Consider the following 112,474-nt stretch of genomic DNA (forward strand, 5'->3'; position numbering starts at 1 on the left):
CGCATCTCACCGCACGTTCGTGACGATCGCGAGCCGCCCCTCCATCGGGTGAGACAGCGGAGTTATGCGACTGATTTGCCCCTCGCGTTAAGCGAAATATTTTTGTTTCCGGGCCTTGACGTCATTTCTGAAAATCAGAAGTGATTTGCCCCGCGGCGGATTGCACTGGAGGTCCGGCTCGTCCAGTCACCGGCTCAGCACTCAGCGCGTTTCCTCTTCCGCGTTCTTCGATGCGGATTTTGGCTGCGGCGCCTTTGAACCCATTTCCTGACAGGGCAGTTGCGTCCATGAGCCGTCGGCCGCCTGCTGATAGGCATGGCAGGAGGCGGAAGCGGGTGCTTCGTTCGTCCTTGCCGGTTGGGAATTCGTGTTGGAGTTCGTGTTAGAGTTCCTGGCGAGCGTCGGCGCTGCCAAAGTGAGGAGGGCGGCCGCCGAACCGAAGAAGATCGCTTGCCCTAACCGCATGGGAAATTCTCCTGTGTCGAAAACGATGTGTTCTTCCTAAAAAGGATTGTGGAATTTTTTGGGAATGCTGATGGACGTACCGGCACTTGCTTAACGTTTTGCAAACGAAGGCCGCCGACGCGCTGCAGCGCAAGGCGAATTCTGTTCTCGCGGTGTGGAACCAGCTTCTTCAGCCGTGCGTTGGCTTGGCATCATGCCGAGAGGCACGACCTCCATGCGTCGGGAAAAATCACTCTTCAATGCGCTGCTCACCCATTTTCTGATGGGCGTGGCGCTTGGACTAACGCTGGTTCTGTTGCTCGGCCTCATCGATGCCTTCCATGTCAGAGACCACGTCGCCAAGAGCGGCGCACCTGTTCAGACCACGGTGATGCTGGTGACAACCTACGGGCTAATGTTCGGCATCGGCGCAGCGCTGACCGGTTTGGTGTTGACGCTGGAAGACGAGGGCTGAGGTCGGACGGACCGCCCGATCAGCGGCGCAGGCGGGCGATCGTGCCGGCGGTGATCTGCATGGCGACGCCGACCACCCATCCGGCCATGATCATCCAGATCCATGCCAAATGCGGATCGTGGCGCAGCACGATTAGGCCGACGCAGGCGAACGCCGAGAACGCCGCGAGGAAGGTCCCGATCGAGCTTAGCAGGTCCGGCGTGTCCACTCTGTCGACCCAGGCGTCATCGGGAGGCCGGTCGTTCGATGCGGTGGAGCGCAGCGGCGTATCGATTCCGAGGTAAAAGCCGATAGCGCCGCCGACCATCATCAGCAGCAGGAACGCCTGATTGGTGAGTGCAGCGTGGCTCGTCCCAACCAGTGCGGCCACAAACAGCCCGCTCGCGGCGCCGGCCATGGCAAGCCCGAGGCGTTCCAGGACGTGGGCGACTTTTCGAACGCCGGTTTGCATGACGGTGAGCCCGCCGGTTAGGGAAGGAAGCTTAGGACGGTTTCCGATAAGGTGGAAGCAACTTAGCGGTGCAGGTAGTGCGCCGAATTGATACGGCGCAAGAAGTGTCGGCCTGTAGAATTGGCTGTGACAGTTTCGATGGGAGACGCGAACATGAGCCTGTTGGGTACGCCATTCGACCCCGCGCGCGAGGCAGCGCTCGTCACCGGCGCGGGCAACGGGATCGGCCGCGCAATTGCGCAGGCGCTGGTGGGCGAGGGCGTCCGCACGGTGTTTGCCGATGTAAATCGGGACACGGTCACGGCGGCAGCGAAAGCGTCGCCGCGGCCGGAACTGGCGCTGCCCTGGGTTGGGGATCTCGCCGATCCCGCGGCGCGCGAGGCGCTGCTGGCTGAAGCCGCGTCTGCCGTCGGCCGCGTGACGCATTTCGTGCACAGCGCCTCGCCGCCGCGGCGCGAAGCCGATCATGCGCTCGGCGTCACCACAGAGATTTGGGCGCAGATGCATGCGGTGAATCTCGACGCCGGATTCCACCTCTGCCGCGAACTGGCGCGCAAGCTGATCGCCGACAAAACGCCCGGCTCGTTCCTGCTGCTGACCTCACTGCATGCCGGCACGCCGCGCAACCTGCCGCATTACTCGACGGCGAAGGCGGGGCTTTCGATGCTGGTGAAGGAATTGGCCAAGACGTTCGGCCGCTTCAACATTCGCGTTAACGCTTTGGTGCCGGGCGCGATTGCAGCCGGCGGCTTCGTCGCCGATCCGGCGCTCGCAAGACACATTCCGCTCGGCCGGCTCGGCGAGGCCGAAGACCTTGCGCCGCTGGCGCTGGCGGTGCTGTCGAACCGGATATCGGCCTATGTCACGGGCGCGGCAATCGCGATCGACGGCGGGCTGTCGCTGACGAACTGGTTCGAGCCGCCGGAGCTGGGGGATTTGTAGGCGCTTGTAGGATGGGTGGAGCGAAGCGATACCCATCACCTTTGCGGCCCGAATGATGGGTTTCGCTTTCGCTCAACCCACCCTACGAGACTATCAGATAGCGCCGCCTTGATGCTTCTCGTACCATTTCGGGCCGGGGCCGCGCATGTAGTGCAGCTCGGGGCGATAGCGATTGCGGGCAGGGTCGAGCAGAACCAGCAATCGCGCGGCGACCTGGTTCAGGTATCGAAGAAGCGCTTGCATGGCCAGCATGGCGACCTCTCAATGCGGCTCGCCGAGCACGGACGAAAACGGCAGGGCGAAGATTTCGACGTCGAGATCGTCGCTCGCATGCAGCGTCCAGTCGCGCCAGTCTTCCGGGCACTGCGCCGTAATCAGCGACTGCACGACGCGGGCGGCGTGGTCACGCGCTTCGGCCAGATTCCCGACGGCAAGGCCACGCTGATCGATACGTACGCCGTCGGAATTAGAGCAGTGGAAATAGACTAGTGCCATGTCCGACTCCCGCGATTGCGATTCACGCTGAAGAAAATATCAGGCGGAAGACCGGCTTGATATTCGGGGAGATTGCGGGGCGGGATATTACGGGGACGAGCGGCCTCGAGTGGAACCGCGCGATCCCTAGACTTGTCCTAAAATTATCTACTGCGGCAAGAGGAACGAGATTTTCGCTTCGGCCGTTTTGACGAGGACGCCGCGACATTCGAATCGCTGCGGCGAGGACGGATGCAACCCCGGGAGAGCAACATGATGTCGGAAATGCAGATCCACACGATTGCACGTCAGATGATGGAGAAGCACGGCCTCACCGCGATCGCACAAGCCGCACACAACGCACAGGCTTGCGAGAGCAGCGGCGACATTGAGGAAGCCAAGGAATGGCGTCATATCGAAGACGCCATGAAGCTGATGCGAGGCCCGCATCAGAGCTAACGGATTTGTCTCGGATGCGGCGCGGCACAGCGCGCAGCATCCGGAACACGCAGTTACTTACCGCAGCGGCATCGGCGGGCGGACCACCGGCTCGCCGTCATCAGCCATCGATTGCTGCGGCGGTGCCGGCGGCAGCGGCGCGGGGGCGGCGGCTGCCGGCGGAGGGGGGACATAGGCGGCTTGGGCCGGTGGGTAGTAAGCCGGCTTCGGCTTCCGGACAGGCGCGACAGGCGCATTCGCGGATCGGGGTGGCGGCGGCGCGGCTGTTACCCTCGGGCGAAAATTCTGTTCGGGCCGGACCTCAGCAGCCCTCGCTTCCGAAGCTTTCATTTCGGCAGCCTTGGCCAATTCCCGCGCCATTTGCGCTTGGCCTGCCTTGAGCTGCGCGATGGTGGCTTTGAGTTCTTCAACCTGCTGGCCCATCGCGGCGAGATCTTGTGCCATCGACTGCAACTGAGCCGATTCCGCGGAGGGAGCTGCCGCGGCCGTAGCTGTGGGTTCGGGCTGAGTCGGTGCTGCCGTTGCCGCCGGCTCCGCTGCGGCCTGATCGGTTGCGGCGGCGGGAGCGGCCGGCGCGCTCGGTTCCTCGGCCACGGCGGGCTTGGCCGCCGAAGGCAAGGCTGCCAGCACGAAGGGTGGCGCCCATTCGGCAGCCATCGCCTTGGCCTGATCGCCATAATGCTGCCAGGCGGCGGCAGCAATGGCGCCGACCAAGGCCAACAGCGCCATCACCACGCGCTTCGTCCATTTGGCTATTGGCTGCTCGCCGGCGGGCTTCAGGCCATCCAGCTTGATCTCCTCGCCCGGTCTGATGTTGTTGACCTGGACATCACGCATCTGGACATCCCGCATGTCGGTGGTGCGAAACGTCGGTTCGACCTGCGGGGTTGGCGCACTGATCGAAATCGCGGGCGCGACGTGAACCTGCGGCTTGGCCGCGGCTTGCACTTGCGGCTTGGCCGCGACTTCAGCTTGCGGCGTGACATGAACCTGTGGCGCTACCGGTTGGACTTGCGGCGCTATGGGAGGGGCGGCCGGATCGTGGGCCAGCGGCGGCGCCTTGTGGGCGTGTGCGGCCAGCACCGATTCGATCGCAAAAACGTCGTGCGGATCAGCCTCTTTCAAAGTTGGCGTGGATTGCATTGGCGGTCCCTTGCTCAGTCCAATGTTACCCGGATCGGGGCGGCAAGCATGCTCTGCTGCGTGGAAAACCTCTGCCCTGGCCACCACACGGCCAGCGAGGTTTGACCAAAGCAAGGCGAGAGCGTGGAGAGGTTAGGGCCGCGGCTCCCGCCGCCGCGCTGGAACCCGGGCGCAGCGATTACACCTGCAGGCGGCCGGGCACGGGCGCGGAGCCTGTCATCACTACGCGAGCGCTACTGCGCTCGTCGCGGGCCGCCGCGCTACGCGCAGACCCGTTGGCGCTCCCCATTATGCGGGGCTCATGACGCAGTGAGGCTAGAGGACGGCGCCGGTAGCGCGAGGCGGATGCCGGGCGTGCCACTTTGGGCCGGGGCCGCGCATGTAATGCCGCTCGGGACGATAGGGGTCGCAGGCGCGCTCGATCAGGTGGTGCCACCGTGCCATGATCGCGTCCAGGCGGCGGAGCAACATGGCAACCTCTCAGTGCGGCTTGCCGAGGACGAAGGCGAAGGGCAGAACGAATATCTCTTCGTCGAAATCGTCGCTGACATGCACGACCCAGTCGCGCCAGTCTTCCGCGTCCCGCCCCATGATGAGCGATCGAACGATGCAGGCGGCGCGGTCGCGCGCCTCGGCGAGGTCGCTCACCGCTTCGCCGGATCGATCGAGCCGGACTTCCCGGGAGTTTGAGCAGTGGAAATAGACCTGGGTCATGTCGGGCCTCCTGTTGCAGGCGATCTGTACTGTTGGTCGCAGGCTAGCCGGACAAGGTTCTGGTACTCTGTGATGCGCCTCACAGTCGTCGCTTAAGATTTTATTAAGACTGTAGTGGTCAAACTTTAGGCATGGAATCGCAGCGGAACCGGACCTCCCGAGCCGGCAGTTGCAAGAGAGGGCCGGCGGCGTAACGCCCGTCGGCCTTTTCTCTTTGCGACCCGCAGCAAATCGTCACTGATATTCACGGCGCTGTGAATTCGCCGCCGGAACCAGCATCTTATCCTGCTCGTTCGCTCTTCATGTTCACATGGAGAATGAGCGATGACAAAACTCACACTGCTCGGCGCGGCCGCCATCCTTGCGATGGGGCTCGCGACGCCTGCGCTCTCGCAGGAAGCCACCCAGGAGCCCGGCATGGTCGGGTTCTCCCACCCGAACTCCGACTACTTGCTCGGCGGATACGGCGTGCGAACGCCGAGCCGCTATGACTATAGCTACTACTACGGGCCTCGCGCCTATTACGGCCCGCGCGTGTATCATCGCCCGGCCTATATCGGCGGACCGGTTGGCTTGGCTGCCGGCGTAGCGGTCGGAACGGCGGCCGCGATCGCGGGTGCACCGTACGTTGATTCATATGCCTATTATGGTGGGCCCGGCTATTGGTAGAGCCGGACTAGCAACTGCAAAGAAGCGGCCGCAAGGCCGCTTTTTGTTGGCTGCTTGAACCTTCAGCGGGTGGCTGCGGCATAGGACGACAGTAGCGCAAGGAAGATGATCGTGCTCAGCACGGTTCGCGCTGAGGACGAGCTCGATCGCCTTGCCAAAGCCATCGAGGCGGCTCAGGCCTTGCATGAGAGTGGCGCGCATGGTTCCAGTGTCATCATCCAATGTCCTGAGGGTTGAGGTCTCATGAGCAACCGTATTCTCGTCCTTTACGGCTCCTACCGTTCCGACCGCATGGGCATTCGTCTCGCGCAGTTCGTTGTCGAGGGGTTTCGCGCGCGCGGCGATGATGTCGAGTTGATTGACGCCAAGGCGATCGGCCTGCCGATGCTGGACCGGATGTACAAGGAATATCCGAAAGGCGGTGCGCCCGCGGCGCTCGAAGAACTTGCGGGAAAGATCCGCAGCGCCGACGGCTTTGTGTTGGTGACCGGCGAATATAATTGGGGCATGCAGCCGGGGCTGAAAAATCTCACCGACCATTTTCTGGAAGAATGGTTCTGGCGGCCGGCGGCGATTGCGAGCTATTCGGCCGGCCGCTTCTCCGGCGCACGCGCCGCGCTCGCTTGGCACGGCACGCTTTCGGAAATGGGCATGGTGGTGATTTCGAGTTCGGTCGCGGTCGGGCCGATCGGGCAGACACTGAGTGAAGACGGCAAGCCGATCGGAGAGGGCGGCAAGGCGCTGGCTCACGCGTTTCCGCGCTTCGCCGATGATCTCGTATGGTGGATGGAGGCGGCACGGGCGCAGCGGGAGCGCAAGAAGCCGCCATATTGAGGGGCATATCTCCCATGCCCCGAACGGAGCGCAATGTTGGCGAAAACGCACCCACTTTTCGCCACGGCTGGACAGCAGATTGCGAATTGCCTGCCATCTTCCGCCTCTCTTGAGCTGCCGCAGGCAGCTCGTCCATTTGCTTCATGCACGGGTAGAATTGATGTCGCCAACGAAAGCGCGCTGCGGCCTGCTTGTTCTTGTGTTGATGGCCGCGCTCTCCGGCCCGGCTGTCGCGCAGAATCTCGATCAGGGCAAACCGGCGTCAAAGCTGTTTGCCGAAGGTTGCGCGTCCTGCCATCGCAGCCCGCGTGGGCTCGCCAAGGGCCGCTTTCACCTCACGCTTTATTTGTTTTTGCAGAAGCACTATTCCACCGGCGCGAGCTCGGCCTGGGCGCTGACGTCCTATCTGGAATCCATCGATAGCGAAAAGCGCGCCGCGGCGAAGCCGCAGGCAGCGTCAGCCAAGTCGCGATCATCGATGCGTCCGCCGGCGCCGGTGCCGACGCGATAGGCCGCGTCGCCATCGCTTGCTCACGGCAACGCTGCGAAATCTCCCCGACGCGGCCATCTTTTCGACTTTTGCCGGCATAGCATCATGAGCATGTGTGGTGGCGGGGAGTAATGACGATGGTAGTGGCTGAACTTCAGACCAAGGTGGAGAAGTACGAGAGCCGGGCCGGCAAGTGCGAAGCAAAGGCCAAGGAGGCCACGGACAAGGCGCAGCAGGCCTTCTACGAAGGGCTGGCCGGCTACTACGCGAGCCTGGCCACCGATTTTCGCAAGATTCTCGAGAAGCGAACCGCGTAGGCGTCACCATCGGCGGATTACGCCTTCGGCCAATCCGCCGATCTACGCTCTACGAAATGGCATACGCGTATTCACGCGCCGCCGATGGCGCGGGTGATCGTTCCACCGCCGCCGCAATTGAGGCAGGGAGAGCCGTTGATGCGGCCCTTGCCATGACATTCGGGGCAGATGTCGTCGCCGGTGCCGGGCGTTCCACGGGGTGCTTCATCGCCGGGATTGAGCATTGAATTTGCCGCCTGCATCTGGGCGTTCGAGCGCGATTTTGTGCTTTTCGAATTTGGCGCCTTGTTCCGCATGGTGCGTGCCTCCTTGAGAGCTTTGCGACAACGCCGTTGCGGGGAGGAGGTTGCGAAGGATGCGCAACCTTCGCCGCTGCAAAAACGTTGCAACGACATGACGGAACACCCGACGATGCACCCCATGACGAGCTTCAACCCATCGGAGCCCGCCGTCCTGCACGACCTCGCAAGCGATCAGATCATCACCTGGATCGGCGACGAGGCCGACGACTTCCGCCGCTTCAGCCGCACGCGCGACGACGGCACGGTGGCGTGGCGGGAATATGTGTTCGACGGCTGGGGGAATGTGATGGGTGGGTGAGAGCGCGCTCGCTACTTGCTACGGCCGCTGCGATATCTCCTTGCCGCGTTCGGCGAGCTTCACCATCACCTGCAGCGCCTGATTGGTCGGCGTCGCGATGCCGAGTTCGGCGCCCTTGCGCACCACATGGCCGTTGAGGAAGTCGATCTCGCTGGGCTTGCCGCGGGCAAGATCCTGCGCGGTGGACGACATCTGGTTCGGCATCATGTTGGGGATGTTCAGGATATGCTCCATGAGGTCGTCTGATATCGAGACGCCGCAGGCGCGGGCGACGGATATCGCTTCCTGCACCGCGCTTCTGACGACATCCCGGGTGCCTGCGACGTCCAGCATCGGCCCGTAGGAAATGCTCGCCACCGCAGACAGCGCGTTGAAGGCGCAGTTGATGATCAGCTTGCTCCACAGCGTCCGGTCGATGTCGTCGGCGATCGTGATGCCGATGCCGGCGGCCTGAAGCATCTCGGCCAGCGCAGCGCTCGCGGCCGAGGGGCCGATGGCGAGATCGCCGCCGCCGTGATGCCTGACGTGGCCGGGGCCGGCCATCTCGCTGCCGACATAGACGACGACGGGAATGACGGCATGGCCGGTGACGGCAGAAAGACGCGGTGCGTTGTCGACGCCGTTCTGCAGGCTGAGCACGGATGTTTCCGGCCGCAGGTGTCCGGCGAGCGACCGGCCGGCCTGTTCGGTATCGGCCGACTTCACGCAGACCAGCACCAGATCGGGCGCGGCGAGGGTAGTCGTGTCGGTCGCGGCGCGGGCGGGCAGGTACTCCCTGAAACTCGTGGTGTCCAGCAGCAGGCCATGGGCATTGATGGCGTCGACGTGCGGCTGCCGGCCGATGAAGGTCACGTCATGCCCAGCTTTGAGTAGCAGTCCGCCATAGTAGCATCCGACTGCACCAGCACCGACGACTGCGACTTGCATGTTTCTCTCCACTCGGCTGAGTGGGATCGGGTAGCTGATCTGAGCCGATGCCGCAATTCTGGGGCTGACCTCTAATTCCTGTGACCCAATCACCACACTCGAACCGAATTGCGTCGAGGAGGCCGTGCCTGATCGCGTTCGGCCACGCTTCCGCCCGGATTCAGGCCCGCCATTGCCCCGTGTTGGTTTTCGGCTTGGGCTGGGGCGCGAGCGGGGGATTGCAACATGTCTTGCATTGGCTGCACCAGTACTTCGTGCGTCGACGTCAGAGCAGGCCGTACCCGATTTGAAGCGCCATCAATCACGGCCGCACGCGCAAGCAAATTCATACGGCTGCTTGCTGTCGCGTTGGGAACGGCATCGCTCGCGGCCTGCGCGCAGTCCTCGGTCGTTACCCAAAAATCCGAACTTCGCGCCAGCCGGCAGGCGTCGCTCGATCAGGATCGAACGACATCGTCCATGATGAAGCGGCGCGTGGCCGCCGTGAGAAAGCACACCCGGTCTGCGTCGCGCAGGGACGCAGGCGGCACCAAGACTGCCTCGCATGGGGTTGCCAGCTTCTACACCGAGGGAACGAAGACCGCGAGCGGCGAAAAGTTCAACACGATGGAAATGACCGCCGCCCATCCGACATTGCCGTTCGGCACCAAGTTGCGCGTGACAAACGTCGCGAGCGGCCAGTCGGTGACGGTGCGGGTCAATGACCGCGGTCCCTATGTTCGGGGGCGCATTGTCGACGTCTCCTATTCCGCAGCCGACGCGCTGGGAATGGTGGGGAAGGGCGTTGCCAAGGTCAAACTCGACGTCGTGCAGTAGCGGCTACCGGATAATCGCAATACACTCGAATTTGCGCCGCGGACGCGTCAGCAGTTCGGCGCTCTCGACGATGCGCATTTCCTCCATGCCGCTGGCCGCGGTGCGTTCCAGCACGGCGAAGATGGCGGAGGCGGCGTGGCTGAGCGCTTCCGGCGTGCCTGCGCCGCCGAGGCGGGCGGATACCAACAGCGCGGCAAAGAGATCGCCGGTGCCGTTCGGGCTGATGGCAAGTTTCGGCGTGCGCACGCGCCACGCCTTGGCGCGCTCGACAGCCAGCGTCTCGATCTCGCCTTCGGGTGTATCGGCCAGCTCGGCGCTGGTGACGACGATTGTCCCGCGCGCCATGAACGCGCGCGCTGCCTTTACCACCTGATCGGTCGTCGCGGCTTTCGTTCCGCACAGATATTCGAATTCGAAATGATTGGGCGTGATGAGATCGGCGAGCGCGCAGAGACGATCGCGCACCAGCGGCGGGATGTCGGCGTGGACGAACAGGCCGCGGTCGCGATCCCCGAGCACGGGATCGCAGCAATAGCGCAGCGCCGGATTCTTCGCCTTGGCGCGCGCGACAAACTCCGCGACCACCTTGGCGTTCTCGGCCGAGCCGAGATAGCCCGACAGAATCATCTGCGCGGCGTCGAGCGCACCGCGCTCCTCGATACCGCGCAGGAGATCGGCAACGAGATCTGCATCGAGCACGCGGCCGCGGATGGTCGGATAGCCCGGCCGGTTGGAAAGCAGCGTGGTCGGCACCGCCACGACGTCGATGCCATGCATCTGCATCGAAAACACCGCGGCGCTGTTGCCGACATGGCCGAAGGCGACCTGCGACTGAATCGAAATCACGTTCATGCGGATAAGTTCTGGGAAATGCCGAATTGCCGGGCGGGGAACCTGCCGAGGTTAACACATTGGTCATTTGTTTGCGGGCATTTTCACGATCCTATTCAACAAAGAGGCACCATGTCTGACATCACCATTCCCGGCGGGCGGATTCGTTCTTTCGTTGAGCGGATCGAGAACATCGACAGCGAATTGCAGGAGCTGAACGAGCAGAAGAAGGAAGTGCTTTCGGAGGCCAAGGGCGAAGGGTTTGACGTAAAGATCCTCAAAGAGATCATCAAGCTGCGCAAGCAGGACCAGGACGAGCGCGACGAGCGCGAAAGCCTGCTCGATCTCTACATGCGCGCCATGGAAACCGCGCCGCCGCAGAAGGAAGCGAAGGCGGCGTGATGCTGCCGGCACGTTTCTAAATACGCTCACTTTTTGTGTCATGGCCGGGCATAGCCGTCCAAAGGACGGCGTCGCTTGCGCTCGCCTATGGCCGGCTATGCACGTCTTTCTGCGTCATCGCGCAATAGCGTAGATGGCGGCCCCGCCAATTCATCGCGAGAGCGGCGGATTTTCCGGCTGCAACGCGGAAAATTCCAGCGAACCTTTGCGGCTGGTCGTGCGACCAACGGCCGGTTCCGCATTCTGTCCTGCATGTGTGCATTGCAACAATAGACTATTGCAGCGCAGCAAAATGACTATTAGGTCCGTATTTCAAGCTACCTATGGAGAATTGAAGTGAACAAGATTTCCCTGTCCATCGCTGCCGCTGCTCTGCTCGCGATCCCGGCTGCAACTGGCGCTGTCGCAGCCGAGTTGCCGGCCTATCAAAAGGCGGGCTTTCCGGTTTCGGCCGTGCAGGTTCAGGTGCTGGGCGCTGAAAGCGTCCAGGAAGCATCGCCGGACGCCACGTCGGCCACTCCGTTTCAGCTCAGCGTGCTGACGCCGCGGGGCAAGATCACGACCGCACAAGGCCGGACCGACACCACCGGTCGCGCTATTCGCTGAGCGCAGCCGTTTGATCGGCGCTTGAGCTGGGCCGAGTGAGCGCCTTGCCGAAGTTTCAAAAGCCCGCGATATCCTCGCGGGCTTTTTTTCGTGATGAGCGCGCTCTCCGCAGCGGGCAAACAGGAAGCAAACGTGTTGTTAAGAATTCGCCCGCGCTGATTTGTACGATTCCGATTCGTTCTTTGCGAACAAAATGGAGTCGGATGGAGAACAAGACTGTGGTGCTGCTTCTTTCTCTGCTGACGCTGACACTATCTCATCCGATTCTATTTCATCGGTAAGTGCCCGCGTAACCCGCGGCATCAAAAGATCGGCTCGCCGATCGCAACCTCACTGCGCGGCCCAGCACGATCACATTGCCGTCCGCATCCTTCGCGCCGAGGATCAGGAGTTCGGACGTAAAACCCGCGATGTTCTTCGCACCGAGATTGCAGACGCATACGACCAGCGAGCCGAGCAGGGCAGCCGGCTCATAGTTCGTGATTTGCGCGCTCGACCACATGATCCGCTCAGCGCCGACATCGACGCCGACCTTGTAAGACGGATTGCGCGCGCGGGGAAACGGTTGCACGTCCACGACCTTGCCGATCCGGATATCGAGGCGGGCGAAGTCGTCGTAGGTGGCTTGGGGTTTTAGCGGGGACATGGCGTCGGTCTCGGTTGGTAGGTTGGATTTCAGAGAATAGCGAGTAGGACGGGTTAGCCAACGGATCGAGCACGGCATCGGTGCCACGCAAGCACGAAGCAAACGCGTTGTTAAGAATTGGCCCGCGCTGATTTGCACGATTCCGATTCGTTCCTTGCGAACAAAATAGAGTCGGACGGAGAACAAAGATGTGGTGCTGCTTGTCTCTCTGCTTCAGGTGAGCATCGGCTGGCGTTATGATCGTCCGACAGCGCAGGGCGCGAAATTCATGGCGAAGAAAACGGGCAAGCGGGCGTCGCGACATACGGTCCTCGTGATCGATATCGGTGGTTCGCGCGTGAAGGTCATGACCAGCACGGAGCGAATCAGGCGCGCGTTTGCGTCCGGTCCTGATCTTTCCGCGAAAGTAATGGTGAGGAAGGTCAAGGCGCTGACAAAGGACTGGTCCTATGACGTCATCGCGCTCGGATATCCGGGACCTGTGGTCAACAACCGGCCCTTGTCGGAGCCTCACAATCTCGGTCTCGGGTGGGCCGGTTTCAATTTCGAAAAGGCCTTCGGCCGCCCGACTAAGGTCGTCAACGATGCGCTGATGCAGGCGATCGGCAGCTACCAGGGCGGCCGGATGCTGTTCTTAGGGCTCGGAACGGGTCTCGGCTCCGCGATGATAGTAGATGGCATTCTGGAACCGATGGAGCTCGCTCACCTGCCTTACCGCAATGGCAAGACGTTCGAGCAATGCGTCGGCGCCGCAGCCCTTAAGCGCATTGGCAGGAAGAAATGGCAACGCGCGGTCGATGACGTCCTGAAGCGTCTGCTCGCGGCACTGGAGCCGGATTACGTCATACTGGGCGGCGGAAACGCCGACAAGATGGACAAGCTGCCGCGCAAGGTCCGGCTCGGCGCCAACACCAACGCGTTCGAGGGCGGATTTCGGCTGTGGAAGAAGGGGGTGGTCAAACCGCGCGGCGCTCGCCGATAGAGGATGCCGTCCTGACGGCGCCAGTGAGTAGGGGCGGGCTATTGACGATCAGGGTCCGGTCGTTCGGTCGATTGCTCGACCTCTTGCTCCCAAGCGCCCTCAAACGGCCGGGACACTGCCGCCGCCTGGTTGCCTCGAATATCGGATGGCCGCGTGATCCTGCGCTCGTAGTGGGAGGCCAGTTGCAGCAGCCGCCGCTTGACCAACGGGTCAGCTTGCTCGGCGAGGGCCCTGACTGTCCTTGCCCTTTCCCTGCAAAACTCGTCGTCCATATCCGTCCCCGGAACTCGAGCACCATGGGAGAAACTGTAGGGTAGGTGGTTTGAACCGCGTATGGGCCAGATCACAGATCCGTATCGAATGCCCCGGGTGAGTGGGCTGCGCCATCTTCGGGGGCCCTTTTGTTGCAGTGAGCGGGTTCCCAGCATCGCGGACAGCACGTAAGCTGTGTCAGCCGAACGCGCCCCACCGCTCGTCAGAGATCATCGCGGAACGCCGATCGAAGACGGAGCGAAGGAGAAGAGGACAGCGAAAAGCTGCGAAGCGGCGCACAGTCTTGGAGGGGAGGCCACCGATGCTGCCATCCGTGAACCGCCGTCGCGCGCTCGCGCTCGTTAGCTCTTTCGTTGCCGCGCCGTGGCTTATGCCGCGTATGGGCCGCGCCGCAGAGGCCTGGCCGATCCGGCCCGTAAAATATGTAAACGGCTTTCCGGCGGGCGGCGCCACCGACACGCTCTCGCGCCTGCTCTGCCAGAAGATGAGCGATCTGTCCGGCCAGTCCTTCGTGGTCGAGAACAAGGCCGGCGCCGGCGGCGTGCTGGGCGCGGACGCGATCGCAAAGGCGCCGGCGGACGGCTACACGGTCGGGCTTGGCGGTATCGCCTCCAACGTGCTCGCGATCGGCAGCTACGCAAAACTCCCATATCGCCCGCGCGAGGATTTCACCTTCATCTCCGGCATGTGGCAATTGCCGAACATCCTGAGCGCGAAGAAGGACCTGTTCTCGGCGGACCTGAAGGAATTGCTCGCGGCGTTCAAGAAGGAGCCGGGCAAATACACCTACGCCTCCGCGGGCTTCGGCACCACGCTGCATCTCTCCGGTGAGATGTTGAACAGTATGGCCGGTGTCCAGCTCCGCCACGTGCCCTATCGCGGCGCAGCTCCAGCGCTGAACGACCTGCTCGGCGGCAATGTCGATCTGTTGTTCGACAACCTGCCGGGCTCGCTCCCGAGCGTGCGCTCCGGCGCGATCCGCCCCGTGGCGGTCACCGCGAAGAAGCGGATCGCGGAGCTTCCCGACGTGCCCGCGTTCGCCGAATTGTTGCCCGGCTACGAGATGACTTCATGGACCGCCTTGATCGGTCCCGCCAACATGCCGCCCGATCTCGTCGCGCAGATCAACGCGCTCACCGCAAAGGCCCTGAACGATCCCTGGCTCAAACAGCGCTACGCGGACTTAGGGGCCACTACGTGGCCGACCACGCCGCAGGAAATCACGGCTTATCGTGATAGCGAGGAAGCGCGACTGTTGCCGATCATGAAGGCGGCGGGAATTAAGCCGGAAGGTGGGTAAGGAGATGCTCGTGGTCTCCGAGGCTCGCCTGCCGAGATCACCCCGAGAGTTTGCGCAGAGCCCATAACGAACGAGCGATGGGCGAGAGCGCCGCGTCTCGCGCTTGCGAGATACCTGCATCCTTCGGCTAACGCGACCCTGCTCAGGGAACACCTGTTTCGCCGCGGCGTTCCTGCTCGTGAGGAGGAATTCGCCATGAAGTTTAGAGCATTGTTCATTGCAGCAGCCGTGCTGCTGATGCCGACCGCCGCATTGGCGGCGCCGGGCATCGTTACCACCACGGTCAGCCTGAAGGCCGGGCCCGGTGAAGGTTTTCCGACTGTTGACCGCATTCCCGGCGGCACCCGGGTCAACATCCACGGATGCTTCAGAGGCAAGGCCTGGTGCGATGTGAGCTGGTCGGATGATCGTGGCTGGGTGTCGTCGCGGTATCTGCAATATCTCTACCGCAACCGCTACGTCTATCTGCCCGACTATGTCGACGAGATCGACGTTCCTATCGTGCCGTTCGTGCTGACCACGTACTGGTCGAGCCACTATGCGGGACGTCCCTGGTATCACCGCCGCGCCCACTGGAGCGGCTACTGGCGATCGCATGAGGGTGTCGCGACGCGGTTGACGATCGACCGCTCGGCGGCCCGGATCGGCCGCGCGGCGGTCGCGCGCGATGCTGCGCTCCCCGAGGCAAGGACGCGTGCAAATGCGCCTATCGGTGTCGAGGAGAGGTCGCGCGCCCGTGTCGAGGAACGGACGCGCGCCGGTGTGACGGAGCGGAGCCGCGCCGGCGTGACGGAGCGCGTGACGCGGGAGAGGGACATCACGACGCGTGGCGCACGCGAAGAGCGCGAACGCGCGGTGGTGCAGGACCGCATGACGCGCGAAAACGCGCGGACGGCGCGAGAGAGCGCGCGGATGACGCGTGAGAACGCAAGAGCGACGGTGCGCGAGCAGCCGACTACTCGCACCCGCCCGCAGGCGCCGCCGATCATGGCGCGCGGCCATGACGAACCGCGTGCGGCTGCGCCGCGGATGGAGCGTGCCACGCCCCGCATGACGCAGCCCGATGCGGCGCGACGTGGTGGAGGCCCGCCGAACGTACGCGCGCAGCAGACGCCGTCCCCGGCTGCCCCGCGTGCAGCAGCGCCCGCAACGCCGCAGGGCGGCGGCGCGCAGATCGCACCGCGCGGTGGCGGTGGCGGTGGCGGTGGACCGGGCGGTGGCGGAGGCCCCGGCCAGGACAGGCGCTAATGAACGAAAAGCCCGGCCTTGAGCCGGGCTTTTCTTTTGTTCGACGATCGGCCGGACAACGCTTGGGTACCACGCTGCTCATGCGTGTATGGCGAGTTAGTTAGCGAGCGGGAACCGCCGCGAAATCGCCTCAACTGCCGAAATTTCATGCTGTTCCGCGATCTCTGGTGTCGGAACACAGTACCTTGCCGCTCGTTCTAACTGGCGTAACAGCTCAACGCGCTCGACAGGAGTGTCCATGCGAAATGTCATTCTTCCAATTGTCACTGCCCTAGCGCTTGGTGCAGCGACACCTGCCGTCGCCTTCGATTCCGGTGACCAGATTTCGATGGAGACCGCGCTCGACGTCGCGACCGGTCTCGGCGTCATGACGGTGTCCTATACCCAGTTCCAAGGCGATCAGTGGGAGATCAAAGGCCGCGACCGCGCGGGCCGCTGGATGGAAGTCTATGTCGACTCGCGAACCGGTGAGGTGCGCCATCTCAATCGCGGATGGTAGTTGCGTTCTCACCGGCGAGTAACAAGCAGCCTGCATGAGCCAACCGGGTTGCTCGTCCGGCTCCGCTGCTAACGCCACATGCCGCGCATGCGCTCGCGAATATCCATCTGCACGCTTTGACCTGGCATCGGCGTGCTGCCGTTGCCGCCGCCGGCCAGGTCTGCCGATCGAACAGTTTTACCAGGTGCTCCGGGATGAAGCGCGTCCGCGACGCATTAGACATGGCGGTCGCCACGGGCCTGCTAGCCGTGCACGAAGAAGCGCTGCGGCACGATCAGATGCAGATCGTCCTTGGCGCGCGTCATCGCGACGTAGAGAAGGCGGCGCTCTTCTTCGAGTTCAGCCGTCGTGCCGGCACCGAGATCAGACGGCATGCAGCCGTCGACCACGTTCAAGGCGTAGACCGACTTCCATTCCTGCCCCTTGGCAGAGTGGATCGTGGACAGGATCAGATAGTCTTCGTCGCGCAAGGGCGGGCCGGAGTGATCGCTGGTCGCATCAGGCGGATCGAGCGTGAGCTCGGTCAGAAAGCGCTCGCGGGAAGGATAACCCGAGGCGATCTGCTCGAGCTGCAGCAGGTCGGCCAGCCGCACCTCGGCATCCTCGTGGATTCGCTCCAGATGCGGGGTGTACCAGAGCCTGATACGTTCGATGTCAACAGGCCATTCCGAATAGCGGAGGTTGGTAAGCGTTTCGACAAAGGCGCTCCAGTCCTGGCCGGCGCGGGGAGGCGTCGGAAGGGCAGCGAGCGCGGAGATCGGATCGGCCATTACGGTGGTTTGATCGAGAATGCGCTGGGCCGACGCCGGGCCGATGCCGGGCAGCAAATGAAGCACGCGGAATCCGGCGACGCGGTCGCGCGGGTTCTCGACGAATTTGAGCAGCGCCAGCACGTCCTTGACGTGGGCGGCATCCAGAAACTTCAGGCCGCCGAACTTGACGAAGGGAATATTGCGCCGCGTCAGCTCGACCTCCAGCGGGCCGCTGTGCGAGGAGGTCCGGAACAGGACGGCCTGCTCCTTGAGCCGCGATCCCTATTCGCGGTTCGCCAGCACTTGCTCGACGATGTAGCGCGCCTGGTCGGCCTCGTCGCGAACCGTGACCAGACGCGGCAATTGCGCCGAATGGCGCTCGGTCCAGAGGTTCTTGGTGAAGCGTTCCCTGGCAAGCCCGATCACGCCATTGGCGGCGGCGAGTACCGGCTGGGTGGAGCGATAGTTGCGGTCGAGCGTGACGATCTCGGCTCGAGGGCTGAAATGATCGGGAAAATCCAGAATATTCCGAACGGTGGCCGCGCGAAACGAATAGATCGATTGGGCGTCGTCCCCAACCACGGTAAGGCCGCGTCCATCCGGCTTGAGCGCCAGGAGTATCGTCGCCTGAAGCCGATTGGTGTCCTGATACTCGTCGACCATGACATGATCGAACCGCCCGCCGATCTCCTGCGCGATTCCCGGCTCCGATACCATCTGCGCCCACCACAGCAACAGATCGTCATAGTCGAGCACGTTCTGCTTCTGCTTGGCCTCGACGTAGCCGGCGAACAATTGCTTGAGTGCATCCGCCCATCCCGAACACCAAGGATAATGCTGTCCGAGCACCGTCTCCATCGGCATCTGCGCATTCACGCAGCGGGAATAGATCGCAAGGCAGGTGCCCTTGGTCGGAAAGCGGCTCTCGGTCTTTGAAAATCCGAGCTCGTGGCGCACCAGATTGAGCAGATCAGCCGAATCCTCGCGGTCATGGATAGTGAAGGCCGGATCGAAGCCGATGCTTTCAGCGTATTCGCGCAGCAGTCGCGCCCCGATGCCGTGAAAGGTCCCGGCCCAGGTCAGCGCTTCCGTCATGATGCCGGCCTTGTCGCCGAGCACGCGGCGCGCGATGCGCTCGACCCGCTGCGTCATCTCGGCGGCGGCACGGCGCGAAAACGTCATCAGCAGCATGCGGCGCGGGTCGGCGCCCTTGATGATGAGGTGGGCAACCCGGTGCGCGAGCGTGTTGGTCTTTCCGGATCCTGCGCCGGCAATGACAAGGAGCGGCGAGCCTATGGTTCCATCCGGGCCGATGCCGTGCTCGACGGCCCTGCGCTGCTCGGGATTGAGGCTTTCCAGATATTGATCGGTAGTTTCAGCGAGCACGAATCACCCCATGTCGATCGGAGGATCGGCGGATTCGCTGAAGGTCGCAATGACGGATGTCCGCGGCTCGCCTTCGGCTAACTAAGCCGCCCTACGCTTGCTTCTCCTTGACATGTGAGCGCTCCGCCGCCCGAATGCGAACAGCGCATAAGCGCCCGTCGCGGTGTCTCACCCGGCGCATAAAAAACAAAGCGGGAGGGTTTGCGAATGTTTCGCCAGGTGAGAAATCACGTCAGAAATCTCGCGCTTGCGGCGCTTGCGGCCGCAAGCCTGCTCGGCGCCGGAAACGCGCAAGCGGCCTTCCCGGAGCGGCCGATCACGCTGATCGTGCCGTGGGCCGCCGGCGGCGGCACCGACGCGGTCGCGCGCCAGATCGCGAGCATGCTGGAACGCGATCTCAAGCAGCCGGTGAACGTCGTGAACCGCACGGGCGGGTCGGGCGTGGTCGGCCACCAGGCGATCGCCACCGCCGCGCCGGACGGATACACGTTCGGTCTCATCACGCTCGAGATCAACCTGATGCACTGGGTGGGGCTCACCGATCTCACGTGGGAGAAGTACACGCCGATCGCGCTGGTCAACCAGGACCCCGCCGCGATCCACGTGAAGGCGGACTCGCCCTACAAAAGCGTCAAGGAGCTGTTCGCGTATATCAAGGCGAACCCGAACAAGCTGGTGGCCTCGGGTACGGGGCAGGGCGGAAGCTGGCATGTCGCGCTCGCCGGCCTGATGCAGGCCGACGGCGTTTCGCCCGGCTCGATCCGTTGGGTGCCGTCCACCGGCGCCTCGACCGCGCTGACCGATCTCGCGGCTGGCGGCGTCGATTTCGTCGCGTGCTCGATGCCGGAAGCCGAGGCGCTGCTCAAGGCGGGGCGTATCCGCAGCCTCGTGTTCTTCTCGCCCAAGCGCGCGCCGAACTTCCCTGATGTGCCGACCACCGAGGAGGCGACGGGTCACAAGTGGCACAAGGGTGTGTGGCGCGGCTTTGCGGCGCCCAAGGGCCTGCCGAAGGAGATCGCCACGCAGTACGAGACCGCGATCAAGAAGGTCTGGGACAGCGCGGAGTTCAAGGAGTTCATGAACAGGCGCGGCTTCGACATGATCTATCTGGATTCGGCTGGCTTCGGGGAGTTCATGAAGGCGGACAACGAGGACAACGGCAAGGCGCTGAAGTCGCTGGGGCTGGCAAAGTAAGTGAATGAAGTGAGTGGCGCCGTAGCCCGGATGAGCGAAGCGATATCCGGGGCGGTGCTAGAGTTGTCCCGGATGTCGCTTCGCTCATCCGGGCTACTTACTGCTTGCTGACCGTATCGCCTCCCGGACCCAGTGCAGATACTCTTCCGCAGTACATCGCAGGGCCCGGACACAAAATCGCGAAAACAACCCCATGCAAAGTAGCGAGCGTAGGGCGGATGAGCGCCCGTCAGCCCTGCATGGGCGTGGGTTGAACAGGGGTGCAGGGTGACGTAAGCGTCCGCCATGAACCAGCCGACCAGCGGCGGCGATGCTCCAGCCCAAAAGCCTGACGCGAAGCCGGCTCTGCTTGGGGTCGCGTGCGGCGTGGGTGCGGCGCTGTTCTGGGCGCTCGGCTTTGTCGCGACCCGGCACGGGCTGAAGGTCGGCTTCACGCCGCCGGACCTGCTGATGCACCGCTTCGTGTGGTCCGGGCTGGTGTTCCTGCCGCTCGTGCTTCGCGCCGGCATCGGCAATCTCAGCGGCATCGGATGGGGCCGCGGACTGGTGCTGATGGTGCTGGGCGGGCCTGTGATGTCGCTCATCAGCTATACCGGCTTCCTGTTCGTGCCGCTCGGCCATGGCAGCGTCATCCAGCCTTCCAGCGCGACGCTCGGCGGCCTGCTGCTGGCCGCGGTGTTCTTGCGCGAGCGGGTTCCGCCCTCGCGCGTGCTGGGGGCGCTCGTCATCATCGGCGGGCTTGCGGTGATCGGCGCCGAGTCGATCGGGCATATCGGCGCCGATGGCGTGCTGGGCGATCTGCTGTTCGTGATGACCGGATTGATGTTCGCCGTGTTCGGCACGCTGCTGCGCCATTGGCGCGTCTCGGCGTTCTCGGCCGCCACCGTCATCAGCGTGGTGTCGCTGGCGCTGCTGCCGCTCTATGCGGCCTTTGGCGGGTTCGCGCGCGTGGCGGCGCTGGGCCTTGGCGAAAACGCGCTGCAGGCGCTGGCACAAGGCATCCTGGCCGGCCCCGCCGCGCTGTATCTGTTCGCATTCTCGGTCCAGACCATCGGCGTCGCCCGCGCCGCGGTGTTTCCCGCGACTGTGCCGGCGCTGACGATCCTCGCCGGCTGGCTCCTGCTCGGCGAGCCCCCGACCGCGCTGCAGGCGGCGGGACTGGTCACGGTGCTGTTTGGATTCTATCTGGCGCAGAGGCAGCGGTGAGGTGTGTCATCGGCCGTGCCGTCATCAATTACGGTGACAGTGCACTAAACAGCACTTCGCCGTCGGCAGATTAAGTGCACTGTCACCGTAATTGTGTCACCCGTAATTCCAGCCCGCGCGCCTCGTCAGCGATTGAGTGACAGGGTCGGCGCAATGGTTGCGGAGTCGTCGTTTTGCAGATCACTGACCAGCACATAACCGCCAAACAGGATGACGGCCAGCAAGCCATAGACAAGATAGGAACGCCGTCCGGATCTCTGACCGCTCATTTCGCTGCAATCCGTGTCTTGGCGAACCGGCCGCTCAGCTCTTTGTGGCCGTCTTGGAGAGCTCGGTTTCCACGCCGGCTGCGCAGGCCCTGGCGAATGAATAGTCCATGCTCGTGGAGGCAACGGTCTTGACGTATTCGCTGATGACGTTCTCCTTTGAATAGGGGCCCGCCGCCTTGAACTTGGCGACGGCGCCGTCGGCCGCCGTGAACTGCGCGACGCAGATCGGGACCAGGACAGACATCCGGCCGTTGCTCTCTGCCATGGCGCTCATGGTCTTGGCAGTGCCGCCGGTGACCCAGCCGCCCCACATGAATCCGATCGCCATCGCCGCAACAGCGCCGAACGCGATACCTTGGAGAAAACGGGTTCGCGCCTCACCTTGCAAAATGTCGGGCATTCTCATGATGGTCTCCCTTGTTGTTGTTTGCGCGCACGAGCGCGTTCGCAGCCGCAGGACGCCGCGTCCGCGCTTGGCAAAAACATTCAGCCTATTGAGATTGCGCCTTCCGATGGCACGCAAGCTGCCGCTACGAGGACGAGCAGCGACTTCGGACGTCACCGCTTCATGGACAGCTTCAAGGCGAACAACTGTACCTTGTCGTTCAACGGTAGACCCTTGGCGTGATGCTGTACAGCACGTTCTTGGTCTCTAGTCAGAAGGTCGTAAGTGTTTCGTTTCAGAAATTTGCGGCGACCAGATCGTAAGAGCCGCGGCTGCCACGGACGTAAACCTTCGCAGCCGCCGCACATATCACATCACGGTTGCAATCGAACGCGTCCAGTAAGCCGGACTCGTCGGGGCGGGCATCTGGTTGAATTCGCCTCAATGCGCCTTCGTCGATGAAGAATGACGCTTCCAGCGCGCTGTCGTGTCCCCAAAACCGCACGGCTCGCCGGGTTTGGTCATATGAACGGCTATGATTTGGAAATTCGATCATGGGTTGCCACCGATCAGATTATCAGCCGCCGCGTCTCACCAGCTTTCTCACGACCTCTGTCGAGGCCTGATTCAATGGCCTCGAGACCCCGCCCATCGAAGCGACGTGCGTTTGGTCAATGTCGTTGACGAGATTTGGCGTGGGCTAAGCTTCGGAATTGAGTGCACTGTCACCGTAATTCGCGAGCTTCCGACCGCGTTGCAGGCAGCGGGACTGGTCACGGTGCTGTTCGGATTCTATCTGGCGCAAAGGCAGCGGTGATGATTAGGTGACAGTGCACTAAACTGCACTTCGCCAATTTAAGTGCACTGTCACCGTAATCCCAGTAGCTGGAAGCGACCAATGAAAGACGTTGGCAGCTGGCGCTGCCAAAAATTGCTTTGCGGCCTTGACGATCGGCCGGCTAATGGGTGTCACCGCAATCTCTAGATTGGTCTCGGGAATTCATCGCGAGAACTCGTGAGTGACGGAAAGATAGGGGCCGAATAGCTCGTCGATACGCTTGTAGAAATTTTCAAGCTGATTGAAATGCTCTCGTCGCCTTGCCAAAATTGCGGCGCGATCGGATGGGATCAAGTGCGGTTCCTTCAGTTCCTTGTTACAAACGTCCAAATCCAGTGCGTGATTATACAGGCTGTCCAAGTATTTTCTAATGTTAGGCCCAAATAACCAGCGGGCAGCATCTATCCCTTCCAATAAGTCTGCTTCGATCGCCGGGTCCGACGCCCCGTGAGAGATGATTTTTGCAATCGCCCGACGAACCGTCGAGAATGTCTCCAAGCGACGCTGAAACAAATCGAGTGCCAATTTGTCTTGGGCGATGTCAGCTTGCCGCTTTGACATCTTCGCCTGGTACAAACCGAACGCAATCGCAACACCGGCAGCCGTCAGAGCTGCCAAAACAGTTGCCGCTGGTCCGGCGAGTTTAGCTATCAAATCGACAGTACTGGCAGCCATCGGGTAGTCTCGTCGGTGAGATCAGGTTGCGGTGATCAGCGCGAGGGCTTTCTGTGTAGTGAATTCGATATACATCAGGCAGCGAATAGGCGGCTTGAACCGAGGTGGCGGACTTGGCTGCGTTAATCCGCCGTCCGAGCTAAGCCTTGGCTTCTTTTATCCAATAATCGTATTGAGCTTTGGACTGCGTCGGCACGCTGGCTGCTGAAATGAGCGTCACCAGCTGCGCGAACCGCTTTCTACAACTTGTTTGGTTCTTTATTCGGTTTCCGACGACTGTGCTGGGCAACGATCCAAAGTTGAGCAGTATTCCAACTTCGCTGGGCGAGAACGATTTTATCATTTTTTCGTACGACGGCATTGCCGCGTTTGAAACACCCCAAGGGTTCCCCACCGCACACGTCGTGACAGCTTCCACTACCGAATATTGTGCGCTCGCTGGAATTTGATTCTGTTCAGAAATTTGCCGTAAGCGTTGTGCAAACGGCGGTTCGTTGTAGAAGTTGTTCATCGCGTTGTGCACAGCGAGTAGATTTGCGCTGGCCGTTGTGAAAATCAAATGAAGTTCCGAATCGCCGAGCAGCGACAACAGGCCTAGTTTTTCGAAGAACTGTGATGACGCTTTGCTGCGCTTCTCGTCGCCTCTCGCCTTGTATTCTTGATGCCGATCAATCAGTTCGGATTTGGAGTTAGGTGAAAGAGCGCCTTTGAACGGTTCGCAAATCGCCAACGAATTCACACGAGCCTGTTCGCCAGACGTAGGATCGCAATAGATGCCATGCAACATTTTGAACAACGCCTCGCGCTGCGCATCGAAGGTATCCGACAGGCGAGTGACCCAAAGTGTTATCTGCTCCTGAGAAAAGCTAGACGCCTTGATCGCCGTGATGAAGCCTTGAATGTCTACACCGCGAGGATTTTTCTCGTTCGTGAGAGCATGATTTCCGCATCGGCTGAGAAAATTGAGGAATTCGTATTCGTCAAGTGCGCCCTTGGTAGGATGTGCAGCAGAAAAATTATTCCTGATGTCTCGGTTTTGATCGAGCAGAAAGAATCCATCTTCGGTAATGAGATTCAATTTCAAACATAAACTGAGAAGCTCTGCGTCTTTCAGATCAACGAGCGCGGCTTCGTCGAAGTCTTTGTCGATTACCTGAGGAACGACCGCCAAACCAAAGCTTCGTACTTTGTTCCTGAGTTCTATGACGGCCGCGTTCCAGGCGTAGTTGATGGCACCATCGAAAAGTCCGGCTGCCACAGCAACGCACATTCGGACAATTGTTTCACTGCGATGTTCTGGTGGTATCTTCTCGATCAAGCGCGGTAGATTGCTCCAAACGTGGGCGATCTGATCGTCGGCTGGCAGTATCCCTCTCTCCACGCCCAACGCCTTCGTAACCGCTTCCAGCATCGGAACTGAGTTCGGCGCAATATCCGGCAGCGCAATTGCTGTCTTCATGCCCTTCATAGGAAGTGCCATTCCCTTTATAGGAAGTGCCATTGTGTAACCTCGATCGCAAGTTTGGACGGGCGCAGCCTGAGCAGAACACCGACATTGCGATGTTCGCCCTGCTTGGTGACGTTCACATTTATAAGATTAGTAGTCGCGCAATTGCAACTTTTGCAAGTGCTTTGATGATTGTTATTTGGGCTGATGGCCCGTGAGGGCGAAGAGCCGTTCTATAAATTGCCTGACTTCGTTCCGGATATCCTCGTCCAAAAGGGACAGCGTGGCGAGTACTCCGCCCCAGCTCTTCGCTCGTAGATACTTGTTTTGAACAAAAGCTGACTGGATTCCGATAATCCGCAATGGGGTTTCTGCGGAGCGTAGAAAAGGCCGCTATTTAAAGCGGCCTTCCCGTTCCGTCGATCTGTCAATAGCTCACGAACACCCCGTCGTGGACCCACACGTATCGCACTTCATGCACGTGCCATTCCGCACCAGCGTGAAGTTGCCGCACTCCGAGCACATCTCGCCTTCGTAGCCTTTGGCTTTCGCCTCAGCCCGGCGTTCGGCCTTGGACGGGGCGACGGCGACTGCGGCGCTGCCGGACTTGCTCCATTGCAGGGCTCCCAGCTTTTCTGTCGGCGACAGGTCGTGCTGGGATTCTTGCCTTAAGGCGACGGCGCCTTCGTGCGCGTCGGAGCTGCGGGCGCTGGGTCCGTGGCCGCCGATCGCGGTGACGTTGTGGGAGCCGCGGGCATCCACGTCGCCGCCGCGCATCACGACCAGATTGTCCGTGCGCGAGCGGGTCAGGCCCTTGGACAGATATTTGGTGGCCTGCTGGCCCTGGTCGGACGGCTCCTTGCCTTCCTCGACGCCCTTGCCGAGCGCGTCGAAATTCGACTCGGTCGGATCGACATGGGCGAGATCGAAGCGCGACATGTAGCTGACCGCGAGCTCGCGGAACACATAGTCGAGGATCGAGGTCGCATACTTGATGGAGTCGTTGCCCTGCACGGGGCCCGCCGGCTCGAAGCGGGTGAAGGTGAAGGCGTCGACATATTCCTCCAGCGGCACGCCGTATTGCAGGCCGAGCGAGACGGCGATGGCAAAGTTGTTGATGAAGGAGCGGAGCGCCGCGCCTTCCTTGTGCATGTCGATGAAGATCTCGCCGAGACGGCCGTCGTCATATTCGCCGGTGCGCAAGTACACCTTGTGGCCGCCGACCACCGCCTTCTGGGTGTAACCCTTGCGGCGATCCGGCATCTTCTCGCGCTCGCGCATCACGACGATGCGCTCGACCAGTTTTTCGACGATCTTTTCCGAGACCTGCGCAGTGCGCGCAGCCATCGGCTTCTCGTAGAGCGCCTCCACCGCATCGTCCTCGTCGTCATCGTCGGCGATGAGCTGCGAGTTCAAGGGCTGGGAGAGTTTTGAGCCGTCGCGGTAGAGCGCGTTGGCCTTCAGCGCGAGCTTCCAGGACAAGAGATATGCCGCCTTGCAGTCCTCCACCGTGGCGTCGTTCGGCATGTTGATGGTCTTCGAAATCGCGCCCGAGATGAACGGCTGCGAGGCCGCCATCATGCGGATGTGGCTCTCGACCGATAGATAACGCTTGCCGATCTTGCCGCAGGGGTTGGCGCAGTCGAACACCGGATAGTGTTCGGCCTTCAGATGCGGGGCACCTTCGACCGTCATCGCGCCGCAGATGTGGACGTTGGCAGCCTCGATCTCGCGCTTGGTGAAGCCGAGCGCGGCGAGCAGGTCGAAGCCGGGGGCGGCGATCGCTTCCGGCGCGAGGCCGAGCCTGTCACGCAAAAAGTCCTCGCCAAAGGTCCACTTGTTGAAGGCGAACTTGATGTCGAAGGCGGTCGGCAATGCAGCTTCCACTTTGGCCAGCGCTTCGTCGGTGAAGCCTTTGGCCTTCAGTGTCGAGACGTTGATGCCGGGGGCATTGGAGAGCGAGCCGTGGCCGACGGCGTAAGCCTCGATCTCCGCAATATGCGCTTCGCTGTAGCCGAGCGCGCGCAGCGCCGCGGGGACGGCCTGGTTGATGATCTTCCAGTAGCCGCCACCGGCAAGCTTCTTGAACTTCACCAGCGCGAAGTCAGGCTCGATGCCGGTGGTGTCGCAATCCATCACGAGGCCGATGGTGCCGGTCGGCGCCACGACAGTCGTCTGCGCGTTGCGGAAACCGTTGGCTTCGCCGAGCGCCAGCGCGTCGTCCCACGCTTTCGTCGCATGCGCGATGACGTCTCCTTGCGGGCAGGAGGCGTGGTCGAGCGGCACCGGGTTGACCGACAGCGCCTCATAGCCGGAGGCGTCGCCGTGAGCGGCGCGGCGGTGGTTGCGGATCACGCGCAGCATGTGCTGGGCGTTCTTCTTGTAGCCGGGGAAGGTGCCGAGCTCAGCCGCCATCTCGGCCGAGGTCTTGTAGGCGATGCCGGTCATCACGGCGGTCAGCGCGCCGCACAGCGAACGGCCTTCCTTGGAGTCATAGGGCAGGCCCATGGTCATCAGAAGGCCGCCGATGTTGGCAAAGCCCAGGCCCAGCGTGCGGAACTCGTAGGAGAGTTCGGCGATCGCCTTCGACGGGAATTGCGCCATCATCACGGAGATTTCGAGCACGATGGTCCAGAGCCGGCACAGGTGCTCGTACGCCTCGACGTCGAAGCGCTTGGTCGTGGTCGAATAGAACGTCAGCAGATTGGCCGAGGCGAGGTTGCACGCCGTGTCGTCCAGGAACATGTATTCTGAGCACGGGTTCGATGCGCGGATGTCGCCGGACGCCTTGCAGGTGTGCCAGTCGTTCATGGTGGTGTTGAAGTGCAGGCCCGGATCGGCCGAGGCCCAGGCGGCGTGGCCGATCTTTTCCCAGAGCTCGCGCGCCTTGAGAGTCTTGGTAATCTTCTTGTTGGTGCGGCCGATCAGATTCCACTCGCCATCGGTTTCGACCGCGCGGAGGAAATCGTCCTTCAGCGAGACCGAGTTGTTGGAGTTCTGGCCGGAGACGGTCAGGTAGGCTTCCGAATCCCAGTCGGTGTCGTAGATCGGGAAATCGATGTCCTTGTAGCCTTGCTTCGCGAACTGGATCACCCGCTTGATGTAGTTGTCGGGCACCAGCGCGCGGCGTGCGAGCTTGATTTCGCGACGGAGCGCCGGGTTCTTCTCGGGATCGAAGCAGTCATCGCCCGAACCCTCACAGTTCACGCAGGCCTTCAGCACGGCCTTGAGGTGCTTCTGGTTGATCTTGGAGCCGGTGACCAGCGCCGCCACCTTCTGCTCCTCCTTCACCTTCCAGTCGATATAGGTCTCGATGTCGGGGTGATCGACGTCGACCACGACCATCTTGGCCGCGCGGCGCGTGGTGCCGCCGCTCTTGATGGCTCCCGCCGCGCGGTCGCCGATCTTCAGGAAGGACATCAAGCCGGACGAGCGGCCGCCGCCGGAGAGGCGCTCGCCTTCGCCGCGCAGGCGCGAGAAGTTCGAGCCGGTGCCGGAGCCGTATTTGAACAGGCGCGCCTCACGCACCCAGAGGTCCATGATGCCGCCCTCGTTGACGAGGTCGTCCTCGATGCCCTGGATGAAGCAGGCGTGCGGCTGCGGGTGCTCGTAGGCCGATTTCGACTTGGTCAGCTTGCCGGTCTTCCAGTCGACGTAATAGTGGCCCTGGCCGGGACCATCGATGCCATAGGCCCAGTGCAGCCCGGTGTTGAACCATTGCGGCGAGTTCGGCGCGACCATCTGTTTTGCGAGCTGGTAGCGCAGCTCGTCGCAGAACGCCTGCGCGTCTTCATCTGACGAGAAATAGCCGCCCTTCCAGCCCCAATAGGTCCAGCAGCCGGCGAGGCGATCGAACACCTGTTTTGCGCTGGTCTCGCCGACATAGCGCTCGCTTTCAGGGAGCAGGGCGAGGGCCTCGGTGTCCGGCACCGAGCGCCACAGCCACGACGGGACGGTCTCTTCCTCGACCTTCTTCAGGCGCGCGGCAACGCCGGCCTTGCGAAAGTACTTCTGCGCCAGGACGTCGGAGGCAACCTGCGACCAGAACTGGGGCACTTCGACATTCTCAAGCCGAAACACGACCGAACCGTCGGGGTTGCGGATCTCCGATGTCGTCAGCCTGAAATCAATCCCTGCATAGGGTGACTGGCCGGAAGTGGTGTTGCGCCGTTCGATTCGCATAGTTGTCGTGCCCCGTCTTCTTGCCCGGTCCGCATTTCCTGCGGTTGCCGGATGTTTCAGTGAGCGAACTTTCGGCACCAAGGTTGAAGACAACCTTGGTCCCTGAGATCCGCAAGCTCTACCGGTGGACCCGGCCCTGTTTCTGTCTTCGCCACCCCAAGGGCTCGTCCCGCCTTTTCGGCAAGGCAGCCCCTTCCTTCGTTTGAGCATGGTCTGTTCGGAAAACCGGTACCCACTTTTCCGGACCATGCTCCCAACTCAACGCCGCGACTCGTCGCCTTGAGCCATTCGGCTCGTTTTTAAGGCCCGGATCGCCCCCGAATTTTGGGCAGACAAGCCCTCGATCCGTGCCTCAACCGGCTGACGGAGTGTTCGTTCGGAACCCATTTGGGAGCGATCGGCGGGACCCAGAACTTAACTCGCGCCGTCCAGCAATAAGGCTAGGCCAAACCCGTTGCGCCCGTCAAGGAGTAGTACGAGTTCCTGAATCAAATACTAAATATGGTGGAAAGTGAGGGATAACAGGGGGTGTTCCCGCGCCTGTGATGGTGCCAAGTATCGGTGAGTCCTCAGGGATTCCCAACCCAAAAATTTGTTTCCTCGCGTGTGGAAACAGGCTTCGTCCCGCTGTTCACAGGGCAGGTATTTTTTCTCCCTTCGGGATTGCGTTCGAAAGACTCACGTAACGCTACGGAACGGGGAGGGCTGGCATGCCCGCGAGCCCGTGGTCGCGCCCGCCGATAAGCGGCAAGGTGAGGCCGATTCCACCGTTTTTCCGTCCCTGCCGGGCTCCATGACAGAATCAAAACCGACCAGCGCGCCGATGCGGATCGCGCCCGCAGGCCTGATGTTCCTCGCCATCACCTCGGTGGGCTGGGGGTTTAACTGGCCCGTCACGAAGTACCTGTTGAGCGAGCTGCCGCCGCTGACGCTGCGGGGCTCGACCGGCGTGGTCGGCGCGGCGCTCTTGGCCGTGCTGGCGCTGGCGCGCTCGCAAAGCCTCAAGGTCGAGCGGCATTTGTGGCCGCGGCTGATGCTCTCGGCCCTGCTCAACGTCACGGGATGGATGGTGCTGATGGGGCTGGCGTTGTTGTGGCTGCCGGCCAGCGAAGCGGCGCTGATCGCCTACACCATGCCGGTCTGGGCCTCGCTCTTGGCCTGGCCAGTGCTCGGCGAGCGGCCGACTATTCTGCGCACAGTGGCGCTGGTGATGGCGTTCGCCGGCCTCGCCGCCATCATGGGCGGCAACGGCTTTAGCGCGACCGCTGCAAAGCTGCCGGGCATGGTGATGGCGCTTGGCGGCGCGTTCGGCTTTGCGCTCGGCACGGTGCTGGCGAAGAAGTTGCCGGTGCCGCTGCCGCCGATCCCGGCCGCGGCCTGGCAGATCGGGCTGGGATGTTTCCCGATCGTCATCATCGGTCTCGCCGTCGAGACCACGCAGATGGAGAAGGTGACACAGCTCGGCTGGTGGCTGCTGATCTATTCCACCGTGATCCAGTTCTGCATCGCCTATGTGAGCTGGTTCGCCGCGCTCGCCCGCCTGCCGGCATCAGTCGCCGCGATCGGCACCATGGCGGTGCCGGTGATCGGCGTCGTCGCCTCGGCCATCGCGCTCGGTGAGCCGCTCGGGCTGATCCAGATCGCAGCCCTGGTGTTCACGCTGGCGGGCGTGGTGCTGGCGACAAGGTCCTAGCTTGCCAAGTTGCAGTTTTGTGCAAATATGCAACCCTTCGGCGAAGCTGAGTATCTGTTTTTCTTCGGTACGATAGTTTGCATTTTGGAATGGAGTATGCCGTGAGCGAGTTGCTTCATCCAATCGCTCCGCATCACCTGCCGGGCTTCATCACCGCTCCTGATAGCACCGATATCCTCATGGTGGTGGTCGGCATCGTTCTGCTCGGTGCCGTTCTGTTGGTCGGTAATCTTTATCTGCGTTTGCACTCTTTGCCGGAGCGGATGGCGCACAAATCGCAGAAGCTGCAATTCGAGATCGTGGCTGTGTTGGGTTTGTTGGCGCTCTTTACCCACATTCACCTGTTTTGGGTAATCGGGCTGTTGCTTGCCATGATCGATTTGCCCGATTTCAGCACGCCGCTGCGCAGCATCGCGGGATCCGTCGAGAAGATGGCCGGCGTTCCGCCAGGAAGCGAAGCGGCCGAAATAGCCGATGAAGGCCCGGCCCACGCCGCTCGCCCCGAGGGAGCGGATGCGACAAAAGCCGGCGTTAGGGGAGTGCGCAGCCATGCTTGAATTGCTGCTCTGCTCCCTGGTCACGATCTTTCCGGATTACCTTTATCGCCGCTACTGGCAAGGGAAGCGTCTCGGGCGGGAGATCACCTTCTATTCAGTATGGTTTGAGCTAAGGTGGGGCATCGTCACCTGCCTCATGCTGACGGTCGGCCTGATTACGGTCATCTTCTATTTTCATCCGTCGACCAACACGGCGACGCTGTTCTACAGGACCATTCCGATCGTTCCTGAGAGAATTGGCCGGGTCGCAGAAGTTCGCGCTGATTTCAGCGCTCCTGTCCAGCAGGGTGATGTGATCTTCAAGCTGGACACTTCAAAGCAGGAAGCCGCAATGGAAGCGGCCCGGCGCAAGATCGCCGAAGTCGAGGCCGCTTTGCTGGTGGCGCAGGCCGACATCCTCAAGGCCGAAGGACAGATTCAGGAGGCCAAAGGCGCCTATCAGCAAGCTTCGGATGAGCTGGACACCAAACGCGAACTTCAAAGGCGCAATCCCGGCATAGTCCCGCAGCGTGACATCGAAAAGCTCGAGGTGCTGCTTGCGGGTCGGCAAGGGAGCCTTGATTCCGCGACAGCTTCGAAACAATCAGCAATGACTCGCGTGAGCGCGCTTCTGCCCGCGGAGAAGGCAAGCGCGGAGGCGGCGTTGGCCGATGCGCAGGTCGATCTGGACAAATCCTATATTCGGGCTGGCGTCGCAGGCCGGGTAGAGCAGTTCACGCTGCGCGTGGGAGATGTCGTCAATCCTATGATGCGCTCGGCTGGCGTTCTCATTCCGGAGGGGGCAGGACAACGCGCGCTTTTCGCGGGCTTTGGACAGATCGAGGCGCAGGTCATGAAGGTTGGAATGGTCGCTGAGGCCACATGCATCTCGAAGCCCTGGACTATCATTCCGATGGTGGTGACCGGTGTGCAAGATTACATCGCCGCAGGCCAGGTCCGCGCTGGCGAGCAGTTGCTCGACGCGCAGCAGGTGATGCGTCCAGGCACCATTCTCACCTATCTGGAGCCGATCTATAAAGGCGGCCTTAGCGGCGTGACACCGGGAAGCAGTTGCATCGTCAACGCCTATACCAGTAACCACGAGCGGATTGCCTCGAACGAGACTGGCTTTTTCAAGCGGCTTGCGTTGCATGCCGTTGACACCGTCGGCATCGTGCACGCGATGCTGTTGCGCATCCAGGCCCTGCTGCTTCCGATCAAGACACTTGTGTTGAGCGGACACTGAGTTGCTCGTTTGAAACGCTTTTTTGTGATCCCGCTGGCCTGCCGCGGCCAAGCTTGGTGATTGTGGCCGCGTTGGAGATCCAGATGTAGGAAAGGAGATCGCACGTGCGCCAGACGCTTGGACATCCTCTTGGCTGCGATTGCCTGGGTCGCCGTGGTTTTCTCAAACTGGCTGCCGGAGCTACTGTAGTCGGCATTGGCGGTGGCAGCGTCTTCCGTGCAGATCGCCCGGCGGCCGTCTTGCTGACGTGCATAGATTCGCGTGCGCCTGCCGAGGTGATCATGGATCTTGGACTTGGCGACATTTTCAATTGCCGGGTCGCGGGTAACGTTAGAAACGCGGACATCCTGGGCAGCATGGAATTCGCCTGCAAATTGGCGGGCGCAAAGGTCGTACTCGTAATGGGCCACACGGCATGCGGCGCCATCAAGGGCGCCATTGATAATGCCGAATTGGGAAATTTGACGGGCTTGCTGACCAAGATCAAACCGGCAGTGGAGGAGACGACCTATACCGGCGAGCGCCTGGCAAAGAACTACGCCTTCGTCGATGCCGTCGCTAGAAAGAACGTAGAAATGACCGTTGCGGGCATCCGGAAGGACAGTCCCGTGCTTGCCGAGCTGGACGCGAAGGGTGAAATCAAGATCGCCGGTGCAATGTACAGTCTCGAAACAGGTGCGGTGGAGTTCTTTGACTGAAGCGCGTGAGCCAAGAATTCCGGAAATTTATGCCTGACCTGGCTAATTCTTCATACAAGTCACGCTGTACCAAGTGTATCCGCACCGTTTGCCGGCTTTCGTGCCATCCTTCCGGAGCTGATGCGGGAGCACTTTTGTCTGGCCGCCTCCCAGCCGAACCGTGCAGAGCTCCTCAGCAATAGTGTCGGCATCCGACCCACATGGGTACAGCGTGTGGCTGCCTGTCGGACAACGTCGTTCTCCGATACAGAACCGATTTAATTGCTGCGCAAGAGACATTTCACAGGAAATCGCGAGACACAAAAGAACAAGGATGGTCGTTCTCATTGCGCGCTCCATTTTTCACGAAGTCGATTCTTCTTTCGGCGTTCCAATCTAACCTACAACATCGTCGGCAAACCGACGGCGTAGCCGGACGGTAAAATTGAAAGCCGCTATCTGATTGTAATATCTCCCAGTTTGCAGTACGCCTCCTGCTGAGTTAGTTCTGGCATAATGGGTGCCAGACTTATAGGGGCTGGTTTTATCTGTGAAAGAGAGAGTATGGCGCGCAACATTCTGATCCTGGGGGCCTCGTATGGCTCCTTGCTGGCGACGAAGCTTTTGATGGCCGGTCACAACGTAACCCTGGTATGCCGGAAGAAGACGGCCGAGCTCATCAACCGCGACGGCACCGAAGTACGCATCAAGCTGCGCGACGAAGCTGTGCACCGCGGGATCTTTTCGCGCAACCTGCCGGGCAAGCTGGATGCGACGACGCCCGCCGAGGTCGACCTCTCCCGCTATGACTTGGTCGGTCTCGCGATGCAGGAGCCGCAATACACCAATCACACGATCCGCGTTCTGATGATCAAGATCGCCGAGGCGAAACTGCCTTGTCTGTCGATCATGAACATGCCGCCGTTACCCTATCTCAAGCGGATCCCGGCGCTGGCGGACATGGACTTGGAAGAGGCCTATACCAACGCGCAGGTGTGGGAACGCTTCCAGCCCGGGCTGGTGACGCTATGCTCGCCCGATCCGCAGGCCTTCCGGCCGCCGGAAGAGGCGGCAAACGTCCTGCATGTCGGCCTGCCGACCAACTTCAAGGCCGCGGCATTCGCGGATGAGCAGCACAACAAGCTGCTCCGCGAGCTGGAAGCTGATATCGATGCGGTGACGCTGGATGGCCACGACGTCCCGGTGAAGCTGAAAGTGTTCGACTCGCTGTTCGTGCCGCTCGCCAAATGGTCGATGCTGCTGACCGGCAATTACCGCTGCATCACGCCGAACGATCCGCAGTCGATCCGCGACGCCGTGCACGGCGACCTGAAACTGTCGCAGTCGATCTACGACCACGTTGACGGCATCGCCCGGCGCCTCGGCGCCGATCCGCAGGATCAGGTGCCGTTCGGGAAATATGCCAAGGCGGCCGAAAGCCTGCTCAAGCCGTCATCGGCGGCCCGTGCGGTCGCCGCCGGCGCGCCGTTCATCGAGCGCGTCGACCTGCTCGTGAAGCTGATCTCGCACCAGCTCGGCGCGCCCAGCGCCGAGATCGACCGCACGGTCGAGATCGTGGACCAGAAGCTGAACGAGAAGATCGTGGCGGGGGGATCGGGCGCGCAGTAGGGGGCGCGTAAGCGAGGGTTCGCTTCTGCAGCGAAGAAGCGCGCCCCGCTCGATGACCGAGACTGCATGTCCAATGCCGCTATGATGCCCCCTTCATGCGGGGCATCAATCGTGAGAGATCAGCCTGGCGCACGTTCCACCGCGTGCCGCAACCACACCACGCCGCCTTCAAGCGTTTCGCAGTGCGCGAGGCGCAGCGATTGCCCGGATCCGGGGCGGTCTCCCTCGGGCCCGTGATAATCCACGATGCTCTGCGCTCCGGCCACGCCATCGACGGCCGGATGGATCAAGGTGCTGAACTCATCGATGAGCTTGTGCTTCAGAAAGGCGCCGTTGATCTTGCCGCCGCCTTCGAGAAGAAGCGTTTTGACGCCAAGCAGCGAAGCGATCTCTTCCATCGCGCGGGGCAGATCATCGCCATTGGGGCCGGCGAAGACATAAGACACGCCATCCTCACGCAGTTCCGCGAGGTACGCATCGGACACTTTGCCCAGAACGGCGACGACGTGGTCGCCGCCAATATTTGCCGTAATGAACGCGGCCCGATGGATCGATGCCGATCGCAAGCGTCCGTCCGCCCCTCTCGGCAATATGGGCATCACGCGCGAATATGGGGGTCTTTGATTGGCCGTTCCGCTCCCTTCGCCATCTCGCTCATGGTCCTGCGGCCGACGATCCATCCATCAGCGCCGAACTGGTCATGGACGCGTTCATAATGCCTACGCAGGATATCTCGGGAGATGCCCTTCGCAGGCGAAGTGAACCGGCTCGGATGCAGGCGACCGTCGATCGACGTGCCCATATGGCAGATGATGTAGGGTCGCATGGGGTCTTTTCCTGCCTACTGCCGGTCTCTCAATGCCTCGACCAGCGCGATGAATGCTGGCGACGACTGACGGCGGCTCGGGTAGTAGAGATGATAGCCGTCCCAGTACGGCGAAAAGTTCTGCAGGACGCGCACCAGTCGTCCCTTCGAAACGTGGGGTATGATGATTTCTTCCGGGATGTAAGCAAGCCCGAACCCCTCCAGCGATGCATCGAGCGCATTGAAGATGTTGTTGAAAGCCAACTGCCCGTCCACACGGACCTTCAGCTCCCGGCCGTTCTCCTCGAATTCCCATGCATACATGCGGTCCGATGTCGGCAGCCGGAAATTGATGCATGTGTGCTGGACCAAGTCCTTGGGATGTTTCGGCCTGGGATGTTCTTTGAAGTATTCCGGGGAGCCTACGACGGCGAGACAAAAGTCCGGCCCGATCCGTGCCGAGATCATGTCCTTCGCAAGATGCTCGCCCATGCGCACACCAGCGTCAAACCGTTCTGTCACAATGTCTGTCAACCCATTATCGAGTACGAGCTCAACCTTGATGTCGGGAAAACGGATGAGGAACTTTTTCAGCTTTGGCCACAGCACATAGCTGATTGCATAGTCGGCGGCCGCAATGCGGATCGTGCCTGCGGGCTTGTCACGCAATTCCCCCAGCGCCTCGACCTGCGCTTCGATTTCGTCGAGATGTGTGCTGATGCCGTTGAGCAATCTTTCGCCGGCTTCGGTAGGGGCTACCGCGCGCGTCGTACGAGTGAGGAGACGCACGCCAAGTCGCGCCTCCAGCTCGCGGATCGTATGACTGAGCGCAGATTGCGAGACGCCGAGTGTGGCAGCAGCTTTGGTGAAGCTGCGTTCGCGGGCCACCGCCCGGAAGGCCAGAAGGTCATTGATATTCTCGCGCAGCACTCATGAGTCCTTCTCATAATTACTGCCTGATTATAGGACCCAGGTGGCGGTCAGTCGATGGTGTCGGATTCAGCGCGCGCGTTCGATCGTAACGGCAACCGAACCGGGTCGGTCGAAAATCGAAACGTCATCGCTCACCTGTCCAAGGACGATGATCCCCGGCTGCAGGACCTGACCGTCGCGGTAGTAGATGACGAAGTGATCCGAAGTCCAAAGCCCGAGTGTGCCCTTCGAAAAACCGGTCTGCCTCGAGGTTTCCGCAAGCGGTGCGGGCAGATTTCCAGTCTTTTCCTGACGCAGGTGATCGCGCATCTCCATCGTGACCGGCAGCATCCGCAGAAGCGATCGGGCTGTCTCGTTGTCTGCCAGTTCAGCTCTCATCTCTCCCCATGCCGAAGAAATTACGATACGTTCCTGCGCCATGAGCAGTCCTCCTGGCCCAAAGAAAAATGCGAGCGCTAAAGCTGTCCTCGTGAACATGACCGTCCTGCTAGCCATCACGCCTTTTGCTACACGGGCGCGGCATCCTGGTGGCCAGGGTATGACGCGCCAAGCACAACAATAAGCCGGGAAAATCCGGATGTGGTTATGAGCTGTATTCATGAATTCCGGACTGCATTCTGCCGCGACGTTTGGAGCGAGCGCACTGCTGCTGGTTGGTGCCACGGGCAAGCCCACTAGGTCTTAAAGGACCATTGAGGCTTCGCCGGTCCTTAGTATGAATGATAAGCTGGGGCTCACTGTCATTCCCGCCGGCCATGATGACGTCGGTGGACAACAGCTCGATCGACTTGCCGTCCTCGATCAACGCCAACGCGGCACCTTCCGGTGCGGATCATGCCTAGACGGCAAGTTGCTTCACTAATTCGGGAATAAGCAGTTTGAGCTTCCCGTGACTGATGAGCGGCGAAGCGGCGATCTCGGCGAGGCGCTGTTCGATGTGGCGCCACTGATTCGTCTCGCGCGGGTCGGTGTCGCCCTTGGCGAGATTGCAGGGGTAGCAGGACAGGACGCGGTTGCTCCTGCCATTCTGACCGCCCTTGGAGAGCGGGATAAAATGGTCGATGCTGGCCTTGACCTTGCCCCCAGTCTTTATCCGGGGCAGTCCAACATCGCAGTAGGCGCAGCGTCCGCCCCAATCGAAATAGCAGCGCTTGTAGATCACGTCGGCCATTAGCCTTGGCTCTTCCCGAATCTCTTCGTCCAAGTCACCCGTTCATACATCAAGTTGGCATCGAAAACGACGCCGCAGGAGGGGGGCTTGCGCCTTGTTTATCCCGACAGCGCGCGGCGCACCATGTTCGCCAACTGCGACTGCCGGTACGGCTTGGTCAGCAGCAGCACGCCGGGATCGAGACGGCCCTGGTGCACGATCGCGTTGTCGGTATAGCCGGACGTGTACAGGACTTTGACGCCGGGCCGGAGCTTCAACACCTTGTCCGCCAGTTCGCGGCCGGTCATGCCGCCGGGCATGATGACATCGGTGAACAGCAAATCGAACGCCTGACCGCTTTCGATCAGGTTCATCGCCGCCGGTCCGTTGGCAGCGGCCACCGTGCGATAGCCGAGGCTCTGCAATTGCGTGGTGACGAAGTTGCGCACCAGCGCGTCGTCTTCCACCACCATGATGGTCTCGTTACCATGCGGCAGCGCCGCTGCCGCCGGCGGCGCGGCCTCGACCTGGCCGCGGGCAGGGGGCAGATAGAGCTTGATCGTGGTGCCGTGGTCGACCTCGCTGTAGATCCGGATATGCCCGCCGGACTGCTTGACGAAGCCGTAGACCATGCTCAAGCCGAGGCCTGAGCCCTTGCCGACCTGCTTGGTGGTGAAGAACGGCTCGAACACCTTGTCCAGCACGTGCTGCGGCATGCCGGCGCCGGTGTCGCTGACCGCGAGCATTACATAGGGACCTGGCTTTGCGTCCGGGTTGGCCTGCGCATAGGCCTCGTCGAGCACGACGTTGCGCGTCTCCAAAAGCAGCTTGCCGCCGTTCGGCATCGCATCGCGCGCGTTGATCGCCATGTTGAGCAGGGAGTTGGCGAGCTGCGATGCGTCGATATGGGCAATCGCCACTTCCTGCTCGAGAATGGAGTTGACCTCGATCTGCTCGCCGAGCGTCGGGCGAAGCAGTTTTGCGATATCGAGCACGGTCGCGTTGATGTCGACATTGCGCGGCTGCAGCGGCTGGCGGCGGGCGAAGGCGAGCAGATGCTGGATCAGCTCGCTGCAGCGCTCCGCCGCCTGGTCAATCAGTTCGGCGGTCTTCTGCAACGCCGGCTCGTGCGCAAGGTTGGCTACCAGCGTTTCGGTGGTGCCGGTGATCACGGTCAGCATGTTGTTGAAGTCGTGCGCGACGCCGCCGGTGAGCTTGCCGATGGCGTCGAGCTTTTGGGCTTGCTGCAGCTTGTGCTCGGTTTCGCGCGACCCCGTGATGTCGTGGTAGACCAGCGCTGCGCCGCTGATGGCACCCGAGGCATCGCGCAGCGGCCGGCCGCTGATCACGAGGTGAACCGGCGGATCGCCGCTAACCGGGCGCAACACGATCTCGCTGGCGTCGAACGCTTCGCCGCGCAGCGCGCGCGAGGCGGGCATGTCATGGACAGGTAGCAGCGTGACGCCGTCGGCATGGAAAACCGCGCTGAGCGACCGTAAGTGCTCGACCGTCATGCCCGGCCGGTAGCGCAGCATCTTCTCGGCGGCCGGGTTCGAGAGCAAAACCTCGCCCCTGGTGTCGATGACAAGCACCGCCTCCGCCATGCTGTGAAAGGTGCTGCGCAAGACCGCGGCCGAAAGCCTGAGTTCTTCATGCGCGGCGACCAGATGTTCGGTGCGCTCGGCGACCGCGGCCTCCAGCGCCTCGTTGGTGGCCTTGGTGGCGCTCAGCGAATCCTGCAGTTCCCGGCGCGAGCGGCGGGTTGAGACCGTCAGAAGAGTGGCGAGGAACAGAATCAGCAGGACGCCGGCGAGATCGATCGCCAGCAGGAGCGTCCCGTTGGTTTCGGATTCGGCGCGTCTGGCAAAAAGCAGCCTGCGCTCTTCTGCGACCGCTTTCTCGAGGTTTTCGGTGATTGCGGCCGTCGCCGCACGGTCCTCCTGGTTAACGAGCGCCGCGACAGCGGCGCCATCTCCCGCGGTGCGCAGCCTGATCAACTCGCCATTGAAGGCAATCTGCCGCTCGACCAGCGCCTTGGTTTCCTCGATCAGCCGCCTTTCGGTGGGATTATCCTTGACCGCCTCGACCAGTGCCGCCAGCGCCGGCAGGGTGGCGTCGCTGGCCTCGCGGTATTCCCTGGCGAATTCCTGATCGCCCGATAGCGCAAAGGCGCGCGCCGCGCTTTCCGTCCGGCGCAGCAGCGGGCGCATATCCGAGATTTTGCTGAGAATTCCAAGCGCACGGTCGACCGAGGCTGCATCGGACCGCGACTTGAGGTCAAGACCGATCGAGGCAGCGCCGATAATGAGGAGGATCGCGAGGCCAATTCCAAGAATGATACGCTGCGAGGGCATTGCCAGTTGTTTACTTCACGATTTTGACTGCTGCGCGGAAGCTTTCGGGTTGGTGATGCATTGGTTGACCGAGGTCAACAATGCGTCCGGCGTGAACGGCTTGCGCAGACAGCATGCTGCGCCGAGCTCGATGGTCATCCGCAGGAACTCCGGTGCGCGTTCGGTGTTGGCGAAGGCGTAGCCCGACATCGCGATAACAGGTACATCCGGCTTGCGCTCGTGGAACATCCGGATCGATTCGAAGCCGCGCATATGCGGCATGAGCACATCGATCAGCATGACGTCGAAATCGGAAGTTTCGAGCGCGCGCATTCCCGCTTCACCACCGTCGGCAACGGTGACCTCGAAACCCTTGCGCGTCAGACAAACCTCGATGGCAACGCATACCATCGGGTCGTCATCGACCACGAGAACGCGCGGCACGATGATTCCTTCTTCCTCAGGGCGGCGGCAAGTCGCACGTCCCATGTGACGATTAAGTCGAAACATCGACAGGTCGTCTGCATGGTAGAGTGCCCATAAAAGCTGCCGAGGGCAATTCCGTTTCGCTGTATCAGAACGATAACAAATTCAACCGCCGGTTCCGGACCCAATCCTTTCATGTCGCCAATCAACCATGCGAGGCGCGTCGCTGCCGCCCGGCTGTCGCCACTCGGGCTCATCCTGCTCGCCGTTACGTCAGTGGGGTGGGGCCTCAACTTTCCGATCATGAAACATTTACTGACCGAATGGCCGCCATTGTCCTCGCGCGGCCTGTGCGGCATCGTCGGCGCCGCGGCATTGGCGCTGTTTGCGGTCGCGCGGCGGCAGAAATTGAGCGTGCCGCGTCTCATGTGGCTGCGGTTGCTCCTGGTCTCGATGCTCACGATCGGCGGCTGGGTCGCGTTCATGGGGCTGGCGCTATTGTGGCTCACCGCCAGCGAGGCCGCAGTGCTCGGGATATCGATCCCGGTCTGGGTGGCGTTTCTGGCACGGCCGATCCTCGGCGAGCGGCTGTCGCCGCTCCGCGCCGTCGCGCTGATGGTCGCGCTTGCCGGCATCGCCGTGCTGATTGGCGGCAACGGCATCGAGGCTAGCGTCGAGAAATTGCCGGGCATCGCCTGCGCGCTGGCAGGCGCTGTGTGCGTTGGGCTTGGCACCGTATTGACCAAGCATTTTCCGCTGGCGATGCCGCCGCTGTCGCTGGCCGCCTGGCAGATCGGGCTGGGCTGCCTGCCGATCGCGATCGTGGGCCTTGTGGTCGAGCAGCCGCAACTGGCGGATCTATCATCCATCGGCTGGGCGTCGCTGCTCTACATGACGCTGATCCAGTTCTGCCTGTGCTACGTGTGCTGGTTTGCCGCGCTGGAGCGGCTGCCGGCGGCGACGGCCTCGATCGGAACCTTGCTGGTTCCTGTCATCGGGGTGCTTGCAGCGGCAGCGATGCTGGGCGAGCCGCTCGGCCTGCGCGAGATCGCTGCACTGGTGTTTACGCTCGGCGGCGTCGCGGTGGCGTTGCGCTCGTAAGTAATTTCAAACAAAGAAGGCGGCGCACCGGAATGCGCCGCCCTTCGAACTCACGATGTCTTGCTATTGCGCCGGGCAGGGATGACGTTGCCCGTCATAACCGAGATACGTTCCTGACGCCGGGTCGTAGGACTTGTATCTCCGCATGCAATACGCGACGGCATCATCACCGACCACGGGCGCTGCGGCGACTATGGTGTCGTCGTAATAGTAGGGGTCATCGTAATAGGTGCTACCGTAATAGCCATAGGCCGACCCGATACCGGCACCGATCGCGAAGCCCGGCCAGAAGCCGCCGTGACGGTGGTGATGATGGCGATGATGGAAGTGACGGCCGCCGCCGTGCCAGCCGCCACCTGCGACGGTACCTCCACCGACGACTGGCGCGGGCCGGACAAAGCCGGTTCCGCGGCCTTCCGTGCTGGCAACGGCGCCGGCCCTAAAGCCGGGACCGCCGGGTGCAACGGCCACGCCGCCACCTCTACCGCCGGGTGCAACGGCCATGCCGCCGCCTCTAAAGCCGCCGCCTCCACCGATAGCTGCGCCGCCGCCACCGGCCGCCATGCCACCGCCGCCACCTCTCATGCCGCCACCGCCACCGATAGCTGCACCGCCGCCACCGACAGCCGCACCGCCACCGCCGCCGACAGCCGCACCGCCACCGCCCCTGGCGCCACCGATAGACTGCGCCTGAACGGCGCTGAGGCTTGGCGCGACCACCGGCAACACAAGCGCCATCGCTGCCGCGGTACTCAAAACCTTTAGACTGATCATTTTAGGCTCCATTTGCGGGATATAGGCCCTAACCCGCTCAAGGGGCGGACGTTCCAGAGCCCGCGCGTTGATTGCACGCGAATACAGCCTGTCGGATCGCGGAACTGTGTCGGGATGAACGGATTGCGCCGATTCCGCGACTGTGGACGGGCAGCAAGCCGCCGTCCGGCACGGCCGGAATGTCAGCCTCTGTCTGGACAATCCGTCCGGCCGGTGGCATCAGAGCGGCACGATATCTCGAACCGGCCGAGCCCTCATGAAGCTGTTTCTGCTGAAATTTTTCACTTGGTGGAACGGCCAAACATTCGGCACGCAATTGTGGACGTGGCGGTTCGGCGAATTGGTCGGACAGGACGAGCAGGGCAACCGCTACTACCGCACCAAGGGCGGCAAGATCGATCCGACGCTGGGTTTCGAGCGGCGCTGGGTGATCTACAACGGGCTTGCCGAGGCGAGCCGGGTGCCGCCGTCATGGCATGGCTGGCTGCATCACGTTGTCGATACCGCGCCGACTGAAGAGACCTACACGCCGCGGGAGTGGGAGAAGCCACACGTTCCGAACCTGACCGGCACGCCCGCGGCCTACCGCCCCTCCGGCTCGACGCTGGCGAGCGGCCGCCGCCCCAAGGCGACCGGCGACTATCAGCCCTGGACGCCGGGAAGCTGAGACGATCGTCATTCACGCGCGTCGCGGTCATACCGCGTTGCATGCGCCTTAGACCACAATCATCGACCCTGTGAATAACGGGATCAGCGGGGACATCCGCCGCAGCCGCCTTGCGCCATCCGCGTTATCGCGGCTCAATGTAGCCATCTTACGGAGATGGGAAACCATCGCGTCGGTGCCGGGCTCCAGTTCGCGACTGCCCCGGCGAGCAGCGGCCACCGAGTAGGACACGGCCGGGAGATAGGCCCCCGGTGCAGAAGTTCTGAAATCGCCCGCCAATGTGTGGCTGCCGTAGGACAGGAAAGGCCGTCTGGGAAACCAGGCGGCCTTTTTCTTTTGCGCCAAACGCCAGAGGTGCCTGCACCGGTTCGTGTCCCGGACGCGGTGCAGCGTTCTCCCGGCGATGCGAAGCATCGCGGCGCCGCAGAGCCGGGACCTATTCAGATGGGTCCCGCCTCTGCGTCGCGTCACTTCGTGCCGCGCCGTGTCCGGGACACGATTGCAGAGGCACAGCGCTACCCCAGCCGTGCGGCGGCGCGGTTGATCATCTCGCCGCGTCGGATTTGCGCTGGCGCGATCCTATCCTTCATGAAGGCAAGCACTTCCGGCGGCGCGGTGTCGGGTGAGCCGGAATTGAACGGCGGCGCCGGGTTGTATTCGAGCCGGAGCTGGATCGCCTCTGCGGTCTTCTGATCGTGCAGTAGCGCGACCAGCGTCAGCGCGAAGTCGATCCCCGCGGTTACTCCGCCGCCGGTGACGCGGTTGCCGTCGACGCAGACGCGCGTCTTGGTCGGGATCGCGCCGAACGCGCTCAGAAAATCCATCGCCGTCCAGTGCGTCGCTGCGCGAAAACCCTTGAGCAGGCCGGCGGCGCCGAGCACCAGCGATCCCGTACAGACGGAAGTGATATACTTCGCGCCGGGCGCCTGCTTGCGCAGGAAGGCCAGCATCTCCTCGTCGGTGATCATGTCGTCGGTGCCGAACCCGCCGGGCACGCAGATCACGTCGAGTTGCGGACAGTCGGCAAAGGTCGTGGTCGGCGTCAGCACCAGCACGGAATCACTCGTCACCGGCTCAATCCGTTTCCAGATCAAATGCACGTTGGCGCCGGGCAGGCTGGAGAACACCTGCAAGGGACCGGTGAAGTCGAGCTGGGTGACGCGCGGGAACAGCACGAGGCCGATCTGAAGCGGCGTGGACGATTGAGATGGCGCGGACATCGTGACCTCCGGAAAATTTGGCTTGACGAAGTGCATCGTGCCATGGTCGCTTCTTGTCCGAAATGGCATATTTCCCTCATTTCAGGACATCGGCCAAAAGCGGGCAAATCTCATGATCGGCGTTCTCGTGTTTCCGGATTTCCAGTTGCTCGATGCGGCCGGGCCGATATCGGCGTTCGAGATCGCGGCGCGCTATGCCGAGGGGGCGCCCGCGATCCGCGTTCTGGCGGTGACGCCGGGGCCGGTGCGCTCGTCGTCGGGCGTCGAGATCGTTGCGCGAGGATTAAAGTCGGCATCTGCGATCACGACGCTGATCGTTGCCGGCGGCGAGGGCGTGCGGCAGGCCGCCACCTGCGAGAAGACGATCGGCTTCGTGCGCATGATTGCCAAACGCGGCATCCGCATCGCCAGCGTCTGCTCCGGCGCTTATGTCCTCGCAGAAGCCGGCCTGCTCGACGGCCGCCGCGCCACCACGCATTGGCAGCGCACGCGGCATTTTCTGAAAACCTATCCGCAGGTGAAGCTGGAGCCCGATCGCATCTTCGTGCGCGACGGCGACGTCTGGACCTCGGCGGGGATATCGGCCGGCATCGATCTGTCGCTGGCAATGATCGCGGAGGACTATGGCGACGAGATCGCGCAGAAGACCGCGAAGCAGCTCGTGCTCTATCACCGCCGCAGCGGCGGCCAGTCGCAGTTCTCTTCGCTTCTGGAATTGAAGACGCCGAACGGCCGCTTCGGGCCGCTGCTGGCCTGGGCGCGCGAAAACCTCGATGCGCCGCTCACCGTCGAGGATCTCGCCGAGCAGGCCGGCATGAGCTCGCGGCATTTCACCCGCGCCTTCATGGCCGAGACCGGCACCACGCCGTCAAAAGCGGTGGAGCGGCTACGGATCGAGGTGGCACGGCAACGCGTGCAGTCCTCGAGCGAGGCGATCGAGCGCGTCGCGCAGACCACCGGCTTCCGCGACCCGGAGCGGATGCGCCGCGCCTTCATCCGCGCCTTCGGCCAGCCTCCGCAATCGCTGCGCCGCGCGGCGCGGGCAGGGTAGGTGAACGGAAGCTGCTACCTTCGGAAATCCACCCGGCCTTGCGCAAAGTAGCCGTCTATTCGCTGATCGCTCACCACCAGGCCGACCCAGGGCACCGTGATCTCCGGATTGTTCAGGTTGATATACTTGCCCACCAGCCGCCGCGGACCTTCGCGCCGTGCCTCGATCAGTCCCCGGCGCGCGCCGGCATTCCAGTCGAACAACAGGTACACGCGGTCCCCCACGGTTCTCGCTTCGCCCCGGCCCTGTTTCCATTTGTCGGGGGCATCGCCCGGTATGGTTGGGTCCGCGGCACCCTTCCAGCGGCTCGACCACTCACCATCGATCCTGCCGCGCTGGTAGCTCGCATCTCCGGGGCTCCAGGGCCTTGCATTCTCGTCGGTGGCGGATTCTTCCGGCATCGTGATGCGGGCGAACTGCATCACGTCGTCATCACCGGGATTTGGAACGTCCATGACGCCGAACGGATTTCGGGTCGTGAGATCGCTTTCGGATTTCATTGGCCTTCTCCAACTGCAATCGCCCTGCCTTGGCTCAACGGCACGGCTTGGTTCGTGAGCTTGGGGATCGCAGGATCAAGCCGTCGCCGCCACCCGATTCCCGAAGGAACCGTGGTGGTGATGTAGCTGGAGTCGATTTCGAACCCGGCTGCAAGGGCCGGGGTAACCTCCTCACGCGGAGGGAGCGGCGCTGATTTCCAGATCGGCCACGACGCCAAAATGGTCGCTGGGCCAGATGCCGTCGACCGCTAGGTCGAATGCGAGCGAGGCGGCCTGAACCTCGCAGCTCGCCTCCGGGTGGGCGTCCCAGGAGCCCACGAAGACGTAATCGACCCTGCGCCGATGACGCGGCTGACGGACGATCCTGCCGATCTCCGACTGTGCATTTGGATTGTCGACGCTCCAGGTATACCCCTGACCTTCGCCTGCGACTTCCCAGGCGTCGTGATACCTGACGCTTCGTCCGCCGAGCGACTGCAGTCCGGTGAGGTAGCGAATGCTGGCCGCGTCAGGCGTTGCGTTGAAGTCGCCGGCAATGATGGTGGGAAGCGGCTGCCGGTGACGCGCGTCGAGGTCCGTCAGCGCAACGACCTGCCGTTCCCGGGCCGATTCCGCGGCGAGCCGCCAGGAGGTCGTAGCGGCGATGAACAAAAGATCGCCTTCGCCGGGTAACGGCACCGTTACTGCCAGCGAACACCAGGGGACATCGTTCGCATCCGACATGCGCAGATCGAGGACTTCCTCGACGCGATGCGGCCATCGCGTCGCGACGGCGCTTCCGCCAAAACGATCGGCATGGGGCGGGACGGTGCGCAGCACGTCAGCCTGATGCGTTCCATGCAGACCGGTGTCGTGGATCAACTCGTCGAGTTGCGAATGATCCGGCGATTTGACCACTTCCTGGAATGACACGAGATCGGGAGCCAGCCGGCGCAGTTCCAGATTGATCAGACCGGTTCGTTTCGGGTCGCCTTGCCGATTCCAGACGTTGAGCGTGACGACGCGTAGCCGCATCCTCGTAAGCCGGCTTCATGGACCAACCCGACAACGTCCGCTGGAGCAGTTGGTTCAGCGCCGCTTGCCGGTGCCTGCCTGCGCTGGCTCAAGCAACGTCGGCTTGCGCGCTCTGCGTTTCCTCGGTGAGCAGGGCGTCCAGATCGACAAGCTGCGGATCGTCGTCCTGCGGTTCGCCGTTTCCTGCGCTGCCGTGAAGATGCATCAACGTCTGCACGCGGCGGGCATTGAGATGGTCTACATGCTGATGCTGCAGCGCTACCGGCAGCAGCGCCTTGGGGAGCCCGACCAACGCAAAGGCGGAAACTTTGCGCACCTTGCCGTCCTCGCGCCAACGCAGGGGATGGAGGGTGTACATCAATTGCCGTTCGGTCTCTGCCGATCGCGGCTCGTCCGACAGGGATGGCGCGGGGTTGGCGAGGTTGGCGTTGCCCGCGCGCGTGCGTACCGCGGCGGAACGCAGCTCCCAGCAGATCAAGTCCGCCGCCGCGCGGACTTCGCTACGCACCGCATCCACGCTGGCCGAGAACCGGGTGGCTTCAGGTATCGACAGCGAGCTCTTCGTAACGGCCTCGACGAGCGCGGTTGTGCCGGCTTCGAATCCGGGCGCAGCGCGTTCGATCGCCGTAGCCATCGCCTCGATCTCGTCAGCCATCGCGTCGCGGTCGCGCTGGGCCTTGGCATCAGCGAGGGCGCGCTCGGCCGAGGCCACCTGATCGTCAAATTCCACCAATTCGGCGCGCAACGTCTTGGCGCGGTCTTCGACGGCGCGCATGCTGGCTTCGGCTCGATCGAGCCGGGAATTGTCGGCACCGGCTACCGCCAGCCGTTCGGCAGCGGCTCGCTTTTCTGCGAGTTCCGATTCGGCCACGCTCAACCGCTCGGCCAACTTCTGCCGCGCCGTCAGCTTGTCCTTCAGCGCAACCTCGAAGCGCTCGATCGGGCCGAGCTCGCGCCTGAAAAATGCCATTGCAATCACCTCGCGGATTGCTGCCGAATCACCGGCAGAGTTGTTGCGTGCGACAGCTAGTATGAAACTTGGATAACATTGCGGCCTGAGTCGGTACAGCCCAGCCGGCCAATGAATGATGGCCGGTGCGAGGCCGGCCACCACCTTTCCCGCCGCCTATAGCCGCGCCTTCGCGCAGCAAGTGAACGACTCAGCCGCGGAAAAAAACCAACGTGACCAAGGCGAACACTGGCAGCAATACGCACCCGGACCAGAGCATGTAACCGAAGAAGCTGGGCATCTTTACGCCCTGCTGGCGGGCAATGGCATAGACCATAAAGTTCGGCGCGTTTCCGATGTAAGTGTTCGCTCCCATGAACACCGCGCCGGCCGAGATTGCCGCGAGCGTCAATGCGCCCTCCCGCATCAGCCACTCGGCTCGCCCTCCTGCCAACTCGAAGAAAACGAGATACGTCGGCGCGTTGTCAAGGAAAGAAGAGAGGGCGCCAGTCAGCCAAAAATAGGCAGCGATGTTGGCGCTTCCGTCCGCATTCGTCACCATGGCAACTAAGGGAGCAAAGGCACCTGCACTCCCGGCGCGCAGCATCGCCAACACGGGAATAATCGTGACAAAGATGCCAGCGAACAGGGCTGCGACCTCCGCAATAGGAACCCACGAGAACCCGTTCGCCACATGGCTCTGCTTCGGCGTGACCAAAAGGGACAGAAGAGTCACCACGATCATGGCGGCATCCCGCAAGAGGTTCTGGATTGCAACCTCGATTCCCAAAATCCGAACCGTGCCGAGCTGCAGTTTGGCGCTGAGTAGGATAGCGGCGATGATGACGCCCCCTAGCAGCAAGTTGATTCCGCCGTTCACGCGAATTGGTTGATCCGGCGTGGGGTCGACCGGCACGTGTCCTTCGCGCTTGTAGATGATGGTGTCCAGGGCGAAGAACACCGCCAGAACGATTCCTGCCGCGAACAGCGTTTCAGGAAACAAGTGCTGTGTCGTCCAAAAAAAATCCACACCTCGGAGAAAGCCGAGAAACAAGGGCGGATCACCGAGCGGCGTGAGAGAGCCGCCGATGTTCGAGACCAGAAAGATGAAGAACACCACGACATGCACGTTGTGCTTTCGATCGTCGTTGGCCCTAAGGACCGGGCGTATCATCACCATCGACGCGCCGGTGGTACCGATCAGGCTGGCGAGAATGGTTCCGATGCCGAGCAGCACCGTATTTGTCATTGGGGCGCCGTGAAGGTTGCCTGAAACCACGATTCCACTTGCGACCGTGAACAATGCCAGCAGAAGGAGGATGAAAGGGATGTATTCCAGCAGCGCGGTATGAGCCAGCGCATGCACGGTGTCAGTTAGCCCGACAAACAGCGCCATCGGAATTCCGACGAGCGCTGGCCAGAACAACGCAATCTTGCCGTGGTGGTGTTCCCAAAAATGCGGCGCAAGGAGGGGGAAGAGCGCAATTGAAAGCAGGATGCCGACGAACGGCAAGCCCCATGCAAGACCCAGTTTGGCTCCGTCCAGCTCAGCCGCCATTGCTTCGGACGGGAGCGCCACCGCGAGCGCGATTCCGGCCAGGATGCCAAGGGGGCTAAGCCCATCCATCCTGGAATGGCGTCCCGAGGCGAGGAACATGCGAGGTAAGGTTTCGATCAAGGTGTCCTCAACGCGCGAATGAGTTGGAAGAAGATAACAATGCGCTTCCTCTTAATGCAGTGCTTTCAGCCAGACTGCAATTTCGCTGACGGCGACGTTGGCCTGCTGCAGCAGCTTGCCCATGGTGAAGAAGCCGTGGAACTGGCCCGGGAAATGTCGGTAGGTCATGGGCACGCCGGCTTCCTTGAGCCGCGCGGCATATTCGGCGCCCTCGTCGCGCAGCGGATCGGCGCCAGCGGTTAGCACATAGGCCGGCGGCAACCCTGCCAGCGTTTTCGCGCGCGCGGGCGAAGCCTTCCAATGCTCGATGTCGGCCGCGCCGTTGAGATAATGGTTGCAGAACCATTTGATTACGGAATGCGTCAGCAGGATGCTGGTCTCGGGCTCGCTGTGCGAGGGATGAGTCATCGCAAAGTCGGTGGCGGGATAGATCAGCACCTGGCCGGCGAGTTTCGGGCCGTCGCCGTCGCGTGCGGCGAGCGCCACGACAGCGGCGAGATTGCCGCCGGCGCTGTCGCCGCCGACCAGCAAGTGGCCGGAGTCGATGCCGAGCTGGCTGGCATTGGCAGCAACCCATTTCGTCGCCGTGATGGCATCGTCGGCGGCGGCGGGAAATTTGTGCTCCGGCGCCAGCCGGTAGCCGACCGAGATCACGATCAGTTCGCCCTCGTGGGCAAGCTTCTGGCAGACCACTTCATGGGTGTCGAGATCGCCGATCACCCAGCCGCCGCCGTGAAAGAATACCAGGCACGGCGCAAGGCCGTTGCTCTTGCGCAGCGTTCTCGGCGTGTAGATGCGCGCCGGAATCGTGCCGTGCGGCGCGGGGATCGCGAGCGGCTTGGTCGATTCGAGCGCGGGCGGTTCGGGATTACTGACGACGCGGGCGCTTCGATAATATTCGCGCGCTTCCGGCGCGGTCAGCGTCTCATAGGCGGGACGGCCCGCCTCCTGGAAAGCCTTGTAGACGGCGGCGGCATCGGGATCGAGCGTGACGGGCATGGGACCTCTCGTTTTGAGTTGTCATCCGGGGCGCGCAGCGAACCCGGGATCTCGAGATTCTCAGGTGCGCAATTGCGCACCGTAGGTCGGTCCTTCCGGACCGCCCCGGAATGACGGTGCTAAGCCGCGGTGCGGCCGCCATCGACGGCATAGGCGGAGCCGGAGACGTAGCTCGCCTCATCCGAAGCCAGGAACGCCACGATGGAGGCGACTTCGGTAGCCTGACCGAGCCGCCGCGCCGGAATCCGGTCGACGATCTTTTCGGTCGGCGGCGGCTCATTGCCGGAATTGCGGCCCTGCAGGATCGTGCTCAGCATCCGGCTGTCGATCAGGCCGGGACAGACGCAGTTCACCCGCACGCCGGTGCCGGTGCATTCCCAGGCGGCGCTCTTGGTGAGACCGATCACCGCGTGCTTGCTGGCGCTGTAGGCGGCGATCATCGGCGAGCCGACCAGGCCGGCGATGGAGGCGGTGTTGATGATGCTGCCCTTGTTCTGCTTCAGCATCACCGGCAGCACGTGCTTCATGCCGAGAAAGACGCCGACCACGTTGACGTCGAGCACGCGCCGAAAACTCTCCAGCGAATATTCCGGGATCGGCTTGATATCGCCCTCGACGCCGGCGTTGTTGTAGAAGACATCGATCGTGCCGAACCGGTCGACGCTGGCGCGGACGTATTCCGCGACTTCTTCCTCCCGGGTGACGTCCGCCGCGACCGCGAGCGCTTCGGCCGAGGCCGGCAGGTCCTTGATGGCGGCCGCAAGATCCTGCTCCTTGCGGTCGATGGCGACGATGCGGGCGCCACGCTCGGCCAACAGGCGGATGGTCGCGGTTCCAATGATACCGGCCGCGCCGGTCACGACGGCCACCCGGCCATCGAGGCGAATTCGATCGGGCATAGCTTGAGGTTTCCTCTGGCTCGTCCGGTTATCCCGGATTTTGATGGTTTTCGCACGTGGCCGCGCGACGGAGCGACTATTTCATCTGAAACCGGGCGTGGCTAGATATAGGGGACGAGCACTGAGGACGATTTCCGCCTTTCCAGGCCATGATTCACTGCGGCAGGATGGGGACAAACCGCCCTTTCCCCGCCGTATTCACCGTGTTAACCGGGAGGGACGCGAGCGGCGGACAAGTCTGTACTATGTCACGAGCCCGATTCGCCTGTTAAAGCCGCGCGAGATGCTTCGAACCATTGCCCTGACCGGTCTTGCGGCCCTGATCGCCGCCACCATGACCTCGCTTGCGCCGCCCGCGCAGGCGCAGATCGGCAATATCTTTTCCGATCCTCCGCTGCGGCCGCCGGGGGCCATTCCCCGCGGCAATCAACAGCAGCAACAATTCCCCGACGACGACGAGGAAGTGCCGGAACTGCCACGCGGCCGGCTGCTGCCGACCCCGAACCGTCCGCCGCCGGGGCAGGGCGCTCCACCGCCGGGAAGCTTCCAGTCGCAGCCGCTGGCGCCGCCGCCCGGCACCACCGCTCCTCCGCAGGGGACGCAGCCCGGCGTCGCGGTTCAGCCGCCGCAGCCCGGAGGTCCAGGCGTCGCCAACGCGCCGCCGGGTCAACGCCAGCCCCCTGCCAAGGGCGTGCCCAATTCGCCGGCGACCCTGCAGCCGGGCGACGAGGTCGTGTCCGAACCGCCGGCCACCAAGATCACCAACAAGAAGGCGAGCTTCTCCGGTCTCGACAAGATCACCGGCCGCATCATCAATTTCGACGAGGACATTGGCGAGACCGTGCAGTTCGGCGCACTGCGCGTGAAGACCAGCGCCTGCTACACGCGCCCATCGACGGAAGCTGCCAACACCGATGCGTTTGTCGAGGTCGACGAGATCACGCTGCAAGGTGAGGTGAAGCGGATATTCTCGGGCTGGATGTTCGCTGCCAGTCCCGGCCTGCACGGCGTCGAGCACCCGGTCTACGATATCTGGCTCACCGACTGCAAAGTCCCTGACCAGACCATCGTCAGCGCGCAGCCCGATCCGGCCAAGTCGGCCGCGCCGCCGCAGGCTGCGAAGCGTCCGCCGCCGCCGAAGCAGGCGGCGCCGCGCCCGCCAGGACCGCCGCCGCAGCCGCAATTCCAGCAGCAGCCGCAGCAGGCCCCACCGCCTCCGCCGCAACAGCGGCCCGGTGGCTTGTTTGGTGGGTTGTTCGGGAACTAGCACGATACACGGCGCATCCGTGTCCCGGCTCAGCGTTGCACGCTGCACCGCGTCCGGGACACGCGCGTCACATGCCCTTCGCGATGATCGCGAGTGCATCGGCACCGCTGACGCTGGGCGGCAATCGCTTAAAATCCGCAGGCTCTCCCGCGATCGCCTTGTCGAGCAAGGCGCGATAGCGGCGTCTCGGAATTTCGACCGCGCCGAAGCTGCGCAGATGTTCGGTGACATATTGCGTGTCGAGCAGCTCGAACCCGCCTGCGATCATCCGCGCCACCAGATGCACCAGCGCCACCTTGGAAGCGTCGCGGGCGCGGTGAAACATGCTTTCGCCGAAGAAGGCACGCCCCAGGCTGACGCCATAGAGGCCGCCGACGAGATCGCCGTCTTGCCAGACCTCGACGCTGTGGCAGTGTCCGAGTTCGTGGAGCCCGAGATAGAGATCGCGGATGCGCTTGTTGATCCAGGTGTCGTCGCGGCCTGGCTGCGGAGCCGCGCAGCCCGCGATAACCGCCTTGAAGGCGGTATCGACGGTCACGCGGAAATTGTCCGAACGCACGGTGCGGGCAAGCCGCGAGGCGATGCGGAAGCCGTCGAGCGGAATGACGCCGCGCATTTCCGGCTCGACCCAGAACAGCGTCGGATCGCCGGCACTCTCGGCCATCGGGAAGATGCCGCAGGCATAGGCCCGCAGCAGCACTTCGGGCGTGATTTCGGAAGCAGCAGACTCGCGCGAGGTCATGGGGCGGGAGAATAGCAGGACACGCGGGGGCTATGCTACGATTCAGACAAAAACAGCGCCTTCGGAATCGCGGTGAATGCTGGTAAATAGAGTTTGATTGATGTCGCCTCAATCGATCTTCTCCCGCCCTTCCAACGATCCGACTGACGTTGTACGCTGAATGGACGGACATCAAACTGCTCCGCGAGCTGCCATTGGGGCGCGCCGACGCCACCGTTTGTATTGGCAGCGTCGATGCCGTCGGCAGGCGTCGTACTTCAAATAGACCGACAGTCTTTCTTAGCCGGTGCGTCTTGGCATTCGCAATGCACGGCCGTGCGAGCCTGCACGACCGAATATTTCCGTCGTGACCAGGGAGAAACGTCATGAAGACTCACTATTCAGTGACATTGGCGATGCTGGCGGGCTTAGGACTCGGTGCAGTCGCGGTTGAGAGACTTCACGCTCAGGCCACACCGCCAGTATACCAAGTCGTTGAAATCGAACCCTCCAACACGGCGGCCTACTTGAAGGACTATGCGCCGAAGGCTCAGGCCGCCATCAAAGCGGCTGGCGGCAAGTTCCTTGCCGCCGGAGGCAAAACCACGACAATCGAAGGAGAGCCGCCGAAGCCGCGCGTGGTTATCATCCAGTGGGATACCGTTGATAAGATCCAAGCGTATCGCGATTCAGCGGCCTTCAAAGACCTCGTGCCGCTCCGCGACAGTCTGGCGAAGTTCCGCTCCTTCTCCGTCGAGGCGGTACCTCAATAATTGTTCACGACGGGCCTGCCGAATTGAAGCCGAACAGTTTTGCCGGATTGGTCACAAGGATGTTCTGCAGCTCGGCTTCATCGGCGACATAACGATAAAGCAGCTCGAGCAGGTCGGCGTCGTTGGGCGGCTGCACCACCGAAACTGGATGCGGCCAGTCGCTGGCCCAGACGCAACGGTCGGGCGCCGCCTCGATATAGGCGCGCGCGATCGGAATTACGTCGTCCCAGGGCGGGCCCTTCTTCGAGGTCTTTTCGCCGAGCGACAGCATCACCCAGAAATTGCCCTTGGACAGAAGCTCCAGCATCTTCTGCAGGTTCGGGTCGTCCTTGCCGCGCGTCGGGTCCGGGCGCGCCATGTGATCGATCAGCACGGGGACGTCGAGATTTTCGTACTTCGCGACGCTGGAGACGATGCCGTCCTTCTCCGGCTGGATTTTTGCATACCAGCCGAGTTCGCGAATCTTCGCGATGGCGCGGGCAAAATCCTTGTCCGAGAGCACCGCGCCGAGTTCCTGCCGGAAGCTGAAACGGGCGCCGCGGACACCGGCATCGTGCAGCTTGGCGAGATAGGCGTCACCGGCTTCGGCAAACACCAGCGCGTTGGCACAGCCGCGATAGTTCGGTCCCATCGCGGCGAGGCCATCGAGCACTACCGAATGATCGGCGCCATAGGTCGTGGTCTGCACGATGATGCCGCGCTCGATGCCGAGCGCCTTGTGGACGCGAAGCGCGGCCTCCCAGGTCGCAGTCGGCATCTGGTAGGCGGCACTCGGCCGCACCGGATATTTTTCCAGCGGCCCTAGCACGTGAAACTGGCTGTCGACGCTCTTCGGCGGCGGCAGTTTCGAGGGGCGGCGCGGGTTCGGATCGAACGGAAGATAGGTCGGCATCTCGGGTTCCTTCTGATCGGGGTCAGTCGATCACGGCGGTGAAATCGCATTGCACGAGCGCGCCATTCTCCATGTCCATCTGCAGCGCATGGCGGGCAGGGCGAGAGTGTTCGTCGGGAAACATCTTCAGCCATTCGGTATTCACCGGCGCGCGCTGCTTTCGATCCTGCAGCCACACCGTCATCTTGATGATGTCATCGGTCGTGCCGCCGCCGGCTTCGACGATTGTCTTCATATGCGCGAACATATTGGCGCACTGGTCCTCGATGCGCTCAGGCATTGCGCCGGTCGCGGGATCGCGGCCGAGAATGACGCCGGACATCAGGAGATTGCCGATGCGGCAGGCATTCGGAATCGGATTGGCGTGCTTGAATTCGCCGATGTGAATGCTCTTGCGCCTTGTCATCGCTGCTCTCCCTCCAGGATGCTTCTTGTTCAGACGAACTGGCAGGACACCGATCCGAACCGGCCGTAATCGGCATGAAACGTGTCGCCCTTGATGATGTCGACCGGGCGCGTAAACGATCCCGCCAGCACCACTTCACCGGCTTCGAGATATTCGCCTTGGGCAGCCAGCCGATCGGCAAGCCAAGCCACGCCGTTGGCGGGGTGGTTGAGCACGCCGGCGGCGATACCAGTCTCCTCGATCTGGCCGTTGCGAAACAACAGCGCGCCGATCCAGCGCAGGTCGGCGTCTAGCGGACGAATGGGCCGGCCGCCGACGACCAGCGCCGCATTCGCGGCATTGTCGGAGATCGTATCCATCACCTTGCGCGGCGCCTTCGTCTCGGGATCGACGCGATGCATCCGGGTTTCCAGGATTTCGAGCGCCGGCGTCACGTAATCGGTGGCGTTGAGCACGTCGAACAGCGTGCAATCCGGGCCCTTCAACGGCGTTTTCAGCACGAAGGCCAGTTCGACCTCGATGCGGGGAGCACGGAAACGGTCGAACGGGATCGGCGATGCATCGGGGTAGAACATGTCCGCAAACAGCACGCCGTAATCCGGCTCGGAAATGCCGACGGCGTTCTGCATCGCTTTCGATGTCAGGCCGATCTTGTGGCCCCTGACAATGCGGCCGCGGGAGAGCTGCAACCTGGTCCAGGCGCGCTGAATGGCGTAGGCGTCCTCGATCGTGAGATCAGGATATTCGCGCGTGAACGCCGGGATCAGCGTCTTGCTGCGTTCGGCGTCGTCGAGGCGCTGCGCCAGCCGTTCGATAGTTTGTTGATCGAGCATCTTCTATTGCTCCGCCGCCACGGTGTTGCGAAGCATGCCGATCTTTCCGGACTCCACCTCGACGACGTCGCCGACCTTGAGCCAGCGCGGCGGCGTGAAGCGGGCGCCGGCCCCGGTCGGGGTACCGGTCGCGATCATGTCGCCGGGCCTCAAGGTGGCAAAGGTGGAGAGGTAGGCGATCAGGTAGTCGAATGGGAACATCAGCCGCTCGGTGGAGTCGCTCTGGCGCACCTCGCCGTTGACACGGGTGATGATGTCATGCGGGCCACGCGGATCGCATTCGTCTGACGTGACGATCCACGGCCCGATGCTGCCCGAGCGGTCAAAATTCTTGCCCTGGGTGACGTTGAACTTGCCGTGATGCAGCCAGTCGCGAACGCTGCCCTCGTTGCACAGCGTCATGCCGAAAATGTGCTCCCATGCGCGCTCGCGTGGAATGTGCCGGCCTTCCTTGCCGATCACGATCACAAGCTCGCCTTCATAGTCGAGCTGTTCGGAGACCTTCGGCTTCTCGATCGGCTGGCCGGAGCCGACGACGGAGGAGGGGTTGCGGACGAACAGGCTCGGATATTTCGGCAGGTCCGAGTTGTCCTTGTACTCGGCGTTGCGATCTCTGTAGTTCACGCCGATGCACCAGAGTTTTTCCGGAGCCGGGATGGGCGGCAGCAGCACAAGGTCATCCAGCGCATGGTCCGGCTTGAGGCCGGGGACCATTTGGCGCGCAGCTTCCAAGCCGTCCTTGGCGATCAGAGTCCGAATGTCAGGACATTTCGGTCCGGGCCGTTGGGTGAGGTCGACCACACCGCCGTCGACTGCCGCGCCGTAGCGCGGCTCTCCTTCCACCAGATAGCTCACCAGTCGCATTGTCGTCCTCCTCGAGAATTCTGCTTCGATCTGCGTCCGGTGTCAGCAAGCTCGCTACAGATTGCTGCCGCCGCTAATCGGTCGATTTCGGGGTTTGGAAGACGCCGCGCAGCGTCACGATCTCGCCGAGGCGAGCGTAGCGGGGCCCACCGATGCGGGCGATCGGGTCGAGCGCTTCGGTCTCGACCTTGCCGTTGTTCACGAGACCGTCGCGGATGTGGAACATCACGACCTCGCCGACGATGAGCCGGCTGCGCGCCTCGCCGAATTCGAGACATTGCCGAAACACGCATTCCATCGCGACCGGGGCGGCGGCAAGCCGGGGCACCGTGATGCGCTCGCTGGGACGCGTTTCCAGGTTGAGCTCTCCGACCTCGCTGACTTCGGGCGGATGCTCGACCGAGCTGTCATGCACCGCACCCATCAGCGGCGTGTCGGCGATGTGAATTACGTACTCCTCGGTGTCGAGGATGTTGTGCGCCGTATCCTTGTAGTCGGGGCCTTTACGGCCGACGCTGATGGCCAGCATCGGCGGCTTCTGCGAGACGAAGGTGAAGGCGCTGAACGGGGCGAGGTTGAGCACGCCCTTGCGCGACAGGCTCGTCACCCAGGCGATCGGACGCGGCACCACGATGCCGGTCATCAGCCGGTAAATCCGCTCCGCGCCGAGATCGCCGGGATCGATCTGCATGGATCAATCAGCCTTGATGTTCGCCTTGCGGACGACGGGAATCCACTTGGCGTCCTCGCGTTCGAGGTAGCTCGTGAACTCTGCCGGCGTCATCGATACGGCCTCGGCGCCGAGCGCGTTGAACTTCTCGATGATGGCGGGATCTTTCAGGATCTCCGCGAGGGTATCGTGGAGCCTGGTCACGATTTCGGGCGGCGTGCGTGCGGGCGCGAACAGGCCGGTAAAGGTCTGGCCGTCAAATTCCTTGTGGCCGAGTTCGGTGAAGGTCGGAACATCCGGCAGCCAGGAGGCGCGGCGGCTGCCGGTGACGGCGAGCGCACGCAGCATGCCGCTCTTGATCGAGGGTAACCCGACCGAGATCTGGTCCAGGGCAAACTGCACCTGTCCGCCGATCAGGTCGTTGAGAGCAGGCGCGTTGCCGCGGTAATGCACCGTCAGCCATTGCAAGCCCAACGTCGACTGCATGAGCTCGCTGAGCAGATGGTTGGTGGTGCCTTGGCCGGGCGAGGCCATCGTCAGCTTGCCCGGATCGCGGCGCGCGAGCTCGATGAATTCCTTCAGGTCCTTGGCCTGCACCGACGGATGCACTTCGAGGACCAGCGGCGTCATCGTGATCGAGGTGATGGGAACGAAGTCCCGCTTCCAGTTGTAGGCCTCGCGCTTGGCGATCTCGGGTGCGAACAGCACGGGACCATTGGCGCCGACGAACAAGGCATAGCCGTCGGGCGGCATTTTCGCGAACGCCTCGCCGGCGATCAGTCCGCCGGCGCCCGCCTTGTTTTCGATGATGAACGGCTGGCCCAGCTTCGCCTGCAGCCTGTCAGCGATGACGCGCGCAGCGCTATCGACATTGCCGCCTGCCGGGTAAGGGACGATCAGCTTAACCTGACGCGCCGGCCATTGCTGGGCATCTGCCGGTGTGATCAACGCTGCCGTGAATAGTGTCGACAGAGCGACGCCCGCGATCGCGAAAAATTTCATCGCATCCTCCCGAAAAGCGGCACATCTGCCGCTACATTCTTGTTTTGCGCGAGCCCCGTCCCGAGCGGCATGCGCATGTATTGTTCCCGCGTCAGCGATCTTGCGCGCAGCCCTTCCGCTGTCGACCAAATTGTGGTGTTTTTGTCCACATTGTGGACAGCGGACAGCGCGTATGACGAATGGTCGGTTAAAGACACGAGGGCCGCGGCAGGGTGGGCAGGCGATCCGCCGCGCGTTGGCGGTGCTGCGGGCGCTCGCGGTTGGTGGGGAACGAGGCGTGCCGCTGGCTGAAGTCGTGCAGGCGACTTCGCTCGCTCGCCCGACCGTACATCGCATCGTGCATGTGCTGATCGAGGAGGGGATTGTCGAACGCAGCGAACGGACGGGAAATTATGTCGTCGGCCGCCAGGTGCCCGAACTGGCGCTGGCGCGTCCATCGCGTTCGCCCCTGATGGTTGCAGCCGAGCCGCATCTGGCGGCAGCGTCGGCGCAACTCGGCGATACCTTGTTTCTCACGGTGCGCACCGGCCTCGATACGCTGTGCGTGGCGCGTCGCATCGGTAGCTATCCGATCCAGGTGCTGTCGATCGAGGTCGGTGTGCGGCGTCCACTGGGCGTCAGCAGCGCTGGCGTAGCGATCCTCGCCGCCATGCCGTCAGCCGAGGCGCGCAAAATCGTGCTCGCCAACGAAACACGGTTTGGCGCTTACCGGACCGATGCGGCCACCGTGCTCGGGCAGATCCAGCTTGCGCGGCGCCGAGGCTACAATCTGCGTGATGTCGGCCTCGTGCAGGGAACGAAGTCGCTTTCGGCCTGGATCCGGACTCCTGACGGCCAGCCCGCCGCCGCGATTACACTCTCCGCCATGCGCAACAGATTGGGCCCACGCCGCGCGATCGAGGTGACGGACGTTCTTGTCTCGGCTGCGCGCGCGATCGAAGCGACGGCACGGGAGTAGCCTAACTCGCCGCGGCGTTGGTCGATTTCGGCGCCGCTGCCGGGACGCGGCGGAAACGCAGTACGATCTTAGTGCCGTGGTGGTTGGGATCGCGCTCGGCGCTGGCATCCAGTTTGGCGGCCATGGCGCTCACGATGCGTTGTCCCATGCCGGTGGAGCGCGGGTCCGACTTGGCGTTGAGGCCGACGCCGTCGTCCGCGATCGACACCACGAGGTCTTCGCCCTCAGGCTTGAGCTCGACGTGAATGGGACCGGCGCCGTCGGGATAGGCGTATTTGACGGCGTTCATCACCAGTTCGTTGACGATGATGCCGATCGCCACCGCGCGGTCCGGGTCGATCTCGATCGGTTCGGCCTTGAGCGTCAGCCGCGACATCTTGTTGCCCTCGGCCGAACGGCGGAGATCCTCTAGCAGAGCTTCGAGATACTGGTTCAACAACACGCTCTTGAGATCGTGCGAGGTGTAGAGACGGCGGTGGACCTGGGCGACCGCCGCGACGCGGCCCATCGCATTGGTCAGTGCCGCCTTGACGTCGTCCTGGGTCGCCGAATTGGCCTGCAAGTGCAGCAGCGAGGCGATAATTTGCAGGGAGTTGCCGACGCGGTGGTTGACTTCGCGCAGCAGCACTTCACGTTCGGCGGCGAGCGCCGCATAGCGGTCGCGCGAGGCGTGAACCTCGGCTTCGGCCTCGTCGCGGGCCCGTTGAAGCTCGGCCTGCCTGAGCGCGCCGGAGATCGCGACCTGAAGCAGCGGAATGAAATCGCCCCGCGTGTCCTTGACGAGATAGTCGGCGGCGCCGGCCTTCAGCGCCGTGACAGCGATCGCCGAATCCTGCGCGGCCGTGACAAATACCACCGGCGGGGCGTCCGGTATCGCCATGATGCGCTCGAGCGTTTCGAGGCCGTCGAGACCCGGCATGTACTGGTCGAGCGCAATCACGTCGATACCGCCTTGCGCCAGCCGCGCCAGCCCTTCTTCGCCGCCCGCCGCGTGCACGACCTTGAAGCCTGCCCGGGTCAGGCCGCGGTCGACCAGCCGTGCGAGGCCGGCGTCGTCGTCGATATAGAGCAGCGTCGGCGTCGCGGGTTTCATATGGCGGCCGGAGGGACCTGAATGACGGAGAAGAACAGACCGAGTTGGCGAATGGCGTTGGCGAAGCTTTCGTAGTTCACGGGCTTGGTGATGTAGACGTTGCAACCGAGTTCGTAGCAGCGCTTGATCTCGTAGGAGTCGTCGGTCGTGGTCAGTACCACGACCGGCGTGGTCTTGAGATACTGGTTTTCCTTCACTCGCTTCAGAATGTCGATACCGGACGTATCGGGCAAGTTGAGATCGAGCAGGATCAGGAGCGCGCCGCCCTTGTGGTCGAGGCCCGTCCCGTCCTTGCCGAACAGGTAATTCAGCGCTGCTGTACCGCTGGTGAACGGAATTATCTCATTGTTTACGCCGGATCGGCGTATGTTCCGTTCGATAAGGCGAGCATGGCCCTCGTCGTCCTCGATCATGATGATGGTGACTGGATTACTCATATCCGTATGTTCCGGTTACTCGCTGGCCAATTAATGGGCAGTGTGATCGTAAACGTGCTGCCCTGGTTAAGTTCCGACGCGACCGACATGGTTCCTCCCAAGCGGCGCACTAACGCGCGGACATGGGCAAGTCCGATGCCTTGTCCCGGCTTGTCCTGGGTTCCCGCGCGGCGGAACAAATCGAAAATGCGCTGATGGTCCTTGGGATCGATGCCGCGGCCATTGTCTGATATCTCGAAAACAGCAAAGCCGAGCTTGGTGCGACCGCGAATCGTGATCTCGCCGGGAACCCCGGTCTTGAGATATTTGAGCGCATTGTCGATGAGATTGGAGAATATCTGCTCCAGGGCAAGGCGATCGCTGACGATATTCGGCAAGGCGTCGATCCGGATCTCGGCCTGGGCCTCGGCGGCCTGGTGCGCCACGGTCGCCACAATTCCCTCGATCAGCTCTTTGGTGTCGATCCAGACCGGCTCGAACTCGCGCCGCCCCTCGCGGGTCAGATTGAGGATCGCCGATATCAGCCGATCCATCTTGCCGATCGACGATTTGATGAAGCTGAGCGCCTCGGAGAAATCCTCCGAGAGCTTCTGGTCGGGACCTTCGAGTACGGGCTCGGCGGTATCGGTGGCATTTTCCGGGGCGGGCGGCGCTTCGGATTGCGCGCGGGAAAGCGCTGCGATCCGTTTGAAGATATCGCCGCGCAATTCCTCCAGCTCGCTGGTAAAGCCCATGATGTTCACCAGCGGCGAGCGCAGATCGTGGCTGACGATGTAGGCGAAGCGCTGGATCTCGTCATTGGCTTCACGCAGGTCGGCCGTGCGCTCGTCGATGGTGGCCTCGAGGTTGAGGTGGCTGTCGCGTAGCCTAGCGTCCGCCTGGTCGCGTGCGCGCGACGAACGGCGGACCAGGAAGATCGCAATGCCAGCCAGCACGACCACCAAACCCGAGCCGATGCCGGTGATCGAGGCCGCCAGGGTCTGGCTGCGGTCCGCGTTGGTCGTGCGCTCGACAAACAGACGGTCCTCCTCGGTTCGCATCCGCACGGCGAGATCGTCAATGTGTTTCATGGTGTCGCGCCCGATGCCCTCGCGCACGATCTTGGAGGCATCGTTCAGGCGCTGGGACCGGGCCAGCTCCATCGTCGTACGGAATTCCTCGATGCGCTGCTCGTAGAGCGGCATAATCTCGTCCATGAGCCCCCGTTGAACCGGATTGTCGCTGACAAGCCGGCCCAACCGCGTCAGCGCCGGCGCCAGTTCGGACATGGCTTGCTCGAAGTCGGTCCGAAAGTCGGGGCGCAATGTCACGAGGTAGCCGCGCTGTGCGCTTTCGGCACGCCGCAATTGCAATTGGACGAGCGATATCTGGTTCTCGACCTCGACGGTGCGTTGCACCGCGCGCGCGTCCTCGCGCGCCTTGTTCACCAGATAGACCGAACCCGCGCTGATGGCGGTCAACACCAATAGCCCCGCCGCAAGCAGCAGGATGTGGCCCACGGCGCGCTTGCGCTGGACATCAGCGATCACGGTGATCTCGTGTCATGGACAAGCGGAATACGCGCCCCCGGCAACCCCCTGTACATCCCAACGTGCGATGGAACCCATCGGTTCCATCGGCCGTCGAAAATTTCAGGCGCGCCCAGAGGTCTAGCCGTCCGCGGGTTGGCCGGCGAGGTACTGCTCGAGCCAGTGAATGTGGTAGTCGCCGTTGATGATATCGGCCTCCCGGACCAGTGCCCGGAACAGCGGCAGCGTGGTTTCGATGCCGTCGACCACCATCTCGTCGAGCGCCCGGCGCAGCCGCATCAGGCATTCGGCGCGAGTTTTGCCGTGCACGATCAGCTTGCCGACGAGTGAATCATAGTAGGGCGGAATGACGTAGCCCTGATAAACCGCGGAATCGATCCGCACGCCGAGCCCGCCGGGCGGGTGGAATTGCGTGATCTTGCCGGGCGAGGGGCGGAAGGTCTGCGGGTTTTCCGCATTGACGCGGCATTCGATGGCATGCCCGATGATAGCGATCTCTTCCTGCTTCGCGGGCAGGTCGCCGCCGGCGGCGATGCGGATTTGCTCCAGCACGAGGTCGATGTCGGTGATGCTCTCGGTGACGGGATGCTCGACCTGGATGCGGGTGTTCATCTCGATGAAATAGAACTCGCCATCCTCATAGAGAAATTCGATGGTGCCGACGCCGAGATATTTCATGTCCCGCATCGCCTTGGCGCAGGTCTCGCCGATCTTGGCGCGGGCGGCGGCGGCGAGAACCGGCGAGGGGCCTTCTTCCCAGACCTTCTGGTGACGGCGCTGCAGCGAGCAATCGCGCTCGCCGAGATGGATCGCACCGCCGCGGCCGTCGCCGAGAATTTGGATCTCTATATGGCGCGGCTTCTGCAGGTATTTTTCGAGATAGACCGAGGCGTCGCCGAATGCGGATTTCGCCTCATTGGAGGCGGTGGACAGCGCCAGCATCAGGTCGTCGGCGGTGCGGGCAACCTTCATGCCGCGTCCGCCGCCGCCGGCCGCCGCTTTCACCAGCACCGGAAAGCCGATCGCCTTGCCGATCGCCATTGCATCGTCATCGGAAGAGACCGCGCCGTCGGAGCCCGGCACCACCGGAATGCCGAGCCGCTTGGCGGTCTTCTTGGCCTCGATCTTGTCGCCCATCAGGCGGATGTGTTCGGCCTTCGGGCCGATGAAATGCAGATTGTGCTCGGCGAGGATTTCGGCGAAGCGGGCGTTCTCGGAAAGAAAGCCATAGCCGGGATGCACGGCATCCGCGCCCGTTATCTCACAGGCCGCGAGCAGCGCCGGGACGTTGAGATAGGAGTCCTTGGAAGGCGGCGGCCCGATGCAGACGCTCTCGTCGGCGAGCCGCACGTGCATCGCGTCGGCGTCGGCGGTGGAATGCACGGCAACGGTGGAGATGCCGAGCTCCTTGCACGCGCGCAGCACGCGCAGGGCAATTTCGCCGCGATTGGCTATGAGGATCTTGTCGAACATGCGGCTCCCGCCGGCGAGCAGCGAGTGTCGAATGGCGAATGGTCCGCGCTCAAGACCATTCGCTATTTGCCACTCGCCATTTCGCCATCTACTCAATAATGACCAATGGCTCGCCGAATTCGACCGGCTGGCCGTCCTCGACGAGAATTTGCGTCACCGTGCCGGCGCGCGGCGACGGGATCTGGTTCATCGTCTTCATCGCTTCGATGATCAGGAGAGTCTGGCCGGCCGAAACCTTGGTGCCGACCTCGATGAACGGCTTGGCGCCGGGCTCAGGCGCCCAATAGGCGGTGCCGACCATCGGCGAGGGGACCACGCCCGGATGCTTGGCGAGGTCGGCAACCGCCGCGTTCCCCGCAGCGATGGCTGCCGCCGCAGCCGGCGCCGGCTGAAAGCTCGCCGGCATCGCCGCCGACACGCTGATGTTGCGCGCGACGCGCACCCTTAAGCCGGCGCGCTCGATCTCGATCTCGGTCAGGCTGGTCTCGTCCAGCAACAGCGCGAGTTCGCGAATGAGCGCGCTGTCGTCGCTCTTTAGGTTTGCGGCTGATTTGTCCGCTGATTTGTTGTCGGGCTGGCGGGCCATGCTCTTGATCCGGAATTCTCGATGTGGGTGACGGCTTAAGCGTCAGGTGTCGTTCGACGTCAGACTTTTGATGTCAGTTTTTTGAAGTCAGTCGTTGGCCCTGGCGCCGAGTTTGGCGGCCAGGCCTGATATTGCGAGCCGGTAGCCGTCGATGCCGAAGCCACAGAGCGATGCAAAGGCGGCCATGGCCGTGAAGGAGTGGTGACGGAAGCTCTCGCGGGCGTGGATATTGCTGATGTGCACTTCTACCGTCGGGATTTTGACCGCGACCAGCGCATCGTGCAACGCGATCGAGGTGTGCGAATAACCGCCGGCGTTGATGATGATGCCGGCCGCCTTCTTCGCATGCGCCTCATGGATGAAGTCGATCAACTCGCCCTCGTGGTTGGACTGGCGGCAATCGGCCTTCAGGCCGAATCGTGCTGCCGTCTCGACGCAAAGTTTTTCGACGTCGGCGAGCGTCGCGTGACCATAGGTTTCAGGCTCGCGCGTCCCCAACATGTTGAGGTTCGGGCCGTTGAGCACATAAATCGTCGCGGCAGAGGCTTGGGCGCTTCCTTGGGCCATCCGGATTCCAGCAAAAAGGGGCGGGCGGGTCGCGGGGTTATAGGTAACAACGCGGCCAAGGGGAAGCCTTTAGGCCGCTCTGGACCCCTTTCAAATGCCTCATCCTGTTCATAAAAAGGCGCGCGGAACCTACAGAAATTGCTCGTTAACCACTGTTCAGAGAGCTGACTCCGTAATCGGGCAGCCGTATCACCCACATTACCAGCGGTTCTGGACCCGCAGGCTTTCGGCGAGGTCACCGCGGAAGTTGTGCTGCCCGAGATGCAGTAGCTTGCATTGCAGATCGACCCAGATCTTGCCGCCGATGTCGCGCCAGCGGCGGCAGAACGCGTAATCTTCGGAAAGGTAGCGGCCGGAGTCGGGATCGACCATGCAGTCGAAGAACAACCAATGCAGATGCGCCTCTGGATGGCCTGGTGCTCCGTCCGGCACGTAGTTCAGCTCCGGGTATTTCTGCATCATCTGCTTGAACACATCTCGCTTGATGCACATGAAGCCGGTCGGCGCCTCCGCGACCTCGACGAAGCCGTCGGCATCGGCATAGGCGCTGACCCGCTCGGCGCCGTGGCCGATCGGATTGAACGGATATTCGGTGTAGCGATCCTCGAATTGCTGGCGTGTCGTTCCCGCCGGCAGGCCGGCGGGAGGCCAGTTGAAGTTCTTCATCGGATAGACGCCGGCGGTGACGTCGCGGTCGATCAGCAGCAGGCGGCAGACCGACTGCGGCGTGAAGCTGATGTCGGAATCGATCCAGAACAGATGGGTCAGGGTCTCGTCGGAGAGGAATTTGCGCACCATGTTGTTGCGCGAGCGCGTGATCAGGCTCTCCGAATGCATATGCAGCATGCATTGCAGCCCGAACCGGTTGCAATGATGAGTGAGGTCGAAGATGCTGGTCACATAGTGCATGCTGACCGCCGAGATGTAGCACGGCGTTGCGAACATCACCTTCATCGATTTCAGGGCTTCGTCGGGTAGCATTTCCTACTTCGGCTGCAGGCTGTCGGTCGACTTGTTCTCAGGTGGCGCGAGCTTGATCGCGGGCGCGGACTTTGCTGGCGCAGGCTGCTTGGCGGCATTTGGAGCAGGTTGCTTGGCGTTGCCCGGAGCAGGCTGCTTTTGTGCAGCCGGCGGCGAAGGCGGCTCAGGCGCAACCGGCCCGCTTTGTCCGATCGATACAGAGATGCCGAACAGTCGCCACTGTCCGTTCACCGGCGCAAACGTCAGATCGAAATTGACCTGGCTTGGCACTGAGGGAAAGAAGCCTGCCATACGCATCAGGCCATTGACCTCGATCTGCGGCAGCAGATTGAGCTGCGGATCGATCACGGCAACGCCGGAAAGATCGAGATTGTCGTTGCGCAGCTTGGCGAAGATCTCACCGAGCCGGGCGGCCGAGTTGCTCTGGAAGCCGGGCGCGCCGATGTCACGCAGCACGGTATAGTTGCCGGTCTTGTTGGCCTGATCGAGCGCGAGCAGGGACGATCTGATCAGGATCAGCACCCCGTTGCGATCGATCTGAGCGGGTTTCGGCGTTTGCGCTGATATCTGCGCATGGCCCGCGGACGTCGTCACCAACAGCCCGGCTGCAACCAACAGTATTCGCCAGCGGCGCCGCTTGATGCTCACCACGCTGCCGTCACCATGCGACGGTCACTCCGGCCCGCCCGCCGATGCCGCCTTGAGCGAACCCGGCTCCGAGCCCGCCATTGACGACCACGTATTGGCTCAACCGCATCTGGGCACTCAGGCTCATGGCGTTTTCGCCGCGGAACGTTCCCCAGTTGCTGGAAATCGCAAACTTCTTGTCCGATGGCAGTGCCGATCCGCCCATCGCGATCGCGATCGCCGTTCCCTCGAACCCCTGTCGCATCTGCGTCTGCAACGTCGCGACGTTGCCTTGCAGCACGGACACATTAGTTTGGAGACCGGAAACATCCTGTGCACTGAAGGGAGCCGCGGCAAGATTGCCGTTGGCGTCCGTAGTGACGATCGAAGTCGGGCCGGACTGCGCCGCGAGACTTGCGGCCGACGTGATACCCGACATCCGGTAGGTATTCGATGCGGTGCCGATCGAGACCTGATTGGCGGCTGTCGTGCTCGCGCCGTTGCCGATAGCGGTCGAATTGGCGAAGGTCGCCGTAGCGCCGGCGCCAAGGGCGGTCGCGCCGGTGGCGGTGGCAATACTCGCCTGGCCGATCGCCGTGGTGGCGTCGCCGATGGCGTTGCTACCCTGACCGTATGCGCTCGCGGTGGCGCCCCACGCGATGCTGTTCTGGCCCGTCGCGGTCGCGTTGGTGCCGTTTGCAAGGCTGAACGACCCTGTCGCGGTTGCGCGGCGGCCAAATGCGCGGGCGGTTTCGCCGGTCGCGGTCGCGGTGGAGCCATTCGCGGAGCTATTCTGGCCCGTCGCGGTCGCAAAGGTGCCGTTCGCCGACGCAAAGGAGCCGGTCGCGGTCGCATAGTCGCCGCTCGCCAAGCTGCTAACGCCCGTCGCGGTCGCGGTGGTGCCATTCGCGGAGCTGTTCTGGCCCGTCGCGGTCGCGGCAAAGCCGTTCGCGTTGCTGCCCTGTCCGGTTGCAGTTGCCTCGGCGCCATTCGCGCGGCTGTTGTTGCCCGTTGCGGTCGCGTAGGTGCCGGTCGCGTTGGCGTTCTGACCTGTCGCGGTCGCCTGGTTGCCATTCGCGATGCTATCTGCGCCAGTCGCGGTTGCCACGTCGCCGGTCGCGTTGGCGTTATCGCCGTATGCGGTGGCGCGGTCACCCGCTGCAACCGCATTCTGTCCGACCGCAGTGGCGTTTAAACCGGACGCGGTCATGGCCGCGCAAGTCCCGGTAAAGCCGACGTTAGTGGACAAACATGCCGCCCAGGCCGGAGCGCCGCCGAAGGCTGTCGCGATCCCGGCCGCAGCGGCTAGGCTTCGCAACGTGCCGCCAGAGAGCACGCTGCTGACAAGCAGCCGCGCCCGGAGGTCGTATGGGTGAAACACGTCTGACGTCTGCGCTGTCGCCAAATCCGCTGCGCACGCTGTCGGAAGACCTGTCATCGTCGGCCTTTTCCGATCGCTGGCCGGTGAATGACCGTTTGGTGAACATCAGACATGCAAGCTCCCACCGGCAGACGGCGCGATTCTGTTACGTCGATCTGCCGTGAAGCGACCTTGGCTCAAGCCATGCAGCGGCCGCATCTGACGTTCGTCAGATGCATCGAGCAAAGGGAGAGCATTTCGAGCTGAATGTTTGCGAAGTGAGGCTTCGCGGCAACATCGTGCTTGATGCCATAATCCCGTCTTGCGGCCGGGCCGCAACCTGGGCCACAGTTCGGGCAGGGCTTGGGGTCGGGCGAATGTCTGGCGATGGCCTATCCGGCGAGGACAAGGTGCGGCATCGTTGGGCTGGCTCGTGACGAGGGCGCCGATCGCCGTTGAGATCGAATGATGGCATTTGGCGGCCGGAAGCTTGCTTCCGTCAGAACTCGCCGCCGAGACCGACATAGGCCGTATGTTGAGTGCCGCCACCGTTGCCATATCCGCCGACAATGCTGAGCGGCACGCCGGTGTTGAGACGATGGGCAAATCCAAATCCAAATCCGGCCTCGCTCTGAAACGTCGATCCGCGAATTTGCCACGTCGTCTTGCCGGGCGCCGAGGGCATCGGCGCGCTCGCGGTCGCGACCGCAGCGGCGATGCCGCGCCGCGCCTCGGTACGGTTGTCGCCGATCTGTGCCTGCAATGAACTGATCTGGGACTGGAAGTTGGAGCTGAAACTGGAAAGCTGGCTGACATTGACCGCATCGGTCGGGTTGATGCCGGCCGCCACATTGGTCAACCGTCGCTCGCTGCCGGCGGCGCCGAACGATACTGTATTAGGAGCGCTCGCTACCGAACCGGCGCCGATCGCCACCGAACTCGCGGCTAGTGCCTGCGCGCCCGCGCCGAGCGAGGTTGCGCCGGTGGCGCCCGCAATGCTCGCCTGACCGATCGCGGTGGTGGCGTCGCCGGTGGCGTTGCTGCCCTGGCCGAACGCGCTCGCGGTGGCGCCGTTCGCGAAGCTGCTCTGACCCATCGCCGTTGCTTGCGTGCCGTTCGCGAAGCTGAACGTGCCCGTCGCAGTCGCGGTGCTGCCATTCGCGAAACTTACGGTGCCGATTGCGACCGCCTGTTGGCCGTTCGCGTTACTTTGCAGGCCTATCGCAGTTGCCACCGAGCCGTTGGCCGAGCTCCCTCCGCCCATCGCAGTCGCCCCGTTACCGTTCGCAGTGCTCGCATAACCGGTCGCGGTCGCCTGTTGGCCTGTTGCCAGGCTCTGTGAGCCCGTCGCAGTGGCCAAGGCTCCATTGGCGAAGCTGTTCTGGCCGGTCGCGGTGGCAAAGTCGCCATTCGCGAACGCGATGAGGCCGGTCGCGGTCGCGGCGTTGCCGTTCGCCAAGCTGCCCGAGCCCGTCGCTGTAGCGAGGGCGCCGTTTGCGTAGCTGCCCTGACCGGTCGCGGTCGCACTGGAGCCGTTCGCCAGCGCAAAGGCGCCGGTTGCGGTCGCAAAGTCGCCGGTCGCGAAGCTGCTAGCACCCGTCGCGGTCGCGGAGGAGCCATTCGCGATGGCACCGGCGCCGTAGGCCGTAGCGTTGAATCCTGTCGTTTCGGCACCGTCGCCAACGGCCGTTGCGTTGCCGCTGACCGGATTATTGGTGCCGCCGCCTGCATTATAATCGGCAGCCAGGGCGGAGCCGCTCCCAAGCGACACACCACTCGCGACACCAGCGGCCAACGCCAGCCACCGCAAGGTCACCCCCGACAGGAAACTGCTGGCGACCGATCCGCCGCGACGGTTGCTCGGATAGAAGGCGCCAGGAGCAAGTGCCGGCGAAATGACGGTTTGGTGACGCCGAATATCAAACATCCAAAAGCCCTCACGGCAGACGGCATGATTCTGTTGTTTCGGTCTGCCGTGAAGCGACCTTGGCCCAAGCCATGCAGCGGCCGCATCTGACGTTCGTCAGATGCATCGAGCAAAGGGAGAGCATTTCGAGCTGAATGTTTGCGAAGTGAGGCTTCGCGGCAACATCGTGCTTGATGCCCATAATCCCGTCTTGCGGCCGGGCCGCAACCTGGGCCACAGTTCGGGAAGGGCTTGGGGTAGGGCGAATGTCTGGCGGTGGACTATCCGGCGAGGACAAGGTGCTGGACCTTGTCGGATCGATTTACGATGCCGCGCTCGATGCGCAGCTTTGGCCGGGCGTCCTGAACAGAATTGGCGATGCCGTGGGCGGGCCGCATGTGGTGTTCGGGTTTTACGACCCGGCGAACGGCACCGTCAGCATGCATGCGCCGCGGACAGATCCGGACATCCTTCGCAGCTTTGACGACTGGTCGCCGGAAATTCCGGCCTTGCCGTGCACGGGAAACCATCGGCCCGGCGAGGTCTTTACCGGTGGGGACGTCATCTCGCGTGACGAGTTTACCAGCACCGCCTTCTATAATGAATTGTGGCGGCCGGGCGGTTTCAGCGCCGATCCCCTGGTCACCAACCTGTTTGCCGATGGTGCGGCCTGCGGGCACATTGCGAGCCACGGACTGCTGAACCAATCGCGCCCTCACAGCAGCCAGAAACGTTTGTTCGCGGCGCTGGCGCAGCATCTCGTTCGCGCGGTCGCGCTACAGCGCCGTGTGTATCATCTGACGATCGCAAACGAGCGTGCGCTAACCGGCCTCGACGGATTGCAGCAAGGTTTTCTGCTTGTCGATGCGGAGGCACGGCCGCTGTTCGTCAATCGTGCGGCCCGGGCGCTGCTCGATAGTCGCGATGGCCTGCGGCTCGAAGCCGGCGCCTTGTCCACATCCGATGCCGACGGCGGGCGGACATTGCGCGGGCTGATCAAGTCATGCGCTGGCGATGTCAGTGCTGTAACCGGTTCTGGCGGCGAAGTCGCGCTGGCGCGTGAAGCGCGGTTGCCGCTTGACGTTGTCGTCACGCCGGTAAGGCAGGAAACGGCAACGGCCATCATCCCCTGGACTTTCTCGCAACGTGCCGTCGCGATCGTGCTCGTCTCCGATCCCGAAACGGAGATCCAGGCGCGCGTCGAAGACTTACGCCAACGGTTCGGTTTTACGCCGGCAGAGGCCGCGTTCGCGCTTGAGATCGTCAAGGGCGACGGTCGCCAGGCAGCCGCCGACAGGTTAGGCATCACCGTCGGTACGGCGCGCAGCCATTTGTCCAGTATCTTTGACAAGACGGGCTCACGTCGCCAGGCCGAACTGGTGCGGCTGCTTCTGCAAAAGTGAAGCGAAGCCGGGTATCTCGTTGGGTGGAACCCAAGCCGCAAACAAGCCGCAAAAAGAGGGCGGGCATTTCTGCCCGCCCTGATGCTTGCGAAAGGCCGTGTTAGGCTTCCAGAACCGCCACGATCTCGTAGGTGTTCGGATCGACGATTACGATCTGCTCCTTGACGAGGATGTACTTATACCTGCGCCATTCCGGATAGATCGTCACCACGCGCTCCGGCAGCGTGTGGAAGGTCACGTCGCGCGGTACCTTAGTGCCGACCGAAACCGAGAAGTTCACGTTCGTCACTGGCTGAACGCGTGTCTCCTTGATCGCGCTGGTGATCTGGGTGCGCTGCTCGGTCGAGAGCTTGGCGCCCGCGCCGGCCTGACCTGTCGTGGTCGTTTGGTCCGCGGCTCCGCCCTGCGTCTGGGTCTGCGTGCGGTCGCGGTCCTGCTGGCCCTGGACCTTTTGGTCACGCTGCATTTGGTCACGGCCCTGGGTCGTGGTCTGGTCACGCTGGGTGGTGCCCTGATCACGCTGGGTGGTGCCCTGATCACGCTGCATGCCTTGGCCGGTCGTCTGGCCCTTGTCGCCCTTCATGGTGCCGCGGTCCTCTTTGCCCTCGGCCTTCATGTCCTTGCCGCCCTTGCGGTCTTCGCTGCGCTGGGCCTTTTCACCGCCCATCGACTTCTGTTCGGACTCTGCACCCTTCATGCCGGTCGTGCCGCCGGGTTCGCGCTGCTGCGCAGTCCCGGCACCGCCGCGCTCAGAAGAAGCACCGCCCCGCTCAGAAGAAGGCGCGCTCTGCTGCGCCGCCGAACCGGCCGACCCTGCGTCGCCGCGTCCCATGCCGGTGCCTTGCGCATTCGCAAAGCCGGTTCCGGCGATCAGGGCCGCCGCGGCGACCGTCATCAGAAAGCGATTACTCATCGAATGTCTCCTCACGTTTCTGCATTGCCCACGCCGACAACGAAAGGAATTGCCTGATGTTCCCGATAGTTGGCGGTTCCGCCGCCATTGTTTTGTGAACGTGGGATGAACCGCTGCGCCGCGTAATCCGCAACAAAAAAGGCCGGCTGTCGAGCCGGCCTTTCATTCCATGCACGAAGCGTCGCCTCAGCAGGTCGCCTTGCCGCAGCGGGCGTTGCTGATCTTTTCGCGTAATGCCTCGACGCCGACCGCGCCGATCACGACCTGCTTGCCGATCACGTAGCTCGGCGTGCCGTTCATGCCCATGGCCTCGGCGAGCTTGAAGTTTTCCTCGAGCGTGCTGCGCACCTCCGTGCTGTTCAGATCCTTCTCCAGCTTCGCCATGTCGAGGCCGACTTCCTTGGCAACGGCCATCGCGCGTGCCTTGTCGGCGGCGCCGCGGCCGGTGAGGAGCTTCTGATGGAAGTCGAGATATTTCTTGCCGGTCGGATCCTGCATGCGCACGGCGACCCCGACCTGAGCGGCTTCGACCGAGCCCGCGCTCAGCACCGGAAATTCCTTGAGCACGACCTTGAGCTTCGGGTCGCTCTTCATCAGCTCCATCATGTCCAGCATCGCACGCTTGCAATAGCCGCAATTGTAATCGAAGAACTCGACGAAGGTGACGTCGCCGTCCTTGTTGCCAATCGTAACGTTGCGTGGCGAGTTGAAGATCGCATCCGCATTCTTGGCGACGCCGGCTTCGTGCTTGGCGGCTTCGGCCGCGGCCTGACGCTTGCTGAGTTCGGTCATCGCTTCCTCGAGCACCTCGGGATGCGCGATCAGGTAATTGCGGACGATGGCCTCGATGTCGCCGCGCTGGGTGTCGGTAAAACTCTGTGCGGAGGCGGACAGCGGCGCGCCGCAGAGCGCCAAAGCGAACAGTGCGGGGATGAGAAGACGGAACGAGGGCATCGGTAAATCCTTATGCGGCGAGTTCCCGGGCATTCTGGCTGAAGGCCGGCTTCTCGAGAATAGCTTGGTTCGGGTTGGCCAAATCGTTGATAGCGAAGTCCTTGATACCAAGTCCTTGATGGCCAGGTTTGGTGACCAAGTCCGATTATAGCCGAATGCGGCTTAATTCTAGTTGCCCTTCTGGCCGGGCAGTGGCTTGGTGTTCACGATGTCGTCAGCCTTGACCCATCCTGGCGTTCCGACCGCGAAGCGTGTTTTTGCCCGTGAGGCGAGATCGCGCGCGGTCTTGCTGTCGCCGCGCAGGTAGGCGGCCTGGGCCGACGCCAGATCGGCCTGCGCGTAATCTCCTTTTCGGCCATAGGCGATCGCAAGCTGCATATAGCCGATCGGCGCCTCGCTCTCGCGCGCTACCGCCGCGCGCAGGATGGCAATCGCCTCGTCGGTGTGGGCGTTGTTGCCGGTTGCCACGAGGGCCTGCCCAAGCATCATCTCGATGAGTGGCGCGTGGTTGGAGAGCGCTACGGCCTTGCGAAGCGGCGCGATCGCCTCCTGCGGCTTGCCGCCCTCCAGCAGCGCCTGGCCGCGCACCTCGTGGAAATAGGGATTGTTGGGCTGCTGCTGAATCAGGGCGTCGATCTGCGCGAGCGCGCTGCGCAGGTCGCCGTGCCGATAAGTCGCGATCGCATGGGCGTAGCGCGCAGGCAGGCTGTTGTTGGACAACGGATAGCGCCGGTACACAGTATCCTGCCGCTCCATGAAGGCCGAGATCTTGGCGCGCACCATGTCGTGGCGTAGCTGCAGGGCAGGGTCGTCCTTTTTATCCCAATAAGGACTCGACCGTGCCAGGTCTTCCAGCGCGGCGACGCGCTGGGCCGGCATCGGATGCGATTGAACGTAAGGGTCTGAGCCGCGCGCCGCGAACAGGCTCTCGTCGGTGAAGCGTTTGAAGGTCTCGTGCATGCCCCTGGCGGACTGGCCTGTGGCGGTCAGAAACCTGACGCCGGCCTTGTCGGCGTTCTCCTCTTGCTGACGTACATAGGAGAGCAGGTTGCGGCGGATCATTTCTCCCGGCGCGGAAAACATCGCCGCACCGGCGTTGGCCAACCCGCTGTTGCTGCCGCCTTGCGCGCCCGCGACCATCGCGCCGGCGCCAAGCAGCATGGCGATGATCATCTGCGTCTGGGCCCGCGCCATTTCCTCGCGCATCTTGGAGAGATGGCCGCCGGCAAGATGGCCGGTTTCGTGCGCCATCACGCCGATGATCTGATTCGGTGTCTCCGACTGCATGATCGCGCCGTAGTTCACGAAGATGCGTCGACCGTCGGCAACGAAGGCGTTGAAGACGCCTTGGTTGATGATCACCATCTGGATATTTTGTTTTTCCAGACCGGCGGCGCGCAGGATCGGCCGCGTATATTCGCGCAGCAATTGTTCCGTCTCGGTATCGCGGAGCACCGGCGGGCCCCTGTTCTGCGCCAGCGCAGCCATCGGCGCGACGGCAAGAGCGACTGCAGTCGTCAACGTGGCCAATTTCAGTGATTTCTTGCGTGGGGCGATGCGGAGCAGCATGAACAGTCTTTTGGCGATTGGCGGTGCATCCGGATTTGCCCGGACGCCGGTTCGGTTTCCGATTAGATCAGAAACGGGTCCTAATTTGTTGTTTCAACGCGTTTCTTCACCGAGCCGGTATCACTTCGCTTGAAAACGCTATAACAAGCCACCGAATACGGCCAGTCTGGGGCGCTTACCGGCTCGGGAACCCGAATTCGGACGGCGCCCGTGCAATAGCAGAGATCGATGCTGGAATCGACACTTAGAGACCGCGCGACAGCGTTGCTGACCCCCTCGGCGCGGAGCGACGTTCCGCCCTTCATGGTGATGGACGTGATGGCGGCCGCGGCCCGCATCGAAGCGGCCGGCGGCCATGTCATTCACATGGAAGTGGGGCAACCGGCGGCGCCCGCGCCCAGAACCGCGATCGCGGCCGCGCACGCGGCGCTCGATGAGGCGCGGATCGACTACACCTCCGCACTCGGCATGCCCACGCTGCGCGCGCGGATTGCCAGGCACTACCGCGACACTTACGGCTGCGCTGTCGATACCGACCACATCGTGATCACGACCGGCTCGTCCGGTGGATTCATTCTGGCGTTCCTGTCGATGTTCGAACCGGGGGATCGCGTGGCGGTCACGGTGCCGGGTTATCCGCCCTACCGGCATATTCTGACCGCGCTCGGTTGCGAGCCGGTGCTGATCGAGACCTCGAGCGCGACGCGCCATGCTCTGACGGGAGAGGCGTTGCTGGCGGCGCACCGCAAGGCGCCGCTGAAGGGCGTGCTGGTCGGCAGCCCCGCCAATCCGACGGGAACGATGATGTCGCGCGAAGCGCTCACCGGCCTGATCAACGCGGCAGAAGGTGCGGGCATCCGCTTCATTTCCGACGAGATTTATCATGGGCTCGACTATGCGTTTCCGGCGGTGACGGCGGCGGAGCTTTCGCCGCATGCGCTCGTGATCAATTCGTTCTCGAAGTATTTCTGCATGACCGGCTGGCGGGTCGGCTGGATGGTGGTGCCGGAGTCCCTGGTGCGCCCGATCGAGCGGTTGCAGCAGAACCTGTCGATCTCGGTGCCGACGCTGTCGCAGATCGCGGCCGAAGCGGCATTCGAAGGCCGCGAAGAGATGGAGGCGATCAAGCGCGGTTATCAGGAGAACCGCCGCATCCTGATCGAGGGATTGCCGAAGGCCGGTCTCACCAAGTTCCTGCCGGCCGATGGCGCGTTCTATCTCTACGCCGATGTTTCGGATTTCACGTCCGACAGTTTCGAGTTTGCCGGCCGCATGCTGGAGAAGGCGCATGTGGCGGCGACGCCGGGCGTCGATTTCGATCCAATCCACGGCCGCAGCTTCATTCGCTTTTCCTATGCGCGCTCGGCCGACGAGATGCGCGAAGCGGTGACGCGCATCGCGCGTTGGCTGCGATAATATCTCCAGCCCGTCACACCCCTCATCCGCACCTATAACCAACCGGGAGCTATCCGTGTCCAGAACCATGACTGAAACCGTCGCGCCATCGCATTTCCCGCTCGCCGCGCTGCTGTGGCCGCATCGTGCCGATGGATCGTCGGGCCTGTTGCGCAGCGTGATCCTGGTCGCGCTGGGAACGGCGCTGCTGACCTTGTCGGCGAAGGTCAATCTGCCGTTGCCCTACGTGCCGATGACACTGCAGACGCTGGTCGTGCTGGTGATCGGCGCAGCCTATGGCTGGCGGCTCGGCAGCGCTACCCTCGTAGCTTATCTGGCGGAGGGAGCGATCGGATTTCCGGTATTCGCGGGCCCGGTCGGCGGCCTCGCGCCGTTCGTTGGTCCGACGGCCGGATATCTCTTTGGCTTCGTAGCAGCGGCCTTCGTGACGGGATGGTTGAGCGAGCGTGGCTGGGACCGATCGGTGCTCCGGCTATTCGTGGCGATGGCGTTCGGGCACATTCTCATTCTTGCCGCCGGATTTGGTTGGCTTGCATTCGGCATGAAGCTCGGCTTCGAAAAGGCGTGGCTGGTCGGCATTGTGCCATTCATCGCGGCATCGCTGATCAAGAACGCGCTCGGCGCGGCTCTCGTGCCGGCGATCCGACGGATTTTCGATCCGCGCGGTTAAGCCATCGCACCAGACAACAAAAACCGCCCGGTTTTCGCCGGGCGGTTTTCTTTTTGGGTTCGATTCCTTACTCGCCGCTGCCGAAGCGCCGTGACCACCAGCCTGCCTTGCGTGGCGCGGCTTCGCCTGATGAGGCCGGCGCCGGTTCGGCTGGAGCGGGCGCGGGGTGCGCGACCGGCTCTGGCGCGTTCTGGCTGGCGGCGGGAGCCGGCTCAGTCGGAGCGCTGGTCAAGAAGCTGACTTTCTCGCGCACGGTCGAGCGCCGCCGCGCCGCCGCGCGCTCGGCCTCTTGCCTGGTTTCCTCAGCGGTTGGCGCCGGCGCACTCGCAACCGGCTCCGGCTGGGCATCGGCCGCAGGTTGCATCTCTGCCGGCGGCGAGACCGGTTCGGGCTGGGTGTCGGCCTGCACCAGTGATGGCGCGGGCTCGGACGAGGCGCCCTCGAAATCGGCAACCGCGCTGGTCGCTTCCGGAACTGGCGGCGGCCCGAGTTCATCTGCAATCGACCCGGCAAGACCATCTTCCAGTCCGGTACCGCGCCGGCGGCGTCCGCCGCGACGGCCGCGGCGGCGCGGGCGCCGCTCGCCACTGGCAAGTTGATCGCCACGGCCCGTGCCGGCCTGTTCGTCGCCTTCGTCCTCGTCGGCTTCGCCGTCCTCGGCGATCGCGCCTTCGATTGCCTCGCTTGCGACGCGCATCGCGTCACCGTCCTCGCGCGGGGCGCCGCCACCTTCACGCGGCTCGCCACGGCCGCGCCGACGCCGGCGTCGCTTGCGGCGGTGACCGTCTCCTTCGCCTTCGGCAACCGCTGCCTCGGCGCCATCGTCGGTCAGCCCCTCGGTCTCCTCGGTTTCGATCTCGGATTCGGTCTCGATGTCGAACGCCTCGTCGTCGTCATAGGCTTCCTCGACCTGCGTCGGGAAGGCGGCAGCCTGCGCTGCCAGCAACGCCTTGGCGGCTTCCAGCGTGTGCACCTGCTCGCCGCGGTCGATGACGTATGATTGCTGGCCGCTCACGGTGGCGTCGGCGACGACGGCGAGCGTAACCTTGAAGGCGTTTTCGAGATCGCGCAGGTGGCCGCGCTTGTGGTTGAGCACATAGAGCGCCACGTCGGTGCGGGTGCGCACCACCAGATTGTGGGTCGCGCCCTTCATCAGGATTTCCTCGATGCCGCGCAGCAATTGCAGTGCGACCGAGGAGACCGAGCGCACATGGCCGCTGCCGCCGCATTGCGGGCAGGGCTCGGTCGAGCTTTCCAGCACGCTCGCACGGATGCGCTGGCGCGACATTTCCAGAAGACCAAAATGCGAGATGCGTCCTACCTGGATGCGCGCGCGATCCTGCCGCAGGCAGTCGGAGAGCTTGCGCTCGACCGCGCGGTTATTGCGCTTCTCGTCCATGTCGATGAAGTCGATGACGATCAGGCCGGCGAGGTCGCGCAGACGCAACTGCCGCGCCACTTCCTCGGCCGCCTCGAGATTGGTTTTGAGCGCGGTATCCTCGATGTGATGTTCGCGGGTCGAGCGGCCGGAGTTGACGTCGATCGAAACCAGCGCCTCGGTCTGGTTGATGACGATGTAGCCGCCGGAACGCAACTGCACCGTCGGCGAGAACATCGCGTCCAACTGGCTCTCGACACCCATCCGCGAGAACAGCGGCTGGCCATCGCGATACTGCTTCACCGCCCGCACGTTCGAGGGCATCAGCATCTTCATGAAATCGCGCGCCTCGTGGTATCCGGACTCGCCGGCGACCTGGATCTCGTCGATTTCCTTGTTGTAGAGGTCGCGCAGTGAGCGCTTGATCAGCGAGCCTTCCTCGTAGACGAGGGTGGGGGCCTGCGACTTCAGCGTCATGTCGCGCACGGTCTCCCACATCCGGATCAGATATTCGAAGTCGCGCTTGATCTCGGGCTTGGTCCGCGAGGCGCCGGCGGTGCGCAGGATGATCCCCATGCCCTCGGGCACGTCGAGGTCCTGCACCACTTCCTTCAGCCGCGAACGGTCCTGGGCAGAGGTGATCTTGCGGCTGATGCCGCCGCCGCGGGCGGTGTTGGGCATCAGGACGGCATAGCGGCCGGCCAGCGAGAGGTAGGTCGTCAACGCCGCGCCCTTGTTGCCGCGCTCTTCCTTGACGACCTGAACCAACATCACCTGGCGGCGCTTGATGACTTCCTGAATCTTGTACTGGCGGCGTGGCCGGAACGGGCGCTCCGGAACTTCCTCCAGCACGTCGTCGCCACCGACGGATTCGACGACTTCCTCTTCGGCGTCCTCGCCATCGTCCTCATCGTCATGGCCATCGTCGGCTTCCAGAGCCGCGGCGGGTTCATCGGGAGGCGGAGTATAATCGCCGACGTGCTCGACGTGCGGCACGTCGTCGGCATGGGCGGCGTTTTCCTGCGCGCGCTCCTCGTCATGACGGTCGTCATGGCCGTCCTCGGCCTGCACCTCGGCAGGTTCGACCGAAGCAAGGGCAGGCGCATCAGATTGTACCTCCGCGGCCGGCGCTTCGCTCGCGGCGCGCGCCTGTTCGGGCTCGTCGTGATCATGTGCGGGGCGGTCGCCATCATGCGCCCGCTCGTCACCATGCGCCTCCTGGTCGTGCGCATCGCGATCGTGAGAAGCCGCTTCGGCGTGATGTTCGGCGTCGTGGTGTTCAGTGTCCTGCGCCGGCGTATCGCCGGCCTGCACGGCCTCAGGCTCGTGCGGATGTTCTTGAAAATCCTGATCTTGAAAGCCTTCCTGGCGCTCATAGGGCTGGGCGGCCTGCGAGGGATCCTCGCTAGTACCCTCGACCAGGTCACTCTGGACGCGGTCGCCATGGCCGCGGCGGCGCGCATTGCGGTGGCGCGAGCGGCGGCGGTGGGTGGAGCGGTTCTCGCTCTCTTCCTCGGCCTCGCGATGGGCGCGTTCGTCGGCCTCGATCAGCGCCTGACGGTCGGCGACCGGGATCTGGTAGTAGTCCGGATGAATTTCGCTGAACGCCAGGAAGCCATGGCGGTTGCCGCCATATTCGATGAACGCCGCCTGCAGCGACGGTTCTACGCGCGTGACCTTGGCGAGATAAATATTGCCGCGGAGTTGCTTACGTTGGGCGGTCTCGAAATCAAACTCTTCGACGCGGTTGCCGCGGACCACAACGACCCGGGTCTCTTCCGGGTGGGTGGCGTCGATCAACATCTTGTTGGGCATTTTGGAACTCTTGACGGGGGCGGGCGCGGTGCATGGCGCGCGCAAATTGCGCGGCCCGGTGACGCGACGGTCCACCTGATTCGGGGGTGAGGGGAAGGCCAAAACGCACTTCTTGGCGCCGCGCCGAACGGGGGCCCACCAGAGCGATGTGACGCGCGAAGCTTCCGCCTCGCGTCGGCGCGATCGTTCCGTGGATCTTGGTCGGCAACACAGTCTGGCGCATCAAGCGTCGGCCCGTCTGAACATGTTGGCGGAAGGGATACCGCCGTATTTATCGCTGAAGGCCCGGTTCGGCGCCTAGACGCCCGCCGGCCATCGCATATCGGACCGATAGGGTCCGGATAATCAGTTTTGCCGTGTCTTAAACCGCCCCTGGAAAAAGGACCTGGGACCGGACGCCGCTCGGGCTCGAAACCGCCGCCTCCGTGTCAGCCGCGCGCGGCGCTGGCTGTGGAGGGATCGGGAAAGACGCAGGTTCCTCCGGGCTTCGGAGGTTCCGGCGCTGCACCGGGAGGCTGAACGCGACACAACCGGGAGTATTAGCCGTCAGCACCTCGTACATACGTGGATCAGGGGCTCCGTGCAAGGGAAGCGCAAGGGAACCCGCCGCCGGGCGTCGCTGCACGGCAACACCTGCTGTTTTTTCGGTGGTTAAACGTTAAGGTCCGATTAACCCTGTGGTTCTAATGCGGTAAGGGAAGGCTCCTCCGGAGGCACCGAATCGTTGGCGAGCCGCGCAAATCACTTTGTTTTGCTGGGATGTGGGCTATTGTGCGCCGCAGCATTGCTGTGCCCCCAGATGATTGGCTCCTGCGCGGCCCAGGGGGGAGCGTCTCAACCACCGGCTTCTGTCGCCGCCGTCCCCGGCCCGGCAGCCGTATCGAATTTCCCGATCGCGTCTGATGCCCGGCTGGCTGGCGATGCCAGGCAGACCCGTTTCATCCTCGATCTGGACAAGCCGGTGCAGTTTCGCGCCTTCGCGCTGGCGGACCCCTATCGCGTGGTCGTCGATTTTCCCCAGATCAGCTTCAATCTTCCCGCTGGGATCGGAGCCGGAGGACGGGGGCTGGTCAAGGCGTTCCGTTATGGTCTCGTCATGCCGGGTGGATCACGGATCGTGTTCGACCTGACGGGGCCGGCCAAGATCGCCAAATCCTACATACTGGAAGCGGCCAACGGCCAACCGCCGCGGCTGGTGCTCGAATTCGAACAGTTGGATCGCACCGCCTTTGTCCAGTCGCTGCCGCCGGAAAGCCGTCCCGAGCTGCGGCCCGCGATCGCCGAGGCCAACGCCGCCCAACCGGATTCGTCAATCGCCCAGCCGCCGCAAGCACCCGACAAGCGGCCGGTGATCGTGATCGATCCCGGTCATGGCGGTGTCGACAACGGTACCCAGGCCGGCGGCGGCGATATCATGGAAAAGAACTTGGTGCTGACGTTCGGCCTGGCGCTGCGCGACCGGATCGAGAAATCGGGCAAGTATCGCGTCGTCATGACCCGGACGGACGACACTTTCATACCGCTTGGCGACCGCGTGAAGGTCGCACGCAACGAGGCGGCGGCACTGTTCGTCTCGATCCATGCCGACGCTTTGCCACGCGGCGAGGGCGACGCCCATGGCGCCACCATCTACACGCTTTCAGATAAGGCCACCGACTCCGAGGCCGAGCGGCTGGCCGATATCGAAAATAGGTCGGACGCGATTGGCGGAGTAAGCCTCGTCGACGAGCCGACCGAAGTCGCCGACATCCTGATCGACCTGGTGCAGCGGGAGACCAAAACCTTTTCAAACCGGTTTGCACGGATTCTGATGAGTGAAATGAAGAATACCGTGCGGATGCACAAGCACCCGCTCAAATCGGCCGGTTTCCGGGTTCTGAAGGCCCCGGACGTGCCGTCGGTGCTGGTCGAGCTCGGTTATGTCTCGAACAAGGGCGACCTCGAACTTCTGGTATCGGAAAACTGGCGGAACAAGACGGTCGGCGCGATGGCGCAGGCAATTGATGCGTTTCTGGCCAAACGGCTGGCAACTGCCGGACCGGCCAAGTGAAAAGCCCGGTACGCGTGGCGTAAGGGTGGATTGAAAAGGGGCCGTCCGACGGACCAAGCCCTAGTTTGGCCACAGCGGCAACGGTATAGAAAACGGACTGCTGGTCTTTGGAATCGGTCAATATTGTCCGCCGGACCTTATTATTGTTCGACCGCGTAACGGCAACCCGCCCGGCGGGATTGCCGTATCAGGATAGGCGCTGCAGATGACGGCGCGCAGGGTTGGAACGGAACTTCGATAATGCGCTTGCTGGTCCGGTTTTTGGGTTTCCTGTTTGCGGCCGGCACCGTGGTGTTCCTGGTCGGCGTGGCAGGCGTCGCGGGCGCGATCTGGCATTTCTCCAAGGACTTGCCCGACTATTCGCAGCTTCAGGATTACGAGCCGCCAGTGATGACGCGCGTGCACGCGTCTGACGGTGCGTTGCTCGGCGAATATTCCAAGGAGCGCCGGCTCTATCTGCCGATTCAGGCGGTGCCAAAACTCGTCATCAACGCGTTCCTCGCGGCCGAGGACAAGAATTTTTACGAGCATGGCGGCATCGACTTCACCGGCATGGCGCGCGCGGCCGTGCTCTACGCGCAGAATTTCGGCTCCAACAAGCGTCCGCAAGGTGCGTCGACGATCACCCAGCAGGTCGCAAAAAACTTCCTTCTGACCAACGAGGTCTCCTTCACCCGCAAGATCAAGGAAGCCCTGCTGGCGATGCGCATCGAGCGCGCCTATTCCAAGGACCGCATCCTCGAGCTCTATCTCAATGAGATCTATCTCGGTCTCGGCGCCTACGGCATCGCGGCGGCGTCGCTGGTCTATTTCGACAAATCGGTGAACGAGCTCACCATCGCGGAAGCCTCCTATCTGGCGGCGCTGCCGAAGGCGCCCGCCGCGCTGCACCCGGTGCGTAACCGCGATCGCGCGGTGGAGCGGCGCAACTACGTGGTCGATCGTCTGGTAGAAAACGGCTGGATCAAGCAGGCCGATGCCGACAAGGCCCGCAAGGAACAGCTCAACGTCACCACCAGCCGCGGCAACGGCGCGCATACCTTCGCCGGCGAATATTTCGCCGAGGAAGTCCGGCGCGACATTTTCGAGCGCTACGGCGAAAAGAAGCTGTACGAAGGCGGCCTCTCGGTCCGCGCCACGCTCGATCCGAAAATGCAGGTGATGGCGCGCAAGACCATGGTCGCCGGGCTCGTCAGATATGACGAAGCCAGCGGCTGGCGCGGCGCGCCCTCCAAACTCGATATTTCCGGCGATTGGGGCGTGAAACTCGCCGACGTCAAATCGCTCTCTGATATCTCGCCCTGGCGTATGGCCGTGGTGCTGGAGACATCCGACCAGTCGGCGCGGATCGGTTTCCAACCGGGCCGCGAACTTGGTGGCGCCGTCAGCAAGCAGCGGCAGACCGGCATCATAACGCTCGACGGCGTGCGCTGGGCCAAGGCTGCATCCGGACCCGCCAAGGGCAGGACGCCGAGCTCCGTGGCGCAGGTGTTGTCGCCGGGCGACGTGATCTATGCCGACCCGCTGTTCGACAAGGAGGGCAAGCCGGTCGAAGGCCAATACCGGCTGCGCCAGTTGCCGGAAGTGTCCGGCGCGTTGGTCGCCATGGATCCGTGGACCGGCCGCGTGCTGGCGATGGTGGGCGGCTTCTCGTTCGACCAGAGCCAGTTCAACCGCGCGACACAAGCCTATCGACAGCCGGGTTCGTCGTTCAAGCCGCTGGTCTACTCGGCGGCAATGGACAATGGCTATACGCCGTCGACCGTCGTGGTCGACGCGCCCATTGAAATCGACCAGGGGCAGGGCGCCGGCGTGTGGCGTCCGGAAAACTATTCGTCCGGCAAATACGGCGGGCCGACGACGCTGCGCAACGCGCTCCGGCAGTCGCTGAATACGGTGACCGTGCGGCTCGCGCAGGACATCGGCATGCCCTTGATCGGCGAATATTCGCGGCGCTTCGGCGTCTATGACGAACTGCCGAATTACCTGTCCTATGCGCTCGGCGCGGGTGAAACCACGGTCATGCGCATGGTCACGGCCTATTCCATGTTCGCCAATGGCGGCCGTCGTGTGAAGCCGACCCTGATCGATCGCATCCAGGACCGCTACGGCCGCACGATCTTTAAGCATGACGCCCGCGAATGCCGCGGCTGCGACGCGCCGAGCGGCTGGAAGAACCAAGCCGAGCCGCAACTGGTGGATCGCCGCGAACAGGTGCTGGATCCGATGACGGCCTACCAGATCACCTCGATGATGGAATATGTCGTGCAGGCCGGCACCGCGACGGTGGTCAAGGAAGTCGGCAAGCCCATTGCCGGCAAGACCGGCACCACCAACGATGAAAAAGACGCGTGGTTCATCGGCTTTTCGCCGGACCTTGTGGTCGGCATCTATGTCGGCTTCGACAAGCCGCGCAATCTCGGCCGCGGTATGACCGGCGGTCATCTCGCCGCGCCGATCGCTAAGGATTTCCTCAAGCTCGCGCTTGCCGACAAGCCGGCGGTCCCGTTCAAGGTGCCCGCGGGCATCAAGCTGGTTCGCGTCGATGCCAAGAGCGGCATGCGCGTCGGTCCGGGCGAGGGCGGCCGCACCATCCTCGAAGCGTTCAAGCCGGGTACCGCGCCGCCGGACAATTACTCGGTTATCGGTGTTGCCGACATGGACGGCCGGGCGCCGCAGGGATACCCGCAAGGCTACCAGCCTGATAATGCGGGCAACATCATGCGGCCCGGCACCGGCGGGCTTTATTGATCCGGGCGAATCGTCCGCAATCTCAAGATGTATCCTTGGACATTGCGTGATACACGCCTGGACCCGGGCGGGTCCCGATCGTTGGTATCGCGGTAGAGCGAAGTGCCCGAGGTCGAGATAGGCGTCCGAAGGATAGCGCAAAGCCTTCGCACGAGGGCAAACGCTGACTGTCGCGGCGCAAGGGTTGGAATGGAATTTCGGTAATGCGCTTGCTGGTGCGGTTTGTGGGTTTTCTGTTTACTGCCGGCACCGTGGTGTTTCTGGTCGGTGTCGCAGGCGTTGCAGGCGCAATCTGGCATTTCTCCAAGGACTTGCCCGATTATTCGCAGCTTCAGGATTACGAGCCACCGGTGATGACGCGCATCCATGCGTCGGACGGCGCGCTGCTCGGCGAATACGCCAAGGAACGGCGTCTCTATTTGCCGATCCAGGCGATGCCTAAACTCGTCACCAACGCTTTCCTCGCAGCCGAGGACAAGAATTTTTACGAGCATGGCGGCATGGACTTCACCGGCATGGCGCGCGCGGCCGTGGCGTATGTGCAGAATTTCGGCTCCAACAAGCGTCCGCAGGGAGCGTCGACGATCACCCAGCAGGTCGCGAAGAACTTTCTTCTGACCAACGAGGTCTCCTTCACCCGCAAGATTAAGGAAGCCCTGCTGGCGATGCGCATCGAGCGGGCGTATTCGAAGGATCGCATCCTCGAGCTCTATCTCAACGAAATCTATCTCGGCCTCGGCGCCTACGGCATCGCAGCGGCGTCGCTGGTCTATTTCGACAAATCAGTGAATGAGCTGACGGTGGCAGAAGCCGCGTATCTTGCAGCGCTTCCGAAGGCGCCGGGCACGTTGCATCCGGTGCGCAACCGCGACCGGTCGATCGAGCGGCGCAACTATGTGATCGATCGCCTCTTGGAAAACGGCTGGATCAAGCAGGCCGACGCCGACAAGGCTCGCAAGGAGCCGCTGGTCGTGGCCAGCCGGTCCAACGCCGCGCATACTTTTGCTGGCGAATATTTTGCCGAGGAAGTCCGGCGCGACATCTTCGAGCGCTACGGCGAAAAGAAACTCTATGAAGGCGGGCTCTCGGTCCGCGCTACGCTGGATCCGAAGCTGCAGGTGATGGCGCGCAAAGCGATGGCCGCCGGTCTCGTGAACTTCGACGAGGCCCAGGGTTGGCGCGGTCCTGTGAGCAAGCTCGACATCTCCGGCGACTGGGGCGTGAAACTCGCCGACGTCAAATCGCTCTCTGACATCTCGCCCTGGCGGATGGCCGTGGTGCTGGAGACGTCCGATCAGTCGGCGCGGATCGGTTTCCAGCCCGGCCGCGAACTGGGAGGCGCGATTTCCAAGGACCGGCAAACCGGCCTCATCATGCTGGAAGGTGTCAGATGGACGAGACCGGCTTCTATGCCGGCGCGCGGCAAGGCGCTGAGTTCGGTCTCGCAAATTTTGTCGCCAGGCGACGTAATTTACGCCGATCCGCTGATCAAGGACGGTAACCCGGTCGAAGGCCAGTATCGCCTGCGGCAACTGCCTGAAGTGTCCGGCGCCATGGTCGCGATGGATCCGTGGACCGGGCGCGTGCTCGCGATGGTGGGTGGCTTCTCGTTCGACCAAAGCCAGTTCAATCGCGCGACGCAGGCCTATCGGCAGCCGGGATCAACGTTCAAGCCGCTGGTCTATTCGGCGGCGATGGACAATGGGTACACGCCATCGACCATCATGGTCGACGGGCCGATCGAGATCGATCAGGGGCCTGGCGCCGGCGTCTGGCGTCCCGAGAATTTTTCAGTTGGCAGCTACCGGGGTCCCATTACCCTCCGTGAAGCCCTCAAATGGTCGGTCAACACCGTGACGGTGCGGCTGGCGCAGGACGTCGGCATGCCCTTGATCGGCGAATATGCCAAGCGCTTCGGCGTCTATGATGAATTGCCGAACTATCTTTCCTATTCGCTCGGCGCCGGTGAAACCACAGTGATGCGGATGGTCACGGCCTATTCGATGCTCGCCAATGGCGGCCGTCGCGTGAAGCCGACCTTGATCGACCGCATCCAGGACCGTTATGGCCGCACCATCTTCAAGCATGACGCGCGCGAGTGCCGCGGCTGCGATGCGCCCGGCGGCTGGAAAAACCAACCCGAGCCCCAGCTCGTCGATCGTCGGGAGCTGGTGCTCGATCCGATGACGGCCTACCAGATCACCTCGATGATGGAAGGGGTGGTGCAGGGCGGCACAGCATCGGTGCTGCGGCAGGTGGGCAAGCCGATCGCCGGTAAAACCGGCACCACCTCTGACGGAAAAGACGTCTGGTTCATCGGCTTTTCGCCTGATCTCGTCGTCGGTCTCTATCTCGGCTATGACAAGCCCCGCAGTCTGGGCAGAGCCGCGCAAGGCGGCCATACCGCAGCTCCGATCGTCAAGGATTTCATGAAGCTCGCGCTCGCCGACAAGCCGGCGACCCCCTTCAAGGTGCCGCCCGGCATCAGGCTGGTGCGCGTCGACGCCAAGAGCGGGATGCGTCCCAACCCGGGCGAGGGCGGCCGCACCATCCTGGAAGCGTTCAAGCCGGGCACCGCGCCGCCGGACAATTACGCCGTTGTCGGCGTGGTCGACGACGGAGGGGTGCCGATGCAGCCGGGAATCCCGCCTGACGCCACCAATGTCATGCGCCCGGGCGGGCTGTATTAGCCCGCCGGCATCAAACAAAACCGGGTTCACCGGCCTGAGCCGATTGCGCTTTGCGGCGTACGCCGCTACATCCGGCCCGTTGAACATCTATCCAGTAGCGGTTCCATCCACAGACAGAAGAGACCATGCGCGCCGAAGTCGAACGCCTTGTTGAAGAGATCAAGCAGTCAGTCGGGCTGCTGAGGAGGCATCTTTGACGTCGAGAAATCGACGGCACGGCTGGCCGAGCTGAACAAGCTCGCCGAAGATCCCAACCTCTGGAACGATCCCCAGAAAGCCCAGAAGCTAATGCAGGAGCGCACCTCGCTGGTGGATGCGCTCGAGGGCATCGGCAAGGTCGAGCGCGACCTCGACGACAATGTCGAGATGATTGCGCTCGGCGAGGCCGAGAACGATGAAGGCGTAGTCGTCGAGGCCGAGAACGCGCTAAAAGCCCTGAAGAAAGAGGTCGCCCGCCGCGAATTGGAAGCGCTGCTGTCCGGCGAGGCCGACAAGTTCGATTCCTATCTGGAAGTGCATGCCGGCGCCGGCGGCACCGAAAGCCAGGACTGGGCCGCGATGCTCCTGCGCATGTACACGCGCTGGGCCGAAAACCACGGCTTCAAGATCGAGTATCTGGAAGAAACGTTAGGTGAAGAGGCCGGCCTCAAATCCGCGACCATCCAGATCAGCGGGCACAATGCCTATGGCTGGCTGAAGACCGAAGCGGGCGTGCACCGCCTGGTGCGGATCTCGCCGTTCGATTCCAACGCGCGCCGGCACACCTCGTTTTCTTCCGTGGCGATCTTTCCGGTCGTCGACGACAGCATCAAGATCGACATCAAGGAATCCGACGTACGCACCGACACCATGCGCTCGGGCGGCGCCGGCGGCCAGCACGTCAACAAGACCGAATCCGCGGTGCGCCTGACGCATATTCCGACCGGCGTCGCGGTGGTCTGCCAAGCCGGCCGCTCGCAGCACAAGAATCGCGCCCAGGCCTGGGACATGCTCCGCGCGCGGCTCTACGAAATCGAACTGAAGAAGCGCGAGGAACAGGCCGCCGCCGATCAGGCCGCCAAAACCGATATCGGCTGGGGTCACCAGATCCGCTCCTACGTCCTGCAGCCCTACCAGATGGTGAAGGACCTGCGCACCGGCGTGCAGACCTCGGATACGTCAGGCGTGCTCGACGGCGACCTCGACGAGTTCATGGCGGCGACGCTGGCGCAGCGCGCGTTCGGCACCGCACCCGGCCAGGTCGAGGACGTGGACTAATCCATGACCAACGTCGGAACGCGAAGGTAAACGCGCCCGACGATGACGAAGATGATCGAGATCGTATCGCGGCCGAAATAATCTTCGGAAATCGGGTGGACCGCGACGTGCGTCCGGTTCTAGCTGGCTGCGCGATTTCACCAGGTTCTTACCAGATGACAGTCAGCGACGGCCGGATCGATGCGCGCGACTGGGCGTTGCTCGCCGCATTGTCGGTGCTGTGGGGCGGGTCGTTCTTCTTCAACGGCGTGGTGCTACGCGAGCTGCCGCCGTTCACGCTCGTGCTGTTGCGTGTGCTGCTGGCCGCCATGATCCTGCTGCCCGTGCTTTGCGCGCAGCGACTGCCGTTTCCGAAGGGATGGAAGGGCTGGCGGCCGTTCTTCCTCGTCGCCTTGTTCAACAATGTGCTGCCGTTCTCGCTGATCGTCACCGGACAGATGTACATCCCGAGCGGGCTGGCTTCGATACTCAATGCTACCACGCCGCTGTTCACGGTGGCGGTGATGGCGGCGACGGGCGAGGAGAAGCTCATCATCAGGCGTGTGGTCGGCGTGATCACAGGCCTTGTCGGCGTCGTGATCCTTCGCGGCAGCGGATTAGGCTTTGCCAGCGGGCAGGGGCTCGGCGTTCTACTGTGTCTCGTGGCGGCGCTGAGCTACGGCATCTCCGCGCTGATAGCGCGGCGCGCGCTATCAGATGCACCGCCGCTTTCCACCGCCACGTTTCAATTGATGGCATCGAGCCTGATGATGACTGTCGTCGCCGGCATTTTCGAGCGGCCGTGGCAATTGCCAATGCCTGATACGGTGACATGGTTCGCGGTGCTCGGTCTTGCCGGCTTGTCCACGGCGCTGGCCTATATCGTTTTCTTCCAGGTGCTGCGGCGTTCCGGCGCCACCAACGTCATGCTGGTGACGCTGCTTGTGCCTGTTACAGCGATCCTGCTCGGCTCGCTCGTACTCGGCGAGCCGATTTCGCCGCGCGAGATCGCGGGCGCACTGGTGATCGGCAGCGCGTTGTTGTTGATCGACGGCCGCGTGCTGAAGTTTCTCGAACGTTTAGTTGGCTTCCCCAGGCGGCGCGAGCCAACTTGACTTTTGCCTATATAGCAATACGATTTGCCAAATAGGCAAACAGGAGTGTCAGCGTGGTTTCGGCAGAAGCCGGCCGGCGCGCCCGCGAGGCGGCGCGCCTTGCCGCAATCGGATCTGTCATTCGGAGGGCCCGTTCGGCGCGCGATTTGACGCTCGATGACCTCGCCGGAATGGTCGGTCTGTCAGTGACATTTCTCTCGCGGATCGAGCGCGGACTCATCGCGTGCTCGATCGGCAATCTCTTGGAAATTGCCGGCGTCCTTCAGTTGCCGCCGGCAGAGCTATTTGCCGACATCGAAGGAGAGGACCGGACGCGCGCGTATCGCGTGGTGCGGTCGATCGATGCCGCTCCATCGAAGGGCGCTGATGCAGATTATGCCTGGCGCAAACTCGCTTCGGGCGTGGGCGAGCAGCGGCTGGAAAGTTTCCTGCTCGAATTGTCGGCAAAACCGCGCAAGCCGACGCTGGTCGCGCATCCCGGCGAAGAAATGTGCTTCGTCCTCGAAGGCAGCGTCGAATTTCAGGTGGGCGACGAAACCATCGCACTGGAGCGCGGCGATTCCATTCATTTGCGCTCAGACGTACCGCATATGGCGTGGGCGCGGGAGTCCGGCAGTGCGCGCCTGCTCATGGTCACATCAATCGAAAATCAGTCGGCCATCGCGGTTGAGTGGTGGAGCAATATTGCGGGCAGGAAAAGCGAACGAGAAAGCACGGCAAAACGGAGAGAAAAATGAGTGCTGTCAGCAAGGAGATTCCCGACACGGCGGCCGCAAATGCGGAATTGACGACCGCGCGCGAAGCGTCGCGAAAGGATCACAAGCCCTACGAGACGCGTCATTTCAACGAAGTTGAATGGGAGACGATCCGGTGGCCGGGCGAGACAGGCAAAATGCTTTTTCATCCGCGACCGGAACGCCCGACCGAACCGAACGCGGGAATTCTGCGGCTTGAACCCGGCGCCTATCATCCCGAGCGCTATCATGGCTTCGCGCAGGTCTGGCATATCCTGAAAGGCGAGTTTTCAATCGACGGAACGCTGCATGCTCCGGGAACGGTGTTGTTCCATCCCGACCCCCACTTTGAGGGTGAATTCCGCACCGAAACGGGCGGGGAGATATTCATCGTCCAGTATCCTGGTCCGACAACCGGTAAGCGGCCGATCTATAGCGGCCGGTTCAACATGGCGGAACGCAAGGCGGTTGCGGGCGAACGCGTCGATCTCTGAACCGGCGGATCATCCGATCTGAAGAAGCGAATTATCGCGCAGGCTGGCTGGAAGCTGATGTCTTCTTCCAGTCGGCAATCCAGTTTCTGAACCTTCCGTTGTCGCGCTCGCCGCCGTGCCAGGCTGCGGTGACTGTGCCGTCACCGGCCACGAGAACCACGACATCGAGCCCCTTGGAACGGCGCAGCGTATCGATCGCTTGCTGCGGCGTCTGCGCGATGGGGCCTGCGACATTGAAGGAGGTGTTGACGGACAGCTCGACGCCGATGTGGCGGCCGAGCGCCCTTAAGTAGGCATGGGTGAGGGGATCGTCGCCGGCGCGCACGATCTGGATGCGGCCGGTGCCGTCGGCGTGGATGACCGCCGGGATTTTTTCGCGCGCATGCGGCTTCGAATGCGCCGTCAGCACCATGTAATTATAGGCGTTGTAATCGGCAGCCGCGGCGCCGGGCAGCAGTTCGAAATATTCTTTGGCAGCCGCCAGCGTTGCCATCGGCGCTAGCGGGCGAATGGCCTCGCGGTATTTGACGCGCGCGTTGAGTAGCTCGCGCACCGCCGGGTCGCAAGGATTGGCGAGGATCGAGCGATGGCCGAGCGCACGGGGACCGGTCTCGGCTGCGCCCTGATACAGCGCGATCACGCCGTTTTGGGCGACCATCAACGCCATCAGGTCGGCGATCGCTTCAAGCCCTTCAGGCGTCGAGATATCGCCGATCTTGTGCGAGGCGATGTCGTCGGCCGCAACGGCGTGGACGATGTCGCCCTGCGAGGGCGGCGTGCCGCAATAGAAAGCATGCGTCATCGGCGCGCCGCGCGGAGCGCCGGCCAGGTGCGCGAACAGCCAGGCAGCGCCGATGGTGACGCCGGGGTCGCCCGGCACTGGCGGCACCCACAGATGCAGCCGCACATTGCGCCGCTGCGCCTCGGCGAACCACCCTTCATTGAAATGTTCGAGCAGCCGCATATTGCCGACCGCGTTCAGCGCGACGCCGCCGGTCAGCACCAGCCGGTTGGCCCCCGTCGTGCGCAACAAATGATCGACGACGTGGATCATGGCGTCCTCGAACACCAGTTGCGTCGCGGCTGCCTTGTCGAGACGGTCTTTGGTATCGGGACGGTGGTGGATGTCCTCGACACGCAGCACCGCATCCGGATTCCAGAGCTGGTCCGGCTTAAGCGGTTCGCCGAGAATTTTGGTGAGTGCTTCCTTGTAGGGATGGTCGAAGGGGTCGCAATACCAGTTGGCCAGCGCGCGATTGAGCCTGATATCGCCGTTCGCCCCAAAATGCAGAACGTCGCGCAGCCGCGCATAATAAGGATTGCTGCCGCGGTCCATATCGCCCCAGGCGGCAGCGCCCATGTAGCGGCCCTCGCTGGACAGCCAGGTCCAGCCGCCCTGTGTCGACGAGATCACGCTATAGAATGCGCCGAGTGAATCGAACATGCTGTCGTTGCAGTAGAGCCGGCGCATTGCGCCGTTCTCGACTACATAGAGCGAGATCGAGCCTTGGTCGCCGGTGCCGTCGAGCACCGCAATCGCGGTTGGCGCGCCATCGTCGGCGAATGGCGAGGCAGCGTAGGAAAACCATGCATGGTTGTCGTGATGCGGCAGGCAGATCAACGGCACGCGCTCGGCGAGCCCGAGCTGGCGGGCGAGGATTTTTGGCGTCCGCGTCATCTGGTCGAGGCGGCGGCCGTCGAAGCCTGCGGCCTCGGTGGTGCGCAGGAGTTTTATGCTCTGCGGCAATTCCTCGAGCACCGAGCGCGCCAGTGTGCCGGCGAGCGTCGGGTAATCCCAACTCGTGAGCCAGGCATCGATGTCGCCGATATCGCGGCCCCTGCCGCGCAGCGTCGCCACCGCCGCGTCGATCGACAGCCTCGGATATTCGGTGGTGTGCTTGTTGCCGGAAAAGCGTTCTTCCTCGTTGTTGACGATCAGCCGTGGCCCATCCGCCTGTGTCACTTCGACCAGCGCCAGACCTGAATTATGCGTGCCGGGCGCGCCGAGACCTGCGAGATACACTGTTTCGCCCCGCGCGAGTTTGTCGCGAACGTCTGCGATCCGCGCATCGGCGAATTCAGAGCCGAGCTGATGAAATCCCGCAGCACCCATGGTCTTTGCAGCGAGCCAGCGCGCAAAACGAAATCCACCCGCCGCGAGTTTTGGGTGTCGCGGACCAATTCGTGTGTTCGGTTTCAAGCCTTAGTCCAACCTCTGGGCCTCGCCATCGCACAAGGTCATGCCTGCAGCCCGCATCAATCACAATTGGCGCCGGGCAACAATGCCATTTCGGCACACGGAATAAGTGTATGCTTGCAAGCGCTGAAGCGGCTTGCGAGACAGCGGCGAGGCGTGGGAGGCCTTCGACATCATAACCGGCGAGGTCGGACACTAGAGGAGAAGGCACCACAGCGTGATGCCTCCTCTCGACCGTCACTATTCCGGAATATTCGGCTCCACGAGCAACGCGAGTTGGGCAAGCGATTGCTGCCAGCCGAGATAGCAGGCTTCGACCGGGATCACCGTCGGCAAGTTTGTCTGTTCGATATTGATCTCGGTTCCGACCGAAACCGCTTTCAGGGTCACCGTGACCTCGATAACGCCGGGCAAATTGGGGTCGTCGAAACGATCAGTGTAGCGGATTCGCTCGTTGGGCACGACCTCCAGATATTCTCCGCCGAACGAATGGCCGGCGTTTGTGGTGAAATTCGTGAACGACATCCTGAACGTGCCGCCGACCTTCGCTTCGAATTGGTGGACCTTGCAGGTGAAACCGTAGGGCGGCAGCCACTTGGCCATGGCTTCCGCATCGAGGAAGGCGCGAAAAACCTTCTCCGGCGTGGTGGCGAAGACGCGATGCAAACGAACGGTATTGCCTTGGGACATGATGTTATTTTCTCCATTACTGAGCGGAGTATATCGCGGGATTGGGTTGGGTTTGCTCAGTCTCTGCCACAAGGACGCCTGGCCTCCATGCGATCCGACATAGGGCCAGAAAAAATTTCACCGACGCGGACGCGCCGGTTCCATTCACATGCCGGTAGACCGCCGACGTATTCCGCCATCAACGAGCAAGCACGCTGATTCTGACGGCGCGATACTAGCCTGAGCTCAGCCGCACGCCCGCGCGCAGGAATTTCTGCGGGTCGACGGCGTCGCCGTCGATTCGTGTTTCATAGTGCAGATGCGGACCGGTGGAGCGGCCGGTTGAGCCGACGGCGCCGATGACCTGGCCGATCTTGACGAAGTCGCCGACCCTGACGTGAATCTCCGACAGATGGCCGTAGCGGGTCGACAGGCCGTTGCCGTGATCGACCTCCACCATACGACCGTAACCGCCCATCCATCCCGACGACACCACCTTGCCGTTCGCGGTGACGCGCACCGGATCGCCGGTCGCGGCCCGGAAATCGAGGCCGGTATGCATCGCGGGTCGACCGAGGAAGGGATCGCTGCGAACGCCAAAGCCCGAGGTGAATTCGACCTCGCCGACGACAGGTTTGCGGTAGGGCACCAGTGCGAGCGTCGCGTTGAGGCGCTGCATCTGGACGCGGGTGAGGTTGATCCGGTTGAGCTGGCGTTCGAACGCACCGGCATCCGCCGGCAGCTTCACCGGCACGAACGGGCCACCAATGGCCGAGCGCGGCGTTGCGGCTTCGAGCTGCGCCATGTTGAGGCCGAGATCGGTGAACACGCCACGCATGCGGCGCAGCCGCGATTCCATGCTGTCCTCGACCGAGCTCAAGGCCGCCATCTGCCGCCGCTCGACGGTGTCAAGCGAGGTCTGCAGGCGGACCAGGACGTTGTCGACGCCCTGAACCTTGGCGAACTGATTTGGCTGCGGCTTGGCGACGGCGGGCACGCGAGATTCCAGCCGGGCCTCGCGATCCGGCGGCGCCACGAAGATCACGGTGTCGCTGATCGGCGAGGGTTTTAGGCTGCCGGAAGCGGGCGTCTCCACGGCCACGCCGCGCGGTGGAGGCCGAATCGAACCGGTCGCCGCGATGTCCGGCATCGCGCCAAGGGCAGTGGCGCGCGATTCGAGTGCGGTCTGGCGGCGCATGATCTGGTCGAGCTTCTGATCGAACTGTTCCTGATCGAGCAACTGGCGGCTGGTCGTGCGGTCGACCTTGGCGCGCAGCTCCGCGATGCGGTCTTCATAGGCGTACTGCATCTCGGCTTGGCGAGCGATCAGCCGGGTCAGGACGTCGTCGCGAAACGCGAAATAGGTGGCAGTGGCGGCCGACCACATGCCGAGCAGCACGATCGTGCCGACAACGATCCAGAACACGACCGGGCCGAGCCTGACCTGCTTGCCGGCATGGACGATGGTGTAGCTGTTACCGTCCAGCGCTGCGGCCTTTGCCGCGTGGGGTGCCGGGCGGCGGGGCGGCGTCCGGCCATGATCGTGGGGATGATGGTGATCGGCATAATGACCGGAACGGTACGACATTGGCACTCCCGCGCCGGTCGGAAATCAGCTCCGTTCGGCTCAATCTGCGTGCCGATTTGACCCGTTCATGGTTAATTTTTGGGAAATGGAACCTGCCGATCAGAACCTGCCGATCACATGGCGCGAATGGCAGCCAGCACCTCCTCGGCATGACCATCGACCCGCACATTGCGCCAGATTTTGGCGATCCGTCCGTCGGCGCCGATCAGAACAGTTGTTCGAATGATCCCCATGAAGGTCCTGCCGTACATCGATTTTTCGCCCCATGCGCCATAGGCCTCAAGCATCTCATGTTGCTCGTCCGAGATCAGAGGAACCGAGAGCTGGTGCTTGTTCCGGAAGGATTCCTGGGCCTTTACGGTGTCGGCCGAGATCCCGAGCACCACCGCTCCCGCATCGGCAAATGCACTATCGAGCCGCGTGAAGTCGATCGCCTCCCGGGTGCAGCCGGGCGTGTCAGCGCGGGGATAGAAAAACAGCACCAGCTTCTTGCCGGCATAGTCTGCCAGCGAAACACTGCCGCCTCCATCGCGCGGAAGGCTGAACGGGGGCGCCATGGCCCCTTCGGCCAGTCCGGTTCCGGCAACTGGCTTCGGCATATCCGATAGATTGGATTTTATTAACTCTTTCGATGTCGGCTTGTGCGACGCTTTGGCTGAAGCGGTCTTGACCGTCTTAGCCGGCTTCTTGGCCAGTTTCTCGGCGGCTGCCTTGGTGGCGGTTTTGGCGGCCTTGCTGGCTGACTTGGCGGCAGGCTTTTTGGTCAATGCCGGCGTACTGCGGCGGGCGATCTTGCTGGCGGCCTTGGCGGCAGTCTTGGCCGCGGCCGGTTTTGCCGCGGAGGCCTTGCGGTTCTTGGGGGATGCCATGGAGGATTTCTTGCGCGTTTTCTTGGACATACGCCTTCCTTTCGTCGCTTTCCGCAGATCAACCATTAGGGTATTGCGGGTCTCGCCTTTGACTGTCGGATTCGCTCCGGCTGCTGGGCAAGTTTGATGACCCCGGAGTATGGTTACAAGGAATTCGACGCTACCCCCGTCCGCTCGTCGATGGGACCGCCCAATCAATCCTTGGGCCCGACCACGAGTAACAGTATTAATCGAGGATTGGCAGCGATGCCGGCACAGGAGCGCTCGATACCGATCGAAGAGTGCGCCCTGGGCGGCGATCAATCTCAGCGCCGGCACCGAGAGGCAATGGCTAGGAATACTACGCCCAAGGGGTCGAATCCGCGTGCCGAGGCCCAGCAATGGGATGACGCGGCGGGTTGGGAGCAGGACGAGGCGGCGGGCTATCGTGCGCGACGGCTGTTGTCGCGCTCCAATTCCCGATTCCACCGGTTCAGCGACAGATTTGCAACGTTGCAGCAATGGATGACCGGCGAGCGCTGGGTCAAGCGCGTGGCGATCGTGATCGCCGTGCTGGCGGTGATTTTCACCGGTTGTTTCGGCGGTCTGTGGTGGCGGCTTGGGGCCGGGCCGATCAATCTCGACATGGCGACGCCGTGGCTGGCGACCGCGATCGAAGACAATATCGGCCATGGCAACACGGTCGAGGTCGGCGGTACGCAGATCGAGCGGGCCGGGCGGATTCGAATCGCGGTGCGCATCCGCGACATCGTGGTCCGCGACCGTGACCAGGTCGTCGTCGCCACCGCGCCGAAGGCCGAGGTGAAGTTGTCGGGCATGGCGCTCCTGATGGGGCGGCTGCGCGCCGAGAGCCTCAATTTGGTCGATGCCGAACTTTCGGTGCGAATCACACCCGATGGCCAGGTGACGGTGTCTGCCGGCGATACCGCCAAACCGCTGGCGACCGGCGTTGCCTCCAAGCGCGATGCCGGCATGGCCCCGACATTCCCCCGCCAGCCGCCTGCGCCGCCTCAGGGTGCTGCTGCGACGGCTCCCGATACCACGCAGAGCGGATTGCTGGCCGGCCTCGATTGGCTCGACAGCCTCAGCCTGACCGGCCTCGACGGCCAAAACCTGAACGAGATCGGCCTCAAAAACGGCAATCTCATCGTCGACGACCAGCAGCGCGGCAACAAATGGAATTTCGAGAATATCAGCCTCAGCATGCGCCGTCCGAGCGGCGGCGGGGTTGCGGTGAGCCTTGGCGAGCAAGGTGCGCATCCCTGGTCGCTCAAGGTCGTGGTCGGACCGCAGCAGAACGGCGTGCGCTCGGTCGATCTTCGCGCCGACAAGGTGCCGGCCGCCAACATCCTGCTGGCGATGCGGGTCAAGGACCTGACCTACAGCGCCGAGCTGCCGCTTTCCGGCGAGCTGAAGGGCGAACTGGGCCGCGACGGCCTGCCGACCTACTTCCGCGGCAAGATCACTGCCGGCGCCGGGAACCTCATCGACAGCGATACGCCTGACTATCCGATGCCGATCGATTCGGCGGAGATGAGCGTCGAATGGGATGCCGGACGGCGCGTGCTGGTCGCGCCCTTCAAGGTCATTTCCGGTTCGAACCGGATTACGCTGCTCGGCCATCTCGAGCCGCCGAACGGTGCCACCACCGAATGGCAGGCCGGTCTCAGCGGCGGCACCATCCTGCTGGCTGGCACCGACAACGAACCGCCGCTGATCTTCAACCGGATCGCGATCGGGCTGAAGTTCGACACCGACCGCAAGCGCGTGCTGCTCACCCAGGCCGATATCAGCAACGGCGAGATCGGCGTCGCCGGCACCGGCAGCATCGACTATGCGAACGAGGCGCGTCTCCAGCTCGGTTTTGCGGGCACGCCGATGTCGGCATCCGCGCTGAAGCGGATGTGGCCGATCCTGATCGTGCCCGAAGTGCGCGAATGGGTGATCGAGCGGATCGAGCGCGGCACGCTTCAGCGCATCGAGGTCGGCGTCAATTCGCCGGTGCGCAATCTGTCGCGCAAGGGGCCGCCGATTCCGGACGACGGCCTGGCCGTCAACATCGTCGCCTCCGGAGTTACCGCGCGTCCAGTGGATGACATGCCCGCGGTCCGCGATGCGGATTTGAAAGCGCGCGTTACCGGGCGAACGGCGACGGTGACGATCGGGCAGGGCGTTGCCGACACGCCCGCCGGCCGCAAGATCAACATTTCCGATTTCACGTTCGAGGTGCCGGACATGGCGCCGAAGCCGTCGCCCTCGCGGGTGAAATTCAGGGTCGATGCGTCCGTGCCGGCAGCGGCCGAGATTCTGGCGTCCGACCGCATCAGCGATCTCTCCGGCACGCTGATCGATCCGAACGCCAGCAAGGGAAATGTTGCCGCCATCATCACGCTTGGCATGCCGGTCAAGGGCTCGATGACCAAGGCCGACACCACCTACACCGTGATTGCCGATCTGGCCGGGTTTGCCGCCGACAAGCTCGTGATGAACCAGAAGCTGGAATCCAATACGCTCAAGGTGCTCGCCAACAACGCGGGCTACCAGGTCAAGGGCGACGTCAAGATCAATGGGCAACCGGCTTCGCTGGACTATCGCAAGCCGAGCGAGGGCGACGCCGATATCAAGCTGCAGGCGACGCTGGATGATGCCAGCCGCGCGCGTCTCGGGATCGATCTCGGACCCGCCGTGAGCGGCTCGATCCCGATCAAGGTGGTCGGCAAGATCGGCGAGAACGACAGTCGCGTCGGCATCGAGGCCGATCTGACCGCGCTGCGGCTCGACAATATCCTGCCGGGCTGGGTCAAGGTGCCCGGCAAGTCGGGCAAGGCGACGTTCAATGTTGTGAAGAAGGAGCAATCGACGCTGTTCCAGGACATCGTGGTCGAAGGCGGCGGCGCGTCGATCAAGGGATCGCTCGAGGTCGACCAGAACGGCGATCTGCTGATGGCGAGCTTCCCGACCTACGCGCCGTCGGACGGTGACAAGACGACATTGAAGGCCGAGCGCGGCGCCGACGGCGTCGTGAAGGTCACGATACGCGGCGACGTGTTCGACGGCCGCGGCTTCCTCAAATCGGCGATCTCAGGCAGGGATGACCCCAAGAGCAAATCGCGGAACATCGACCTCGATATCGACATCAAACTTGGCGCGGTCGCGGGCTTCAACGGCGAGGCGCTGCGCAGCGTCGATAGCAAGTTTTCCCGCCGTAACGGCATCGTTAGAAGCTTTACGCTGTCCGGCAAGGTCGGGCGCGACACGCCTATGACGGCCGATCTGCGCGGCCGCGGGCAGGGACAAGGCCGCGACATCATCATCCTGCAGACCAATGACGCCGGCGCGTTCTTCCGTTTCACCGACATGTACTCGAAGGTAATTGGTGGCCAGCTCTCGCTCGCGATGGAGCCGCCAACGGTCGAACCGAGCGCTAAGGAAGGCCTGATCAACGTCCGCGACTTCTCCATCAAGGGCGAGGCTTCGCTCGACCGTGTGGCAGCAGGTGGTTCTACCGGCACTCAGAGCGGCGTTTCCTTTACGGCATTGCGAGCCGAATTCACCCGGCAGAATGGACAGCTCACGATCCGCGATGGTGTCGTGAAAGGACCGATGGTCGGGGCGACGATCGAAGGCAGCATCGACACAGTGGCCAATCAAGTTCGGATGAGCGGTACCTTCGTTCCAATGTACGGATTGAACAATATGTTCGGCCAGATTCCGGTGCTCGGGCTGTTCCTCGGCGGCGGCAGCAACGAGGGCCTGATCGGCGTCACCTATGAAGTGGTCGGCACCCCCGGCCAGCCGGTGCTGCGCGTCAATCCTATCTCGGCGATGGCGCCCGGCGTGCTCAGAAAGATATTCGAGTTCAACACCGGCAAGCAGAACAACACCCCGATCGAACTCCCGCCGAACAATTAGACAGCCACCGCCGCAGGCGGTGGACGATCGAATGCAAACTTCAGGGTGGGAAGCTGCGTTCGGCTGACATCACTGCTCTGGTCTGCTTGCCAGACAAGGATCCAACAGGACATGGTTGGCGTCGCGTCGTCGATATCCGCCTCTTACGATGACCCTGTCGCCAACCGCCACGCCGTTGGATTGGTAGGTCACGCACATGATCCTGATATCCGGCGGTGAGCACAGCACGAGATACCACAAGACTTGATCCGTCTGCACCGCTGTGAGACTGCCGACCGCGGAGAGATCGATCCGGTAGTCAAGTTCAGGAATGCCGTCCGCCATCCGCCTCACATCTCTGCAGTCGGCTGGCGTCCGCGCCGGCTGCTCTGCTTTGGAAAATGCAGGCCTGCCGGCAAAGATATCCTCCGACGCGATCGATGGAGCCGAACCAGGCCCAGCAAGGCACAATACGATGGTCGCTACCGATAATCCGGCAGTTGGTGTGTGCATTGGGCCACCTAGCCAGATGCCTTGGCCGAGACCGCCCGCGCGACCGACGCCAAAATGGCGTTTTGCTGCGTGGCCGAAACAGTGGAGCCGGTCAGATAGGCGGTGATCACGATGGGCGCCTTGCCGGATGGCCAGATCACAGCGACGTCATTGTTTGTGCCTCGGGCACCAGTGCCGGTCTTGTCGCCGACGCGCCAATCTTTCGCAAGACCTGCACGCAGTCTCGTATCGCCGGTCTTGTTGGCGATCAGCCATGCCGTCAGTTGCTCGCGCGATGCAGCCGACAGCGCTTTAGTCCCAAGGATCAGCGCTTGCAAATTCGAAGCCATCGCATTCGGTGTCGTGGTATCGCGGGGATCGTCGAGCAAAGCCTCGTTGAGCGAGGGCTCATCCCGGTCTAACCGCGTGACGTTGTCGCCGAGGCTTCGTGCAAAGGCCGTCAGCCCCGGCGGTCCGCCGATGCTGGCCAGCAGCAGATTGCCGGCCGTGTTGTCGCTGAGCGTCACCGCCGCCTCGCAAATTTCAGCGAGCGTCATGCCGTCGCCGCCAACGCGCTTTTCGGTTATGGGCGAGTACACGACGAGCGCGGACGCGTCGAAGGTAATGCGCCGCGTCAATTGTTCGTAGCCGGCATCTACCCGCGCCAGGATCGCGGCGGCTGCCAGCATCTTGAAGGTGCTGCACATCGGAAAGCGCTCGTCACCCCGGTGGGCATGACGAGTATTCGTTGCTGTGTCGAGGACACAAACACCGAGCCGGCCGCCGCTCTCGCTCTCCAGACGCTTGATCTCGTCGATCAGTCGTTGATTTGCGGTCGATGCGCGTATCGCTTGCCGGGCGCTCAAAGCAGTCGTTATCAGCGCTGCGCCGCATCCAAGCTGGAACTGTCGTCTCGTGATCACCATGAATCCCTCCTTGCTGCGCGCAGGAAGGTGCCGCCAGGCCGTTGCCTTGACAAACGATGAGTTCTGCGGGCAGGCATAAGAAAAACTAGGGACGAGCAATGCGGCGCCGGATGAAGCTTTCGCACCTTCCGCTCAATGCGCTACGGGCCTTTGAAGCGACAGCGCGCCATCTCAGTTTCACCCGTGCTGGCCTGGAGCTTCGGGTTACACAGGCGGCCGTCAGCCAGCATGTGAAAGTGCTGGAGAACCGGCTCGGCGTACAGTTGTTTCGCCGGCTACCCCGCGGCGTTGCGCTCACCGATGAAGGACAGTTGCTGCTGCCGAGCATTGTCGAGGCCTTCGGCCGGCTCACCGAAACGCTCAATCGTTTTGAAGACGGCCACTACCAGGACGTCATCGCGGTCGGTGTGGTCGGTACCTTCGCTTCGGGCTGGCTGTTGCCGCGGCTCGATACTTTCAGGAAAGCCTATCCACGGATCGATTTGCGCCTGTTCACCAACAACAATCGTATCGACATTGCGGGTGAAGGCCTCGATTACGCTATCAGGTTTGGCGATGGCCTTTGGCACGGCACCGAGGCGACGCACTTGATGGCAGCGCCATTTACGCCCTGCTGCGCGCCTTCGCTGGCTCGCAGGCTGAGCCGGCCGGCCGATCTCAAGCGCGAGGTGCTGCTGCGTTCCTACCGACAGGAGGAATGGCCGCGATGGTTTGCCGCGGCGGGACTGCAGAGTCCGGTCCTCAAGGGAATGGTATTCGATTCATCCATCACGATCGCCAGTGTAGCGGCGCGCGGTTTCGGCGTTGCGTTGTTGCCGGCGGCATTGTTTCAGGACGAGATCCGCCAGCGGCGGCTGGTACGTCCGTTCAAGATCGAAGTCGCGCTCGGTGATTATTGGATCACGTCGTTGCACTCCCGGCGACCGACAGCCGCAATGCTCTCATTCAAGAGCTGGCTGCTTGAAACGATCGCGGCAACAAAGACGAGCCCTGGCAAGCAGGCCGGGACGTAGCTATCGCCGCAGCGCTGGCACGACCAGGAACGGAATCATTCCGAGCACCACGGCCACCAGCGCGAATGCGATCACAGGGTTGTAGCTGTGGGTCCAGTCGTGGATCAGGCCGCCGGCCCAGGCGCCGAGCCCCGAGCCAAGGCCGCTGCCGATCGAGATCGTGCCGTAGATGGTGCCGACCCGTTCGCCGCGAAAGATATTCATTGCGGTTGACGTGATTAGCGGGCCGCGCGAGCCGATCATGCTGCCGAAGGTCACGACGAAGGCGCCGAGCAGCCAGAAGTTCGGATAGAACTGCAGCAGCCAGAGCAGGATGATGCCGACGATCGAAATGGCATAGCTGAGCAAAACCGACGGCCTTCGTCCGATCATTGCATCGAGTTGGGTCACGCCTAGCATGCCGAACAGCAGCACGACGCCGGAAAAGCCCCAGGCGGTTGCGGCCTGCAGGGGTGGGAAGCCGGCATCGATCAGATAGGCGACGATCTGCGCCGCAAGCGCATACATCCCAACGGCCGTAAAGAAGAAGGTCGAGAACAGCGCCCAGAATGCGTGGTGGCGCATCGCGCTGCCGAGCGTCCAGCCACCGTCGACGAAATCGGAATCGGTCTTTTTGGCGATATGCGGCGAGCCCGTGGAGAACAGCCGCCATGGCAATAGCAACAATGGCAGCAGCAGGCATAGCGCAATGATACCGAAGGTCTGGTAGGCGCCGCGCCAGCCGATGTGATCGATCAGAAGCTGCGACGCCGGCAACAGCAGCAGCACGCCCGCTCCGGCGGCGGAGTACACCACCGCCATCGCGGTAGCCAGTCGCGGGCCGAACCAGCGGCCGAGCAGGATCGAGTTCGGCACGTTGCCGATGAAGGCGATGCCGATCCCGAGGGAGACGCCGACGCTCAGCTGGAATTGCCACAGTGCCTGCGCGCGCGACGCCACCAGAAACGCCCCGCCGAGCAGCAGCAGTCCCAGCGAATAGACGGTGCGGGGGCCATAGCGGTCGAACAGCCGCCCCACGACCGGCGCCGTCAGCCCGCCCGCCAGCCAGGTCAGCGAATAGACCGAGACCACTTCCGCGCGGTCCCAGCCGAAATTCTCCGAGATCGGTTTGAGGAAAACCGTAAAGCTCTCGCCGAGGCCGCGGCCAAGCAGCGCCAGCGTGAAGCACAGTGCCAGCACGTTGAGCGCCACGCGCCCCGGCTTGAGCGGCTGGGTCGACGCGTCTGCCTCTGGCGCTTTCTGTTCCATGACGGGCAGGGAGCGCGTTTCCGCCGATACCGCAAGCCTCAAAAATGAATGCGCCTATGCAGGCCTGATTAGGGGCGCGTACTCGTAAATCGAACTCGATTGGTGGGGGCTGTGTCCGTCATGCCCCGGTAGCGACCAAATTCCGCATCGCAACGAAATGACGCGATGTGCCACAAGGGGACCTCAGCACGAAGCTACTCGGTTGATTTGGTGGATCGACTGAACGCAGCAAACGTAATTGCTGGCTGGAGCTTCCCAAACTACGGTTGCTTCCGTTGCTGCTGCATCCGACTTCTCAGCGTCTCCGAAGGACTCTCCCCAAAGTACGCGCAGTACGTGACCGAGAACCGGCCCATGTGGGTGAACCCCGTGCTCAAGGCAATGTCTGTGACATTCGCTTCCGGATCGGCCCGCAGCAGGGCCTGACGAACTTGCCTCAAGCGGGCGTTCCGTAGGTAGCGCATCGGCGAGACGCCCTTGAAAGCTTTGAAGTGCATAAAGAGTGTTCGGCCCGCAACGCCGGTCGCCGTAACTAGGTCGGCCACTGTAACTGCCTGGTCGAGATGGGCTTCGATATAGTCGACCGCGCGCCTCACGTCACGCGGCGCAATCGGCCTCTCGAGGCGTCGCAGCGCGTTGCTATAATTGTGCGGCTGCGACAGCAGCAGTGCGGTAATAATGAACTCCTCGAATTTGCTCACCGTCGTCGAACTCCAGAGCACCGATCCCGCCTGTTCGAGGTCCGCTATGGCCATGAGCACGTAGCGTGCCAGGCTGCGGCCGTACCCGGCGGCGAGGTCGATCGTGGGCGCAAAGTCGAGGGGAGCGGCTGGTGGCTCGCCGAGTAGGGCGGCAAGCTGACCTGTAAGGCTGGATTTGGTCAGAGACAGTTGGATGCGGCTACTGTCGGCCTCCGATACCAGCCGACAACTCTCGCGCATCGGCGAGATGATCGTGGCGAGGTTCGGATTGCAAACGATACTGTCACGGCCAATCTTGGCTTCAAGGTGCCCGCGAAGCGGCAGGTGGATCCAGGTGTCCGTGCGGGTAGGGCTCGGCGACAGAACGACCGATGCGCCGCCATATTGCGCGTAACCCATGTAGAGGCCCGGCATGTAAACGCCGTTGAGGCGCGCATCGAGCTGACGGGCCTGCCGCCCCGCGATGTCGAAGCGGTAGCCTTTCGCGCGCAGGAATGCACCGGTCTCTTCCACATTGCGGCTGTGGAAGATGGGCAGCCGCTCCAGAAGCGGCGCTGTGCCAAGCTGCATGCACGCCTCCGTGTTGATCGAGCATACCACGCATATCGAGGCATGGGCACCGGGGAGCGGGAATGCTCCGATCATTCTTGCAGTTTCTGGATAATGGTGGTTGGCGCTTCCCGTAGGCGATTTCCGCGTTTTACGCGCTTTCTGGATAGGCCCTCGCGGCAATCGGATATCTAGCACCCAAATGCGCCAGTTAAGCTTGCGCCCAACGGGGGTGCCTATCGGCAGGGTGGCTCATCAAGGAGGGAAGCGTCGTGATTGCACGGCATGTTCACAGAATAGCTAGACGCCAATTTCTGGGTGAAACGGCTGCAGCGGCTTTGGCGGCAGCTGCGTGTGCGTCTTTGCCGCGGCCGACAACAGCAGCCGTCCATACGGTATCGGTCCACAAATCAGGTAGCCTCGAGACTCTGGTCATAAGCGATGGCCATTTCTACCTTCCAGCGGGCTTTCTCGTGACGCCGGACTCTCCGCCCGCGGAGCGCGAAGCCGCCCTGAACGCAGCCGGACAAACTGGCGAACGGCTCCAGCTCGTGAACACTGTCGCGGTGATCCGTAGCCAGTCCGATGTGGTCCTGGTCGACACGGGCACCGGCCCGCGCCATCAGCCGACGGCGGGAAAGCTTGCAGAGAACCTCAAAGCTGCCGGCATCCCACCTACGGCCGTTACCAAGATCGTCCTGACCCACGGCCATCCCGACCACCTCTGGGGCATCCTCGACGCGAATGACAACCCGATCTATCCGAATGCGAGCTATCTCGTTTCGGCCGCCGAATGGAATCTTTGGGCCGACCCGGATGTGATGCGAAGGTTGCCGGCAGTCTTGGCAACCAGTGATCGCATCATCAACGGCGCCAAGAACCATTTCTCGCACGTCAAGGACAAGATAAGGACCGTACGGGATGGCGATGAGATTGTCAGTGGCGTGCGGGTCATCGATACGCCAGGGCATACGCAGGGCCACATCTCGGTCGAAATCTCCGGTGGGGACGGTCTCGTCGTCGTTGGGGACGCGCTTACGCACGCTGTGATCTCATTTCAGCATCCGTCGTGGCCGGTGCCAGCCGACCATGAGCCCGATCGGGGCATCTCGACCCGCCTACGCTTGCTTGATCGACTCGTCAGTGACAAGCGCCTGCTGATCGGCGCTCACCTGCCGTTGCCTGGCACCGGCTTTGTCGAGCGCAAGGATGGCGCCTATCGCTTCGTTCCGACTTGAAGCTCGTGCAAAGTCGAGTTGAGCATCATCGCTTTCGGAAGGCGCAGTGAGATGGCTGATCAATGGCTATTCAAGAGCGAGACTTATGATAACTGCAATTGCTCAGTGAGCTGCGGGTGTCAGTTCAACGAGCCCACGACACACGGAAATTGTCAGTTTGCCTATGTCGGCACCGTCGTTGCAGGTCATTTCAATGGCACGCCGCTGGCGGGCCTGAATTGGTCGCTGCTCTGCATATTCCCCGGCGAGATCGAGGAAGGAAACGGCAAGCGCCAGATCATTATCGACGAGCGTGCGGATGAAGCTCAACGGATCGCTCTCGAAACGATTATATCGGGTAAGGCATGCCGGCCACTCAGCAACCATTTTTCCGTTTTCGGTTCCCTATGTACGGAGTTTTTCGAGACACTTTTCCTGCCGATCAATCTCGATGTGAATCTCCAACTCAGAACCGCGAACGTCGACATCCCGGGTGTTGTGAAGAGTGTCGGCAGACCAATCATCAACAAATTCAATGGCGAGCCCTTCCACATTGCACTGGCACGGCCGTCCGGCAGCTTCGAGTTTACCTATGGGGAAATTGGGCGAGGCACGACCTCGGTAGGCGGTGATATGGAGATGGCGTTCAAAGATTCATGGGCGCTATTTTGCGTGCACCACTACAACCAGGATGGCTTGATCCGCTGAGTGATGACGGCAGAGAGCTTAGCCGGATCGAATTTGTTGTGTTAGCTGAGCCTCGAGCTGACATTGGTCGGCTGTAGAACGGTCGGGTCTTGTTGCCGATGTTTCTCTGCAAGACTCCTCAGCAGAGGAGGGTGACGACGATGGCGGACCAATGGGTTTTCAAGAGCGAGACTTATGATAACTGCAATTGCACCATGAATTGTGGCTGCCAGTTCAACTTGCCGAGTACTCACGGCTACTGCCAGTCGGCCTTCGTCGGCACCATCGTCGAAGGCCATTTCAACGATACGCCGCTCTCAGGCTTGAACTGGGCTGCGCTGTACAAGTGGCCCAGCGAAATCAAGGACGGAAACGGGCGGCGCCAGATCGTAATCGACGAGCGTGCAGATGAAGCTCAACGGATCGCGCTTGAAGCGATTATCTCAGGCGACGCATGCCAACCATTGAGCAATCTCTTCGCCGTATTCGCGTCCACATGCTCGGAATTTTGCGAGACGTTGTTCCTGCCGATTGATCTCGATGCAGACCTGGAACTCAGAACCGCGAGGGTAGAGATACCCGGCGTCATGCGGAGCACAGGCAGGCCGAAGATCAACGAGTTTACCGGTCAGCCATTCCACATTGCGCTGGCGCGCCCTAGCGGCAGTTTCGAGTTTACCTACGCAGAAATCGGGCTGGGTACCACGTCGGTCACAGGGGACATGGAAATGGCGTTCGAAGATTCATGGGCGCACTTTTGTGTTCACCACTTCAATCAGGATGGCTTGGTCCGGCAAAGATCAAGGCTCACCGCATGGCTTGGGCATATGCGTTCCGTTGAATGATGCTATGCGTCTAGAAGCATGCCTCCGGAGATGTCTCTGAACGTGAGCGGGCTCGCGCACGTCAAACTCGCATCAATCCGAATTTGGCTGCGCGAGTCCAAGCCTTAGGCCGGCCTGAGCAGGACGTGCTTTTTCTTCCCCATGGAAAGCTTGATGACGCCTTCCGGAGTGAGGTTGGAGGGCGTGAGAACCATCTTCTCGTCGGTCACGGCGGCATCATTGACGCGCAAGCCGCCGCCCTTGATCTGGCGCCGTGCCTCGCCATTCGAGGTCACGAGCCCCGCTTTCACGAACAGCCCCAGCACGGCCGCGCCGGCCTCGAGTTCGCCGCGCGAAACCTCCACCGTGGGCAGGTTCTCCGCGATCGCGCCCTGTTCGAACGTTTGCCGGGCGGTTTCGGCAGCGGTGTTCGCGGCGTCGCGGCCATGCAACAGCGCGGTCGCTTCCGTCGCCAGCACCTTCTTGGCCTCGTTGATCTCGCCGCCTTGCAATGCCGCGAGCTTCTCGATCTCGCTCATCGGCAGGGTCGTGAACAGCTTTAGAAATTTCACGACGTCGGCGTCCTCGGCGTTGCGCCAATATTGCCAGAAGTCGTAAGGCGAGAACTGGTCGGCGTTGAGCCACACTGCGCCTTGGGCGGTCTTGCCCATCTTGGCGCCCGACGCGGTCGTGAGCAGCGGTGTGGTCAGCGCGAACAATTGCGGCGTGCCCATGCGGCGGCCGAGATCGACGCCGTTGACGATGTTGCCCCATTGATCGGAGCCGCCCATCTGCAGCCGGCAGCCGGTACGCCGCGCCAGCTCGACGAAGTCGTAGGCCTGGCAGACCATGTAGTTGAACTCGATGAAGCTCATCTCCTGCTCGCGCTCGAGACGGAGCCGCACCGAGTCCATCGTCAGCATGCGGTTGACGGAGAAGTGCCGCCCGACGTCGCGCAGCATTTCGATGTAGTTCAGTTTCGTCAGCCACTCGGCATTGTCGAGCATGATGGCATCGCTCGGGCCCGAACCGTAGCGCAGTACCTTCGCGAACACGCCGCGGATCGAGGCCTTGTTGGCCTCGATTTCCTCGATCGAGCGGATGGCGCGCGTTTCGTCTTTGCCGGAGGGGTCGCCGACCATGGTGGTGCCGCCGCCCATCAGGGTGATCGGCTTGTTGCCGCTCTGCTGCAGCCAGTGCAGCATCATCATGGTGAGGTAATTGCCGATATGGAGCGACGGCGCGGTGCAGTCGTAGCCGACATAGGCGGTCGCCTGGCCCTTGGCGGCCAGCGCGTCGAGGCCCTCGAAATCGGAGCATTGGTGGATGAAGCCGCGCTCCTGCAAAACGTTCAGAAAATCTGATTTAAATTTGGTCATGGGCGGGCGCTTTGATCATTCTATTTTCACTGTAATTGTAACCAGTTGCGGAACCATGGCCGGAACAGGCTGCCGCAAGGCCGGGCGCTGTGGCATTATAAGATGTGCGTGTTTGGCACAAGCTGGTCGTCGTCGGCGGGACGTATCGAGCAGGGCGTTTCAAAGGCACAATCGACCATGATGTTGACGGCATTAGGTTTGATGAGCGGAACCTCGCTCGACGGGGTCGACGTCGCTTTGATCGAAACCGACGGCCGCCGGGTGAATGCGCTCGGACCGTCCGGATACCGGCCCTATACCGATACGGAGCGCGGCCTGTTGCGGCAGGCGCTGTACGAGGCCGCCGACCTGACCGATCGCGCGGCGCGGCCCGGCTGCCTGCGCGAGGCCGAGCGTGTCGTCACGTCAGCGCATGCCGAGGCGGTCGCCGCCTTTACCGCGCAACACCGGATGCGCTTCGACGACATCGACATCGTCGGCTTTCATGGCCAGACTGTGCTGCACCGGCCCGAGAAAAAGCTGACGGTCCAGATCGGCGACGCGCTGACGCTCGCCAAGACGATCCACATTCCGGTCATGTACGATTTCCGCGCCGCCGATGTCGAAGCCGGTGGGCAGGGCGCGCCCTTTGTGCCGGTTTATCACCGCGCGCTCGCCCAATCGCTGGAGTGGGAGGGGCCGACCATCGTGATCAATATCGGCGGGGTCGCCAACATCACCTATATCGACGGCGACACGCTGATCGCCTGCGATACCGGGCCGGGCAACGCGCTGCTCGATGATCACATGTTCCGCCGCATGAACCAGCGCTTCGACACCGAGGGCCGCACCGCCGCGCTGGGCAGGGTCGATGCGGCATGGATCAACCGTGCGCTGGAGATGCCGTTCTTTTCGCTGCCCCCACCGAAATCGCTCGATCGCAACGATTTTGCGGGCCTGAAGCTCGGCGATATGGCGCCCGAGGATGGCGCGGCGACGCTGACCGCCTTTACCGTCGCTGCGATCGCCCGGGTGGTGCCGTTGCTGCCGAAGGAACCCAAGAACTGGATCGTGGCCGGCGGCGGCGCCCGCAACCTGACCATGCTGCGGATGCTGCGTGAGTGTCTGGCGCCTGCGACTGTCCGGGCGGCGGACACCTTGGGCTGGGCCTCAGACGCCATCGAGGCGCAGGCTTTCGGATTTTTGGCGGCGCGGGGCATGAAAGGCCTGCCGCTGAGCTACCCCGCCACCACTGGGGTGCCGCTCCCGATGACCGGCGGCATCATTGCGCGACCGTGACGCGGTTCAAGATATGTTGATGCAATTGCATCGACCTTGACGACTGCATGCAGATGCATCTAATTTAGATGCAGATGCATGGAGCGAGGCCGGCCGGCCTTCGCGTTGGAGGTCGTTATGGCGCAGAAGCTCACGTTGATCAGCCACAAGCTTTGTCCCTATGTGCAGCGCGCCGTGATCGCGCTGAACGAAAAGGGCGTTCCGTTCGAGCGGGTCGACATCGATCTCGCCAACAAGCCGGACTGGTTCCTGAAGATTTCGCCGCTTGGCAAGGTGCCGGTGCTGGTCGTGACCGGTGCCGACGGCAAGGAGGTCGCGCTGTTCGAAAGCAACGTGATTTGCGAATACATTGAGGACACCCAAGGCGGCGCAAAGCTGCATCCGCAGGATGCGCTCCAGCGCGCGCAGCATCGCGCCTGGATGGAGTTCGGGTCGACCATTCTGAGCGAACTCTGGGGCTTGGAGACGACGGGCGATTCCGCGATCTTCGAGAGCAAACGGCAGGCGGTCGCCGCGAAATTTGCGCAGGTCGAGAAGACGCTCGGCACGGGTCCGTTTTTCGCGGGCAAGGGCTTTAGCCTGGTGGACGCGGTGTTCGCGCCGATCTTCCGCTATTTCGACGTGTTCGATGAGTTGACTGATCTCTCAGTGTTCGCCGATACGCCGAAGGTCCGCGCATGGCGCAAAGAGCTGGGGAGGCGGCCGAGCGTACGCACCGCGGTGGGTCGCGACTATCCGCAATTGCTGCACGCGTTCCTGGTGCGCCATAACGCCCATTTGCTGAAGTTGGCGGCGTGAGACCGGCGTGATCGTAGGATGGGTGGAGCGAAGCGATACCCATCGACACCGCGGCGTCCGATTGATGGGTTTCGCGAAGGGCTCAACCCATCCTACGTAGCTGCCCGATTGTCGCTCAGCGGACGTTGGCAAGCCGCATGTCGAGATAGCCGGTCACCGTCTCCATCAGCGGCTCGAGCTTGCCGTCGAAGAAGTGATTGGCGCCCGGGATGATCTGCTGATCGATCACGATGCCTTTCTGCGTCTTCAATTTCTCGACGAGCGTATTGACGTCCTTTGGCGGCACCACCGCGTCCTTCTCGCCGTGCACGATCAGGCCCGAAGACGGGCAGGGCGCGAGGAAGGAGAAGTCGTAGAGATTGGCGGGCGGCGCGATCGAAATAAAACCCTCGACCTCGGGACGGCGCATCAAGAGCTGCATGCCGATCCAGGCGCCGAACGAAAAGCCCGCGACCCAGCAGGCGCGCGCTTCGGGATTGATGGTCTGCGCCCAGTCGAGCGCGGAGGCTGCGTCCGAGAGCTCACCGGTGCCGTGGTCGAATGAGCCTTGGCTGCGGCCGACGCCGCGGAAATTGAAACGCAGCACCGAGAAGCCGCGATGCGCAAACGCGTAATAGCACTGGTAGACAATCTGGTGATTCATCGTGCCGTGGAACTGCGGATGCGGATGCAGGATCATCGCGATCGGCGCATTCTTCTGCTTGGCCGGATGATAACGGCCTTCGAGGCGGCCTGCGGGGCCGGTGAAAATTACTTCAGGCATTGATGATCCCTAGGCAACGGACGTGATCCGGGCGGAAAAGAATGTGATCATGCGTCGTTGGGCGATGCGCGAACGGGCGCTCCCGTGAACTGGTTG

Annotated in this window: 109 protein-coding genes and 1 pseudogene; 46 read left to right on the forward strand and 64 right to left on the reverse strand. The window is 62.7% G+C overall.

The window, feature by feature from the left end; genetic code table 11:
• Positions 1–679: 679 nt before the first annotated feature.
• Complete coding sequence (locus KJQ96_RS21510; protein ID WP_213288542.1) at positions 680–919, forward strand: hypothetical protein; 240 nt, start codon at positions 680–682, stop codon at positions 917–919.
• Positions 920–938: 19 nt separating this feature from the next.
• Here the strand turns inward: KJQ96_RS21510 and KJQ96_RS21515 are convergent, their stop codons facing one another.
• Positions 939–1,370, reverse strand: a complete 432-nt coding sequence (locus KJQ96_RS21515; RefSeq protein WP_213288543.1) for a hypothetical protein — start codon at positions 1,368–1,370, stop codon at positions 939–941.
• Positions 1,371–1,523: 153 nt separating this feature from the next.
• On the opposite strand from KJQ96_RS21515, the gene KJQ96_RS21520 reads away from it, so the two are divergent.
• Entirely contained in the window at positions 1,524–2,312 is a 789-nt protein-coding gene (locus tag KJQ96_RS21520; protein ID WP_213288544.1) for an SDR family NAD(P)-dependent oxidoreductase, read from the forward strand.
• 93 nt (positions 2,313–2,405) lie between these two features.
• On the opposite strand, the gene KJQ96_RS21525 is transcribed toward KJQ96_RS21520, so the two are convergent.
• Together KJQ96_RS21525 and KJQ96_RS21530 are read right to left on the reverse strand one after the other, a co-directional pair.
• Complete coding sequence (locus tag KJQ96_RS21525; protein ID WP_213288545.1) at positions 2,406–2,564, reverse strand: hypothetical protein; 159 nt, start codon at positions 2,562–2,564, stop codon at positions 2,406–2,408.
• Positions 2,565–2,573: 9 nt separating this feature from the next.
• On the reverse strand, positions 2,574–2,807 hold the full coding sequence (locus tag KJQ96_RS21530; protein WP_213288546.1) for a DUF6894 family protein: 234 nt from the start codon (positions 2,805–2,807) through the stop codon (positions 2,574–2,576).
• Between the two features lie 252 nt (positions 2,808–3,059).
• Here KJQ96_RS21530 and KJQ96_RS21535 point away from each other — a divergent pair, with 252 nt between their 5' ends.
• Entirely contained in the window at positions 3,060–3,245 is a 186-nt protein-coding gene (locus tag KJQ96_RS21535; protein ID WP_028346367.1) for a hypothetical protein, read from the forward strand.
• A gap of 57 nt (positions 3,246–3,302) precedes the next feature.
• Here the strand turns inward: KJQ96_RS21535 and KJQ96_RS21540 are convergent, their stop codons facing one another.
• The 3 genes from KJQ96_RS21540 to KJQ96_RS21550 form a co-directional block, all read right to left on the reverse strand.
• The gene (locus KJQ96_RS21540; RefSeq protein WP_213288547.1) at positions 3,303–4,388 is read right to left on the reverse strand and encodes a hypothetical protein; all 1,086 of its coding nucleotides are present in this window, start codon (positions 4,386–4,388) and stop codon (positions 3,303–3,305) included.
• A gap of 315 nt (positions 4,389–4,703) precedes the next feature.
• Positions 4,704–4,859, reverse strand: a complete 156-nt coding sequence (locus KJQ96_RS21545; protein ID WP_213288548.1) for a hypothetical protein — start codon at positions 4,857–4,859, stop codon at positions 4,704–4,706.
• 9 nt (positions 4,860–4,868) lie between these two features.
• The gene (locus KJQ96_RS21550) at positions 4,869–5,102 is read right to left on the reverse strand and encodes a DUF6894 family protein (RefSeq protein WP_028346366.1); all 234 of its coding nucleotides are present in this window, start codon (positions 5,100–5,102) and stop codon (positions 4,869–4,871) included.
• A gap of 324 nt (positions 5,103–5,426) precedes the next feature.
• On the opposite strand from KJQ96_RS21550, the gene KJQ96_RS21555 reads away from it, so the two are divergent.
• From KJQ96_RS21555 to KJQ96_RS21570, 4 genes are all read left to right on the forward strand, one after another.
• Complete coding sequence (locus tag KJQ96_RS21555; RefSeq protein WP_213288549.1) at positions 5,427–5,771, forward strand: hypothetical protein; 345 nt, start codon at positions 5,427–5,429, stop codon at positions 5,769–5,771.
• Positions 5,772–6,014: 243 nt separating this feature from the next.
• Positions 6,015–6,605, forward strand: a complete 591-nt coding sequence (locus KJQ96_RS21560; RefSeq protein ID WP_213288550.1) for an NADPH-dependent FMN reductase — start codon at positions 6,015–6,017, stop codon at positions 6,603–6,605.
• Positions 6,606–6,765: 160 nt separating this feature from the next.
• Positions 6,766–7,116, forward strand: a complete 351-nt coding sequence (locus tag KJQ96_RS21565) for a hypothetical protein (RefSeq protein ID WP_249734334.1) — start codon at positions 6,766–6,768, stop codon at positions 7,114–7,116.
• Positions 7,117–7,232: 116 nt separating this feature from the next.
• On the forward strand, positions 7,233–7,412 hold the full coding sequence (locus KJQ96_RS21570; protein ID WP_028346363.1) for a hypothetical protein: 180 nt from the start codon (positions 7,233–7,235) through the stop codon (positions 7,410–7,412).
• Positions 7,413–7,483: 71 nt separating this feature from the next.
• On the opposite strand, the gene KJQ96_RS21575 is transcribed toward KJQ96_RS21570, so the two are convergent.
• Positions 7,484–7,636: a hypothetical protein gene (locus KJQ96_RS21575; RefSeq protein ID WP_213288551.1), complete on the reverse strand. Its 153-nt coding sequence runs from the start codon at positions 7,634–7,636 to the stop codon at positions 7,484–7,486.
• On the opposite strand from KJQ96_RS21575, the gene KJQ96_RS40315 reads away from it, so the two are divergent.
• Positions 7,629–8,012: a hypothetical protein gene (locus tag KJQ96_RS40315; RefSeq protein WP_249734338.1), complete on the forward strand. Its 384-nt coding sequence runs from the start codon at positions 7,629–7,631 to the stop codon at positions 8,010–8,012. The two genes, KJQ96_RS21575 and KJQ96_RS40315, sit on opposite strands and share 8 nt — an antisense overlap.
• A gap of 18 nt (positions 8,013–8,030) precedes the next feature.
• Here the strand turns inward: KJQ96_RS40315 and KJQ96_RS21585 are convergent, their stop codons facing one another.
• Positions 8,031–8,939, reverse strand: coding sequence for a ketopantoate reductase family protein (locus tag KJQ96_RS21585; RefSeq protein WP_213288552.1), 909 nt, complete (start codon positions 8,937–8,939; stop codon positions 8,031–8,033).
• A gap of 459 nt (positions 8,940–9,398) precedes the next feature.
• Between KJQ96_RS21585 and KJQ96_RS21590 the strand changes: the two genes are divergently transcribed.
• Complete coding sequence (locus KJQ96_RS21590) at positions 9,399–9,755, forward strand: septal ring lytic transglycosylase RlpA family protein (RefSeq protein ID WP_309142448.1); 357 nt, start codon at positions 9,399–9,401, stop codon at positions 9,753–9,755.
• 3 nt (positions 9,756–9,758) lie between these two features.
• Here KJQ96_RS21590 and pdxY read toward each other — a convergent pair whose 3' ends face one another.
• Positions 9,759–10,607 carry a pyridoxal kinase PdxY gene (gene pdxY, locus KJQ96_RS21595; RefSeq protein WP_213288554.1) on the reverse strand — a complete coding sequence of 283 codons (849 nt, stop codon included), beginning with the start codon at positions 10,605–10,607 and terminating at the stop codon, positions 9,759–9,761.
• Between the two features lie 111 nt (positions 10,608–10,718).
• Here pdxY and KJQ96_RS21600 point away from each other — a divergent pair, with 111 nt between their 5' ends.
• Together KJQ96_RS21600 and KJQ96_RS21605 are read left to right on the forward strand one after the other, a co-directional pair.
• A complete protein-coding gene (locus tag KJQ96_RS21600; protein ID WP_213288555.1) occupies positions 10,719–10,988 on the forward strand; it encodes a DUF2312 domain-containing protein in 270 nt (89 codons plus the stop codon).
• A 336-nt stretch (positions 10,989–11,324) separates the two neighbouring features.
• The gene (locus KJQ96_RS21605; RefSeq protein WP_213288556.1) at positions 11,325–11,594 is read left to right on the forward strand and encodes a hypothetical protein; all 270 of its coding nucleotides are present in this window, start codon (positions 11,325–11,327) and stop codon (positions 11,592–11,594) included.
• A 271-nt stretch (positions 11,595–11,865) separates the two neighbouring features.
• Here KJQ96_RS21605 and KJQ96_RS21610 read toward each other — a convergent pair whose 3' ends face one another.
• Positions 11,866–12,240, reverse strand: a complete 375-nt coding sequence (locus KJQ96_RS21610) for a tRNA-binding protein (protein WP_213288557.1) — start codon at positions 12,238–12,240, stop codon at positions 11,866–11,868.
• Between the two features lie 268 nt (positions 12,241–12,508).
• On the opposite strand from KJQ96_RS21610, the gene KJQ96_RS21615 reads away from it, so the two are divergent.
• Complete coding sequence (locus KJQ96_RS21615) at positions 12,509–13,222, forward strand: ROK family protein (protein WP_213288695.1); 714 nt, start codon at positions 12,509–12,511, stop codon at positions 13,220–13,222.
• A 38-nt stretch (positions 13,223–13,260) separates the two neighbouring features.
• Here KJQ96_RS21615 and KJQ96_RS21620 read toward each other — a convergent pair whose 3' ends face one another.
• On the reverse strand, positions 13,261–13,494 hold the full coding sequence (locus KJQ96_RS21620; RefSeq protein ID WP_213288558.1) for a hypothetical protein: 234 nt from the start codon (positions 13,492–13,494) through the stop codon (positions 13,261–13,263).
• 302 nt (positions 13,495–13,796) lie between these two features.
• Here KJQ96_RS21620 and KJQ96_RS21625 point away from each other — a divergent pair, with 302 nt between their 5' ends.
• The 3 genes from KJQ96_RS21625 to KJQ96_RS21635 all read left to right on the forward strand — a co-directional run bounded on the left by KJQ96_RS21625 (position 13,797) and on the right by KJQ96_RS21635 (position 16,542).
• Positions 13,797–14,795 carry a tripartite tricarboxylate transporter substrate binding protein gene (locus KJQ96_RS21625; protein ID WP_213288559.1) on the forward strand — a complete coding sequence of 333 codons (999 nt, stop codon included), beginning with the start codon at positions 13,797–13,799 and terminating at the stop codon, positions 14,793–14,795.
• 195 nt (positions 14,796–14,990) lie between these two features.
• On the forward strand, positions 14,991–16,043 hold the full coding sequence (locus KJQ96_RS21630; RefSeq protein WP_213288560.1) for an SH3 domain-containing protein: 1,053 nt from the start codon (positions 14,991–14,993) through the stop codon (positions 16,041–16,043).
• A gap of 238 nt (positions 16,044–16,281) precedes the next feature.
• Positions 16,282–16,542 (forward strand): PepSY domain-containing protein, encoded by a 261-nt coding sequence (locus KJQ96_RS21635; protein WP_213288561.1) that lies wholly within the window; start codon positions 16,282–16,284, stop codon positions 16,540–16,542.
• A gap of 68 nt (positions 16,543–16,610) precedes the next feature.
• On the opposite strand, the pseudogene KJQ96_RS21640 reads toward KJQ96_RS21635, so the two are convergent.
• Positions 16,611–18,680 (reverse strand): annotated as a pseudogene (locus KJQ96_RS21640) (ATP-dependent helicase).
• A 207-nt stretch (positions 18,681–18,887) separates the two neighbouring features.
• Between KJQ96_RS21640 and KJQ96_RS21645 the strand changes: the two are divergent.
• Positions 18,888–19,874 carry a tripartite tricarboxylate transporter substrate binding protein gene (locus KJQ96_RS21645; RefSeq protein WP_213288562.1) on the forward strand — a complete coding sequence of 329 codons (987 nt, stop codon included), beginning with the start codon at positions 18,888–18,890 and terminating at the stop codon, positions 19,872–19,874.
• A gap of 285 nt (positions 19,875–20,159) precedes the next feature.
• Complete coding sequence (locus tag KJQ96_RS21650) at positions 20,160–21,080, forward strand: DMT family transporter (protein ID WP_213288563.1); 921 nt, start codon at positions 20,160–20,162, stop codon at positions 21,078–21,080.
• Positions 21,081–21,205: 125 nt separating this feature from the next.
• Here KJQ96_RS21650 and KJQ96_RS21655 read toward each other — a convergent pair whose 3' ends face one another.
• The 6 genes from KJQ96_RS21655 to KJQ96_RS21680 form a co-directional block, all read right to left on the reverse strand.
• The gene (locus tag KJQ96_RS21655; RefSeq protein WP_213288564.1) at positions 21,206–21,349 is read right to left on the reverse strand and encodes a hypothetical protein; all 144 of its coding nucleotides are present in this window, start codon (positions 21,347–21,349) and stop codon (positions 21,206–21,208) included.
• A gap of 34 nt (positions 21,350–21,383) precedes the next feature.
• Positions 21,384–21,755 carry a hypothetical protein gene (locus tag KJQ96_RS21660; RefSeq protein ID WP_213288565.1) on the reverse strand — a complete coding sequence of 124 codons (372 nt, stop codon included), beginning with the start codon at positions 21,753–21,755 and terminating at the stop codon, positions 21,384–21,386.
• 274 nt (positions 21,756–22,029) lie between these two features.
• Positions 22,030–22,290: a DUF1488 domain-containing protein gene (locus tag KJQ96_RS21665; protein ID WP_213288566.1), complete on the reverse strand. Its 261-nt coding sequence runs from the start codon at positions 22,288–22,290 to the stop codon at positions 22,030–22,032.
• Positions 22,291–22,734: 444 nt separating this feature from the next.
• Positions 22,735–23,247 carry a hypothetical protein gene (locus tag KJQ96_RS21670; protein WP_213288567.1) on the reverse strand — a complete coding sequence of 171 codons (513 nt, stop codon included), beginning with the start codon at positions 23,245–23,247 and terminating at the stop codon, positions 22,735–22,737.
• A 139-nt stretch (positions 23,248–23,386) separates the two neighbouring features.
• The gene (locus KJQ96_RS21675) at positions 23,387–24,715 is read right to left on the reverse strand and encodes a hypothetical protein (protein ID WP_213288568.1); all 1,329 of its coding nucleotides are present in this window, start codon (positions 24,713–24,715) and stop codon (positions 23,387–23,389) included.
• A 414-nt stretch (positions 24,716–25,129) separates the two neighbouring features.
• Positions 25,130–28,876, reverse strand: a complete 3,747-nt coding sequence (locus tag KJQ96_RS21680; protein WP_213288569.1) for a vitamin B12-dependent ribonucleotide reductase — start codon at positions 28,874–28,876, stop codon at positions 25,130–25,132.
• Between the two features lie 793 nt (positions 28,877–29,669).
• On the opposite strand from KJQ96_RS21680, the gene KJQ96_RS21685 reads away from it, so the two are divergent.
• The 5 genes from KJQ96_RS21685 to KJQ96_RS21705 all read left to right on the forward strand — a co-directional run bounded on the left by KJQ96_RS21685 (position 29,670) and on the right by KJQ96_RS21705 (position 34,657).
• Positions 29,670–30,569, forward strand: a complete 900-nt coding sequence (locus tag KJQ96_RS21685; RefSeq protein ID WP_213288570.1) for a DMT family transporter — start codon at positions 29,670–29,672, stop codon at positions 30,567–30,569.
• Positions 30,570–30,670: 101 nt separating this feature from the next.
• Positions 30,671–31,126, forward strand: a complete 456-nt coding sequence (locus KJQ96_RS21690) for a hypothetical protein (RefSeq protein ID WP_213288571.1) — start codon at positions 30,671–30,673, stop codon at positions 31,124–31,126.
• Positions 31,119–32,351 carry an HlyD family secretion protein gene (locus KJQ96_RS21695; protein ID WP_213288572.1) on the forward strand — a complete coding sequence of 411 codons (1,233 nt, stop codon included), beginning with the start codon at positions 31,119–31,121 and terminating at the stop codon, positions 32,349–32,351. Before KJQ96_RS21690 ends, KJQ96_RS21695 begins: the two co-directional genes overlap by 8 nt.
• Positions 32,352–32,455: 104 nt before the next feature.
• Positions 32,456–33,049, forward strand: coding sequence for a carbonic anhydrase family protein (locus tag KJQ96_RS21700; protein WP_213288573.1), 594 nt, complete (start codon positions 32,456–32,458; stop codon positions 33,047–33,049).
• 543 nt (positions 33,050–33,592) lie between these two features.
• Positions 33,593–34,657, forward strand: a complete 1,065-nt coding sequence (locus KJQ96_RS21705) for a ketopantoate reductase family protein (protein ID WP_213288574.1) — start codon at positions 33,593–33,595, stop codon at positions 34,655–34,657.
• A gap of 119 nt (positions 34,658–34,776) precedes the next feature.
• Here KJQ96_RS21705 and KJQ96_RS21710 read toward each other — a convergent pair whose 3' ends face one another.
• From KJQ96_RS21710 to KJQ96_RS21735, 7 genes are all read right to left on the reverse strand, one after another.
• A complete protein-coding gene (locus KJQ96_RS21710; RefSeq protein ID WP_249734341.1) occupies positions 34,777–35,223 on the reverse strand; it encodes a dihydrofolate reductase family protein in 447 nt (148 codons plus the stop codon).
• 32 nt (positions 35,224–35,255) lie between these two features.
• Positions 35,256–35,483 carry an RPB7/RPC8 family DNA-directed RNA polymerase subunit gene (locus tag KJQ96_RS40320; protein ID WP_249734343.1) on the reverse strand — a complete coding sequence of 76 codons (228 nt, stop codon included), beginning with the start codon at positions 35,481–35,483 and terminating at the stop codon, positions 35,256–35,258.
• Positions 35,484–35,498: 15 nt separating this feature from the next.
• Positions 35,499–36,392 carry a LysR family transcriptional regulator gene (locus tag KJQ96_RS21715; protein WP_213288575.1) on the reverse strand — a complete coding sequence of 298 codons (894 nt, stop codon included), beginning with the start codon at positions 36,390–36,392 and terminating at the stop codon, positions 35,499–35,501.
• Positions 36,393–36,461: 69 nt separating this feature from the next.
• Positions 36,462–36,815: a cyclophilin-like fold protein gene (locus KJQ96_RS21720; RefSeq protein WP_213288576.1), complete on the reverse strand. Its 354-nt coding sequence runs from the start codon at positions 36,813–36,815 to the stop codon at positions 36,462–36,464.
• 418 nt (positions 36,816–37,233) lie between these two features.
• A complete protein-coding gene (locus KJQ96_RS21725; RefSeq protein WP_213288577.1) occupies positions 37,234–37,566 on the reverse strand; it encodes an HNH endonuclease in 333 nt (110 codons plus the stop codon).
• Positions 37,567–37,664: 98 nt separating this feature from the next.
• Positions 37,665–39,899 (reverse strand): CHASE3 domain-containing protein, encoded by a 2,235-nt coding sequence (locus KJQ96_RS21730; protein ID WP_213288578.1) that lies wholly within the window; start codon positions 39,897–39,899, stop codon positions 37,665–37,667.
• A gap of 15 nt (positions 39,900–39,914) precedes the next feature.
• Positions 39,915–40,322: a response regulator gene (locus KJQ96_RS21735; protein ID WP_213288579.1), complete on the reverse strand. Its 408-nt coding sequence runs from the start codon at positions 40,320–40,322 to the stop codon at positions 39,915–39,917.
• A 177-nt stretch (positions 40,323–40,499) separates the two neighbouring features.
• On the opposite strand from KJQ96_RS21735, the gene KJQ96_RS21740 reads away from it, so the two are divergent.
• On the forward strand, positions 40,500–41,405 hold the full coding sequence (locus tag KJQ96_RS21740; protein WP_213288580.1) for a DMT family transporter: 906 nt from the start codon (positions 40,500–40,502) through the stop codon (positions 41,403–41,405).
• Positions 41,406–41,468: 63 nt separating this feature from the next.
• Here KJQ96_RS21740 and KJQ96_RS21745 read toward each other — a convergent pair whose 3' ends face one another.
• Entirely contained in the window at positions 41,469–42,179 is a 711-nt protein-coding gene (locus KJQ96_RS21745; protein ID WP_213288581.1) for a BA14K family protein, read from the reverse strand.
• A gap of 256 nt (positions 42,180–42,435) precedes the next feature.
• On the opposite strand from KJQ96_RS21745, the gene KJQ96_RS21750 reads away from it, so the two are divergent.
• A complete protein-coding gene (locus KJQ96_RS21750) occupies positions 42,436–42,846 on the forward strand; it encodes an NADH:ubiquinone oxidoreductase subunit NDUFA12 (protein WP_213288582.1) in 411 nt (136 codons plus the stop codon).
• 515 nt (positions 42,847–43,361) lie between these two features.
• On the opposite strand, the gene KJQ96_RS21755 is transcribed toward KJQ96_RS21750, so the two are convergent.
• Positions 43,362–44,066 (reverse strand): DJ-1/PfpI family protein, encoded by a 705-nt coding sequence (locus tag KJQ96_RS21755; protein ID WP_213288583.1) that lies wholly within the window; start codon positions 44,064–44,066, stop codon positions 43,362–43,364.
• A gap of 112 nt (positions 44,067–44,178) precedes the next feature.
• Between KJQ96_RS21755 and KJQ96_RS21760 the strand changes: the two genes are divergently transcribed.
• Complete coding sequence (locus KJQ96_RS21760; protein WP_213288584.1) at positions 44,179–45,117, forward strand: GlxA family transcriptional regulator; 939 nt, start codon at positions 44,179–44,181, stop codon at positions 45,115–45,117.
• Positions 45,118–45,131: 14 nt separating this feature from the next.
• Here KJQ96_RS21760 and KJQ96_RS21765 read toward each other — a convergent pair whose 3' ends face one another.
• The 6 genes from KJQ96_RS21765 to KJQ96_RS21790 form a co-directional block, all read right to left on the reverse strand.
• Positions 45,132–45,617 (reverse strand): hypothetical protein, encoded by a 486-nt coding sequence (locus KJQ96_RS21765; protein WP_213288585.1) that lies wholly within the window; start codon positions 45,615–45,617, stop codon positions 45,132–45,134.
• A 171-nt stretch (positions 45,618–45,788) separates the two neighbouring features.
• Positions 45,789–46,631: an endonuclease/exonuclease/phosphatase family protein gene (locus KJQ96_RS21770; RefSeq protein WP_213288586.1), complete on the reverse strand. Its 843-nt coding sequence runs from the start codon at positions 46,629–46,631 to the stop codon at positions 45,789–45,791.
• 88 nt (positions 46,632–46,719) lie between these two features.
• Positions 46,720–47,601, reverse strand: coding sequence for a hypothetical protein (locus tag KJQ96_RS21775; RefSeq protein WP_213288587.1), 882 nt, complete (start codon positions 47,599–47,601; stop codon positions 46,720–46,722).
• 190 nt (positions 47,602–47,791) lie between these two features.
• Entirely contained in the window at positions 47,792–49,207 is a 1,416-nt protein-coding gene (locus tag KJQ96_RS21780) for a sodium:proton antiporter (protein WP_213288696.1), read from the reverse strand.
• 102 nt (positions 49,208–49,309) lie between these two features.
• Entirely contained in the window at positions 49,310–50,257 is a 948-nt protein-coding gene (locus KJQ96_RS21785) for an alpha/beta hydrolase (RefSeq protein ID WP_213288588.1), read from the reverse strand.
• A gap of 119 nt (positions 50,258–50,376) precedes the next feature.
• A complete protein-coding gene (locus tag KJQ96_RS21790; protein WP_213288589.1) occupies positions 50,377–51,156 on the reverse strand; it encodes an SDR family NAD(P)-dependent oxidoreductase in 780 nt (259 codons plus the stop codon).
• Positions 51,157–51,439: 283 nt separating this feature from the next.
• Here KJQ96_RS21790 and KJQ96_RS21795 point away from each other — a divergent pair, with 283 nt between their 5' ends.
• Entirely contained in the window at positions 51,440–52,423 is a 984-nt protein-coding gene (locus KJQ96_RS21795; RefSeq protein WP_213288590.1) for a DUF2155 domain-containing protein, read from the forward strand.
• Positions 52,424–52,490: 67 nt separating this feature from the next.
• Here KJQ96_RS21795 and aat read toward each other — a convergent pair whose 3' ends face one another.
• The gene (gene aat / locus KJQ96_RS21800; RefSeq protein ID WP_213288591.1) at positions 52,491–53,165 is read right to left on the reverse strand and encodes a leucyl/phenylalanyl-tRNA--protein transferase; all 675 of its coding nucleotides are present in this window, start codon (positions 53,163–53,165) and stop codon (positions 52,491–52,493) included.
• Positions 53,166–53,530: 365 nt separating this feature from the next.
• Between aat and KJQ96_RS21805 the strand changes: the two genes are divergently transcribed.
• Entirely contained in the window at positions 53,531–53,917 is a 387-nt protein-coding gene (locus KJQ96_RS21805) for a DUF1330 domain-containing protein (protein ID WP_213288592.1), read from the forward strand.
• Between the two features lie 4 nt (positions 53,918–53,921).
• Here KJQ96_RS21805 and KJQ96_RS21810 read toward each other — a convergent pair whose 3' ends face one another.
• From KJQ96_RS21810 to KJQ96_RS21835, 6 genes are all read right to left on the reverse strand, one after another.
• Entirely contained in the window at positions 53,922–54,809 is an 888-nt protein-coding gene (locus KJQ96_RS21810) for an amidohydrolase (protein ID WP_213288593.1), read from the reverse strand.
• Between the two features lie 22 nt (positions 54,810–54,831).
• Complete coding sequence (locus tag KJQ96_RS21815) at positions 54,832–55,215, reverse strand: RidA family protein (protein ID WP_213288594.1); 384 nt, start codon at positions 55,213–55,215, stop codon at positions 54,832–54,834.
• A gap of 29 nt (positions 55,216–55,244) precedes the next feature.
• Complete coding sequence (hpaH, locus tag KJQ96_RS21820) at positions 55,245–56,048, reverse strand: 2-oxo-hept-4-ene-1,7-dioate hydratase (RefSeq protein ID WP_213288595.1); 804 nt, start codon at positions 56,046–56,048, stop codon at positions 55,245–55,247.
• Positions 56,049–56,051: 3 nt separating this feature from the next.
• Complete coding sequence (locus KJQ96_RS21825; protein ID WP_213288596.1) at positions 56,052–56,912, reverse strand: fumarylacetoacetate hydrolase family protein; 861 nt, start codon at positions 56,910–56,912, stop codon at positions 56,052–56,054.
• A gap of 73 nt (positions 56,913–56,985) precedes the next feature.
• A complete protein-coding gene (locus KJQ96_RS21830) occupies positions 56,986–57,603 on the reverse strand; it encodes a flavin reductase family protein (RefSeq protein ID WP_213288597.1) in 618 nt (205 codons plus the stop codon).
• A gap of 3 nt (positions 57,604–57,606) precedes the next feature.
• Positions 57,607–58,584, reverse strand: coding sequence for a tripartite tricarboxylate transporter substrate binding protein (locus KJQ96_RS21835; protein WP_213288598.1), 978 nt, complete (start codon positions 58,582–58,584; stop codon positions 57,607–57,609).
• Positions 58,585–58,756: 172 nt separating this feature from the next.
• Here KJQ96_RS21835 and KJQ96_RS21840 point away from each other — a divergent pair, with 172 nt between their 5' ends.
• On the forward strand, positions 58,757–59,542 hold the full coding sequence (locus tag KJQ96_RS21840; RefSeq protein ID WP_213288599.1) for an IclR family transcriptional regulator: 786 nt from the start codon (positions 58,757–58,759) through the stop codon (positions 59,540–59,542).
• Between the two features lies 1 nt (position 59,543).
• Here KJQ96_RS21840 and KJQ96_RS21845 read toward each other — a convergent pair whose 3' ends face one another.
• From KJQ96_RS21845 to KJQ96_RS21885, 9 genes are all read right to left on the reverse strand, one after another.
• Entirely contained in the window at positions 59,544–60,635 is a 1,092-nt protein-coding gene (locus tag KJQ96_RS21845; protein WP_213288600.1) for a sensor histidine kinase, read from the reverse strand.
• Complete coding sequence (locus tag KJQ96_RS21850) at positions 60,632–61,072, reverse strand: response regulator (protein WP_065744903.1); 441 nt, start codon at positions 61,070–61,072, stop codon at positions 60,632–60,634. The genes KJQ96_RS21845 and KJQ96_RS21850 overlap by 4 nt, the downstream gene beginning before the upstream one ends.
• A complete protein-coding gene (locus tag KJQ96_RS21855; RefSeq protein ID WP_213288601.1) occupies positions 61,069–62,601 on the reverse strand; it encodes a CHASE3 domain-containing protein in 1,533 nt (510 codons plus the stop codon). Before KJQ96_RS21855 ends, KJQ96_RS21850 begins: the two co-directional genes overlap by 4 nt.
• Before the next feature lie 120 nt (positions 62,602–62,721).
• On the reverse strand, positions 62,722–64,074 hold the full coding sequence (gene accC, locus KJQ96_RS21860) for an acetyl-CoA carboxylase biotin carboxylase subunit (protein WP_065744902.1): 1,353 nt from the start codon (positions 64,072–64,074) through the stop codon (positions 62,722–62,724).
• An 88-nt stretch (positions 64,075–64,162) separates the two neighbouring features.
• Positions 64,163–64,660 carry an acetyl-CoA carboxylase biotin carboxyl carrier protein gene (accB, locus tag KJQ96_RS21865; protein ID WP_213288602.1) on the reverse strand — a complete coding sequence of 166 codons (498 nt, stop codon included), beginning with the start codon at positions 64,658–64,660 and terminating at the stop codon, positions 64,163–64,165.
• An 87-nt stretch (positions 64,661–64,747) separates the two neighbouring features.
• Positions 64,748–65,227, reverse strand: a complete 480-nt coding sequence (gene aroQ / locus KJQ96_RS21870) for a type II 3-dehydroquinate dehydratase (protein WP_213288603.1) — start codon at positions 65,225–65,227, stop codon at positions 64,748–64,750.
• 198 nt (positions 65,228–65,425) lie between these two features.
• The gene (locus KJQ96_RS21875) at positions 65,426–66,208 is read right to left on the reverse strand and encodes a hypothetical protein (protein WP_213288604.1); all 783 of its coding nucleotides are present in this window, start codon (positions 66,206–66,208) and stop codon (positions 65,426–65,428) included.
• Positions 66,209–66,211: 3 nt separating this feature from the next.
• Positions 66,212–66,856 carry a hypothetical protein gene (locus KJQ96_RS21880; RefSeq protein ID WP_375293195.1) on the reverse strand — a complete coding sequence of 215 codons (645 nt, stop codon included), beginning with the start codon at positions 66,854–66,856 and terminating at the stop codon, positions 66,212–66,214.
• 10 nt (positions 66,857–66,866) lie between these two features.
• Entirely contained in the window at positions 66,867–68,045 is a 1,179-nt protein-coding gene (locus KJQ96_RS21885; protein WP_213288605.1) for a YadA-like family protein, read from the reverse strand.
• 158 nt (positions 68,046–68,203) lie between these two features.
• Here KJQ96_RS21885 and KJQ96_RS21890 point away from each other — a divergent pair, with 158 nt between their 5' ends.
• Positions 68,204–68,380 carry a hypothetical protein gene (locus tag KJQ96_RS21890; RefSeq protein WP_213288606.1) on the forward strand — a complete coding sequence of 59 codons (177 nt, stop codon included), beginning with the start codon at positions 68,204–68,206 and terminating at the stop codon, positions 68,378–68,380.
• Between the two features lie 314 nt (positions 68,381–68,694).
• Here KJQ96_RS21890 and KJQ96_RS21895 read toward each other — a convergent pair whose 3' ends face one another.
• Positions 68,695–70,122: an adhesin gene (locus KJQ96_RS21895; protein WP_213288607.1), complete on the reverse strand. Its 1,428-nt coding sequence runs from the start codon at positions 70,120–70,122 to the stop codon at positions 68,695–68,697.
• A 245-nt stretch (positions 70,123–70,367) separates the two neighbouring features.
• Between KJQ96_RS21895 and KJQ96_RS21900 the strand changes: the two genes are divergently transcribed.
• Entirely contained in the window at positions 70,368–71,504 is a 1,137-nt protein-coding gene (locus KJQ96_RS21900; RefSeq protein ID WP_213288608.1) for a helix-turn-helix transcriptional regulator, read from the forward strand.
• Between the two features lie 100 nt (positions 71,505–71,604).
• On the opposite strand, the gene KJQ96_RS21905 is transcribed toward KJQ96_RS21900, so the two are convergent.
• The 3 genes from KJQ96_RS21905 to KJQ96_RS21915 all read right to left on the reverse strand — a co-directional run bounded on the left by KJQ96_RS21905 (position 71,605) and on the right by KJQ96_RS21915 (position 74,940).
• Positions 71,605–72,417 (reverse strand): DUF1236 domain-containing protein, encoded by an 813-nt coding sequence (locus KJQ96_RS21905; protein WP_213288609.1) that lies wholly within the window; start codon positions 72,415–72,417, stop codon positions 71,605–71,607.
• A gap of 186 nt (positions 72,418–72,603) precedes the next feature.
• The gene (locus KJQ96_RS21910; protein ID WP_213288610.1) at positions 72,604–73,371 is read right to left on the reverse strand and encodes a DsbA family protein; all 768 of its coding nucleotides are present in this window, start codon (positions 73,369–73,371) and stop codon (positions 72,604–72,606) included.
• A gap of 168 nt (positions 73,372–73,539) precedes the next feature.
• Positions 73,540–74,940, reverse strand: a complete 1,401-nt coding sequence (locus tag KJQ96_RS21915) for a M48 family metalloprotease (protein ID WP_213288611.1) — start codon at positions 74,938–74,940, stop codon at positions 73,540–73,542.
• Positions 74,941–75,168: 228 nt separating this feature from the next.
• On the opposite strand from KJQ96_RS21915, the gene KJQ96_RS21920 reads away from it, so the two are divergent.
• Positions 75,169–76,356: a pyridoxal phosphate-dependent aminotransferase gene (locus tag KJQ96_RS21920; RefSeq protein ID WP_213288612.1), complete on the forward strand. Its 1,188-nt coding sequence runs from the start codon at positions 75,169–75,171 to the stop codon at positions 76,354–76,356.
• 67 nt (positions 76,357–76,423) lie between these two features.
• The gene (locus KJQ96_RS21925; protein WP_375293198.1) at positions 76,424–77,026 is read left to right on the forward strand and encodes a biotin transporter BioY; all 603 of its coding nucleotides are present in this window, start codon (positions 76,424–76,426) and stop codon (positions 77,024–77,026) included.
• A 67-nt stretch (positions 77,027–77,093) separates the two neighbouring features.
• Here the strand turns inward: KJQ96_RS21925 and KJQ96_RS21930 are convergent, their stop codons facing one another.
• Positions 77,094–80,219, reverse strand: coding sequence for an Rne/Rng family ribonuclease (locus KJQ96_RS21930; RefSeq protein ID WP_213288613.1), 3,126 nt, complete (start codon positions 80,217–80,219; stop codon positions 77,094–77,096).
• A 724-nt stretch (positions 80,220–80,943) separates the two neighbouring features.
• On the opposite strand from KJQ96_RS21930, the gene KJQ96_RS21935 reads away from it, so the two are divergent.
• The 7 genes from KJQ96_RS21935 (at position 80,944) to KJQ96_RS21965 (ending at position 91,289) form a co-directional block, all read left to right on the forward strand.
• On the forward strand, positions 80,944–82,269 hold the full coding sequence (locus tag KJQ96_RS21935; RefSeq protein WP_213288614.1) for an N-acetylmuramoyl-L-alanine amidase: 1,326 nt from the start codon (positions 80,944–80,946) through the stop codon (positions 82,267–82,269).
• A 240-nt stretch (positions 82,270–82,509) separates the two neighbouring features.
• Positions 82,510–85,020, forward strand: a complete 2,511-nt coding sequence (locus KJQ96_RS21940; RefSeq protein ID WP_213288615.1) for a penicillin-binding protein 1A — start codon at positions 82,510–82,512, stop codon at positions 85,018–85,020.
• A gap of 203 nt (positions 85,021–85,223) precedes the next feature.
• Complete coding sequence (locus KJQ96_RS21945; protein WP_213288616.1) at positions 85,224–87,710, forward strand: penicillin-binding protein 1A; 2,487 nt, start codon at positions 85,224–85,226, stop codon at positions 87,708–87,710.
• A 125-nt stretch (positions 87,711–87,835) separates the two neighbouring features.
• Positions 87,836–88,967 (forward strand): peptide chain release factor 2 gene (prfB, locus tag KJQ96_RS21950; protein WP_213288617.1). Its coding sequence is split into 2 segments (ribosomal slippage): positions 87,836–87,904 and positions 87,906–88,967, totalling 1,131 coding nucleotides; the frame shifts between segments, so codons are not numbered across the junction.
• Between the two features lie 155 nt (positions 88,968–89,122).
• Complete coding sequence (locus KJQ96_RS21955) at positions 89,123–90,061, forward strand: DMT family transporter (protein WP_213288618.1); 939 nt, start codon at positions 89,123–89,125, stop codon at positions 90,059–90,061.
• A gap of 53 nt (positions 90,062–90,114) precedes the next feature.
• On the forward strand, positions 90,115–90,798 hold the full coding sequence (locus tag KJQ96_RS41770; protein WP_213288619.1) for a helix-turn-helix domain-containing protein: 684 nt from the start codon (positions 90,115–90,117) through the stop codon (positions 90,796–90,798).
• Positions 90,795–91,289, forward strand: coding sequence for a hypothetical protein (locus KJQ96_RS21965; protein ID WP_213288620.1), 495 nt, complete (start codon positions 90,795–90,797; stop codon positions 91,287–91,289). The genes KJQ96_RS41770 and KJQ96_RS21965 overlap by 4 nt, the downstream gene beginning before the upstream one ends.
• A 31-nt stretch (positions 91,290–91,320) precedes the next feature.
• On the opposite strand, the gene KJQ96_RS21970 is transcribed toward KJQ96_RS21965, so the two are convergent.
• The 4 genes from KJQ96_RS21970 to KJQ96_RS21985 form a co-directional block, all read right to left on the reverse strand.
• The gene (locus tag KJQ96_RS21970; protein WP_249734345.1) at positions 91,321–93,489 is read right to left on the reverse strand and encodes a carbamoyltransferase C-terminal domain-containing protein; all 2,169 of its coding nucleotides are present in this window, start codon (positions 93,487–93,489) and stop codon (positions 91,321–91,323) included.
• Between the two features lie 237 nt (positions 93,490–93,726).
• A complete protein-coding gene (locus tag KJQ96_RS21975) occupies positions 93,727–94,176 on the reverse strand; it encodes an SRPBCC family protein (RefSeq protein WP_213288621.1) in 450 nt (149 codons plus the stop codon).
• 214 nt (positions 94,177–94,390) lie between these two features.
• Positions 94,391–95,743 carry a M23 family metallopeptidase gene (locus KJQ96_RS21980; RefSeq protein ID WP_213288622.1) on the reverse strand — a complete coding sequence of 451 codons (1,353 nt, stop codon included), beginning with the start codon at positions 95,741–95,743 and terminating at the stop codon, positions 94,391–94,393.
• Between the two features lie 113 nt (positions 95,744–95,856).
• Positions 95,857–96,642, reverse strand: a complete 786-nt coding sequence (locus KJQ96_RS21985; protein WP_213288623.1) for a peroxiredoxin — start codon at positions 96,640–96,642, stop codon at positions 95,857–95,859.
• 216 nt (positions 96,643–96,858) lie between these two features.
• Between KJQ96_RS21985 and KJQ96_RS21990 the strand changes: the two genes are divergently transcribed.
• Positions 96,859–100,524 carry a DUF3971 domain-containing protein gene (locus tag KJQ96_RS21990; protein WP_213288624.1) on the forward strand — a complete coding sequence of 1,222 codons (3,666 nt, stop codon included), beginning with the start codon at positions 96,859–96,861 and terminating at the stop codon, positions 100,522–100,524.
• 69 nt (positions 100,525–100,593) lie between these two features.
• Here KJQ96_RS21990 and KJQ96_RS21995 read toward each other — a convergent pair whose 3' ends face one another.
• Together KJQ96_RS21995 and bla are read right to left on the reverse strand one after the other, a co-directional pair.
• Positions 100,594–100,848: a hypothetical protein gene (locus tag KJQ96_RS21995; protein ID WP_156908477.1), complete on the reverse strand. Its 255-nt coding sequence runs from the start codon at positions 100,846–100,848 to the stop codon at positions 100,594–100,596.
• Between the two features lie 176 nt (positions 100,849–101,024).
• Positions 101,025–101,921, reverse strand: coding sequence for a class A beta-lactamase (bla, locus tag KJQ96_RS22000; RefSeq protein ID WP_213288625.1), 897 nt, complete (start codon positions 101,919–101,921; stop codon positions 101,025–101,027).
• 110 nt (positions 101,922–102,031) lie between these two features.
• Between bla and KJQ96_RS22005 the strand changes: the two genes are divergently transcribed.
• Positions 102,032–102,934, forward strand: a complete 903-nt coding sequence (locus tag KJQ96_RS22005; RefSeq protein WP_213288626.1) for a LysR family transcriptional regulator — start codon at positions 102,032–102,034, stop codon at positions 102,932–102,934.
• On the opposite strand, the gene KJQ96_RS22010 is transcribed toward KJQ96_RS22005, so the two are convergent.
• Together KJQ96_RS22010 and KJQ96_RS22015 are read right to left on the reverse strand one after the other, a co-directional pair.
• Positions 102,935–104,182, reverse strand: a complete 1,248-nt coding sequence (locus KJQ96_RS22010; RefSeq protein ID WP_213288627.1) for an MFS transporter — start codon at positions 104,180–104,182, stop codon at positions 102,935–102,937.
• 260 nt (positions 104,183–104,442) lie between these two features.
• Positions 104,443–105,453 carry an AraC family transcriptional regulator gene (locus KJQ96_RS22015; RefSeq protein WP_213288628.1) on the reverse strand — a complete coding sequence of 337 codons (1,011 nt, stop codon included), beginning with the start codon at positions 105,451–105,453 and terminating at the stop codon, positions 104,443–104,445.
• Between the two features lie 530 nt (positions 105,454–105,983).
• Here KJQ96_RS22015 and KJQ96_RS22020 point away from each other — a divergent pair.
• The 3 genes from KJQ96_RS22020 to KJQ96_RS22030 all read left to right on the forward strand — a co-directional run bounded on the left by KJQ96_RS22020 (position 105,984) and on the right by KJQ96_RS22030 (position 108,181).
• Positions 105,984–106,670, forward strand: coding sequence for an MBL fold metallo-hydrolase (locus tag KJQ96_RS22020; RefSeq protein WP_213288629.1), 687 nt, complete (start codon positions 105,984–105,986; stop codon positions 106,668–106,670).
• Between the two features lie 51 nt (positions 106,671–106,721).
• On the forward strand, positions 106,722–107,357 hold the full coding sequence (locus KJQ96_RS22025; protein ID WP_213288630.1) for a DUF1326 domain-containing protein: 636 nt from the start codon (positions 106,722–106,724) through the stop codon (positions 107,355–107,357).
• 140 nt (positions 107,358–107,497) lie between these two features.
• On the forward strand, positions 107,498–108,181 hold the full coding sequence (locus KJQ96_RS22030) for a DUF1326 domain-containing protein (RefSeq protein WP_213288631.1): 684 nt from the start codon (positions 107,498–107,500) through the stop codon (positions 108,179–108,181).
• Positions 108,182–108,285: 104 nt separating this feature from the next.
• Here KJQ96_RS22030 and tyrS read toward each other — a convergent pair whose 3' ends face one another.
• Positions 108,286–109,539, reverse strand: a complete 1,254-nt coding sequence (gene tyrS, locus KJQ96_RS22035) for a tyrosine--tRNA ligase (protein WP_213288632.1) — start codon at positions 109,537–109,539, stop codon at positions 108,286–108,288.
• Between the two features lie 177 nt (positions 109,540–109,716).
• Here tyrS and KJQ96_RS22040 point away from each other — a divergent pair, with 177 nt between their 5' ends.
• A complete protein-coding gene (locus KJQ96_RS22040; RefSeq protein WP_213288699.1) occupies positions 109,717–110,817 on the forward strand; it encodes an anhydro-N-acetylmuramic acid kinase in 1,101 nt (366 codons plus the stop codon).
• 117 nt (positions 110,818–110,934) lie between these two features.
• A complete protein-coding gene (locus tag KJQ96_RS22045; RefSeq protein WP_213288633.1) occupies positions 110,935–111,615 on the forward strand; it encodes a glutathione S-transferase family protein in 681 nt (226 codons plus the stop codon).
• A gap of 115 nt (positions 111,616–111,730) precedes the next feature.
• Here the strand turns inward: KJQ96_RS22045 and KJQ96_RS22050 are convergent, their stop codons facing one another.
• Positions 111,731–112,378: an alpha/beta hydrolase gene (locus KJQ96_RS22050; protein ID WP_025589847.1), complete on the reverse strand. Its 648-nt coding sequence runs from the start codon at positions 112,376–112,378 to the stop codon at positions 111,731–111,733.
• Positions 112,379–112,474: the final 96 nt, after the last annotated feature.

Source organism: Bradyrhizobium sp. sGM-13 (genome assembly GCF_018398875.1).
Classification (GTDB): Bacteria; Pseudomonadota; Alphaproteobacteria; order Rhizobiales; family Xanthobacteraceae; genus Bradyrhizobium.

Coding starts and splice junctions, on each gene's coding strand:
- KJQ96_RS21510 (WP_213288542.1), top strand. CDS start 680: ATGCGTCGGGAAAAATCACTCTTCAATGCGCTGCTCACCCATTTTCTG.
- KJQ96_RS21515 (WP_213288543.1), bottom strand. CDS start 1,370: ATGCAAACCGGCGTTCGAAAAGTCGCCCACGTCCTGGAACGCCTCGGG.
- KJQ96_RS21520 (WP_213288544.1), top strand. CDS start 1,524: ATGAGCCTGTTGGGTACGCCATTCGACCCCGCGCGCGAGGCAGCGCTC.
- KJQ96_RS21525 (WP_213288545.1), bottom strand. CDS start 2,564: ATGCTGGCCATGCAAGCGCTTCTTCGATACCTGAACCAGGTCGCCGCG.
- KJQ96_RS21530 (WP_213288546.1), bottom strand. CDS start 2,807: ATGGCACTAGTCTATTTCCACTGCTCTAATTCCGACGGCGTACGTATC.
- KJQ96_RS21535 (WP_028346367.1), top strand. CDS start 3,060: ATGATGTCGGAAATGCAGATCCACACGATTGCACGTCAGATGATGGAG.
- KJQ96_RS21540 (WP_213288547.1), bottom strand. CDS start 4,388: ATGCAATCCACGCCAACTTTGAAAGAGGCTGATCCGCACGACGTTTTT.
- KJQ96_RS21545 (WP_213288548.1), bottom strand. CDS start 4,859: ATGTTGCTCCGCCGCCTGGACGCGATCATGGCACGGTGGCACCACCTG.
- KJQ96_RS21550 (WP_028346366.1), bottom strand. CDS start 5,102: ATGACCCAGGTCTATTTCCACTGCTCAAACTCCCGGGAAGTCCGGCTC.
- KJQ96_RS21555 (WP_213288549.1), top strand. CDS start 5,427: ATGACAAAACTCACACTGCTCGGCGCGGCCGCCATCCTTGCGATGGGG.
- KJQ96_RS21560 (WP_213288550.1), top strand. CDS start 6,015: ATGAGCAACCGTATTCTCGTCCTTTACGGCTCCTACCGTTCCGACCGC.
- KJQ96_RS21565 (WP_249734334.1), top strand. CDS start 6,766: ATGTCGCCAACGAAAGCGCGCTGCGGCCTGCTTGTTCTTGTGTTGATG.
- KJQ96_RS21570 (WP_028346363.1), top strand. CDS start 7,233: ATGGTAGTGGCTGAACTTCAGACCAAGGTGGAGAAGTACGAGAGCCGG.
- KJQ96_RS21575 (WP_213288551.1), bottom strand. CDS start 7,636: ATGCTCAATCCCGGCGATGAAGCACCCCGTGGAACGCCCGGCACCGGC.
- KJQ96_RS21585 (WP_213288552.1), bottom strand. CDS start 8,939: ATGCAAGTCGCAGTCGTCGGTGCTGGTGCAGTCGGATGCTACTATGGC.
- KJQ96_RS21590 (WP_309142448.1), top strand. CDS start 9,399: ATGATGAAGCGGCGCGTGGCCGCCGTGAGAAAGCACACCCGGTCTGCG.
- pdxY (WP_213288554.1), bottom strand. CDS start 10,607: ATGAACGTGATTTCGATTCAGTCGCAGGTCGCCTTCGGCCATGTCGGC.
- KJQ96_RS21600 (WP_213288555.1), top strand. CDS start 10,719: ATGTCTGACATCACCATTCCCGGCGGGCGGATTCGTTCTTTCGTTGAG.
- KJQ96_RS21610 (WP_213288557.1), bottom strand. CDS start 12,240: ATGTCCCCGCTAAAACCCCAAGCCACCTACGACGACTTCGCCCGCCTC.
- KJQ96_RS21615 (WP_213288695.1), top strand. CDS start 12,509: ATGGCGAAGAAAACGGGCAAGCGGGCGTCGCGACATACGGTCCTCGTG.
- KJQ96_RS21620 (WP_213288558.1), bottom strand. CDS start 13,494: ATGGACGACGAGTTTTGCAGGGAAAGGGCAAGGACAGTCAGGGCCCTC.
- KJQ96_RS21625 (WP_213288559.1), top strand. CDS start 13,797: ATGCTGCCATCCGTGAACCGCCGTCGCGCGCTCGCGCTCGTTAGCTCT.
- KJQ96_RS21630 (WP_213288560.1), top strand. CDS start 14,991: ATGAAGTTTAGAGCATTGTTCATTGCAGCAGCCGTGCTGCTGATGCCG.
- KJQ96_RS21635 (WP_213288561.1), top strand. CDS start 16,282: ATGCGAAATGTCATTCTTCCAATTGTCACTGCCCTAGCGCTTGGTGCA.
- KJQ96_RS21645 (WP_213288562.1), top strand. CDS start 18,888: ATGTTTCGCCAGGTGAGAAATCACGTCAGAAATCTCGCGCTTGCGGCG.
- KJQ96_RS21650 (WP_213288563.1), top strand. CDS start 20,160: ATGAACCAGCCGACCAGCGGCGGCGATGCTCCAGCCCAAAAGCCTGAC.
- KJQ96_RS21655 (WP_213288564.1), bottom strand. CDS start 21,349: ATGAGCGGTCAGAGATCCGGACGGCGTTCCTATCTTGTCTATGGCTTG.
- KJQ96_RS21660 (WP_213288565.1), bottom strand. CDS start 21,755: ATGAGAATGCCCGACATTTTGCAAGGTGAGGCGCGAACCCGTTTTCTC.
- KJQ96_RS21665 (WP_213288566.1), bottom strand. CDS start 22,290: ATGATCGAATTTCCAAATCATAGCCGTTCATATGACCAAACCCGGCGA.
- KJQ96_RS21670 (WP_213288567.1), bottom strand. CDS start 23,247: ATGGCTGCCAGTACTGTCGATTTGATAGCTAAACTCGCCGGACCAGCG.
- KJQ96_RS21675 (WP_213288568.1), bottom strand. CDS start 24,715: ATGAAGGGCATGAAGACAGCAATTGCGCTGCCGGATATTGCGCCGAAC.
- KJQ96_RS21680 (WP_213288569.1), bottom strand. CDS start 28,876: ATGCGAATCGAACGGCGCAACACCACTTCCGGCCAGTCACCCTATGCA.
- KJQ96_RS21685 (WP_213288570.1), top strand. CDS start 29,670: ATGACAGAATCAAAACCGACCAGCGCGCCGATGCGGATCGCGCCCGCA.
- KJQ96_RS21695 (WP_213288572.1), top strand. CDS start 31,119: ATGCTTGAATTGCTGCTCTGCTCCCTGGTCACGATCTTTCCGGATTAC.
- KJQ96_RS21705 (WP_213288574.1), top strand. CDS start 33,593: ATGGCGCGCAACATTCTGATCCTGGGGGCCTCGTATGGCTCCTTGCTG.
- KJQ96_RS40320 (WP_249734343.1), bottom strand. CDS start 35,483: ATGCGACCCTACATCATCTGCCATATGGGCACGTCGATCGACGGTCGC.
- KJQ96_RS21720 (WP_213288576.1), bottom strand. CDS start 36,815: ATGGCGCAGGAACGTATCGTAATTTCTTCGGCATGGGGAGAGATGAGA.
- KJQ96_RS21725 (WP_213288577.1), bottom strand. CDS start 37,566: ATGGCCGACGTGATCTACAAGCGCTGCTATTTCGATTGGGGCGGACGC.
- KJQ96_RS21730 (WP_213288578.1), bottom strand. CDS start 39,899: ATGCCCTCGCAGCGTATCATTCTTGGAATTGGCCTCGCGATCCTCCTC.
- KJQ96_RS21740 (WP_213288580.1), top strand. CDS start 40,500: ATGTCGCCAATCAACCATGCGAGGCGCGTCGCTGCCGCCCGGCTGTCG.
- KJQ96_RS21745 (WP_213288581.1), bottom strand. CDS start 42,179: ATGATCAGTCTAAAGGTTTTGAGTACCGCGGCAGCGATGGCGCTTGTG.
- KJQ96_RS21750 (WP_213288582.1), top strand. CDS start 42,436: ATGAAGCTGTTTCTGCTGAAATTTTTCACTTGGTGGAACGGCCAAACA.
- KJQ96_RS21755 (WP_213288583.1), bottom strand. CDS start 44,066: ATGTCCGCGCCATCTCAATCGTCCACGCCGCTTCAGATCGGCCTCGTG.
- KJQ96_RS21760 (WP_213288584.1), top strand. CDS start 44,179: ATGATCGGCGTTCTCGTGTTTCCGGATTTCCAGTTGCTCGATGCGGCC.
- KJQ96_RS21765 (WP_213288585.1), bottom strand. CDS start 45,617: ATGAAATCCGAAAGCGATCTCACGACCCGAAATCCGTTCGGCGTCATG.
- KJQ96_RS21770 (WP_213288586.1), bottom strand. CDS start 46,631: ATGCGGCTACGCGTCGTCACGCTCAACGTCTGGAATCGGCAAGGCGAC.
- KJQ96_RS21775 (WP_213288587.1), bottom strand. CDS start 47,601: ATGGCATTTTTCAGGCGCGAGCTCGGCCCGATCGAGCGCTTCGAGGTT.
- KJQ96_RS21780 (WP_213288696.1), bottom strand. CDS start 49,207: ATGGATGGGCTTAGCCCCCTTGGCATCCTGGCCGGAATCGCGCTCGCG.
- KJQ96_RS21785 (WP_213288588.1), bottom strand. CDS start 50,257: ATGCCCGTCACGCTCGATCCCGATGCCGCCGCCGTCTACAAGGCTTTC.
- KJQ96_RS21790 (WP_213288589.1), bottom strand. CDS start 51,156: ATGCCCGATCGAATTCGCCTCGATGGCCGGGTGGCCGTCGTGACCGGC.
- KJQ96_RS21795 (WP_213288590.1), top strand. CDS start 51,440: ATGCTTCGAACCATTGCCCTGACCGGTCTTGCGGCCCTGATCGCCGCC.
- aat (WP_213288591.1), bottom strand. CDS start 53,165: ATGACCTCGCGCGAGTCTGCTGCTTCCGAAATCACGCCCGAAGTGCTG.
- KJQ96_RS21805 (WP_213288592.1), top strand. CDS start 53,531: ATGAAGACTCACTATTCAGTGACATTGGCGATGCTGGCGGGCTTAGGA.
- KJQ96_RS21810 (WP_213288593.1), bottom strand. CDS start 54,809: ATGCCGACCTATCTTCCGTTCGATCCGAACCCGCGCCGCCCCTCGAAA.
- KJQ96_RS21815 (WP_213288594.1), bottom strand. CDS start 55,215: ATGACAAGGCGCAAGAGCATTCACATCGGCGAATTCAAGCACGCCAAT.
- hpaH (WP_213288595.1), bottom strand. CDS start 56,048: ATGCTCGATCAACAAACTATCGAACGGCTGGCGCAGCGCCTCGACGAC.
- KJQ96_RS21825 (WP_213288596.1), bottom strand. CDS start 56,912: ATGCGACTGGTGAGCTATCTGGTGGAAGGAGAGCCGCGCTACGGCGCG.
- KJQ96_RS21830 (WP_213288597.1), bottom strand. CDS start 57,603: ATGCAGATCGATCCCGGCGATCTCGGCGCGGAGCGGATTTACCGGCTG.
- KJQ96_RS21835 (WP_213288598.1), bottom strand. CDS start 58,584: ATGAAATTTTTCGCGATCGCGGGCGTCGCTCTGTCGACACTATTCACG.
- KJQ96_RS21840 (WP_213288599.1), top strand. CDS start 58,757: ATGACGAATGGTCGGTTAAAGACACGAGGGCCGCGGCAGGGTGGGCAG.
- KJQ96_RS21845 (WP_213288600.1), bottom strand. CDS start 60,635: ATGAAACCCGCGACGCCGACGCTGCTCTATATCGACGACGACGCCGGC.
- KJQ96_RS21850 (WP_065744903.1), bottom strand. CDS start 61,072: ATGAGTAATCCAGTCACCATCATCATGATCGAGGACGACGAGGGCCAT.
- accC (WP_065744902.1), bottom strand. CDS start 64,074: ATGTTCGACAAGATCCTCATAGCCAATCGCGGCGAAATTGCCCTGCGC.
- accB (WP_213288602.1), bottom strand. CDS start 64,660: ATGGCCCGCCAGCCCGACAACAAATCAGCGGACAAATCAGCCGCAAAC.
- aroQ (WP_213288603.1), bottom strand. CDS start 65,227: ATGGCCCAAGGAAGCGCCCAAGCCTCTGCCGCGACGATTTATGTGCTC.
- KJQ96_RS21875 (WP_213288604.1), bottom strand. CDS start 66,208: ATGCTACCCGACGAAGCCCTGAAATCGATGAAGGTGATGTTCGCAACG.
- KJQ96_RS21885 (WP_213288605.1), bottom strand. CDS start 68,045: ATGACCGCGTCCGGTTTAAACGCCACTGCGGTCGGACAGAATGCGGTT.
- KJQ96_RS21890 (WP_213288606.1), top strand. CDS start 68,204: ATGGGTGAAACACGTCTGACGTCTGCGCTGTCGCCAAATCCGCTGCGC.
- KJQ96_RS21895 (WP_213288607.1), bottom strand. CDS start 70,122: ATGTTTGATATTCGGCGTCACCAAACCGTCATTTCGCCGGCACTTGCT.
- KJQ96_RS21900 (WP_213288608.1), top strand. CDS start 70,368: ATGTCTGGCGGTGGACTATCCGGCGAGGACAAGGTGCTGGACCTTGTC.
- KJQ96_RS21905 (WP_213288609.1), bottom strand. CDS start 72,417: ATGAGTAATCGCTTTCTGATGACGGTCGCCGCGGCGGCCCTGATCGCC.
- KJQ96_RS21910 (WP_213288610.1), bottom strand. CDS start 73,371: ATGCCCTCGTTCCGTCTTCTCATCCCCGCACTGTTCGCTTTGGCGCTC.
- KJQ96_RS21915 (WP_213288611.1), bottom strand. CDS start 74,940: ATGCTGCTCCGCATCGCCCCACGCAAGAAATCACTGAAATTGGCCACG.
- KJQ96_RS21920 (WP_213288612.1), top strand. CDS start 75,169: ATGCTGGAATCGACACTTAGAGACCGCGCGACAGCGTTGCTGACCCCC.
- KJQ96_RS21925 (WP_375293198.1), top strand. CDS start 76,424: ATGACTGAAACCGTCGCGCCATCGCATTTCCCGCTCGCCGCGCTGCTG.
- KJQ96_RS21930 (WP_213288613.1), bottom strand. CDS start 80,219: ATGCCCAACAAGATGTTGATCGACGCCACCCACCCGGAAGAGACCCGG.
- KJQ96_RS21940 (WP_213288615.1), top strand. CDS start 82,510: ATGCGCTTGCTGGTCCGGTTTTTGGGTTTCCTGTTTGCGGCCGGCACC.
- KJQ96_RS21945 (WP_213288616.1), top strand. CDS start 85,224: ATGCGCTTGCTGGTGCGGTTTGTGGGTTTTCTGTTTACTGCCGGCACC.
- KJQ96_RS21955 (WP_213288618.1), top strand. CDS start 89,123: ATGACAGTCAGCGACGGCCGGATCGATGCGCGCGACTGGGCGTTGCTC.
- KJQ96_RS21965 (WP_213288620.1), top strand. CDS start 90,795: ATGAGTGCTGTCAGCAAGGAGATTCCCGACACGGCGGCCGCAAATGCG.
- KJQ96_RS21975 (WP_213288621.1), bottom strand. CDS start 94,176: ATGTCCCAAGGCAATACCGTTCGTTTGCATCGCGTCTTCGCCACCACG.
- KJQ96_RS21980 (WP_213288622.1), bottom strand. CDS start 95,743: ATGTCGTACCGTTCCGGTCATTATGCCGATCACCATCATCCCCACGAT.
- KJQ96_RS21985 (WP_213288623.1), bottom strand. CDS start 96,642: ATGTCCAAGAAAACGCGCAAGAAATCCTCCATGGCATCCCCCAAGAAC.
- KJQ96_RS21990 (WP_213288624.1), top strand. CDS start 96,859: ATGCCGGCACAGGAGCGCTCGATACCGATCGAAGAGTGCGCCCTGGGC.
- KJQ96_RS21995 (WP_156908477.1), bottom strand. CDS start 100,848: ATGGCGGACGGCATTCCTGAACTTGACTACCGGATCGATCTCTCCGCG.
- bla (WP_213288625.1), bottom strand. CDS start 101,921: ATGGTGATCACGAGACGACAGTTCCAGCTTGGATGCGGCGCAGCGCTG.
- KJQ96_RS22005 (WP_213288626.1), top strand. CDS start 102,032: ATGAAGCTTTCGCACCTTCCGCTCAATGCGCTACGGGCCTTTGAAGCG.
- KJQ96_RS22010 (WP_213288627.1), bottom strand. CDS start 104,182: ATGGAACAGAAAGCGCCAGAGGCAGACGCGTCGACCCAGCCGCTCAAG.
- KJQ96_RS22015 (WP_213288628.1), bottom strand. CDS start 105,453: ATGCAGCTTGGCACAGCGCCGCTTCTGGAGCGGCTGCCCATCTTCCAC.
- KJQ96_RS22025 (WP_213288630.1), top strand. CDS start 106,722: ATGGCTGATCAATGGCTATTCAAGAGCGAGACTTATGATAACTGCAAT.
- KJQ96_RS22030 (WP_213288631.1), top strand. CDS start 107,498: ATGGCGGACCAATGGGTTTTCAAGAGCGAGACTTATGATAACTGCAAT.
- tyrS (WP_213288632.1), bottom strand. CDS start 109,539: ATGACCAAATTTAAATCAGATTTTCTGAACGTTTTGCAGGAGCGCGGC.
- KJQ96_RS22040 (WP_213288699.1), top strand. CDS start 109,717: ATGATGTTGACGGCATTAGGTTTGATGAGCGGAACCTCGCTCGACGGG.
- KJQ96_RS22045 (WP_213288633.1), top strand. CDS start 110,935: ATGGCGCAGAAGCTCACGTTGATCAGCCACAAGCTTTGTCCCTATGTG.
- KJQ96_RS22050 (WP_025589847.1), bottom strand. CDS start 112,378: ATGCCTGAAGTAATTTTCACCGGCCCCGCAGGCCGCCTCGAAGGCCGT.